This window comes from Actinomyces culturomici, from assembly GCF_900499005.1.
In the GTDB taxonomy this organism is placed as follows: domain Bacteria; phylum Actinomycetota; class Actinomycetes; order Actinomycetales; family Actinomycetaceae; genus Pauljensenia; species Pauljensenia culturomici.
Genome location: NZ_LS991316.1, coordinates 288,358 through 402,111, shown reverse-complemented (window position 1 = coordinate 402,111; position 113,754 = coordinate 288,358). Strand labels below are relative to the sequence as shown.

102 protein-coding genes, 1 tRNA gene and 4 pseudogenes (2 of these 107 cut by a window edge) are annotated in these 113,754 nt (G+C 70.1%); 46 read left to right on the top strand and 61 right to left on the bottom strand.

Annotation, left to right across the window (positions count from 1 at the left end; translation table 11 throughout):
• Both DY157_RS01755 and DY157_RS01750 read left to right on the top strand, forming a co-directional pair.
• Positions 1–670, top strand: the 3' portion of a protein-coding gene (locus DY157_RS01755) for an ABC transporter permease (protein WP_115726951.1). 200 nt of this gene lie to the left of the window's left edge; the window shows 670 of its 870 coding nt (coding positions 201–870); its start codon lies off the left edge, out of view; it ends in the stop codon at positions 668–670.
• Positions 671–687: 17 nt separating this feature from the next.
• Positions 688–1,908 (top strand): ABC transporter ATP-binding protein, encoded by a 1,221-nt coding sequence (locus tag DY157_RS01750; protein WP_115727874.1) that lies wholly within the window; start codon positions 688–690, stop codon positions 1,906–1,908.
• A 44-nt stretch (positions 1,909–1,952) separates the two neighbouring features.
• Here the strand turns inward: DY157_RS01750 and DY157_RS01745 are convergent, their stop codons facing one another.
• From DY157_RS01745 to DY157_RS01720, 6 genes are all read right to left on the bottom strand, one after another.
• Positions 1,953–3,032, bottom strand: coding sequence for a glycosyltransferase family 2 protein (locus DY157_RS01745; RefSeq protein WP_160159395.1), 1,080 nt, complete (start codon positions 3,030–3,032; stop codon positions 1,953–1,955).
• Between the two features lie 74 nt (positions 3,033–3,106).
• Positions 3,107–3,730, bottom strand: coding sequence for a hypothetical protein (locus tag DY157_RS01740; protein ID WP_115726949.1), 624 nt, complete (start codon positions 3,728–3,730; stop codon positions 3,107–3,109).
• A complete protein-coding gene (locus DY157_RS01735) occupies positions 3,727–4,986 on the bottom strand; it encodes a C40 family peptidase (RefSeq protein WP_235827036.1) in 1,260 nt (419 codons plus the stop codon). The genes DY157_RS01740 and DY157_RS01735 overlap by 4 nt, the downstream gene beginning before the upstream one ends.
• A gap of 487 nt (positions 4,987–5,473) precedes the next feature.
• Complete coding sequence (locus DY157_RS01730; protein ID WP_115726948.1) at positions 5,474–7,054, bottom strand: DUF2142 domain-containing protein; 1,581 nt, start codon at positions 7,052–7,054, stop codon at positions 5,474–5,476.
• Complete coding sequence (locus DY157_RS01725; RefSeq protein WP_115726947.1) at positions 7,051–8,346, bottom strand: nucleotide sugar dehydrogenase; 1,296 nt, start codon at positions 8,344–8,346, stop codon at positions 7,051–7,053. Before DY157_RS01725 ends, DY157_RS01730 begins: the two co-directional genes overlap by 4 nt.
• Positions 8,347–8,458: 112 nt before the next feature.
• Entirely contained in the window at positions 8,459–9,658 is a 1,200-nt protein-coding gene (locus DY157_RS01720) for a glycosyltransferase family 4 protein (protein ID WP_115726946.1), read from the bottom strand.
• A gap of 143 nt (positions 9,659–9,801) precedes the next feature.
• Between DY157_RS01720 and DY157_RS01715 the strand changes: the two genes are divergently transcribed.
• From DY157_RS01715 to DY157_RS01705, 3 genes are read left to right on the top strand one after another with little or no spacing between them, the layout of a single operon-like run.
• Complete coding sequence (locus DY157_RS01715) at positions 9,802–10,962, top strand: glycosyltransferase (protein WP_115726945.1); 1,161 nt, start codon at positions 9,802–9,804, stop codon at positions 10,960–10,962.
• Positions 10,962–12,038, top strand: a complete 1,077-nt coding sequence (gene wecB, locus DY157_RS01710; RefSeq protein ID WP_115726944.1) for a non-hydrolyzing UDP-N-acetylglucosamine 2-epimerase — start codon at positions 10,962–10,964, stop codon at positions 12,036–12,038. The genes DY157_RS01715 and wecB overlap by 1 nt, the downstream gene beginning before the upstream one ends.
• Positions 12,035–13,204 carry a glycosyltransferase gene (locus DY157_RS01705; RefSeq protein ID WP_115726943.1) on the top strand — a complete coding sequence of 390 codons (1,170 nt, stop codon included), beginning with the start codon at positions 12,035–12,037 and terminating at the stop codon, positions 13,202–13,204. The genes wecB and DY157_RS01705 overlap by 4 nt, the downstream gene beginning before the upstream one ends.
• 13 nt (positions 13,205–13,217) lie before the next feature.
• Here DY157_RS01705 and DY157_RS01700 read toward each other — a convergent pair whose 3' ends face one another.
• The 3 genes from DY157_RS01700 to DY157_RS01690 are packed head-to-tail and all read right to left on the bottom strand — an operon-like array spanning position 13,218 to position 16,797.
• Positions 13,218–14,309, bottom strand: coding sequence for a glycosyltransferase family protein (locus DY157_RS01700; protein ID WP_115726942.1), 1,092 nt, complete (start codon positions 14,307–14,309; stop codon positions 13,218–13,220).
• A gap of 5 nt (positions 14,310–14,314) precedes the next feature.
• Positions 14,315–15,508, bottom strand: a complete 1,194-nt coding sequence (locus DY157_RS01695) for a glycosyltransferase (protein WP_115726941.1) — start codon at positions 15,506–15,508, stop codon at positions 14,315–14,317.
• Positions 15,505–16,797, bottom strand: a complete 1,293-nt coding sequence (locus tag DY157_RS01690) for a lipopolysaccharide biosynthesis protein (protein ID WP_174232113.1) — start codon at positions 16,795–16,797, stop codon at positions 15,505–15,507. The genes DY157_RS01695 and DY157_RS01690 overlap by 4 nt, the downstream gene beginning before the upstream one ends.
• Positions 16,798–16,941: 144 nt before the next feature.
• Between DY157_RS01690 and DY157_RS01685 the strand changes: the two genes are divergently transcribed.
• Entirely contained in the window at positions 16,942–18,555 is a 1,614-nt protein-coding gene (locus DY157_RS01685; protein WP_115726939.1) for an asparagine synthase-related protein, read from the top strand.
• 53 nt (positions 18,556–18,608) lie between these two features.
• Here DY157_RS01685 and DY157_RS01680 read toward each other — a convergent pair whose 3' ends face one another.
• From DY157_RS01680 to DY157_RS01670, 3 genes are read right to left on the bottom strand one after another with little or no spacing between them, the layout of a single operon-like run.
• Positions 18,609–19,598: a Gfo/Idh/MocA family protein gene (locus DY157_RS01680; RefSeq protein WP_115727872.1), complete on the bottom strand. Its 990-nt coding sequence runs from the start codon at positions 19,596–19,598 to the stop codon at positions 18,609–18,611.
• Positions 19,598–20,701, bottom strand: coding sequence for a DegT/DnrJ/EryC1/StrS family aminotransferase (locus DY157_RS01675; protein ID WP_115726938.1), 1,104 nt, complete (start codon positions 20,699–20,701; stop codon positions 19,598–19,600). The genes DY157_RS01680 and DY157_RS01675 overlap by 1 nt, the downstream gene beginning before the upstream one ends.
• Positions 20,698–21,300: an acyltransferase gene (locus DY157_RS01670; RefSeq protein ID WP_115726937.1), complete on the bottom strand. Its 603-nt coding sequence runs from the start codon at positions 21,298–21,300 to the stop codon at positions 20,698–20,700. The genes DY157_RS01675 and DY157_RS01670 overlap by 4 nt, the downstream gene beginning before the upstream one ends.
• Before the next feature lie 99 nt (positions 21,301–21,399).
• On the opposite strand from DY157_RS01670, the gene DY157_RS01665 reads away from it, so the two are divergent.
• The 4 genes from DY157_RS01665 (at position 21,400) to DY157_RS01650 (ending at position 25,524) form a co-directional block, all read left to right on the top strand.
• A complete protein-coding gene (locus tag DY157_RS01665) occupies positions 21,400–22,077 on the top strand; it encodes a glycosyltransferase family 2 protein (protein WP_115726936.1) in 678 nt (225 codons plus the stop codon).
• Positions 22,077–22,520 (top strand): DUF2304 domain-containing protein, encoded by a 444-nt coding sequence (locus DY157_RS01660; protein WP_115726935.1) that lies wholly within the window; start codon positions 22,077–22,079, stop codon positions 22,518–22,520. Before DY157_RS01665 ends, DY157_RS01660 begins: the two co-directional genes overlap by 1 nt.
• A gap of 20 nt (positions 22,521–22,540) precedes the next feature.
• Positions 22,541–23,857, top strand: coding sequence for an LCP family protein (locus DY157_RS01655; protein ID WP_115726934.1), 1,317 nt, complete (start codon positions 22,541–22,543; stop codon positions 23,855–23,857).
• A 59-nt stretch (positions 23,858–23,916) separates the two neighbouring features.
• Entirely contained in the window at positions 23,917–25,524 is a 1,608-nt protein-coding gene (locus tag DY157_RS01650) for an LCP family protein (RefSeq protein WP_235827035.1), read from the top strand.
• Between the two features lie 183 nt (positions 25,525–25,707).
• On the opposite strand, the gene galE is transcribed toward DY157_RS01650, so the two are convergent.
• The 6 genes from galE to DY157_RS01620 all read right to left on the bottom strand — a co-directional run bounded on the left by galE (position 25,708) and on the right by DY157_RS01620 (position 32,517).
• Positions 25,708–26,703 (bottom strand): UDP-glucose 4-epimerase GalE, encoded by a 996-nt coding sequence (gene galE / locus DY157_RS01645; protein ID WP_115726933.1) that lies wholly within the window; start codon positions 26,701–26,703, stop codon positions 25,708–25,710.
• A gap of 32 nt (positions 26,704–26,735) precedes the next feature.
• A complete protein-coding gene (purE, locus tag DY157_RS01640) occupies positions 26,736–27,299 on the bottom strand; it encodes a 5-(carboxyamino)imidazole ribonucleotide mutase (RefSeq protein WP_115726932.1) in 564 nt (187 codons plus the stop codon).
• Positions 27,300–27,377: 78 nt separating this feature from the next.
• Positions 27,378–28,532 (bottom strand): 5-(carboxyamino)imidazole ribonucleotide synthase, encoded by a 1,155-nt coding sequence (locus DY157_RS01635; RefSeq protein ID WP_115726931.1) that lies wholly within the window; start codon positions 28,530–28,532, stop codon positions 27,378–27,380.
• 694 nt (positions 28,533–29,226) lie between these two features.
• Positions 29,227–30,552 carry a sensor histidine kinase gene (locus DY157_RS01630; RefSeq protein WP_115726930.1) on the bottom strand — a complete coding sequence of 442 codons (1,326 nt, stop codon included), beginning with the start codon at positions 30,550–30,552 and terminating at the stop codon, positions 29,227–29,229.
• A gap of 120 nt (positions 30,553–30,672) precedes the next feature.
• A complete protein-coding gene (locus DY157_RS01625) occupies positions 30,673–31,347 on the bottom strand; it encodes a response regulator transcription factor (RefSeq protein ID WP_115726929.1) in 675 nt (224 codons plus the stop codon).
• A gap of 117 nt (positions 31,348–31,464) precedes the next feature.
• Entirely contained in the window at positions 31,465–32,517 is a 1,053-nt protein-coding gene (locus DY157_RS01620; RefSeq protein ID WP_115726928.1) for an adenylate/guanylate cyclase domain-containing protein, read from the bottom strand.
• 174 nt (positions 32,518–32,691) lie between these two features.
• On the opposite strand from DY157_RS01620, the gene DY157_RS01615 reads away from it, so the two are divergent.
• Complete coding sequence (locus DY157_RS01615) at positions 32,692–33,381, top strand: Maf family protein (RefSeq protein ID WP_115727870.1); 690 nt, start codon at positions 32,692–32,694, stop codon at positions 33,379–33,381.
• Between the two features lie 32 nt (positions 33,382–33,413).
• Positions 33,414–34,397, top strand: coding sequence for a 2,3,4,5-tetrahydropyridine-2,6-dicarboxylate N-succinyltransferase (dapD, locus tag DY157_RS01610; RefSeq protein ID WP_115726927.1), 984 nt, complete (start codon positions 33,414–33,416; stop codon positions 34,395–34,397).
• Between the two features lie 235 nt (positions 34,398–34,632).
• Here the strand turns inward: dapD and DY157_RS01600 are convergent, their stop codons facing one another.
• From DY157_RS01600 to fdxA, 3 genes are all read right to left on the bottom strand, one after another.
• The gene (locus tag DY157_RS01600) at positions 34,633–35,988 is read right to left on the bottom strand and encodes a citrate synthase (RefSeq protein ID WP_115726926.1); all 1,356 of its coding nucleotides are present in this window, start codon (positions 35,986–35,988) and stop codon (positions 34,633–34,635) included.
• A 139-nt stretch (positions 35,989–36,127) separates the two neighbouring features.
• The gene (gene dapC / locus DY157_RS01595) at positions 36,128–37,270 is read right to left on the bottom strand and encodes a succinyldiaminopimelate transaminase (RefSeq protein WP_115726925.1); all 1,143 of its coding nucleotides are present in this window, start codon (positions 37,268–37,270) and stop codon (positions 36,128–36,130) included.
• Between the two features lie 2 nt (positions 37,271–37,272).
• Positions 37,273–37,614: a ferredoxin gene (fdxA, locus tag DY157_RS01590; RefSeq protein WP_115726924.1), complete on the bottom strand. Its 342-nt coding sequence runs from the start codon at positions 37,612–37,614 to the stop codon at positions 37,273–37,275.
• A gap of 53 nt (positions 37,615–37,667) precedes the next feature.
• Between fdxA and DY157_RS01585 the strand changes: the two genes are divergently transcribed.
• Positions 37,668–38,105, top strand: a complete 438-nt coding sequence (locus tag DY157_RS01585; protein WP_115726923.1) for a putative acetyltransferase — start codon at positions 37,668–37,670, stop codon at positions 38,103–38,105.
• A 646-nt stretch (positions 38,106–38,751) separates the two neighbouring features.
• On the opposite strand, the gene typA is transcribed toward DY157_RS01585, so the two are convergent.
• On the bottom strand, positions 38,752–40,677 hold the full coding sequence (gene typA / locus DY157_RS01580; protein WP_115726922.1) for a translational GTPase TypA: 1,926 nt from the start codon (positions 40,675–40,677) through the stop codon (positions 38,752–38,754).
• Positions 40,678–40,803: 126 nt separating this feature from the next.
• Here typA and DY157_RS01575 point away from each other — a divergent pair, with 126 nt between their 5' ends.
• The 6 genes and pseudogenes from DY157_RS01575 to DY157_RS11945 form a co-directional block, all read left to right on the top strand.
• Positions 40,804–41,163: an aldose epimerase family protein gene (locus DY157_RS01575; protein WP_115726921.1), complete on the top strand. Its 360-nt coding sequence runs from the start codon at positions 40,804–40,806 to the stop codon at positions 41,161–41,163.
• A gap of 2 nt (positions 41,164–41,165) precedes the next feature.
• Positions 41,166–41,747, top strand: coding sequence for a 1-acyl-sn-glycerol-3-phosphate acyltransferase (locus tag DY157_RS01570; protein ID WP_115726920.1), 582 nt, complete (start codon positions 41,166–41,168; stop codon positions 41,745–41,747).
• A gap of 159 nt (positions 41,748–41,906) precedes the next feature.
• Complete coding sequence (locus DY157_RS01565; protein WP_268876494.1) at positions 41,907–42,761, top strand: siderophore ABC transporter substrate-binding protein; 855 nt, start codon at positions 41,907–41,909, stop codon at positions 42,759–42,761.
• Positions 42,762–42,784: 23 nt separating this feature from the next.
• Positions 42,785–43,039: pseudogene (locus DY157_RS11865) on the top strand (iron chelate uptake ABC transporter family permease subunit); the annotation flags it as partial.
• Positions 43,040–43,152: 113 nt separating this feature from the next.
• Positions 43,153–43,617, top strand: coding sequence for an iron chelate uptake ABC transporter family permease subunit (locus tag DY157_RS11860; protein WP_268876481.1), 465 nt, complete (start codon positions 43,153–43,155; stop codon positions 43,615–43,617).
• 216 nt (positions 43,618–43,833) lie between these two features.
• A pseudogene (locus DY157_RS11945) lies at positions 43,834–44,487 on the top strand (iron chelate uptake ABC transporter family permease subunit); the annotation flags it as partial.
• A 53-nt stretch (positions 44,488–44,540) separates the two neighbouring features.
• Here DY157_RS11945 and DY157_RS11560 read toward each other — a convergent pair.
• Positions 44,541–44,690 (bottom strand): hypothetical protein, encoded by a 150-nt coding sequence (locus tag DY157_RS11560; protein ID WP_218938041.1) that lies wholly within the window; start codon positions 44,688–44,690, stop codon positions 44,541–44,543.
• A 20-nt stretch (positions 44,691–44,710) separates the two neighbouring features.
• Here DY157_RS11560 and DY157_RS01550 point away from each other — a divergent pair, with 20 nt between their 5' ends.
• The 3 genes from DY157_RS01550 to DY157_RS01540 all read left to right on the top strand — a co-directional run bounded on the left by DY157_RS01550 (position 44,711) and on the right by DY157_RS01540 (position 49,618).
• A complete protein-coding gene (locus DY157_RS01550; protein ID WP_115726919.1) occupies positions 44,711–45,466 on the top strand; it encodes an iron ABC transporter ATP-binding protein in 756 nt (251 codons plus the stop codon).
• 160 nt (positions 45,467–45,626) lie between these two features.
• Positions 45,627–48,179, top strand: coding sequence for a DUF2156 domain-containing protein (locus DY157_RS01545; RefSeq protein WP_160159393.1), 2,553 nt, complete (start codon positions 45,627–45,629; stop codon positions 48,177–48,179).
• A gap of 41 nt (positions 48,180–48,220) precedes the next feature.
• A complete protein-coding gene (locus tag DY157_RS01540; RefSeq protein WP_115726917.1) occupies positions 48,221–49,618 on the top strand; it encodes an alpha/beta hydrolase in 1,398 nt (465 codons plus the stop codon).
• 242 nt (positions 49,619–49,860) lie between these two features.
• Here the strand turns inward: DY157_RS01540 and DY157_RS01535 are convergent, their stop codons facing one another.
• The 3 genes from DY157_RS01535 to DY157_RS01525 all read right to left on the bottom strand — a co-directional run bounded on the left by DY157_RS01535 (position 49,861) and on the right by DY157_RS01525 (position 51,903).
• Positions 49,861–50,502 (bottom strand): DUF1801 domain-containing protein, encoded by a 642-nt coding sequence (locus DY157_RS01535; protein ID WP_115726916.1) that lies wholly within the window; start codon positions 50,500–50,502, stop codon positions 49,861–49,863.
• Between the two features lie 105 nt (positions 50,503–50,607).
• Positions 50,608–50,910 (bottom strand): hypothetical protein, encoded by a 303-nt coding sequence (locus DY157_RS01530; protein ID WP_115726915.1) that lies wholly within the window; start codon positions 50,908–50,910, stop codon positions 50,608–50,610.
• Positions 50,911–51,039: 129 nt separating this feature from the next.
• On the bottom strand, positions 51,040–51,903 hold the full coding sequence (locus tag DY157_RS01525; protein ID WP_115726914.1) for a cation:proton antiporter: 864 nt from the start codon (positions 51,901–51,903) through the stop codon (positions 51,040–51,042).
• Between the two features lie 194 nt (positions 51,904–52,097).
• Between DY157_RS01525 and DY157_RS01520 the strand changes: the two genes are divergently transcribed.
• The gene (locus DY157_RS01520) at positions 52,098–53,588 is read left to right on the top strand and encodes an amino acid permease (RefSeq protein WP_115726913.1); all 1,491 of its coding nucleotides are present in this window, start codon (positions 52,098–52,100) and stop codon (positions 53,586–53,588) included.
• 83 nt (positions 53,589–53,671) lie between these two features.
• Here DY157_RS01520 and DY157_RS01515 read toward each other — a convergent pair whose 3' ends face one another.
• The 4 genes and pseudogenes from DY157_RS01515 to DY157_RS11555 all read right to left on the bottom strand — a co-directional run bounded on the left by DY157_RS01515 (position 53,672) and on the right by DY157_RS11555 (position 55,829).
• Positions 53,672–54,643: a diaminopimelate dehydrogenase gene (locus DY157_RS01515; RefSeq protein ID WP_115726912.1), complete on the bottom strand. Its 972-nt coding sequence runs from the start codon at positions 54,641–54,643 to the stop codon at positions 53,672–53,674.
• Between the two features lie 85 nt (positions 54,644–54,728).
• The gene (locus DY157_RS11655) at positions 54,729–55,319 is read right to left on the bottom strand and encodes a cation-translocating P-type ATPase C-terminal domain-containing protein (RefSeq protein WP_328587394.1); all 591 of its coding nucleotides are present in this window, start codon (positions 55,317–55,319) and stop codon (positions 54,729–54,731) included.
• Positions 55,243–55,413, bottom strand: a pseudogene (locus tag DY157_RS11855) (hypothetical protein); the annotation flags it as partial. The pseudogene DY157_RS11855 and the gene DY157_RS11655, both read right to left, overlap by 77 nt.
• A 101-nt stretch (positions 55,414–55,514) precedes the next feature.
• Positions 55,515–55,829 (bottom strand): HAD family hydrolase, encoded by a 315-nt coding sequence (locus tag DY157_RS11555; protein ID WP_218938039.1) that lies wholly within the window; start codon positions 55,827–55,829, stop codon positions 55,515–55,517.
• Here DY157_RS11555 and DY157_RS11550 point away from each other — a divergent pair.
• Positions 55,800–55,994 (top strand): glycerophosphodiester phosphodiesterase, encoded by a 195-nt coding sequence (locus DY157_RS11550; RefSeq protein WP_115727869.1) that lies wholly within the window; start codon positions 55,800–55,802, stop codon positions 55,992–55,994. The genes DY157_RS11555 and DY157_RS11550 overlap by 30 nt on opposite strands.
• A gap of 120 nt (positions 55,995–56,114) precedes the next feature.
• Here DY157_RS11550 and DY157_RS11645 read toward each other — a convergent pair whose 3' ends face one another.
• A complete protein-coding gene (locus tag DY157_RS11645; RefSeq protein ID WP_235827033.1) occupies positions 56,115–56,561 on the bottom strand; it encodes a hypothetical protein in 447 nt (148 codons plus the stop codon).
• Between the two features lie 140 nt (positions 56,562–56,701).
• Here DY157_RS11645 and DY157_RS11640 point away from each other — a divergent pair, with 140 nt between their 5' ends.
• Positions 56,702–57,151 carry a hypothetical protein gene (locus tag DY157_RS11640; protein ID WP_235827032.1) on the top strand — a complete coding sequence of 150 codons (450 nt, stop codon included), beginning with the start codon at positions 56,702–56,704 and terminating at the stop codon, positions 57,149–57,151.
• 25 nt (positions 57,152–57,176) lie between these two features.
• Here the strand turns inward: DY157_RS11640 and DY157_RS01495 are convergent, their stop codons facing one another.
• From DY157_RS01495 to DY157_RS01475, 5 genes are all read right to left on the bottom strand, one after another.
• Complete coding sequence (locus tag DY157_RS01495; RefSeq protein WP_115726911.1) at positions 57,177–59,645, bottom strand: sodium-translocating pyrophosphatase; 2,469 nt, start codon at positions 59,643–59,645, stop codon at positions 57,177–57,179.
• A 213-nt stretch (positions 59,646–59,858) separates the two neighbouring features.
• Entirely contained in the window at positions 59,859–61,010 is a 1,152-nt protein-coding gene (locus tag DY157_RS01490; RefSeq protein ID WP_115726910.1) for a substrate-binding domain-containing protein, read from the bottom strand.
• Between the two features lie 102 nt (positions 61,011–61,112).
• On the bottom strand, positions 61,113–62,261 hold the full coding sequence (locus tag DY157_RS01485) for an ABC transporter permease (RefSeq protein WP_115726909.1): 1,149 nt from the start codon (positions 62,259–62,261) through the stop codon (positions 61,113–61,115).
• A 17-nt stretch (positions 62,262–62,278) separates the two neighbouring features.
• The gene (locus tag DY157_RS01480; protein ID WP_218938038.1) at positions 62,279–63,778 is read right to left on the bottom strand and encodes a sugar ABC transporter ATP-binding protein; all 1,500 of its coding nucleotides are present in this window, start codon (positions 63,776–63,778) and stop codon (positions 62,279–62,281) included.
• Positions 63,779–63,977: 199 nt separating this feature from the next.
• Positions 63,978–64,742, bottom strand: a complete 765-nt coding sequence (locus tag DY157_RS01475; RefSeq protein ID WP_115726908.1) for an IclR family transcriptional regulator — start codon at positions 64,740–64,742, stop codon at positions 63,978–63,980.
• An 87-nt stretch (positions 64,743–64,829) separates the two neighbouring features.
• On the opposite strand from DY157_RS01475, the gene DY157_RS01470 reads away from it, so the two are divergent.
• Genes DY157_RS01470 through DY157_RS01430 form a run of 9 tightly spaced genes read left to right on the top strand, consistent with a single transcriptional unit; the run spans position 64,830 to position 74,322 of the window.
• Positions 64,830–65,780 carry a cyclase family protein gene (locus DY157_RS01470; RefSeq protein ID WP_115726907.1) on the top strand — a complete coding sequence of 317 codons (951 nt, stop codon included), beginning with the start codon at positions 64,830–64,832 and terminating at the stop codon, positions 65,778–65,780.
• Positions 65,781–65,803: 23 nt separating this feature from the next.
• Positions 65,804–66,820, top strand: a complete 1,017-nt coding sequence (locus DY157_RS01465; RefSeq protein ID WP_218938037.1) for a 2-hydroxyacid dehydrogenase — start codon at positions 65,804–65,806, stop codon at positions 66,818–66,820.
• Positions 66,817–67,665 (top strand): NAD(P)-dependent oxidoreductase, encoded by an 849-nt coding sequence (locus tag DY157_RS01460; RefSeq protein ID WP_115726905.1) that lies wholly within the window; start codon positions 66,817–66,819, stop codon positions 67,663–67,665. The genes DY157_RS01465 and DY157_RS01460 overlap by 4 nt, the downstream gene beginning before the upstream one ends.
• A complete protein-coding gene (locus DY157_RS01455) occupies positions 67,662–69,131 on the top strand; it encodes a mannitol dehydrogenase family protein (protein ID WP_115726904.1) in 1,470 nt (489 codons plus the stop codon). The genes DY157_RS01460 and DY157_RS01455 overlap by 4 nt, the downstream gene beginning before the upstream one ends.
• A 7-nt stretch (positions 69,132–69,138) precedes the next feature.
• Positions 69,139–70,146, top strand: a complete 1,008-nt coding sequence (locus tag DY157_RS01450) for a zinc-binding dehydrogenase (protein WP_115726903.1) — start codon at positions 69,139–69,141, stop codon at positions 70,144–70,146.
• A 2-nt stretch (positions 70,147–70,148) separates the two neighbouring features.
• Entirely contained in the window at positions 70,149–71,084 is a 936-nt protein-coding gene (locus tag DY157_RS01445) for an NAD(P)-dependent oxidoreductase (RefSeq protein ID WP_115726902.1), read from the top strand.
• A 55-nt stretch (positions 71,085–71,139) separates the two neighbouring features.
• The gene (gene gndA / locus DY157_RS01440) at positions 71,140–72,594 is read left to right on the top strand and encodes an NADP-dependent phosphogluconate dehydrogenase (RefSeq protein WP_115726901.1); all 1,455 of its coding nucleotides are present in this window, start codon (positions 71,140–71,142) and stop codon (positions 72,592–72,594) included.
• Between the two features lie 15 nt (positions 72,595–72,609).
• Positions 72,610–73,683: a PfkB family carbohydrate kinase gene (locus DY157_RS01435; protein WP_174232109.1), complete on the top strand. Its 1,074-nt coding sequence runs from the start codon at positions 72,610–72,612 to the stop codon at positions 73,681–73,683.
• Between the two features lie 48 nt (positions 73,684–73,731).
• The gene (locus DY157_RS01430) at positions 73,732–74,322 is read left to right on the top strand and encodes a hypothetical protein (RefSeq protein ID WP_218938036.1); all 591 of its coding nucleotides are present in this window, start codon (positions 73,732–73,734) and stop codon (positions 74,320–74,322) included.
• Position 74,323: 1 nt separating this feature from the next.
• Here DY157_RS01430 and DY157_RS12025 read toward each other — a convergent pair whose 3' ends face one another.
• The 3 genes from DY157_RS12025 to DY157_RS11270 all read right to left on the bottom strand — a co-directional run bounded on the left by DY157_RS12025 (position 74,324) and on the right by DY157_RS11270 (position 76,216).
• Positions 74,324–75,001 (bottom strand): TMEM164 family acyltransferase, encoded by a 678-nt coding sequence (locus DY157_RS12025; RefSeq protein WP_456236502.1) that lies wholly within the window; start codon positions 74,999–75,001, stop codon positions 74,324–74,326.
• A 199-nt stretch (positions 75,002–75,200) separates the two neighbouring features.
• Positions 75,201–75,992, bottom strand: a complete 792-nt coding sequence (locus tag DY157_RS01420) for a CPBP family intramembrane glutamic endopeptidase (RefSeq protein WP_160159392.1) — start codon at positions 75,990–75,992, stop codon at positions 75,201–75,203.
• Positions 75,989–76,216 (bottom strand): hypothetical protein, encoded by a 228-nt coding sequence (locus DY157_RS11270; RefSeq protein WP_160159391.1) that lies wholly within the window; start codon positions 76,214–76,216, stop codon positions 75,989–75,991. Before DY157_RS11270 ends, DY157_RS01420 begins: the two co-directional genes overlap by 4 nt.
• On the opposite strand from DY157_RS11270, the gene DY157_RS01415 reads away from it, so the two are divergent.
• Together DY157_RS01415 and DY157_RS01410 are read left to right on the top strand one after the other, a co-directional pair.
• A complete protein-coding gene (locus DY157_RS01415; RefSeq protein ID WP_160159390.1) occupies positions 76,197–76,334 on the top strand; it encodes a hypothetical protein in 138 nt (45 codons plus the stop codon). The genes DY157_RS11270 and DY157_RS01415 overlap by 20 nt on opposite strands.
• A gap of 689 nt (positions 76,335–77,023) precedes the next feature.
• Positions 77,024–78,199 carry a pyridoxal phosphate-dependent aminotransferase gene (locus tag DY157_RS01410; protein WP_115727867.1) on the top strand — a complete coding sequence of 392 codons (1,176 nt, stop codon included), beginning with the start codon at positions 77,024–77,026 and terminating at the stop codon, positions 78,197–78,199.
• Positions 78,200–78,343: 144 nt separating this feature from the next.
• Here DY157_RS01410 and DY157_RS01405 read toward each other — a convergent pair whose 3' ends face one another.
• Positions 78,344–79,612 (bottom strand): ATP-binding protein, encoded by a 1,269-nt coding sequence (locus DY157_RS01405; protein WP_115726897.1) that lies wholly within the window; start codon positions 79,610–79,612, stop codon positions 78,344–78,346.
• 230 nt (positions 79,613–79,842) lie between these two features.
• A complete protein-coding gene (gene ychF, locus DY157_RS01400; RefSeq protein WP_115727866.1) occupies positions 79,843–80,925 on the bottom strand; it encodes a redox-regulated ATPase YchF in 1,083 nt (360 codons plus the stop codon).
• Between the two features lie 195 nt (positions 80,926–81,120).
• Between ychF and DY157_RS01395 the strand changes: the two genes are divergently transcribed.
• Positions 81,121–82,176: a hypothetical protein gene (locus tag DY157_RS01395; RefSeq protein WP_115726896.1), complete on the top strand. Its 1,056-nt coding sequence runs from the start codon at positions 81,121–81,123 to the stop codon at positions 82,174–82,176.
• 465 nt (positions 82,177–82,641) lie between these two features.
• On the opposite strand, the gene DY157_RS01390 is transcribed toward DY157_RS01395, so the two are convergent.
• On the bottom strand, positions 82,642–84,282 hold the full coding sequence (locus DY157_RS01390; RefSeq protein WP_115726895.1) for an alpha/beta hydrolase: 1,641 nt from the start codon (positions 84,280–84,282) through the stop codon (positions 82,642–82,644).
• 135 nt (positions 84,283–84,417) lie between these two features.
• Positions 84,418–85,488 carry a 4-hydroxy-3-methylbut-2-enyl diphosphate reductase gene (locus tag DY157_RS01385; RefSeq protein WP_115726894.1) on the bottom strand — a complete coding sequence of 357 codons (1,071 nt, stop codon included), beginning with the start codon at positions 85,486–85,488 and terminating at the stop codon, positions 84,418–84,420.
• A gap of 243 nt (positions 85,489–85,731) precedes the next feature.
• Between DY157_RS01385 and xseA the strand changes: the two genes are divergently transcribed.
• The 3 genes from xseA to DY157_RS01370 are packed head-to-tail and all read left to right on the top strand — an operon-like array spanning position 85,732 to position 88,245.
• The gene (gene xseA, locus DY157_RS01380) at positions 85,732–87,033 is read left to right on the top strand and encodes an exodeoxyribonuclease VII large subunit (protein WP_115726893.1); all 1,302 of its coding nucleotides are present in this window, start codon (positions 85,732–85,734) and stop codon (positions 87,031–87,033) included.
• Complete coding sequence (locus tag DY157_RS01375) at positions 87,033–87,260, top strand: exodeoxyribonuclease VII small subunit (RefSeq protein ID WP_115726892.1); 228 nt, start codon at positions 87,033–87,035, stop codon at positions 87,258–87,260. Before xseA ends, DY157_RS01375 begins: the two co-directional genes overlap by 1 nt.
• A 49-nt stretch (positions 87,261–87,309) precedes the next feature.
• A complete protein-coding gene (locus tag DY157_RS01370) occupies positions 87,310–88,245 on the top strand; it encodes a carbohydrate kinase family protein (protein ID WP_115726891.1) in 936 nt (311 codons plus the stop codon).
• Positions 88,246–88,410: 165 nt separating this feature from the next.
• On the opposite strand, the gene DY157_RS01365 is transcribed toward DY157_RS01370, so the two are convergent.
• Complete coding sequence (locus tag DY157_RS01365) at positions 88,411–89,172, bottom strand: isoprenyl transferase (RefSeq protein ID WP_115726890.1); 762 nt, start codon at positions 89,170–89,172, stop codon at positions 88,411–88,413.
• Between the two features lie 292 nt (positions 89,173–89,464).
• Here DY157_RS01365 and trhA point away from each other — a divergent pair, with 292 nt between their 5' ends.
• Together trhA and greA are read left to right on the top strand one after the other, a co-directional pair.
• Positions 89,465–90,145 (top strand): PAQR family membrane homeostasis protein TrhA, encoded by a 681-nt coding sequence (gene trhA / locus DY157_RS01360; protein WP_115726889.1) that lies wholly within the window; start codon positions 89,465–89,467, stop codon positions 90,143–90,145.
• A gap of 148 nt (positions 90,146–90,293) precedes the next feature.
• Positions 90,294–90,773, top strand: a complete 480-nt coding sequence (gene greA, locus DY157_RS01355; RefSeq protein WP_115726888.1) for a transcription elongation factor GreA — start codon at positions 90,294–90,296, stop codon at positions 90,771–90,773.
• Positions 90,774–91,003: 230 nt separating this feature from the next.
• Here the strand turns inward: greA and DY157_RS01350 are convergent, their stop codons facing one another.
• Complete coding sequence (locus DY157_RS01350; protein ID WP_115726887.1) at positions 91,004–92,455, bottom strand: AI-2E family transporter; 1,452 nt, start codon at positions 92,453–92,455, stop codon at positions 91,004–91,006.
• A gap of 207 nt (positions 92,456–92,662) precedes the next feature.
• Between DY157_RS01350 and msrA the strand changes: the two genes are divergently transcribed.
• The gene (gene msrA / locus DY157_RS01345; protein ID WP_115726886.1) at positions 92,663–93,274 is read left to right on the top strand and encodes a peptide-methionine (S)-S-oxide reductase MsrA; all 612 of its coding nucleotides are present in this window, start codon (positions 92,663–92,665) and stop codon (positions 93,272–93,274) included.
• A gap of 104 nt (positions 93,275–93,378) precedes the next feature.
• Here msrA and DY157_RS01340 read toward each other — a convergent pair whose 3' ends face one another.
• The 3 genes from DY157_RS01340 to nhaA form a co-directional block, all read right to left on the bottom strand.
• Positions 93,379–93,774, bottom strand: a complete 396-nt coding sequence (locus DY157_RS01340) for an FKBP-type peptidyl-prolyl cis-trans isomerase (protein WP_115726885.1) — start codon at positions 93,772–93,774, stop codon at positions 93,379–93,381.
• A gap of 115 nt (positions 93,775–93,889) precedes the next feature.
• Positions 93,890–94,822, bottom strand: a complete 933-nt coding sequence (locus DY157_RS01335) for a Bax inhibitor-1/YccA family protein (protein WP_115726884.1) — start codon at positions 94,820–94,822, stop codon at positions 93,890–93,892.
• 130 nt (positions 94,823–94,952) lie between these two features.
• On the bottom strand, positions 94,953–96,242 hold the full coding sequence (gene nhaA, locus DY157_RS01330; RefSeq protein ID WP_115726883.1) for a Na+/H+ antiporter NhaA: 1,290 nt from the start codon (positions 96,240–96,242) through the stop codon (positions 94,953–94,955).
• Between the two features lie 80 nt (positions 96,243–96,322).
• On the opposite strand from nhaA, the gene DY157_RS01325 reads away from it, so the two are divergent.
• Positions 96,323–96,396 (top strand) — tRNA-Leu (locus DY157_RS01325).
• A 119-nt stretch (positions 96,397–96,515) separates the two neighbouring features.
• Here DY157_RS01325 and DY157_RS01320 read toward each other — a convergent pair.
• The 10 genes from DY157_RS01320 to galT form a co-directional block, all read right to left on the bottom strand.
• A complete protein-coding gene (locus tag DY157_RS01320) occupies positions 96,516–97,484 on the bottom strand; it encodes a Ppx/GppA phosphatase family protein (RefSeq protein ID WP_115726882.1) in 969 nt (322 codons plus the stop codon).
• A 94-nt stretch (positions 97,485–97,578) separates the two neighbouring features.
• Positions 97,579–98,112 carry a DUF501 domain-containing protein gene (locus DY157_RS01315; protein WP_115726881.1) on the bottom strand — a complete coding sequence of 178 codons (534 nt, stop codon included), beginning with the start codon at positions 98,110–98,112 and terminating at the stop codon, positions 97,579–97,581.
• A 98-nt stretch (positions 98,113–98,210) separates the two neighbouring features.
• A complete protein-coding gene (locus tag DY157_RS01310) occupies positions 98,211–99,119 on the bottom strand; it encodes a septum formation initiator family protein (RefSeq protein WP_160159389.1) in 909 nt (302 codons plus the stop codon).
• A gap of 203 nt (positions 99,120–99,322) precedes the next feature.
• Positions 99,323–100,603, bottom strand: a complete 1,281-nt coding sequence (gene eno, locus DY157_RS01305) for a phosphopyruvate hydratase (protein ID WP_175578447.1) — start codon at positions 100,601–100,603, stop codon at positions 99,323–99,325.
• A gap of 188 nt (positions 100,604–100,791) precedes the next feature.
• Entirely contained in the window at positions 100,792–101,400 is a 609-nt protein-coding gene (locus tag DY157_RS01300) for a hypothetical protein (RefSeq protein WP_160159388.1), read from the bottom strand.
• Positions 101,401–101,571: 171 nt separating this feature from the next.
• Positions 101,572–105,204, bottom strand: coding sequence for a transcription-repair coupling factor (gene mfd, locus DY157_RS01295; RefSeq protein WP_115726877.1), 3,633 nt, complete (start codon positions 105,202–105,204; stop codon positions 101,572–101,574).
• A 3-nt stretch (positions 105,205–105,207) separates the two neighbouring features.
• On the bottom strand, positions 105,208–105,819 hold the full coding sequence (gene pth / locus DY157_RS01290) for an aminoacyl-tRNA hydrolase (RefSeq protein WP_115726876.1): 612 nt from the start codon (positions 105,817–105,819) through the stop codon (positions 105,208–105,210).
• Complete coding sequence (locus DY157_RS01285; RefSeq protein ID WP_115727865.1) at positions 105,816–106,730, bottom strand: SGNH/GDSL hydrolase family protein; 915 nt, start codon at positions 106,728–106,730, stop codon at positions 105,816–105,818. The genes pth and DY157_RS01285 overlap by 4 nt, the downstream gene beginning before the upstream one ends.
• A 24-nt stretch (positions 106,731–106,754) precedes the next feature.
• Positions 106,755–107,999: a galactokinase gene (gene galK / locus DY157_RS01280; RefSeq protein WP_115726875.1), complete on the bottom strand. Its 1,245-nt coding sequence runs from the start codon at positions 107,997–107,999 to the stop codon at positions 106,755–106,757.
• Position 108,000: 1 nt separating this feature from the next.
• Entirely contained in the window at positions 108,001–109,206 is a 1,206-nt protein-coding gene (gene galT / locus DY157_RS01275) for a galactose-1-phosphate uridylyltransferase (RefSeq protein WP_115726874.1), read from the bottom strand.
• A gap of 162 nt (positions 109,207–109,368) precedes the next feature.
• Here galT and DY157_RS01270 point away from each other — a divergent pair, with 162 nt between their 5' ends.
• Together DY157_RS01270 and DY157_RS01265 are read left to right on the top strand one after the other, a co-directional pair.
• Entirely contained in the window at positions 109,369–109,917 is a 549-nt protein-coding gene (locus DY157_RS01270) for a 2'-5' RNA ligase family protein (protein ID WP_115726873.1), read from the top strand.
• Positions 109,918–110,007: 90 nt separating this feature from the next.
• Positions 110,008–111,180 (top strand): YhjD/YihY/BrkB family envelope integrity protein, encoded by a 1,173-nt coding sequence (locus DY157_RS01265; protein WP_115726872.1) that lies wholly within the window; start codon positions 110,008–110,010, stop codon positions 111,178–111,180.
• Between the two features lie 38 nt (positions 111,181–111,218).
• Here the strand turns inward: DY157_RS01265 and DY157_RS01260 are convergent.
• From DY157_RS01260 to argF, 3 genes and pseudogenes are all read right to left on the bottom strand, one after another.
• Positions 111,219–112,018 (bottom strand): annotated as a pseudogene (locus tag DY157_RS01260) (exodeoxyribonuclease III).
• A complete protein-coding gene (gene argB, locus DY157_RS01255) occupies positions 112,015–112,971 on the bottom strand; it encodes an acetylglutamate kinase (RefSeq protein ID WP_115726871.1) in 957 nt (318 codons plus the stop codon). Before argB ends, DY157_RS01260 begins: the two are co-directional and overlap by 4 nt.
• A 46-nt stretch (positions 112,972–113,017) precedes the next feature.
• A protein-coding gene (gene argF, locus DY157_RS01250; protein ID WP_115726870.1) for an ornithine carbamoyltransferase crosses the window boundary here: on the bottom strand, positions 113,018–113,754 show its 3' portion. The gene runs 262 nt beyond the window's last position; the window shows 737 of its 999 coding nt (coding positions 263–999); its start codon lies beyond the right edge, outside the window; the stop codon is at positions 113,018–113,020.

Genomic DNA, 113,754 nt, shown 5'->3' with positions numbered 1-113,754 from the left:
GGGCCGCAATTCCGGAATCGACTCCTTCGCCCTGTGGATCGGCATCGGCGTCATCTGCTGGTCGTTCCTCTCCGGAGCGATCCTTTCGGGAATGTCCTCCCTCATCGACAACGCCGGTCTTCTCACCAAGGTCTACTTCCCGCGCGAGGCGCTCATCTACTCGACGGTCCTCGCGATGGCGGTCGATTTCATCTTCGAGCTGATCGTCCTCGTCATCATCTCCGCCCTCATGGGAGGTCCCGGAGTCTTCGCGATGATCCCGGCGCTGCTCGTCGTCATGGTCCTCACCGCGTTCTTCTCCACCGGCGTCTCCCTCGTCCTTTCGATCGCGACCGTCTACTTCCGCGACATCGCTCATCTGTGGTCGATCTTCAACCAGATCTGGATGTACGCCTCCGGCGTGGTCTTCTCGCTCGGGATGCTCCACGACGTCGAGAACGTCCTCCTGCGGAAGGGCTGGTCGTTCAACGGAGGACCGATCCCTCTCACGACGATCTTCCGACTCAACCCGGCGGAGACCTTCCTCGAGGCGTACAGGTCGTGCCTCTACGACTTCGCGCTCCCCTCCCTTCCCGTCACCGCGGCATGCGTCTTCTGGTCCTTCGCGGCCTTCGGCTTCGGCACGTGGTTCTTCAAGCGCCACTCGCCCCGTATCGTCGAGGAGCTCTGAAGATGAAAGGAACGACCGTGGATCCCGCCATCGCCGTCTCGCACGTCTCGAAGAAATTCCGGATCTACTCCGACCGGGATCAGTCCCTCAAGGGGGCCTTCCTTCACGGGGGGCGGGGCAAGTACGAGGACTTCTGGGCGCTCAAGGACGTTTCGCTCGAGATCCCGGAGGGTCGCACCTTCGGCCTTCTCGGCCACAACGGCTCCGGGAAGTCGACGCTCCTCAAGTGCATCGCGCGCATTCTCACGCCCGACGAGGGATCCATCTCAGCCCGGGGTCGCGTCGCGGCGATGCTCGAGGTCGGTTCCGGGTTCCATCCGGAGCTCTCGGGCAGGGAGAACGTCTACCTCAACGGCGCGATCCTCGGGATGTCGCGGCGGGAGATCGACAAGAAGTTCGACGACATCGTCGACTTCTCGGGAATCTCCGAGTTCATCGATCAGCCGGTGAAGAACTACTCCTCGGGCATGTATGTTCGCCTCGGATTCTCCGTCTCGATCCACGTCGAGCCCGACATCCTCCTCGTCGATGAGATCCTCGCCGTCGGCGACATGGACTTCCAGGATCGGTGCCGCGCGAAGTTCGCCGAACTGCGCAACGCTGGTAGGACCGTCGTCGTCGTCTCCCACGGTCTCGACCAGATGAAGTCATTCTGCGACGAGGTCGCATGGCTCGATCACGGGAAGCTTCAGGAGATCGGCCCCGCGGCGACGATCATCGACAAGTACGCGGACATCGCGCACAAGGTCCGCGAAGTCGAGGGCGGCGGCTCCCGATTCGGTTCCGGAGAGGCCGAGATCGAGCGCATCGAGCTGCTCGACTCCTCCGGCTCCCCCCGCAACCTCGTGCAGACCGGCGATCAGGTGACGATTCGCATCCACTACAACGCGAAGCAGGACATCGATCGTCCGGTCTTCGGCACGTCGATCGACACCCGCGACGGACTCTTCGCCTGGGGCCTCCACGGCCTCGATGACCGATACGTTCCGAAGCGCCTGTCGAAGGGCCGCGGTTCGGTCGACGTCGTGATCCCGCGCCTCATGCTCCGGCCGAATTCCTACGTCCTCTCGGCCTCGATTCAGCCGAGGGACTTGTCGACCCCCATCGATGTCCTGCAGAGGGCGACGTCCTTCGACATCGGCGTCGGCCCCCACATGGAATCCGGCGGAATCGTGGCGCTGGATGCGCACTTCGACGGCATCGAGCCCACGACTGAACTCGAGGTCTTCGACTACTGAATGAAGGAGCGGGAGCCGGTCGCAGCCGGCTCCCGCTCTTCTGTTCAGCGCCCGACGCGGCCCTTGAGCTTCGAGCCCGCGACCTTCGCCCAGTACTTCGGGCTCGTGCGAGTCTCGATTCCGTGAAGGATCGAGAGGACTCGCTCCCTGAAGCGCGAGAACTCGATGTACGTCGACTCGGACGTACCGAGGACGCGATCGATCTTCGGTTCGATCACGCCGAGCCGATCATGGAGTCGCGTGAGAGAAGCGCCGACTTCGGCGAGCTCCTCGCGCGCCTTGTCGACGCGCTCCTCGAGCCGCCTCGTGTACTCGGCCATGACGAGTAGGCGAGCGAATTCCTCTTCGCCGTCGTCGCCCGACAGGAGAGCGGCGAGGCGCTTCTCGCGGATCCCCAGATTGTCCCGACGATGCCTCGCGGCGTCGACGTAAACGGAATTCCCCTCCTCCCCGTCCTGCGATGCGCGAAGGTGCCAGAAGGCCAGGGGATCGCCGTCGATGAAGCCGACCCTGTGGCGGAGCATCATCCGCAGGTTGAAGTCCCAGTCCGCCTGGGTCTCGATCGATCCGTCCCAATGTCCGACCTCGTCGGCGGCGGCTCGGCGGAAGAGCTGCGCGATGGGCGGTACGAAGTTCGACACCATCGTGTCGATGAGCGTCCACGAGAGCCGCTCCGGGGCGACGATCCCGCGGTCGTCCTCAACGATGCTCCCGGCCTCGATGTGCTCCGTGATGAGCGCGCATCGAACGGCCACCCCGCCGAGTTCCGCATCGGCGTCCAGCGCCGCGACAGCGCGTTCGAGGAACTCGGGCGCCCACGTGTCGTCGTCGTCGTGGACCGCGTAGAACTCGAGATCGGCGGCCTCGAATCCGGCTTCGAGCGCCGCTTCACGCCCCTCGGAGACTCGGTTGTGCACGACGCGAATACGGGAGCGGAACTCGTCGCTCTGCCGCGAGACGAGGTCTTCGACCGGTTCCGGTTCGCCCGCGTCGTTCACGATGACGAGGAGGTAGTCGGTGAACGTCTGCCCGCCGACGGACGCGAGCGCTCGCTCGAGGAACAGGGGGCGATTCTTCGTACGCGTGATAATGAGGACTCGTGGCGTCATTGCGAGGTTCTCCACTGGGCGATGGTTCGTGACCGATCCAGTGTATCGGGGATCGCGGCTGCGCCGCGGACTCATCGGCGCGCACGAGTTCAGAAGACAAGTGGCCAGGCCGGCATGCATTCGCTGAGGATGTCGACGTCGGAGGCGAGTTCACTCGCGAGCCGCTCGTACTCGGGGTTGAGCGCGGGTTGGCGCCCCGCCGCGAGGTCCTGCATCGCCTGCGCCTCGTCGGCGAACTGCGGTACCTCCCCGCAGAGCATCGGTGGCGCCTTCTCCGCGTAGTCGCGCAGCGCCTCCAGGGCGGCCCGTCCCTTCGCATCCTCGGTCGCGGCCACTGCGAGGTCCGCGGATGAAGCAGCCGAGAATGCGGCGAGGAACGCGATCCACGAATCCCTCACCGCTACCGCGCGCGCTTCGGACGCGGCCGCATCGTTCTCGGGCGCGACCTGCGCCTGCGCTTCCACGAAGGCGCGCCCGGCGTCCGAGCGGACGAACGCGTCGGCGAGGATCCCGTCCATTCGCGCGCACCCGCTCGACGCCGCCCGCGCGGGAGGCAGCTCCGAGTTCGGTCCGATCGAGGCGGACATCGCGGACGACTCCGCGGCATCAACGGGACCGGTGGAGCACCCTCCGAGAGCGACGAGACCGACGACGAGCAGCGTCGAGCCGCACGAGCGGAGGCGGGCGCGCGCAGCTCTCCCGGTCGCGGTCACGGGAACGGCCTCACGACGGTCGGGGCGAGGGTCCCCTGGTAGACGGTGTCCTGCCGCGCGGGACGACCCATCCAATCCGTGTGGATGATCTGATCCGATCCGATGTAAATGCCCGTGTGATAGACCGTTCCCGAGGAATCGACGTAGAAGACGATGTCCCCGCGCTGACGCTGCCCGACCGGCACGTGCATCAACCACGGATGCTTGTAGAGCTCCTGCGAAGTCCGATACGACGGGTACGCGTGGACGAGGACGTCGATGGGCTGAGGATCGAGTCCCGCCGCGTACAGCGACTGAAGAACCAAGCCCGAGCAGTCGTACCCCAAGTAGTAGGAGCCGGCTCCGCCCCACACGTAGTCCGAACCCGACTGACGCCACGCGTAGTCGATCATCTTCTCGATCCGTTCGTTCCGAGTGGCGGTCAAGCCGATCGGCTGCGCCTGGTAGGTATCGATGTCCCACCCCCAGCCGGTGTTGAGCCCGTTCCATGTGGCGACGCCGACGACGCCATCCTGCGAGAGCCCCGCCCGTCGTTGGAAGGTCTTCACCGCCTGCACCGTCGCCGCGTCCATCGTCGCGAGCTTCGACGAGTACCACACTCCCAGCTTCTGCTGCACGATGCGCACCTTGACCCCGTTGAAACCCGGAGTGAGAGTGTTCGTCCGACCATTGAGGGGGGTGATCCGATCCGTCACGTCGAGATACCCCGCCGGCGCCGTATACCCCTTGAGCCCGACGCCGAACGCGTACGTCCGCGTATCCGCGAGGCGGCCATCCGACGTGTACGCCTCGAAGTGCGTCCAATACGTCCCCTTCGACGGACGCCACATCGCCCACTGACCCGAGAATCCGACGACCCACTGCTTGCGATCGACGCTGTAGATCTTCACGGCGTACCGAGCACGCGGATTACTCGAGGCCACTCCGAGAAGAACGCCGCCGTCCTTCCACCCGGCGTACGTCCCCGTGATGCGCGTCGTCCCAGCGGAGTACCGGAACGGGATGGTCTTCGTCCCCACCGTCTCCCCCGTCGCGGAATCACGAACCTCGAGGTGCAACCAGTACACGCCCGGAGTCGAGCGCCAACTCGCCCAATTCCCCGCCGACCAATCGGAGATCGAGCCCCACTTCTTCGCCGCGACGTCGTACTGCTGCCAGCGGAACTGGAGCCGCGGGGAGAGCGGCGCGACCGCGGCGCCGACCGCGATGTCCTCATCGCGCACCAGCCACGTCAGACCGATCGAGTCCACGGACACCGACGAACCGCGAGTCAGTGCCCTCGGAGACGCAACGCCCGCCGTTTCCTCGGCGTCAGTCGTCGCGAGCGGCGATGCGTCGTCCGACGACCCACCGCTCTGCTCCGCCTCGGTATTCCCGGATTGCGGTGCGCCCGCCGACTGCTCCGCATCCGCACGCGCCTCGCCCGATTGACCCACAGTCGCAGCGACGTCGGGAGGTGGAGGTTCAGCGGCGAACGCAGCAGCGCCCATCACTGTGGAAACCGAGAAGGCGACCGCGCACACGGCGAGAGCCATCCTTCCGGGGAAGCGGCGCGAACGCATCGCGACCTCCTCGTCATCCGTCGGCCTCAGAACATCGCCGAACTCGAGTTTCCGCTCGAACGGGACGACCGCTCGCCCCATCGAACCTTTACTCGTGAATCATAGAACGAGGAGAGACCGCGCCGCCTCCGGCGACGATCGGACGTCGGGGAGCCCGACGCCGCGAACGCCGCCGACGACGTCAATGACGAGCGGCCGAGTCGGAGACTCGCCCCGGCGCCGAGCGCTGGACTCCTGGCGATCGCGACAGAAGGGAGGCGAGCACGAGCGCGAGCACGAAGCAGATCGAAGCGACGGCCCACACCACGTTGGGCGAGAATCCGCTGTACGGCCACCATTCCACGGACGCCGCGAGGTTGTAGGCCTCGACGTCCGCACCGGTGATGAATCGACGAAGAACGGAGTGGAGGGACATCGACTGGGAGACCGCGAGAATGGCGATGACGATGCCGAGCTGGAGTCCGGTGAGACGGAACTCCTCCGCGTCCGATTGGCGCCCATCGGCACGAATCATCCACAGGAAGAGGAGGAAGGGCATGAGCGGGAGGAGATAGCGCGACTCGAAGAAGCCGTCGTTCACCAGGCCCTTGACCGCCATGTAGTACGCGGGGACGACCAGCATGAAGGCGAGGATCATTCCGGCGGAGGCGATCTTCGACCATGCGGGACGCGCTGCTCCCATGAGCATGAGCGCGCTGAAGAGGACGAGGGGCCCGTAACGGGCCAGCGGATGAAGGGTGACGTCGAGCCACCCCATCGCTCCCCCATCGATGCCGAAGTACCCTGCGAAATACGACGGGAATCGCAGCATCGTCTTCGCGATCAGCACGAAAAATGAATCGTCCGGGCCGGTCAGCGAGTTCGTGGCCGTGGAGGACGCGGAGCTCTCGATCGCCTGCCTGAGGCCGGCGACCTTCTGCCCGCCCGTGAGGTAGGTGACGACGCCCGCCACTCCGAGGACTCCGGCGACGAGAAGGACGCGACGATCCATCCGCCCCCTGAGGTGAAGCAGGATCGCGGCCAATGCGACGACGGCGCAGAGGATCTTCGAGTCCGTTCGGCTGAATATCGCCATCGCGGCGAATGCTGCGGCTTCGACGAGAAGTACCGCCCGTCGGCGACCGTCGCTCGCGAACGCGCCGAGAATGCAGGCCCCGAAGAGCGGCACCCCGATGAGGGCCCACGCACTCGGATTCGTCGACGCGACGAAGTAGAGGCCCATGGGCATCCAACCGATCGACATCGCGAGGACGAACGGGCGACGCTGCCCCGTCGGGAGGGTGGAGCCGACGAGGACCAGGCCGAGCACCGCCAGAACCACGTTGGCGAGACGCACGCGGATCGTCGTCGAGAAGAGCGTCGGCCCGACGAGCAGGTGATTGAACTGGTAGTAGCCGTAGGGATACGCGCCGGCATCGACCCGTGTCGTCCGTACCCGCGACGAGGAGTCCAGGTCTCCGGTGCACGCGGCGGACTCCGTGTACTTGAAGCGGAAGCACTCCGTCTGGAGAATTCCCGACGGCACGTTGACGGCACGGGCTCCATTGACGACGGTCTCCCCGCACTCCGGACCGGATGCGCGCATCGGGCAGTAGATCGATGCGAGGTGGTAGTCGTCGTCCGGGGCACTCGCCACGGGGGACGAGAGCGCCCAGCACGCGCCCGTCGCCAAGAGCAGGAGCGCGAGAATCAGTCGGCCGACGACCGCTCGGAGCGTCGTCGCCCCCGGCCTCGTCCCCGAGTGAGCGCCCCCGAGCGTCATTCCCCTCCCCCGATGACGAGGCGCGGCACTCCCGCCCACTTCGCGGCGTCCGTCGCGCGACGCCCGTCGAGCAGCAGGCGGATGCCGGGGATATCGGACGGCGAGATCTCCTTGTACTCGGGGTGGTCGGCCTGGAGGATCGCGAGGTCGGCGGGCTCGCCGAAGTGGTAGGCCGCCCAGCCGAAGCGGGCGAGTTCCTCGTCGGAGTACATCGGATCGTGGACGAGGACCTTCGCGCCGCGGGCTCTCAGGCCGTCGACCGTCGGGAAGACGCCGGAGAAGGCGGTCTCCTTCACCCGCCCCCGGTAGGACGCTCCGAGGACGACGACCGTGAGGCCGGCGAGGTCGCCGAGGATCTCCTCGGCCCGAGAGATCACGTACTCGGGCATTGTGGCGTTGAACGAGCGCGCGGTGCGGACGATCGAGGCGTCGGGATCGGTCGAGAGGTAGAGGCGCGGGTAGACGGGGATGCAGTGCCCGCCGACAGCGATGCCCGGACGGTGGATGTGCGAGTACGGCTGGGAGTTGCACGCGTCGATGACCTTCTCGACGTCGATGCCGGCCTTGTCGGCGTAGACGGCGAACTGGTTGGCGAGTCCGATGTTGACGTCCCGGTAGGTCGTCTCCGCGAGCTTCGCCATCTCGGCGGCCTCGGCGGATCCCATGTCCCACACGCCGTTCGGACGCGGCAGGTCGGGGCGCTCGTCGAAGTCGAGGACGGACTCGTAGAAGGCGATGCCCGCCCTCGTCCCGCGGTCCGTGAGTCCGCCGACGAGCTTCGGGTACTTGCGCAGGTCGGCGAAGACGCGGCCGGTGAGGACGCGCTCGGGCGAGAAGACGAGGTCGAAGTCCTCGCCCTCCTTCAGCCCGGAGATCTCCTCGATGAGCGGCTTCCACCGGTTGCGCGTCGTGCCGACGGGAAGGGTCGTCTCGTAGGAGACGAGGGTCCCGGGCTCGAGATACTCGGCGAGGGACCGCGTCGCCGCGTCCATCCATCCGAAGTCGGGCTCCCAGGTCTCGTCGTCGACGAAGAGGGGGACGACGAGGACGATCGCATCCGCTCCCGGGATCGCCTCGGCGTAGTCGGTCGTCGCACGAAGCCGACCCGCGGGCACGAGCTCGGCGAGGCGCTCGGCGAGTTCGGCCTCGCCCGGGAAGGGCTCCTCGCCCTCGTTGACGAGGCGCACGGTCGTCTCGTTGACGTCGACTCCGATGACGTCGTGGCCCTTCGAGGCGTACTGGACGGCCAGGGGCAGGCCGATCTTGCCGAGTGCGACGACTGCGATGCGCATGTGAGACTCCTTGTTGTCCTCGTTCCTCCCCGAGTCTAGTCAGCGGCGCCGCATCGCCACGACTCGGCGACGGCAGGCTCGGACCTTCGCGGCGCGCCGGCTCGTGACAGGGTCAGCGGCTCGACTCGAGGACGACGGCGGCCGCGTCGCGCCCGGTCCGCTCGATCGATCGATTCGCCTCGACCCAGTCGTGGAGACGACGCCGCTCGTCCTCGTCGCGCGCGAGGGCGAGCGCCTCGCGCATCGCGTCCGCGACCTCGCCGGACTCGTGGCGCACGGCCCAGCCGAGTCGATCGGCGCGAATGTCGTCGATCGCGGGGCCCGCGCCGGAGTAGAGGACGGGCGTCCCGCACGCCAGGGCGGCGAGCACCTTCGTCGGATAGGCGAAGTCGTAGCCGATTCCGGGCTTGATCGAGACGAGCGCCGCCACCGCTCCGCGCTGCCACGCGGCCGCCTCCTCCGGAGGCAGCGACGGCAGGAAGACCACCGGTGGGCGGCCCGTCGGTCCGTCCGGGATTCGGGAGGCCAGCCTGCGCAGCTCCGGCCACGCCGCCCCCTGCCCGAGGAAGACGACCTGCGCGTCGGGGCGAACGGCGCGGACCGCGGCGAGGGCGTCGACGAAGACCTCGGCGCCCTGCCATTCGGAGGCCGTGCCCGCGTAGACGAAGTAGGCGTCCCCGAGCCCGGCCTCCTCGCGGACCCGGTCGTCCGGACCGTCCCCTTCGAAGCGGAACGACCGGGTGTCGATGCCATTGGGAACGATGGCGACCCGCCGGGCGCCGAGGGCGGACGCCCGCTCGGCCACGTCCTCGTTGATCGCGATGACAGCGCGCGCCCCCCGCATGGCGAAGGACTCCATCGCGCGGACCGCGCGCTTGACGAGGGCCGGAGCCTCCGTCGCGTCGGTCGCGTCCGACCAGATGTCGGGGGCGTACCACACGTAGGGGATGCGGCGGAGGGCGAAGGCACACCTCGCGACGACGCCCGTCGTCGGCGGCGGCTCGACGAGCGCGATCCGCGGCCTCGAGGACGCGAGGATGCGGAAGAAGACCGGGAGGTCGAAGCTCATGTAGGGGAGGTAGCCGCGCAGGTAGCCGGAGGCGTCCCGCAGCGCGGGCCAGCGCGAGACGACCGCGTCCCCGTCGTCGGGGGCCTCCGCCCCGGGCGCGGTCGTCGTGAGAACCCGCACCCGGGCGCCCGCCGCCGCGAGCGCGCGCTCGACCGCCTGCAGGCGGAATGAGGCGGCCGACGCCTCGGGCATGTGAATGCGCGAGACGACCAATACCCGCATCGTGCCTGCCGAACCGGCCATGATCGGTCTCCCTCCGCGACGTTCTGCCCTGCCCAGGGTAGTCGCAACCCGAGGGCGCGCCGCCGCTCGCTGATATCATCGCGGAGCGGCCCCACCGCGGTCCGCAGTGGTATCGCCGGCGCGGCGCGAGAAGGGGGTGCGCGATGGTCTCGACGGATCGGTCCCGAAGCGGTCTCAACCTCCTCATCTACCCCTCTCCCCTGGCGGGTCCCGGGCGCGTCTCCAAGATCGCCCGCAGCCTTCAGGATTCGGGGCGGTTCACGGCGACGCACGTGGTCGGCGTCGACTCGACCGACCTGCCGACGCGCCAGGTCATCGGCGACGGAGCGGAGATCCGCCGCATCCGGGGCGCCCACATGTCCCAGCGCCTCGGCGCCCTCCGGATCCTCGTCGCCTGGCAGCTGCGGGTGTTCTCGGCGTACCGGTCCGCGGATCTCGGCGCGGTCGCCGCTCAGAATCTCTTCGTCCTCCCGCTCGCGCACGCGCTCGCGAGGCGGACCGGCGCGATCTTCGCGTACAACGCGCACGAGTTGGAGACCGAGACGATCGCCTCGCGCGGCCTGCGACAGCGCATCCAAAGGGTCATCGAGCGTCACTACATCCGCAAGACGGACGTCGTCTCCGTCGTCAACGAGCCGATCGCCCAGTGGTACCGGGACGCGTACCCCGGGATCCGCCCGGTCGTCGTCACGAATTCGCCGGCCGACAACGGCGGCCGCGTCGACCTGCGCTCGCGCCTCTCGATTCCCGAGGACGCCCTCGTCTACATCCACGTCGGCTTCCTCTCGGAGGGACGATCGATCCCCCTTCTCCTCGAGGTCTTCGCCCGGCACCCGAACGCGCATCTCGTCTTCCTCGGCAACGGGGCGCTCCGCGCGGCGGTCGACGCGGCCGCCCGATCCCACCGGAACATCCATCGCCTCGATCCGGTTCCTCCCGAGGACGTGGTCGCCCACGTCCGCGGCGCGGACGTCTCGCTCTGCCTCATCGAGCCCGCCTGCCTCTCCATGCGCCTGTCGACGCCGAACAAGCTCATGGAGTCCCTCAAGGCCGGAACCCCGCCGCTGAGCACCGACCTCGTCGAGGCCCGTCGTCTCCTCGGCGAGGACGCCGACACGTGGATCATCGAGGACCCCGCCGTCGAACTCGATCGTGCGATCGAACGGATCACCCCCGAGGACGTCCGTCGGTTCCGAACCCGACCGCCGAGGATCCCCACGTGGGACGAGCAGGCGGATCGCCTCGTCGCGGCCTACGCGACCGCACTCGACTCCCCCTCCCCCCGTCGCCGAAAGGTCTACTGATGCGCGTCATGTCCGTCGTCGGGGCGAGGCCCCAGTTCGTCAAGCTCGCCCCCATCGACCACGCGTTCGCCGCGTCGGGCATCGAGCACATCATCGTCCACACCGGGCAGCACTACGACCCGCTGCTCTCCGACGTCTTCTTCACCGACCTCGGGATCTCCGCTCCCGATGTCCATCTCGGCGTCGGATCGGGAACCCACGGACGACAGACGGGCGCGATGCTCTCAGCGCTCGACAACGTGTTCGGTGAATTCGCGCCCGACTGGGTCCTTGTCTACGGCGACACGAATTCGACGATCGCGGCGGCGCTCGGCGCGGTGAAGCTCCACATCCCCGTCGCCCACCTCGAGGCGGGTCTCCGCTCCTTCAATCGCCGGATGCCCGAGGAGATCAACCGCGTCCTCACCGATCACGCGTCCGACCTCCTGCTCGCCCCGACCGACGTCGCCGCCCAGCACCTCGCGAACGAGGGCCTGGCCGAACGCACCGTCGTCGTCGGAGACGTCATGACCGATGTGCTCCTGAGAGTCCGCGATGCCGTCCGCGATCGTCCGACCTCCCCGGTCATGGACTCCCTCGGGCTCGCCCCGTCCTCGTACTCGCTCGCGACGATCCATCGGCCCGACAACACGGACGATCCCGAGCGCCTCGAGCGGCTCCTCGACTCCCTCGGGGCGATCGACCATCCCGTCGTCCTTCTCGCCCATCCCCGGCTCGTCGCGAAATGCGAATCCTTCGGGATCGCGCTCGACCGCGGCAACCTCATCGGTCACGCGCCCCTCCCCTATCCCGATCTCATTTCGAGCGCGCTGCACGCGCGCGGAATCATCACCGACTCCGGCGGCCTTCAGAAGGAGGCCTTCCTCCTTCGCGTCCCCGCGACGACGGTCCGTCCGGAGACCGAATGGGTGGAGACCGTGCGTCTGGGGTGGAACGTCCTCGTGGAGCCCGGCCCCGACCTCGTCGCCGCGGCGCAACGGCCCAGGCCCGCGGACACCGACGCGACGCCGTACGGCGACGGGCGCGCCGCCGAAGCCGTGGCGCGAGTCCTCCTCGCGAGCGCGGAGCCCCGATGAGCGTTTCCGATTCGTCGGACGCACCGGGAGCACGTCCCAGAATCGCGCTGACGAAGGGCACTCTCCGCATCCCGCCGACCTACTTCGCGGTGCAGCACGCCCTCGAGATGCCGGATGTGGACTGGCGACTCCTCGCTCTCGCGGCCGCCGTCGACGATCCGCGTATCTCCCTTCCCATCGACGAGGCCGTGCCCGGCGCCGGCGTCCTGCCGATGCGGATGAGAGAGGCGATGAAGTGGGGGTTCATCGGCCACTACTCGAGCCTCATCGCCCATTCGGGCGCCGACCTGATCCACCAGCACCAGGCGACGTGGTCGCTCCCGGCCTTGAGGGCCTCGCGGAGAATGCGAGTCCCCCTCCTCACCACCCTGCACGGCGGCGACGCCTACGCCTCCTCCCTGCTGCCGGCGCCCGAGCGCCTCATCGAACGCGCCGGATCGGCCTGGACCGAGCGCAATCTTCGAGCGGCGCGCGAATCGACGAGAGTGCTCGCCGTCTCCCGGTATCTCGCCGACGTCGCCGTCGCCTCCGGATTCGACCCGAGTACCCTCCACGTCCACTATCAGGGCGTCGACACCGAATGGTGGCGCGCGGACGATGAGGCGGGCGAGAGGGGCGAGATCCCGTCCCTCCTCTTCGTCGGCGCCCTGAGCGACCTCAAGGGCGTGCCGGACCTTCTTCGCGCGCACGCTTCCGTCTCCGATCGCCATCGCCTCGTCATCGTCGGCGACGGCCCCCTGCGACGTGACGTCGAACGAGCCGCCGCGGGGGACCCCGCCCTCACGTACGCGGGGCCGCTCCCCCGAGAGGGCGTCCGGGACGCGATGCGCCGCTCCGACGCCCTGATTCTGCCGACCCGGACCACTCGAGGACGCGCGGAGGCGGCGGGACTCGTCTCGCTCGAGGCGCAGGCGTGCGGGCTCCCCGTGATCGTCAACGATGTCGGCGGCGCCGCCGAGATGTCGGCGCCCTCGTGCTCGGATCTGCTCACCCGGGAGTACGATGTTGATTCCCTCGCCTCGGCGATGCGCGCGGTCATCCGCATGGGAGCCTCGGAGCGCCGCGCGCGCGGGGCGGCGTCCCGGGAATGGGTCGTCGCGAACCGGAGCACGCGCACAGCGGTGGCCGAGCTCCGAGTCCACTACGAGGAGCTTCTCGGGGCGTGACGCCGCCGTCCGGCTACGCCGTGCGGCCCTTCCCGCCGGCCTCCTGCAGGGCCGATGCGGCTTGAGCGGCGCGCGCCCTCCAGGTGTTGTCCCCCCGGATCTCCCGGACTCTGCTCGCCGCCCGCTCGACCTCGTCGGGATTCGAGATGAGCCGCTCGAGCACCGCGCCGATCTCCGCGCGATCGAAGCGGGGCGCCCACCCGATGCCGTTCCGTTCGACGAAATCCCCGACGAACGTGTCGGCACTCGCGAGAATCGGAAGCCCGCGCCCAATGTACTCGAAGAGCTTGACCGGCGCGGCGAACGATCGGTATTCGATCGGGCGCATCGCGAGCACCCCGATCGTCGCGCGATCGAAATAGGGATCGAGCTCGGCACCGCGACCGTGGACGACCGCCACCCGATCCGAGAGGAGATCCTCGTAGTCCCCCCGCAGCCGCGACCACTGGTCCTGGGGAACGCACATCGTGAGTCCGCATCCCGGCGCATCGCCGACCGCTGCGAGGCACTCCGTGATGTCGTAGAACGCGCCGAGACTCCCGACGTAGAAGAGTTCGACGCCCTCGCCCTCGGAGATGCGCTCCACTGGTGCGCCTGGCGGCAGCTCCCGGAATTTGCTCGGGGAGACGATGGGCACGTAGTCGCCCATCCGCATCGACGGGAGGAAGAGAATGTCAACGGTTCGCTCGAGACGTCGAAGATCCCTCACATAGTTGAGCTTCAGCATCGCCCTGTAGGGCAGCTGCCGAAGCGTGAGGAAACCGGGGAAGCGCCAGTAGATGTCCCGATAGAACGCGCCGACGGGAACTCCCGATCGTCGGCATGCGGCGAAGAGGTCGAAGTCGACTCCGGGGTCGACGTGCGCGGATCGCGGCTCGGACATGGCGATCGGGCTCGACGAGAGCTCCGAGTAGCAGAACTCGACGTCCCCGTCGGCGAGGGCTCGTCGGGCGTCGAGCGCCTTGAGCCGCCGCTCCTCGGAGCGGCCCGTCACCTCGATGACCTCGTAGCCCGCCTCCTTGAACGCCTCGAGCATCCGATACGGTCGGATCGAGGAGCCCGCGGAGCCGCCGCCCGCGACGACGCTGGGCGCGTGGAAGACCATTCGCTTCACGCCGGTCGTCTCCTTTCGCGATGAGCGCGCCTCGACGGATCATCGGCCTCATCCGTCACCTCACGATACAGAGCCGTCCAGCGATCGGTGAAGGAAGACTCCGAGTAGCGCTCGCGAGCCCGGGCGCGAATGTCTGCGGGAGCGAGGTACCCCTCATCGTTCGCGAGCCGCCGCATCGCGTCGACGAGCGCGTCATGGTCGTCCACCGGCACGAGCTCGCCGAGGCCGTCCCGCACCGCGAACCGTCCCCCCCACGTCGCCGACGCGAGAATCCGCACGCCGGCCGCTTGCGCCTCGGAGAAGACCGCCCCGCCCGTCTCGACGGCGCTCACGAGGATGAACACGTCGGAGGCCGCCATCGCCGCGGCGATCTCGGATCGCGGCTTACGGCCGACGAACTCGACATGAGCCGGGATCTCGCCCCCGAGTCCGCCTCGCACTCGTTCGATGGACTCGGGCGTCCCCCCGATCACCGTCAAGCGGGCCCCGCCCTCGGGGAACGCGTCGGCGAATGCTCGGCAGGTTTCGACGACTCTCTTGTTATCGTCGATGTGCGACACGTGAAGGAAGCGGATCGGCGCGGACGGCTCGCGGTCGACGCGCCGCGCCTCGAAGAAGAGGTCCGGCACCGGGAGCGGGATCGCGACCCAGCTCGTGCGCGGGTAGCGGGCGTCGAGGGCGGAAGCGAATCCCGACGAGACCGTCGTCAGCAGGGAGGCGCGGCCGACCGCCGCATCGATCCGACGGCGCCGCGAAAGGAACGCGGGCGCGGAGATCGACGAGGGCCGGTGCTCGGTGAGGACGAGAGGAGCGCCCCACCGCTCGGCGAGAAACGCGGCGCTCGTCCCGCCGGGGAACACGGTGTGCCCGTGAACCACGTGCGGCGTTCCGACCTCGTGCTCGAGGAGTCGCGCGGCGCGCGCGAGGAGCGAGCGGTGCAGGCGCTCCTCGAGGAGCCGCGCGCCCCTCGGGAGCGTGGGGAGATCCACTCGGACGACGCGAAGGCCGTCCTCGATCGCGAGCCTCGGTCGGACGATCCAGTCCCGCGATTCGGCCCGCACCGGCTCCGCCGACAGAACGCTCACGTCGTGGCCGGCGTCCGCGAGCATCCGAGCCTGCTCCCGGAAGAAGGTTCCGTTGAACGGGGCGGAGGGCCTCGGATACCAGGAGGGGACGAAGCAGACCCTCATGCGCGCGCTCCTTCGCGGTCGTACTGGGCGGCGGTGAGGACGGAGAGGACGACGAGCGCCCCGAGCATCGCTCCCATGAGGAGGCCGAGGATCGTGATCGTGGGGAGCAGCGCGTAGGGGGAGAAGCGCAGCCAGGCGAGCGGCACGACGCAGTAGAAGATCGCGAAGACGAGCATCTTCTGCTGGTTCTCCGTCACCACGAAGAGATTGGAGATCGGCGAGGTGAGGACCGTCATGTACAGCCACGGAGTCAGAGCCCGGGCGAAGTATCCGGCTTGATCCCATCGAGCGCCGAACACCAGGGGGAACAGCCACGGCGCGATGACGTAGAGCACGGCGAAGGGGATCGCCACCGCGAGGGCGGCGCGAACGAGTGTCCGCACGACGAGCGGGCGCATCTCGCCTCGAGGAGTGTCGGACAGCTTCTTGAGGAAGACCTGACCGACGCTTCCGGCGATGAGGCCCACCGGGACCTGGAGGATGTTCCAGGCGAGCTGGAACTGACCGAGAGCCGCGACGGCGACGGCCCCGATGAGGAGGTTGATCCCCGTGTTGCGCACCGCGTCCACGAGGGCGTTCGGCCCGTTGAGGAGCGGCATGCGCCTGTAGCGCGCGGCGACTGCGCGCATCGTCGGCTCTCCCGCCTCACGAGTCCGCGCATCGCCGGCGCGAACGGCGAGGAAGACGAGGGAGACGAGCTGACCGAGGATCGTGCCGCACAGGAGCGCCGTGAGCCCGCCGTGGAAGACGACGCCGAGCGCGAGCTGGAGCCCGGCGATCGCGAGGGCGTTGACGACGCCGTTCCTCGCGATATCCCCGAATCGCCCCTTCCGAGTGAGCCAGTAGCGGAGGTTCGTCGCCTCGGCGATGAGGAAGACCGTGACGCCGGACCCCATGAGCCAGCGCGACAGTTCCGGCGAGTGATGGTAGTGAACGGTCAGCCAGTGCGACGCGAGGATCAGAGCGAGCGAGGTCAAGAGCGAGACGACGACGATCGACCGCGTCGCGAGCCGATGAACGACGCGAGCGGCCCGGTCGTCGTCGGGAAGCATGACCGCGAGGTCGTAGCGCAGTGCGGCCACCGTGATGACGAGCGAGGTGATCGAGCCGTAGATGCCGAGCAGGCCCTTGTCGACGTCGGTGTAGACGCGCGCGATGAAGATCTGCAGCACGAAGGTGATGACCTGGGCGAGCAGAGTGCCCGACATCAGCGTGAGAACGCCCCTCAGGAGCGGACTCGTCGAGAGCACGCTGCGCCAGCGGCCACGTCCCCACGCCTTGTCAGCCACTCGACAACCTTCTCACTGATGCTCTTCCGCACGACGAGTCAGGATCCGGGCCCCGACCTCGTCACTGGCACCCCACTATTCAAGCATGCGCTCTCGAGGGCTAGAATCCGCGAAGGCCCCGACGTCGAGATGTAAGGATCGCATGTGGATCGCGTAGAGCTCCTCCTCGAACGACCCGGATGGCTGGCGGACGAGAGGGCGCGCCGCTGGGCCTGGGCTCCTCTCCCGGACTTCGCGCGCACGGTCCTCGACTCCGGCTTCGAGGATCTCGCCTCGATTCCGGGGCAATGGGTCCTCGTCGAAGAGCGAGCGGACCGAGTGATCGTCGCGACCGACCGAATGCGGTCGCTCGGACTGCTCTACGCGCGCGTCGGATCGCGATGGATCGTCGCCGACGACGTCGAGGCGATGCGCGGCCGTCTTCCGGACTGGCGGCTCGACGCCTCCCAGGCGGCGGTCTTCGCGCATTTCGGCTACGCCCTCGGCGATGGCACGCTCATCGACGGAGTGCGGGCGTGCGAGGCGGCGTCCGTCGTCGCGCTCCACGACGACGGGACGTCCTCGTCGACGCTCTTCGCGCGATACCGGCGGAATGACGACCTCATCGAGTCGCCGGAGGAGTTCGCCGAGGAGTTCACGCGGGCCCTGGACGGAGCGCTCGCGCGGCTCCTCGAGGCGAGCGGCTCCCGGCCCCTCGTCGTCCCCCTGTCGGGCGGATTGGACTCCCGATTGCTCCTCGCGCGCCTGAGGGCCCTCGGCGCCGACCGTCTGACGGCCTTCACCTACGGGAAGGCGGGATCGCGGGAGACCGCGATCTCCCGCAGCGTCGCCGAATCGCTCGGCGTGCCGTGGATCGGGATCGAGTGCGTCGTCGACGAGATGCGGCGGCTGTGGACGGGCCCCGAGGGAGAGGCATTCCGCAGGTCGAACTGGTGCGGGGTGTCCCTGCCCCACGTACAGGACTGGTTCGCACTCCATCATCTGAGGTCCGACGGCCTCGTCGGGGACGACGCGGTCTTCCTCCCCGGGCACACGATCGTCGGGAATTCGCACGACGAGGAAGAGGTCCTCGCGGGGATGCCGGCAGCGGCCCTCGGCCGCCTCATCGCCGACCACCACGGGGTCCTCCAAGGACGCCCCCGCTCGATCGACACCGATCCGCTGGTCGTCGGAGCCGTCGAGCGCGCGGCGCGGGAGGTCGAATACGACGGCTCCCCGGCCGCATCGATGTCGTGGCTCGAATGGTTCAACCTCCGCGAGCGGCAGGCGAAGTACATCAATCATTCGATGCGCGCCTACGAGTCCTTCGGATTCACGTGGGCCGCGCCGATGCTCGATGCGCAGCTGTGGAGGGTCTGGCTGTCGGGGGATCTCGCGCTGACGAAGAACCGGCAGTGGTACGCGGCGTACGTCTCCGACGTCTACTCGACTGCGACGGGCGCGCGCGATGAGGGCCCGTCCCTCTACTCGACGTCGAACGACCACGGATTGCCCGCGGGGCTCAAGGCCGCGGCCCTCGGCCTCATGCGGGCGACGCGCGCCGATCGCGCGCTGTCGAAGGCCCGCTCGATCCGGACGATGCTCGACCACCCGATGGCGTTCGAAGCGTTCGCCGCCCCCCTGAACCGCTTCGAGCAGGCGCGCGCCTTCGCGATGGGCGCGAGTTCGACCGGGCTCTGGGCGAGGCTCTTCCTCGCCAATTCCTGGGGCTCGAACGCCCTCATCGTTCCCGAGGACGAGGACACGCGCGCGAACTGAGAGACGGGGGCGGGCGAAGGATGATCCTTCGCCCGCCCCCGTTTCTCAAGCGCTCAGTCGAAGCGCACCGACTGGCCGGTCGCGGCCGATTCGAGGATCGCATCCGTGACGCGCAGGGTCGCGAGGCCCTCCTCCATGGACACGTGCTCGGCCGACACCCCGAGGATCGCGTCGCGGAAGTGCTCGTGCTCGACGGCGAGCGGCTCGCGCTTGCGGAGCGCGTAGCGCGTCACCGTTCCCTCCGAGACGCCCCGGAAGTTCGCGATCTGATCCCACTGGACGGGCATCGAGCCGTTCTCGTAGAAGGTGAGGTCGCCCATCGCGGTGTCGGCGACGAGCGCTCCGCGCTCACCGGTGACGATCGTCGTCCGATCCTTGTACGGAGTGAGCCAGTTGACGAGGTGGCTGACGAGGACGCCGTTCGCGAATCGGCCCGAGGCGACGAGGAGATCCTCGTGCTCGCGACCCGAGCGGTACGCCGTCTGGGCGAAGACCTCCTCGTAGGTGGAACCCGCTACCCAGGCGGCGAGGTCGACGTCGTGGGTCGCGAGGTCCTTGACGACGCCGACGTCGGCGATCCGCGCGGGGAAGGGCGACTGGCGGCGCGTTGAGATCTGGTAGACCTGCCCGAGCTGGCCGTCCTGGATCCGCTTGCGCATCTCGAGGAGAGCCGGATTGCAGCGCTCGACGTAGCCGACGGCTCCGACGAGTCCGGCGTCGGAGAAGGCTCTCGCGATCCGCTCCCCCGACTCGACGGACACGGAGAGCGGCTTCTCGACGAGGGCGTGGACACCCGCCTCGGCGAGCTTCAGCGCCGCGTCCTCGTGGAACGCGGTGGGAACGGCCACGACCGCCGCGTCGATGCCGGCGGCGATGAGCGCCTCGACGTCGGGGAGGACCTCGAGATCTCCGGCGACGCCGAAGCGATCACCGGAGGGATCGGCGACGGCGACGAGGTCGACGCCCTCGGTCGCGCGGACGTTGCGAACGTGGTGACGCCCCATCGATCCGATGCCGAGGACGCCGACGCGGATGTTCGTCATCAGGCGCCCGCCTTCGCGCACGCGTTGACGGCCTCGACGACACGCTCGAGGTCGGCGCCCGAGAGCGAGGGATGGACCGGAAGGGAGACGACCTCTCGGGCCGCCTTCTCCGTCGCGGGAAGCTCGAGGCCGGGGGCGTACGGGGCGAGCGACGGGAGTCGGTGGTTGGGGATCGGGTAGTAGACGCCCGAACCGACCTGCCACTCGTCGCGCAGCGCCTCGATGAAGCGGTCGCGGTCGACGTCGACGACGCGGATCGTGTACTGGTGGTAGACGTGGACGGCGCCGGGCGCGACCGGCGGGACGACGACGCCCTCGAGGTGGGCGTCGAGGAAGGCCGCGTTCTCCTGGCGCTTCGCGGTCCAGGCGCCGACCTTGCCGAGCTGGACGCGCCCGATCGCCGCGTGGACGTCGGTCATGCGGTTGTTGAGGCCGACGAGCTCGTTCGCGTAGCGCTTCTCCATTCCCTGATTGCGCAGGAGACGCACGCGGCGCGCGACCTCGGGATCCGCGGTGGTCACCATGCCGCCCTCGCCCGAGGTCATGTTCTTCGTCGGGTAGAGACTGAAGGCGCCGAAGGTCCCGAAGGCGCCGACCGGCGTGCCGTCGAGGGAGGCGCCGTGGGCCTGCGCCGCGTCCTCGAAGACCATGAGGCCGTGGCGTTCGGCGATTGCGCGAATCGCCGTCATGTTCGCCGGATGGCCGTAGAGGTGGACGGGCATGATCGCCTTCGTCCGCTCGGTGATCGAGGCCTCGATCGACTCCGGGGAGAGGCAGAAGGAGTCGTCCTCGATATCGGCGAACACGGGGGTCGCGCCGGTAAGGGCGACGGAGTTCGCGGTCGCCGCGAAGGTGAAGGACGGGACGACCACCTCATCGCCCGCGCCGATTCCGGCGGCGAGCAGACCGAGGTGGAGGGCCGAGGTGCCCGAGTTGACGGCGACGGCCTCGGTCCCCGGCACGAGCCGCGCGGCGAATTCCTCTTCGAAGGCCTTCACCTGCGGGCCCTGCGCGACCATTCCGGACCGGAGGACGGCCGAGACGGCCTCGATCTCCTCCTCGCCGATGATGGGCTTCGCAGCGGGGATCATGTCGCGAGTCATTCTGCTTCCTTCACGAGAGTGTCGTTGTCGATCTGACGATAGCGCGCGCCCGTCGCCGGGCACTCGAAGACGGCGGGATCATCCGTGGCGGAGAGCTTGACGCCGGCCTCGCCGACCCAGCCGATCCGCTTCGCCGGAACCCCGGCCACGAGGGCGAAGGCGGGAACGTCCTTCGTGACGACCGCCCCCGCGGCGACCGTCGCCCACTCCCCGATCGTCACAGGCGCGACGCACACCGACCGCGCGCCGATCGCGGCGCCGTCGCGGATCGTCACGCCGACGGGCTCCCAGTCGTGCGCCGACTTCGGAGAGCCGTCGGGGTTGACCGCGCGCGGGAAGTGATCATTCGTGAGGACGACGGCGGGGCCGATGAAGACGCCGTTCCCGAGAACCGCCGGCTCGTAGACGAGGGCGTAGTTCTGCACCTTGCAGCCGTCGCCCATCCTCACGCCCGAGCCGATGTACGCGCCGCGACCGACGATGCAGTTCTCGCCGAGGACGGCGTCCTCCCGGATCTGCGCGAGGTGCCAGATCGAGCTCCCCTCCCCGATCGTCGCCCGAGCGTCCACGTCGGCGGATTCCGCGATGCGCACTTCGATCCCTCCAGTCGAGAAGACGTCGCCTTATGAGCAACAGCATAGAGGACCTCCGGCTCCGCCCCTTCTTCGTCGCCGCGGCCCGCATGGGATACTGCAGACATGGAGACGCTCACCGATACATGGGTCGTCGTCCCCCTGTACAACGAGGCCTCCGTCGTCGGCGACGTCGTTTCCGAGGTCCGACGGGTCTTTCCGAACGTCGTCTGCGTGGATGACGGATCGCGGGACGACTCGGCCGAGGTCGCCGAATCGGCCGGCGCGCTCGTCGTCCGTCACCCGATCAATCTCGGACAGGGCGCGGCCCTCCAAACCGGATTCGATTTCGTCATGCGCTCGACCGGCGGGCGCTTCGTCGCCACCTTCGACGCCGACGGCCAGCACAGCGTCGACGACGTCGTCGCGATGAGGAAGAAGGCCCTCGCCGAGGACCTGGCGATCGTCTTCGGCTCGCGCTTCCTCGAAGGAGCCTCCCGAGAGATGTCGGGCTTCCGTCGCCTCGTCCTCAGGACCGCGGCGGCGATGACGAGGCTTCGGACCGGAGCCCGCCTCACGGACGCGCACAACGGACTGCGCCTCCTCGACCGTCGGGCGCTCGCCTCCATCAGGCTCCGGCACAATCGGATGGCGCACGCCAGCGAGATCGTCGAGCAGCTCATCGCCTCGAAGCTCCCCTGGGCCGAGATGCCCGTCCACATCCGGTACACCGACTACTCGAAGGCGAAGGGGCAGTCCCTTCTCAATTCGGTGAACATCCTCGTCGAGCTCTTCCTGGGGTGATGATGACTACCTACTGGCTCGCCAAACTCCTCCTCCTCGTCGGCCTCGGCCTCGTGGCGTTCCTCATCCTCAGGCGGCCCCGAACGGCCTCGCACCTCGCACTCCGCCGACTCGGGATGCTCGTTCTCATCCTCTTCGCCTGCTTCGCGGTCCTCTTCCCCCACATCCTCAACGACCTCGCGCATCTCGTCGGCATCGAACGGGGAATCAACCTTCTCGTGTACGGCGTGGTGCTCGCCCTTTTCGGAGCGATGGCGGGCTCCTATCGGCGGGATTCGGACACCGAGGCCCGTCTCACCCAGCTCGCGCGCGCCGTCGCCCTCGCGGATGCCGAAAGGCGCTACGGCCCCCGAGCCGGGGGCGCCGCGGACGCGCCTGAATCTCCCGGAGAAGCCCCCTCGCGAGGCGCGTCACGCCCCGGGGACGTCGAAACGCCGCGGTGACGGCGCTACGATCGCACTCAATGAGCAAACACGCGATCGACAAGCGCCTGCGCCCGGTTCAACACGCCGCGACGAATCCGTTCCGATTCGGCGCGCTGCGCTCGACCGTGGCGGTCCTCCTCGCGGTCCTCCTCTTCTTCGTCTCCGCGGTCGGGTTCCTCTACGGGTCCCTCGCCGCCCAGGTTCGAAGCTCCGCGCTCGATATCTCGAATCTGACGAACCAGTCGGGATCGACGGCGAAGGCAATCACAGCCATCGACCAGTTCCAGGGCCGAGCGATCAACATCCTCGTCTCCGGCACCGATTCGCGGTACAACCAGGACGATGCGGGCTACGGATCGTCGGAGGAACTCGCCACGATCCACTCGGATACGACGATGATCGCGCACATCTCCGCGGACCGGAAGTCGGTCACCGTCGTCTCGATCCCCCGCGACCTCGTCACCGACATCCCCTCGTGCACGCTGTCGAGCGGTGAGACGACCGCCTCCTACGAGGGCATGTTCAACTCCGCCTTCTCCACCGGAGCGGTGACGGACGACGTCGGCGGCGGAATCGCCTGCACGAAGGCGACGGTCGAGCAGCTCACGGGTCTGACGATCGACGCGTTCGTCGTCGTCGACTTCACCGGCTTCAAGGGGATGATCGAGGCCCTCGGCGGCGTGTGGTTCAACGTCCCTGAGGACATGTACGACACCTACTCCGGCCTCGACGTCAAGGCGGGCTGCCAGCGCTTCGATGCCGCAACGGCCCTTTCCTTCGCCCGCGCCCGTTATGAGGTCGGGGACGGCTCGGACATCTCGAGGATCGGCCGCCAGCAGCAGCTCGTCTCCGCGATGCTCCGCGAGGTCCTCTCGAAGAACTACGTCACCGACCTTCCGGCGCTCATCACGTTCCTCAGGGCGACGATCGCCTCGCTCACCGTCTCGACGAACCTCGCCGACATCAACGCCGACGCGGGCCTCCTCAGTTCGCTCCTCGGCGTCGACAAGGCGAACATCCGCTTCGTCACCATGCCCTGGGGGTTGGCGTCCTGGGACCGGAATCGCGTCGTCGCGACCGAGCCCGAGGCGACGAACGTCTGGAAGGCTCTCGCGGCCGACGAGTCCCTCCCCATCGGCACCGCCTACACGGACGGCGCGGGCAACACCCAGACCGTGCCCGATCCGGAAGCCCAGTCCGCCGCGGCCGCCGAGTCCGGGACCGCCTCCGACACGGGCTCGACGTCGGACACGGCGACTACCACTGAAACGACGAACACGACCGATACGACCGGCTCGACCGACACCGGTTCGACCGCGACGACCTCCCCCGAGACCTGCCCCCCGAGCGAATGACCTGTCTCTTATCCTGTCTCCTATACACATCCGACGCTGGAGGGGAAACACNCGAGCGAATGACCTCTCAGCCCCCCTCCTTCCGACCCGACCGACGCCGCGCCCGGCCCACCTCCTCCGAGGCCAGACCCGCGAGCGGCCAGAATCCCTCTACCGGACAGGGCGCCGCGGAGGGCGCGCAGGGCTCCGCTCCGCAGACCGGTTACGGCGTCCGCCCCTCCGCTCAGGGCGCCCCGATGCCGGTCTTCCGCGAGCGCCCGAAGGTCTACGGGGTCGCCGCCGACGGCGCGGGCGCCAAGCAGTGGAGGGTCGACGCCGAGTCCGGCGAGGCCGCGCCCGTCGACCCGCACAAGCCCCTCATCCCGACGACGGCCGACCAGCCGTCCCGTCCTCTCCCGCCCTCCTTCGCCCCCGCGAAGCGCGCCTCGCACGCCGAGTCGGCGGCCCGCGCCGCGGCCCAGCGGAACGGCGACGCCGCCCGGGGAGGAGCGGGCCCCGCCCCCTCCTTCGCCCCGACCGGGCGTTCGGGAGGACGTCCCTCCGGCGCATCGAGCGCTCGTCCCGGCGCTGTTCCGGGCAGGCCGGGTCCTCAGGCGGGTTCTGCGGCTCCGCGTCCCATCCGATCATCCGGCGGCTACCCGACGACCTCGGTTCCCCCCTCGACTCCCGTCCCGCGACCCGATCCCGCACGAACGGCGCGGCCCGTCGGACGTCCGAAGCGGCGCTCGCCGCTTCGGCGAATCGGCGCCCTCATCGCAGCGCTCCTCGTCCTCGTCCTCGTCTGGACGTCGTTCCTCCTGTGGGACGCGAATCAGAACCTCGGGCGCACTCAGGCGCTCTCGGGCGCAGCGAACACCGCGGGGACGACGTACCTGCTCGCCGGTTCCGACTCGCGCGCGGACGGCGCGGTGAAGGACGGCTTCGAGGGCGGCGAGCGCTCCGACTCGATCATGCTCGTCAACATCGCCCCCAACGGGCAGACCGTCACCCTGTCGATCCCCCGCGACACCTACGCGAAGATCCCCGGCTACGGCTGGGACAAGATCAACGCCGCCTACTCGTACGGGGGCTCCGCCCTCCTCGTGGAGGCGGTCGAGAACCTCACCGGTCTCACCGTCGACCACTACGTTCAGATCGGCATGGGCGGCGTCGCGGACATCGTCGACGCGGTCGGCGGGATCAACGCGTGCTACGACGGGGACGTCGCTCAGGGCGACCCCTCCGGCCTCGAGTGGACGGCCGGCTGTCACGACGTCGACGGCACGACGGCCCTCGCATTCTCCCGTATGCGCTACTCGGATCCCGAGGGCGACATCGGCAGGACGAAGCGCCAACGCCAGGTGATCTCGAAGGTCGTCTCCAAGGCCCTCTCCCCGTCGACGCTGATCAACCCGGCGAAGACCCTCAAGGTCGAGCGCGCCGGCTCGGCGTCCTTCACCGTCGACGAGTCCGACTCCGTGCTCGACGTCGCGAAGCTCGTCCTCGCGTTCCGGTCGTCGTCGAAGTCGGGCCTCATGGGCACCCCGCCGATCGAGTCGCTCGACTACACGACGGACGCGGGAGGCTCGGCGGTCCTCCTCCAGGACACGACGGCCGACGACTTCTTCGCGAAGCTCCGCTCCGGATCGTTGACCACCGACGATCTCAACGTCGTCGCCGGATACTGACCCGGCACGCACGAGGGCGGGGCTCCCCGCCTCTTCGAGGGCGATCGACAGCGGCCGGGGCCGACCCATGGTCGGCCCCGGCCGTCGTCTCATGAGCGCTCAGGCGATTCCGTCAGCGCCTCGGTGTTGGTGACGCCGCTCCGAACGACCAGAACGACAACGCCGCGTCGAAGGAGACCGGACTTACTCCCCGGGGCGCTCGATCCTGCGCGGACCGGCCTGCCAGCCCTCCCACGCGGATTCGAGGATGTCGTCGACGTCGTGCTCGGCGGTCCAGCCGAGGTCCTCTCCGATCCGCGAGGCATCGCCGATGAGGAGCGGCGGGTCGCCCGCGCGGCGCCCCTCCTCCACCACGGCGAAGTCCCACCCTGCGACCTTGCGCAGACCGTCGACGATCTGGCGGACCGAAGTGCCCGTGCCGGTGCCGACGTTGAAGACGCGATGGGCGAGCTCACGGTCCGCATCCAGAGCGTCAAGCGCCGCGATATGCGCCTTCGCGAGGTCGAGGACGTGGATGTAGTCGCGGACGCAGGTGCCGTCCTGCGTCGGATAGTCGGTGCCGAAGATCTTTGCCGGCTCGCCCTTCTCGACGCGGTCGAGGACCATGGGGACGAGGTTGAGGATCGCGGGGTCGGCGAGGTCCGTCCACCCGGCGCCCGCGACGTTGAAGTAGCGCAGTCCGATCCACTTGAGGCCCCAGGCGCGCTCGGCGTCGGCCATCATCCACTCGCCGATGAGCTTCGTCTCGCCGTAGGGGTTGATCGGATGGCAGTCGATGTCCTCGGCGACGACCTCGACCGGAGGCATCCCGTAGACGGCCGCGGAGGAGGAGAAGATGATCTGCTCGACGCCGGACTCGTTCATCGCGCGCAGGACGTTCGCGAGCCCGCCGATGTTCTGCTGGTAGTAGAACATCGGGCGCTTCACCGACTCGCCGACCTGCTTGCGGGCGGCGAAGTGGATGACGGCGGTGACGTCCTCGTCGACCATCGTGTTCGCGAGGACGGTGGCCGCTTCCTCGGACGCGACGTCGAGTTCGACGAGGGTCGCGCCCTCGACGCGGGAGGCGGCACCGGTCGAGAGGTCGTCGACCACGACGACGCGCTCACCGCGCTCGAGAAGGAGTCGGACGACGTGCGCGCCGATGTAGCCGGCGCCTCCGGTCACAAGAATGCTCATGGGCCCATCCTAACCGCGCGGAGCGGCCCGGATCATAGGCTCTCGGCGACCCTTTCGGCGAGCTTCGCGCCCTTGTCGGCGGCCAGATCGCGCAGCGACGCCTGGAATTCCCGCATCTTCGCGCGCAGCCCCTCGGCGAATCCGCCCTCGCCCGCGGAGAGGATCCTCGCGGCGAGGAGCCCCGCGTTGCGCGCCCCGCCGATCGACACGGTCGCGACGGGCACGCCCGCCGGCATCTGGACGATCGAGTGGAGCGAGTCGACGCCGTCGAGGTGCTTGAGCGGCACGGGGACGCCGACGACGGGCAGTTCCGTGAGGGCGGCGAGCATTCCGGGCAGGTGGGCCGCTCCCCCGGCGCCCGCGATGACGACGCGCAGGCCGCGGGCGGAGGCGGATCGGCCGTAGGCGACCATGTCCTCGGGCATGCGGTGGGCGGAGACGACCCCGACCTCGCAGGCGATGCCGAATTCGGCGAGGGCGTCGACGGCGGGCGCCATCGTCGGCCAGTCGGAGTCCGATCCCATGACGACGCCGACGAGCGGACGCTCGCCGGTCGCGGTGAGACGGATGTCGAGGGCGGGGGTCTGGTCGGTCATCGGGGGTCCTTCCTCGGGAGCGGTTGTGCGGGCGTTCGGGTCGTCGGCGGATCGACGAGAGCGGGGCGGGGCGCCCGTTCAGGCGTCACCGCGAAGCACCGCGACGACGGCCTCGGCCTCCGCGCGGGCGGCGGCGGGATCGGCGTCGACGACGGTGACGTGACCGAGCTTGCGACGAGGCCGGACCTCCTTGCCGTAGAGGTGGACCTTCGCACGCGGGTGCCCGTCCAGTGCGGCGCCCAGGGCGCGCGCCGGGTCGTCGTGGCTCGAGCCGAGGAGGTTGACCATGACGGAGCGCGTCCCGGGGACGAGGACCTCGGTCGAGCCGAGCGGGAGGTCGAGGACGGCGCGCAGGTGCTGTTCGAACTGGCTCGTCACCGCCCCGTCGATCGTCCAGTGACCCGTGTTGTGCGGGCGCATCGCGAGTTCGTTGACGAGGACGCGCGCCTCCTCGCCCTCGCCGACGACGAACATCTCGACGGCGAGCACGCCGGTGACGCCGAGCTCGGCGGCGATCCGCTCGCCGAGCGCACGGGCCTCGTCGAGGAGGCGCTCGGGGATCCCGATCGCGGGCGCGGTGACGACCGAGCACACGCCGTCGACCTGCTCGGTCGTCGATACGGGCCAGGAGGCGATCTCCCCGGAGGGGCGCCGGGCCGTGAGGGCCGCGATTTCGGAGACGAAGTCGACCTTCTCCTCGGCGAGGAGCGGACCGCGCCCGAACCAGTCGGAGACCTCGGCGGGGTCGGCGACGACGCGAACGCCGTGACCGTCGTAGCCGCCGGTGGGGGTCTTGACGACGACCGGCCAGCCGATCTCCGCTCCGAAGGCGCGCAGGTCGTCCTCGTCCTCGATCCGCGCCCACCGCGGGCACGGCGCTCCCATCGCGGTGAGGCGCTCGCGCATCGCGAGCTTGTCCTGGGCGTAGAGAAGGGCCGAGGCGGGCGGCTCGATCGCGACGCGGCCGGCGAGGGCCGCGAGCAGGGCCTGGGGGACGTGCTCGTGTTCGAAGGTGAGGACGTCGGCGCCCTCGACGAGCGCGAAGACCTCGTCGGGATCCTGCGGAGTGCCGACGGAGGAGGGGACGACGACCTGGCCGGTCGACCCGTCGGCCGCCTCGACGAGGGGGCGCAGCTCCACGCCGAGGGCGATGGCGCTCTCCTGCATCATGCGGGCGAGTTGCCCGCCGCCGATGACCGCGATGACGGGCCTGCCCGTCGAGCTGGACTCCATGGCCCCGACCCTACTCGCCGCGGGGCTTCCGGGTCGACGCGGTCCGCCGGTCTCGTGGTTCATCGGGCCCGCGGGGCTCCATCGGGCCCGCGGGGCTCAGTGGAGGACTTCCCGACAAGAGGAGGGGATACACCCCCTCCACGCGTCGCTAATGCCTCCACACGGCGTCAATGCCTCCACACGGCGTCAATGCCTCGACATGACGCATCCCCTCCCATCAGGACGGTCCGCGATCCGATACCGCTCAGTGGAGGACTTCCCGACAAGAGGAGGGGATACACCCCCTCCACGCGTCGCTAATGCCTCCACACGACGTCAATGCCTCCACACGGCGTCATCCCCTCCCATCAGGACGGTCCGCGATCCGATACCGCTCAGTGGAGGACTTCCCGACAAGAGGAGGGGATACACCCCCTCAACGCGTCGCTAATGCCTCCACACGGCGTCAATGCCTCGACATGACGCATCCCCTCCCATCAGGACGGTCCGCGATCCGATACCGCTCAGTGGAGGACTTCCCGACAAAAGGAGGGGATACACCCCCTCCACGCGTCGCTAATGCCTCCACGCGTCGCCAAGCCCTCCACTCGGACGGGAAGGCGAGTGTCATCGGCGCGCCCATTGGACCGATCGAGGCCCCGCGCGGAGTCGTGCGGCGTAGCTCGGTGCGGAGTCGTGCGGCGAGGCCCCGCTCTCAGAATCGCCGCGAGCGCCGACCCATCGAGACGACGGGCCCCTGGGGCATCACACGATCCGGGTCGAGGGACGCCGGGATCGCCGCCAGCGACAGGGTGAAGACCGGCGGCCGATTGCTCGTGAGCTCGAGCCGACCGCCCATCGCCCCGGCGAGGTCCTTCGCGAGCGCGAGACCGATGCCGGTCGAGCCGTGACCGGAGACGCCCTTCTCGAAGACGTCGGGCGCGAGATCGTCGTCGATGCCCTCGCCCTCGTCGGTGACGTCGATGACGACGCCTCGCCGACTCGCCGCGCGTCGCGCCGAGACGCGCGTCGTGCCGGCGCCGTAACGCAGGGAGTTCTCGATGAGGGTCGCGAGCACCTGGGAGAGCTTGCCGCCGTCGGCGAGGACGGGGAGCTCGGCCTCATCGGTGAAGACGAGTTCGCGCCCGGCCGCGACGAAGGCGTCCTCCCACTCCTCGCGCTGGGTGTTGAAGGCCTCGAGAATGTGGATCGCCTCGGTCTGACCGGATGCCCGCGCGTTCGCGTCGAGGAGTTCGGCGACGACGCCGGTGAGGCGCTCGACCTGCTCGAGGCAGGAACGGGCCTCCTCCTGGACCTCCGGCTCGGTGGAGATGAGGTCGATCTCCTCGAGGCGCATCGACAGCGCAGTGAGCGGCGTGCGGAGCTGGTGGGAGGCGTCGGAGGCGAACTGGCGCTCGGCCGCGAGACGGCCCGCCATGCGCTCGCCCGTGCGGACGAGCTCCTCCTGGACGAGGTCGATCTCCTCGATCCCCGAGGGTTTGACGCGGGCGCGCACCTGCCCGGAGCCGATCTGCTCGGCCTGGGCGGCGAGGTAGATGAGCGGCGCGGATAGGCGCCGCGAGAAGCGAAGGGCGAGCGCGAGGCCGACGAGGAGGCACGTCGCCATGCCCGCGAGGTAGAGCGCGCAGATCGCGGCGACCTTCTGGAGGGTCCGGACGGCCGAGACCTCCATCCGGACGGCGGTTCCGGCCTGGGTGGAGGCGTGGGCGACGAGGGTCGGTCCGTCGACGGGGTTCCCGACGGTCGTCAGCCCGTAGGCCGCCGTCGACACGGAGACGCGCACCCCGCCCTGCCGGTCGGCGACCGGATCGGCGAGGGCGGCGAGGAGCTCGGGAGTGATCTCCTCCCCGTCCGCGATACGACGATCGACGCTGCGGGCCACGGTCTGCACTCGGGCGTTGAGGCGCTCCTGGTCGGAGTTCCACGCGACGTACGAGGACGCGAAGGCGCCAGGCACGCCCATGAGGAGGGCGACGACCGTGACGGCCGCGAGGATCATCCTCACCGCTCTCTTGCGCATTCGGCAGTCCTCCTCGTCGTCGTGGGGTTCGGGCCCGAATACAGGCTACCCGCGTCGCCGGGGCGGCGACGCGGGCAGCGGGGTCGAACGGGCCGGGTCCGATGTCGGGCCCGACGGGGGTCAGCGGGCCTCGAAGCGGAAGCCCATCCCCCTCACCGTCGTGATGTAGTGCGGGTTCGCGGCGTCGTCGCCGAGCTTGCGGCGCAGCCACGAGACGTGCATGTCGAGCGTCTTCGTCGACCCGGTCGGGTCGGAGCCCCACACCTCGCGCATGAGGGCGTCGCGTTCGACGACCGTTCCGGCCTCGCGGACGAGGACGCGGAGGAGGTCGAACTCCTTGGCGGTGAGCTGGAGCTCGGTGTCGCCGGAGAAGGCACGGTGGGCGTTGACGTCGACGCGGACGTCCTGGGCGACGAGGTCGGCGTCGCCCGATTCGCCGCCCGTGCGGCGCAGGAGCGCGCGAACGCGGGCGAGGAGCTCGGCGAGGCGGAAGGGCTTCGTCACGTAGTCGTCGGCGCCGGTGTCGAGGCCGACGACCATGTCGACCTCGTCGGTGCGGGCGGTGAGGATGAGGATCGGGACGGTCTTACCGGATCCGCGGATCTCGCGGGCGACGTCGAGGCCGTCGATATCGGGCAGACCGAGATCGAGGACGACCAGATCGGCGCCTTCGACCTCGGCGAGGGCGCCGCGGCCGGTTCCGTGCGCGCGCACCTCGTAGCCCTCACGGCCGAGGGCGCGGGCGAGCGGTTCGGAGATCGCGGGATCGTCTTCGACGAGGAGCACTGTAGTCACAGATACATCATATCCTTTCGAGGAGATCTCTTTCAGGTCCCTTGACCATTGTGGACGATTGTCACTCATTCGGCCCGCTGCGGGGAAGACCCCGGCCTCGGGCGTCTCGGCCCCCGGTCAATCGCGGGCCGAGAGGAGATACGGGGCGATGGGACCGAAGCCGCGCAGTTCGGCGCTGGGGAACTCTTCGAGCCGATAGCCGTCCCCGCCCTTGCCGGCGGCGACCGCCGCGGCCGTCGTCGGGTCGGTGAGGATCTTCCCGACGGGCGCGATGTCGACGAGGCGCGAGGCGAGGTTGACCGTCGGGCCGAAGACGTCGCCCGAGCGGGAGAACACGTCTCCGCGGACGAAGGAGGCGCGCACAGGGAGGATCCGGTCGTCGGCGCTCAGCCGCTCGATGAGGGTCGTCACCACCCTCAGGCCGGTCGTAAGATCGTCGGCGATGTAGAGGACGGCGTCCCCGATCGTCTTGACGACGCGCCCGCCCGCCTCGGTGACGGCCTGGCGCGACTCCTCCTCGAAGCGCTCGATGAGGTCGACGACCGCGCCGCCGAGGATCGTCGAGGACGAGGTGTAGGACACCATGTCGACGAACCCGAGGGACCGGTTGAGGGGGAAGCGGGCCTTCGCGTCCTCGTGCCCGCGCTGGGAGACCTCCTTGTCGAGGCGCGAGAGAAGCGCCTCCATCTGCCGCTGCCACGAGTGGATGAACATGTGCTCGAAAGCGGCGACCCGCTCGCGCATGTGGTCGAGGACGTACATGCGGGCCGTCGTGTCGTCGAGGCCGAGCCTGCGGACGGCGTCCTCGACGAGGGCTTCGAACTGCCAGAGGCTCAGTCGATCGGCGAGGTGGGAGTTCGCGCGCAGGAGCGAGCGGCTCGTCGCGAGGTCGATCGCCCCGGATTCGACGAGCTCGTTCCACGTCACGTAGACCTCGAGGTCGCGGTCGGTGAAAGTGGGCGCGTCAGGGTCGGGGCGCTGGAATCCCATCGAGGTCCAGAAGTCGTAGACCCTCTCGACGGACGTTCCCGCGCGCTCAGCAAGAACGCGGGCGCTCATCGTCGCCGGCCCGCCGAGGAGCCTCGGGGCGTAGCTCGAGACCGTCTGATGCTCGAGGGCGCAGACGTCGACCTCGGGGGTCGACGCGGCCTCGGACGCGGTCCGGTCCATCGCGCCTCCCCTCTCGGTGTCGTCTCGTCGCATGCGGGCGTTCCCGGCGCGCGCTCGCGCGCGAGAACCGGCCGGGACACATCTTAGTAGCGTACATCACGTTTGACACGTCAATCGAACGCGCGCAGACGTCCTCGGGTGGGCGAGGGCCTCCCGACGGTGGAGAATGCCCACATGCGGATCCTCCTCGCCTCGAAGTCCCCCGCCCGCCTCGCGACCCTCGTGAGCGCCGGCGTCACGCCGATCGTCCGCGTCTCCGCCGTCGACGAACCCGCCGTCCTCGAGCGCCTGCGCGCCTCCTCCCCGACCCCGCCGACTCCCCCCGACGAGGTCCTCGCGCTCGCCGCCGCCAAGCGCGACGCCGTCGTCGCCTCCCTCCTCGCGCTCCCCTCCCCGATCGACGAGGACGGGGCCGATTCCCTGCTCATCGTCGGCTGCGATTCCATGCTCGAGATCGGCGGTCGCATGCTCGGCAAGCCTCATACGCCGGAGGTCGCGCGCGAGCGGATCCGCGAGATGCGCGGCACCTCGGCGACCCTGTGGACGGGGCACGCGGTGGCGCTCGTTCGACCGGGGGCCGCGTACGCGCCCGGGCCGGCCCTCGCCCGCGCCGCGTCGACGCGCGTCCGGTTCGGCGACATCACGGACGCGGAGATCGACGCCTACGTCGAGTCCGGCGAGCCGCTCCACGTCGCGGGCTCCTTCACAATCGACGGGCTCGGCGGCCCCTTCATCGCCGGAGTCGACGGCGATCACCATTCGGTCGTCGGCATCTCCCTGCCGCTCCTGCGCAGCCTCGCGGCCGAACTCGGCGTCTTCTGGCCCGACCTGTGGGACCACCGCCGAGGGATGGACCGGCACTGACAGCGCGCCCCCTCTGTTTTACAGTTCTTCACATGGACATTACGAAGGCTTGGGGCATCGGCCTCGCGACTGTGACGAAGGACGGCGAAACTCTCGACGTCTGGTACCCGAGGCCGCACCTCGGGGAGATGACGCCGGGCGAGGACGCCGACCTCCTCGACACCCTCACCCGCATGCAGCGCCAGGACGACGCCCGCGGCGTCCGCACCACCGTCGTCACCTGCAAGTCCGACCTCGAGGACCAGCCGCACTCGACGGCCGGCACCTACCTGCGCCTCCACCTTCTCTCCCACCGGCTCGTCAAACCGAACACGATCAACCTCGACGGGATCTTCTCCCGCCTCCCCAACGTCGTGTGGACCTCGCAGGGCCCCTGCGCCGCCGAGGACTTCGAGGAGACCCGCCTGCGCCTGCGCGCCGCGCTCGGCCACCCCGTCGCCGTCCTCGGCGTCGACAAGTTCCCCCCGATGGTGAACTACGTCGTCCCCAAGGGGGTCCGGATCGCCGATGGCGCGAAGGTCCGACTCGGCGCGCACCTCGCCGAGGGCACGACCGTCATGCATGCCGCCTTCGTCAACTACAACGCCGGCACGCTCGGCCGCTCGATGGTCGAGGGCCGCATCTCCCAGGGCGTCGTCATCGACGACGGCTCCGACGTCGGCGGCGGCGCCTCGACGATGGGCACCCTGTCCGGCGGCGGCCGCCAGCGCGTCCGCCTCGGCAAGCGCTGCCTCCTCGGCGCGAATTCCGGCCTCGGCATCCCGCTCGGCGACGACTGCGTCGTCGAGGCGGGCCTCTACCTCACCGCCGGCGCGAAGGTCGCCGTCATGGAGGCCGGAGGCGTCGTCCCCGGCAACAACGGCCTCTTCGCGGAGCCCCGCACCGTGTCCGCGCGCGAGCTCGCCGGGGCCTCGAACGTCCTCTTCCGACGCAACTCGCAGTCCGGCCGCATCGAGGCCCTCGCCCGAGGCGGCAAGGGCATCGAGCTGAACGAGGAGCTCCACGCGTCGAACTGACGCGCCCGCACCAGCAGCACTCGGAGCAACCGCACTCCGAGCAGGCGCGCCACGCGCAGCACCGCGATCAGACGCACTCGGAGCAACAGCCGAGCGCCGACGCGTCGGCGCGCCGCCCATCGACGGGGGAAGCCCCGAACCCGCCCGGGTTCGGGGCCTCCCCCGTGTCGTCTCATTCCGCTTCGGCGCCCCGCCCTCGTCGATCAGCGCGACGAGCGGGCCGCCGAGCGCGCACTCACTCCGCGACGCGCGGCGTGCGACGGCGCAGCGGCACGTAGTCGCGCTCGACCTCGCCGACGTAGACCTGGCGCGGACGGCCGATCTTCGTCGCGGGATCCTCGGTCATCTCGACGTACTGGGCGATCCAGCCGGGCAGGCGCCCGAGTGCGAACAGCGGCGTGAACATCTTCGTCGGGAATCCCATCGCCGAATAGATGAGGCCCGTGTAGAAGTCGACATTCGGGTAGAGCTTGCGCTCCTTGAAGTAGTCGTCGCCGAGGGCGATCGCCTCGAGCTCCATCGCGATGTCGAGGAGCTCGTCGCGCTTGCCGAGGCGCGAGAGGACGTCGTGCGCGGTCTCCTTGACGAGCGCGGCGCGCGGATCGTAGTTCTTGTAGACGCGGTGGCCGAAGCCCATGAGGCGGACGCCCTCGGCCTTCGACTTCACCTTGTCGACGAACTTCTGAACCGGCTCGCCCGTATCGCGGATCTGATGGAGCATCCTCAAGACCGCCTCGTTCGCGCCGCCGTGAAGCGGGCCCGCGAGCGCGCCGACGCCGGCCGCGACCGACGCGTAGAGGTTCGCCTGCGAGGAGCCCACGAGGCGCACCGTCGACGTCGAGCAGTTCTGCTCGTGGTCGGCGTGGAGGATGAGGAGCATGTCGAGCGCCCGGACGAGGGCCGGGTCGATGTCGTACGCCTGGTACGGCATGCCGAAGGTCATCCGGATGAAGTCCTCAGTGTACGAGCGGGCCGAGTCCGGGTAGAGGAGCGGCAGGCCGGCGGCGCGCTTCGCGATGTAGCTGATCATCGTCGGCACCTTCGCGAGGAGGAGCACGAGGGCCGTGTCGAGCTGCTCGCGATTGCGCGGGTCGAGCGTGTCCTCGTAGTACGTCGCGAGGCCGGCGATGCCCGCCTGGAGGATCGCCATCGGGTGACCGCGGTGCGGGAAGGCGGTGAAGAATGCCTTGAAGTCCTCGTGGAGGAGCCGGTGGCGCTGGACATTGCGGATGAAGCCCTCGAGCGTCGAGGCGTCGGGCAGCTCTCCGTAGATGAGGAGGTAGGCGACCTCGAGGAAGGAGGAGTTCTTCGCGAGCTGCTCGATCGGGTAGCCGCGGTAGCGGAGGATCCCCGCATCGCCGTCGATGTAGGTGATCGCCGACTGACAGGAGGCGGTGTTCGTGAAGCCCGGGTCGAGGGTGACGATACCGCCCTCGGAGAGGAGCTTGCCGACGCCGAGGCCGTCGTTGCCGACGGACGCCCGCGAGCGCGGCAGGGTGATCGTCGTCTCTCCGACGCTGAGAACGCCGTCGGGTCGCGCGGCGGGCTCGTCGTCGGGATGCGCGACGGTGGGCTTTTCCTGATCCGTCATGGGATCTCCTTCTCGGAAGCGTGCGACATCGCACCGCGGGTGAGGGGCGGGCACGCGGGGGCGGTCCGTCTAGGACGAAAGTCTGTCGTCCGAGTCACTATAAGCGCGATCCCCCGCTTCACGCACGGGGAATCCGGATTCATCCGAGGAGTGAACCGGCAGCCTCCAGACGGGCGGCCGCGGCCTCGATCCTCTCGTCGCTCGCGGTAAGCGCGATGCGCACGCGGCCCTTCGCCGCCTCGCCGTAGAAGTCGCCCGGAGCGACGAGGATCCCGAGGCGCGCGAAGGCGTCGACGAGCTCCCAGGAGTCGCCCGTCCGCGGGCTCGACGCCCACAGGTAGAGGCCCGCCGCCGAGTGCGGATCGTTCTCGAGGCCCGCCGCTCTCACTGCCGTACGGAGCCGTTCGCGCCGCGCACGATAGACCTCCCGCTGAGCGGCGACGTGCGCGCCGTCCACGAGGGCGAGGGCCATCGCGTGCTGGACGGGAGCCGGCACCATGAGTCCCGAATGCTTGCGGACCTCGACGACCGCTCCGACGAGCGCCGGATCGCCGTAGGCGAGGGCCGCGCGATAGCCCGCGAGGTTCGACTGCTTCGAGAGGGAGTAGAGGACGAGGAGCCCCTCCGGATCCCCCTCGCAGACGCGCTCGTCGAGGAGAGAGGGAACGCCCTCGGACGCCCACGGCTCCTCCCACGGAAGGGCCGCGTAGCACTCGTCGGAGACGATGACGGCTCCGCGGGCGCGCGCCCAGTCGCGGGCGGCGCGCAGTTCGTCAATCGAGAGGACCGACCCGTCGGGGTTGCCCGGCGAATTGAGGAAGACGAGGACGGCGTCGGGCCAGTCCTGCGGCCGCTTCGGGTCGACCGGGACCGGCACCGCGCCGGCGAGGCGCGCGCCGATGTCGTAGGTCGGGTAGGCGACCTCGGGGACGAGGACGAGGTCGCCGGGGCCGACTCCGAGGAGCCTCGGGATCCAGGCGACCGCTTCCTTCGAACCGATCGTCGGGAGGACGCCGTCGAGCCCGACGTCGATCATGCCGCGCCCGCGGCCCCACGCGAGGATCGCCTCGCGCACCTCCTGAGTCCCGACGACGGTCGGGTACCCGTGGGCGTCGGAGGCCTGAGCGAGCGCGTCGCGGATGAAGTCCGGCGTCGGATCGACGGGCGTTCCGACCGAGAGGTCGCAGATCCTGTCGGCGTGCGAGGCCGCGAGGGCCTTCGCCGGCGCGAGGAGGTTCCAGGGGAACTCGGGGAGCCCGAGGGGGCGCGGCAGGATCGTCATCGTCACTTCATCGAGTCGAGGTACTCCGCGTTCTGCGGGGGCAGGGAGGAGATCATCGCGTCGTCGAAGTCCTGGGGGCCGGTCTTCTGGGCACCTCCCGGGGAGCCGAGGTCTTTGAAGAAGTCGACGTTCGCGCGGTAGTAGTCGGACCACTGCTCGGGGAGGTCGTCCTCGTAGAAGATCGCCTCGGTCGGGCACACCGGCTCGCAGGCGCCGCAGTCGACGCACTCCTCGGGGTGGATGTAGAGAGTGCGGGCGCCCTCGTAGATGCAGTCGACGGGGCATTCATCGACGCAGGCGCGATCCTTGACGTCCACGCAGGGCTGCGCGATGACGTAGGTCATGGCTTCTCCTCTTCGGTGTCGGGTGGAAACGACTGGCCCCTATTATCGCCCTCATGACGCTGCACGAGGGAATGGGGCCCGCCGATCCTCCCGTCCGCGCGGACGGCGCGCTCCCGTCCTCGTCGATCGACGAGGACGCGGCGGCGGGAATTACGGGACGGAGCCGCGACGCAATGCTCCCCGAGGGGCCGCACCCGGCTGCGGAGAGATCGTCACGGTCACCGACTCCGAGCGGCGAGGCGACGCCCTCCGGGCGCCGCACTCCCCCGCCGCTCCCCTGGCTCGCGTGGACGCCGGGCGAGAGGGTCGTCGTCCGCTACCGACTGGACGACGGGCTGCACGACGCGCTGGGGACGCTCGTCGAGACGGCGCTCGACCACGTCGTCGTCGACACGCGGCGAGGACGGATCCGGGTCGAGGCGTCGACGATGGTGACGGGCAAGAGGGTTCCGCCCCCGCCCTCGTTCCCCACTCCGGCCGACCGCGCCTGACCGCGCCTGACCGCCATCCCCGAACGCCCCCTCACCGAGAGCATCACCTTCGCGCGTCGAGGGGATGCGGCGTATGACTTCGCCGCCGGCTGAGCACGACCCGGTGGCCCAAGGCGCACGACGACGCGGGGAGGGAAATGCCTTCGGGCGGTCGGGGCGATGACCTCGCGGACTACTGGCGCTTCGCAGTTGAGGGTGTAGTCGGCGGATCCCGGCCGGCCGCCGATCACGGAGTCGTGGACCGGGGGCGTCCCCGACGCCCCCACTGCAAATCCGCACACAGTTTCGGCCCGTTGGGAGGATCCACCTCAGGATCCTCGGAAGAAAGCGCAGATCAGAGCCCTGCAGCATCGGAGCCAACGGAGAAACTGTGTGCGTTTCTGCGGGTGAGGTGACGGTATCGAGGCTCCCGACACTCCGACCCTTCCACGTGCGGGGCTACCCGGATCGCACACTCAACGCCCCTCGCCGCCCGCCAAGCCCTCCGAAGCGGCGATCCAGGTCACGCGGGCCGCTGATTCCGGGTGTCAGGCCACCTGGATCGCACACTCGACGACCTTCCCCACCCGCCAACTCCGCCGAGACGGCGATGCAGGTCGTGTAGGGCACTGACAACCGACTACACCCCCAACTGTGAAGAGCCGGACTACTTCTGGATCTGGCCGCGGCGCTCGCGCGCGGCGATCTTGAAGCGCTCCTGCGCGTCGAGGACGACCTTGCGGACGCGGACGGCCTCGGGCGTGACCTCGACGCACTCGTCGTTCGCCGCGAATTCGAGGGACTCCTCGAGGGTGAGCTTGCGCGAGGGCGTGAGCGACTCGTAGACGTCGGCGGTCGCCGAGCGGGTGTTCGTCTGCTTCTTCTCGCGGCAGATGTTGACGTCCATGTCCTCGCCGCGCGGGTTCTCGCCGACGACCTGGCCCTCGTAGACCTCGGAGCCGGGCTCGACGATGAAGGAGCCGCGCTCCTGGAGGTTCGTCATCGCGTACGGGGTCGCCTGCCCGGCGCGGTCGGCGACGAGCGAGCCGGTGAGGCGCTGCTCGATCGGCCCCTGCCAGGGGGCGTAGCCGTCGCCGATCGACGAGGCGATGCCGGTGCCGCGCGTCTCGGTGAGGAAGCGGGTGCGGAAGCCGATGAGGCCGCGGGCCGGGACGACGAACTCGAGGCGGATCCAGCCCGAGCCGTGGTTCGCCATCGTCTCCATGCGGCCCTTGCGGGCGGCCATGAGCTGCGTGACGGCGCCGAGGTACTCCTCGGGGATGTCGATCGTCATCCGCTCCATCGGCTCGTTGCGGACGCCCTCGATGTCCTTGGTGACGACCTGGGGCTTCCCGACGGTGAGTTCGAAGCCCTCGCGGCGCATCTGCTCGACGAGGATCGCGAGCGCGAGCTCGCCGCGGCCCTGAACCTCCCACGCGTCGGGGCGGTCGGTCGGGAGGACCTTGAGGGAGACGTTGCCGACGAGCTCGCGATCGAGACGGTCCTTCACCTGGCGGGCGGTGACCTTCGCGCCCTTGACTCGGCCGGCCATCGGCGAGGTGTTGATGCCGATCGTCATCGAGATCGCCGGATCGTCGACGGTGATGAGCGGGAGGGGGCGCGGGTCCTCGAGGTCGACGAGGGACTCGCCGATCGTGATGTCCTCGATGCCGGCGACGGCGACGATGTCGCCGGGGCCGGCGGACTCGGCGGACACGCGCTCGAGGCCCTCGGTGCGGAGGAGCTCGGTGACGCGGACGGTGCGGATCGTCCCGTCGTGACGGGCGAGGCCGACGGTCGCGCCCTTCGTCAGGGTGCCGTTGTGGATGCGCAGGAGCGCGAGACGACCGAGGAAGGGCGAGGCGTCGAGGTTGGTGACGTGCGCCTGGAGGGGCGCGCCCTCCTCGTACGACGGGCCGGGGATCCGGCTGAGGATCGTCTCGAAGAGGGGCTCGAGGTCCTCGGTCGGGAGGTTCCCGTTGCCGGGGTTCTCGAGCGAGCACACGCCCGACTTCGCGGAGGCGTAGATGACGGGAACGTCGAGGAGCGAGTCGACGTCAGCGTCGACGCCGTCGTTCATGAGGTCCTCGCCGAGGGAGAGGAGGAGGTCGGTCGTCTCGGAGACGACCTCGTCGATCCGGGAGTCCGGGCGGTCGACCTTGTTGACGACGACGACGACCGGGAGCTGGGCCTGGAGGGCCTTGCGGAGGACGAAGCGGGTCTGCGGGAGCGGACCCTCGGAGGCGTCGACCATGAGGACGACGCCGTCGACCATCGAGAGGCCTCGCTCGACCTCGCCGCCGAAGTCGGCGTGCCCGGGGGTGTCGATGACGTTGATCGTCACGCCGTCGGCGAGGCCGAGCCTCTGCGCGGCGGGACCTCGGTAGTGGACCGCGGTGTTCTTTGCGAGGATCGTGATGCCCTTCTCGCGCTCGAGGTCGCCCGAGTCCATGACGCGCTCGCCGGTCTTCTCGACGGTGTCGCGATCGGAGAAGGCGCCCGACTGCCAGAGCATCGCGTCGACGAGCGTCGTCTTGCCGTGGTCGACGTGTGCGACGATCGCGACATTGCGCAGGTCCTGGCGAACGGGCATGGGAACTCCTCGATTCTTCGCGCCCGGGCGGCGCGGTTGAGCACCGTCGAGTCTAGTCGCTCGCACACGGCCCTCCCCTGGCGGGCGCTGCGACATCGGACACGCGAAAGCCCTTAGTCTGGGCCCGTGAGCACCCCATCCACGATCGCCCTCGAGGGGGCCGGGTCGACCGCGACCCTCACCCCCTTCGGCGCGCATCTCCTCTCCTTCTCCCCCGTACCGTCGCGCGCCCCCTTCGCCGAGCCGGCTGGCCCGCACGGCGTCGCGGACACCGCGTTCTGGAAGGCCGTCGAGAAGTCCGGCTCGGGCTCGACGATCATCTGGAATCCGTGGGACGAGGGCGCGGCCGCCCTCTCCGACGTCGAGGATGACGCCTGGCCCGGCTTCCTCTGCGTCGAATCCGCGAACGTCCGCGACCGCGTCATGAGGATCCGGGCGGGCGAGTCCGCCGGGTTCTCCGTCTCCATTCGCGCCGAGGAGCTCTGACCATGCGCATCCGCAAGTTCATCGCCCGCGCCTACCTCGCCTTCTCGCGGTGGACCTTCGTCCACGAGCCGCTCGAGGACGCGACCATGGTGATCGGCGCCCCGCACACCTCGAACTGGGACGGCGTCTTCATGGCGCTGAGCTTCTGGTCGATCGAGCGGCCCTTCGTGTTCCTCGTCAAGGACTCGATCGTCAAGACGCCGGTCCTCGGCCCCTTCGTCCGCTGGATCGGCGGGATCCCCGTCGACCGCTCCGGCGCCCACGGCCTCGTTTCCCGGGTGATCGAGCGGGCGGCCGCCGAGGACCGCTTCACGATCGTCCTCACCCCGAAGGGGACGAGGTCGCCGCGCGACTACTGGAAGTCCGGCTTCTACCGGATCGCGACCGGGGCGGATCTCCCGGTGGCGCTCGGCTTCGTCGACGCCTCGACGCGGACCTTCGGGTGGGGCCCGACGATCCGTCTGACGGGCGATGTCGCGGCGGACATGGACGTCATCCGCGCCTTCTACGCGGACAAGGTCGGCGTCAACCCCGAGAAGGCGTCCGTGCCGCGCCTGCGGGCCGAGGACGCGCCCGAATCCTGAGACGGGCGCGGAGCACTCGCCCTTTCCGGGCTCGTCGTCCTCTCCCTCGCCGCCTGCTCCTCGGCCGGCGCCCAGCCCGCCCAATCGGCCGACGCCCAATCCACGGCCTCCCAGAGCGCCGACTCGTCCGCGACCGCCACGACCCGAACGGTCGAGGACCTGCGCGGCCCCGTCGAGGTCCCCGTCCGACCGGCGGCCGTCGTCGCCACCGACAACAGGATCTTCGCGACCCTTCAGGCCTGGGGCATCGACCTCGTCGCCGCGCCCCGCCAGATCATCGCGTCCGACTCCGTCTACAAGAACGACGAAAGCGTCGTCGACCTCGGCTCCCACCGCGAGCCCGATCTCGAGGCCCTCGTCGCGGTCCGGCCCGACCTCGTCCTCAACGGCCAGCGCTTCCGCGAGCAGTACGACGCGATCGCCGAGCTCGTCCCCGACGCCGCCCTCGTCGACACCGACATCGACGAGAACGAGCCCCTCGACTCCGAGCTCATCCGCGTGACGACGCTCCTCGGGACGATCTTCGACAGGGAGGACGCCGCGACCCGGACCGTCGCGGACTTCACCGAGTCGATCGACCGGGTGAGGGCCGCCTACGACCCGAGCCAGACGGTCCTCGCCGTCATCGTGTCGGGCGGGGAGATCAACTACGCCGCACCCGTCACCGGCCGCACCCTCGGCCCCGTCTACTCGGTCCTCGGGCTCACTCCGGCCCTCGAGGCGGAGGGCTCGACCGATCACCAGGGCGACGACGTCTCCGTCGAGGCGATCGCCTCGGCGAACCCCGACTGGATCCTCGTCATGGACCGCGACGCCGCCGTCGGCTCCCAGGACGGCTCGACGCCGGCCCCGGCGGCGCAGGTCCTCGCGAGCACGTCGGCCCTCGCGAACGTCGACGCCGTGAAGAACGGGCGCATCCTCGCGATGCCGGCCACCGCCTACCTCGACGAGTCGATCCAGATGTACACGACGTACTTCTCACAGATCGCCGACGCGATGGAAGCGGCGAAGTGACGATCGCCCCCGAGCGCGCCCGCATGCTCCTGCTCACCCGGATCCCGCGGACCGCGAGCCTCGTCCTCGCCGGATCCGCGCTCGCCGTCTCGGGCCTCGTCATGCAGCTCCTCACCCGCAACCGCTTCGTCGAGCCGACGACGACGGGGACGACCGAATGGGCGGGCCTCGGGCTCCTCATCGCGCTCGTCGTATTCCCCGGCGCGCCGATCGTCGTGAAGATGGCGCTCGCGATCGTCTTCTCCTTCGGAGGGACGATGCTCTTCTTCGCGATCCTCTCGAGGATCCGCGACACCTCCTCCCTCGTCGTCCCGATCATCGGGATCATGCTCGGCGCGGCGTCGGCGCGGCCTCCACCTGGCTCGCGCTCGCGACGAACGCCCTCCAGTCGATGGGCGCGTGGTTCATGGGCTCCTTCGCCTCGGCGATCGAGGGCCAGTACGAGCCCGTCTGGGCGATCCTCCTCGTCCTCGCCGGCATCGCCATCGTCGCCGATCGCCTCACCATCGCAGGTCTCGGGAAGGACGTGGCGACGAGCGTCGGCGTCGATCACGGGCGCGTCGTCCTCCTCGGCACGGCGATGGTCGCGATGGTGACGGGGATCGTCACGGTCGTCATCGGAAACCTCCCCTTCCTCGGACTCATCGTCCCCAACATCGTCTCGCTCATCCGCGGCGACGACCTGCGCGCGAACCTCCCCTGGGTCTTCCTCGTGGGCGCCGGCACCGTCACCGCGTGCGACATCGTCGGACGCCTCGTCGTCATGCCCTTCGAGATCCCGGTCGGCACGATCCTCGCGATCCTCGGCGCCGCGGTCTTCACGGCCCTCCTCCTCAGGGGGGCCGACCGTGCCTGAGCTCCTCGCCTCCCGCCCCGCTCCCTCCCGCGCGCCGCGCACTCCCATCGACGAGGCCGGGGCTCCCCCTCCGAACGGCCCGCGAAGACGCACGGCGCTTTCGACCCCTCGGTCTTCGTCGACGCGCCCGCCGCCCGCCGCCACCGCCTCACGGTCGCGGGCCTCGTCCTCGTCGCCCTTCTCGCGTGCGCGGGAATCCTCGCCTGGGACAACCCGATGCCCTTCAGGTCCGACGGATTCCGGCGGATCGCGGTCCTGCGCGCCTCCTCGCTCGGCGCGATTCTCGTCGTCGCCTGGTGCCAGGGAATCGCGACCGTCGCCTTCCAGACGATCACCGCGAACCGGATCCTCACCCCCTCGATCATGGGGTTCGAGTCGCTCTACCGGCTCGTCCAGACCTCCGTCGTCTTCGCCTTCGGCGCCGCGGGGCTCTCGTGGATCCCGGGAGCGGTCGAGTACCTCCTCCAGGCGGGGCTCATGGTCGCCTTCGCGGCCCTCCTCTTCGGGTCGCTCCTCGGTCGCGGTCTCGCCGACCTTCATCGGACCCTCCTCGTCGGAATCGTCCTCGGCACGGAACTCGGCGCGGGCGCCGCCTACATGCAGCGGCTCCTCACGCCGACCCAGTTCGACCTGCTGAGCGCCCGGCTCATCGGCTCGATCGCGAACGCCGACCTCGAAAGGCTCGGGCTCGCCGCGCCGCTCGCCCTCGCGGCGGGCCTCGCGCTCATCGCCCAGTCGCGCTCCCTCGACGTCCTCGCGCTCGGACCGCAGGTCGCGATCGGCCTCGGAGTCGAAGCGAGGAGGACCCGGGTCCGCACGCTCCTCCTCGTCGCCGTCCTCATGGCGGTCTCGACCTCGCTCGTCGGGCCGATGTCCTTCCTCGGGTTCCTCGTCGCCATGGCGACCTACGAGCTCGCGGGCACTCACGCCACTCCCGTCTCCTCCCGCTCTCCGCGCTCGTCGGCGTCGTCGTCCTCGGGAGCGCCTACTTCGTTCTCAAGCACGTCCTCTACGCGCAGGGCTCGGTCGGCGTCCTCATCGAGGCGGTCGGGGGGACCGCCTTCCTCCTTCACGTCCTGCGAAAGGGGCGCCTGTGATCCGCGTCGACTCCGCCCTCAAGTCCTACGGGTCCGACATCTCGATCGGACCGATCGACCTCGAGATCCCGCGCGGCGGGATCACCGCCCTCGTCGGCCCGAACGGAGCGGGCAAGTCGACGCTCCTCACGATGATCGGCCGACTCCTCGGGCTGGACGACGGCGCGATCGAAGTCGCGGGCCTGGACGTCGCGACGACGAAGTCCGCGGACCTCGCAACAATCCTCGCGATCCTGCGCCAGGAGAACCACTTCGTCTCGCGCCTCACCGTTCGCCAGCTCGTCGGATTCGGGCGCTTCCCCCACTCGAGGGGACGTCTCGGCGCGGACGACCTCGAGATCGTCGAGCGGGCGCTCGACTTCCTCGATCTCGCGCCGATCGCCGACCGCTTCCTCGACGAGCTCTCCGGCGGCCAGCGCCAGCGCGCGTACGTCGCGATGGTCCTCGCCCAGGACACCGAGTACGTCCTCCTCGACGAGCCGCTCAACAACCTCGACATGGCGCGCGCCATCCGGATGATGCGCACGCTGCGGCGGGCCGCCGACGAGCTCGGTCGAACAGTCGTCATCGTCCTCCACGACATCAACGTTGCGGCCGCCTACGCGGACGCGATCATCGCGATGAAGGACGGACGAGTCGCCGCCCAGGGCACGCCCGGAGAGATCCTCGTCAGCGCCCTCCTCAAGGAGATCTTCGACACGGAGATCGAGATCCTCGACGGTCCGCGCGGCCCGATCGCCGTCTGCTCCTGACGCGGCCGCAGCACCTGCCGGCCCGACGCGCCCTCCGTGACGTATCAGGGGACGATCAGGGTCCGTTCGGCGCCCGCCCAGGCGCGGTTGCGTAGAATCGTTCTCATCCATCCACGACGGCGGCGCCCTCGGGCACCGCCGCGCAATCGCAGAGGTCGAAGTGAGTTCACCCGCCGCAGCGCGCCCCTCCACCACCGCCGTCGTCAGAGCCTTCCGCGCCGTCCTCCGGCGCGCGCGGCGCGTCCCCGCGTCCGTCGGCTTCGGCGCCTCCGTCCTCGTCGTCTCCCTCCTCTCCCACCTCGGCGGTCTCGAGACCGAGTCCGAATGGCTCGAGGCGCGAGCCGCCGAACCACTGCGCCTCTGGACCCTCGTCTTCGGCGTGTGGACGACCCCCACGTGGCACGTCGGTCTCTCCCTCGCCCTTGCCTTCGCGATCATCGGCGGCCTCTTCGAGGCGTCCATGGGCGCGAGGAAGTGGCTCGCCGCCTTCGCCGCCTCGTCGATCGGAGGCATCCTCGTCGTCCAGGCGACGCACGCGATCCTCACGGCCGTGGGACTCAGCTGGGGCGAGGCGCACGCCGGGCGCACCCCGCTCGTCGCCGCCGTCTTCGGCCTCGTCGGCGTCGCCGCCGCCGGATCGGCGTGGATGGGCTCACTCGGCCGCCTGCGATTGCGCGCACTCCTCTTCGCCTCGCTCCTCGTCCTCGTCGCATTCGGCGGCACCCCGCAGGGCGTCGGCGGGCTCGCCGGGGCCGTCATCGGCCTCATCATCGGGCTTCTCGTCGGCCCGAAGGGGCGCGACGGACGCTCGCTCGTCGGAACGCGCCACCGCGGACGCTCAGCGACCGCCCTCGTCGTCCTCACGCTCTCGGCGGGCACGGTTCTCGCCGCCCTCTCGACGCACGCGGTCGGGCCGCTCTCGACGGCCGGCCTCGACATCAACCCCGGCGATCTCAGCGCCGACTCCATCGAGCATCTGTGCGCCACCGCGAGCGACGCGACCTGCCAGCAGGCCCTCTCCGCCGTGAGGACGAAGGGCGTCGCCCCGGCGCTCCTCATCCTCATGCCCTTCGCCCTCCAGGCCGCGCTCGCCTGGGGCCTCATGAAGGGGCGTCGCATCGCCGCGGTCGCGACGATCGTCCTCCAGGCGGCGATCGGCCTCTTCGCCCTCGCACGCGTCCTCCTCGCCCCGGTCCAGTTCTCCATCGAATCGGGCACGAACGTTCCCGCGCAGATCGTCCTCCCGCCGACCCCGCTGTCCCACCTCATCGTCCCCGTCCTCGTGCCTGCCGCGATGATCGCCCTCGTCGTCTCCAATCGCTCGTGGTTCGCAATCCGCTCGACGCGCGCCTCCGTGCGACAGGGCGCCGCGACCGCCCTCGGCGCGACCCTCGCGATCGGACTCCTCGTCCTGCTCGGCGGGCTCTCCGCGCCTCATGCGACCGTTCCCGAGCCGACCGCGGGACTCCTCCTCGCGAACTTCGGGGCGCGCCTCCTTCCGCCCTCGGCCCTCACCCTCCTCGTGCCGACGCTTCTGCCGGCGACCTGGGCGGGGGGTCTCCTCGTCGAGTGGGCGCCCCTCGCCGTGTGGGCCGTGTGGACGATCGCCGCGCTCCTCCTCTTCTCCTCGGCTCCCGAGGTCGCCTCCGCCCCCTCGGCGAAGGCGATGGACCCCAAGGAGTTCGTCCGCTCGGTCGGCGCGGGCTCGCTCGGCTGGATGCTCACATGGCCCGGCAACGAGCGCTGGCTCGCAGACGACGGGTCGGCCCTCGTCACCTACCGGTCGACCTCCGGCGTCGCACTCACGATCACCGACCCCGCGGCCTCCCCCGAGGACGTCGGCCGGACGGTCTCCGCCTTCGCCGACTTCGCGACCGCGCACTCGATGATCCCGGCCCTCTACTCCGTCCACGCCCGCACCGCGAGGGCCGCCCGCGACCTCGGGTGGACGACGATCCGGGTCGCCGAGGAGGCCGTCATCGACCTTCCCGGACTCGCCTTCACCGGCAAGAAGTTCCAGGACGTCCGCACCGCGCTCAACCGCGCCGAGAAGGAGGGGATTCGCGCCGAATGGACGACCTTCCCCTCCGCGCCCGAGGGCGTGCGCGATCAGATCCGCGCGATCTCCAACGCCTGGGCCAACGAGAAGGCCCTTCCCGAAATGGGGTTCACGCTCGGCTCCCTCGCGGAGATCGACGACGAATCGACGCGCCTGCTCCTCGCGATCGACGAGGACGGAACCGTCCACGCGGTCACCTCGTGGTTGCCGGTCTACGAGGACGGAGAGCTCATCGGGCTCACGCTCGACGTCATGCGGCGCAGGGACAACTCGTTCCGACCGGTCATCGAGTTCCTCATCGGATCGGCCGCCCTTGCCGCCCGCGACGAGGGCCTCCAGATCCTCTCCCTGTCCGGAGCCCCTCTCGCCCACTCGGGCCTCGCCCCCGAGGATCCCGAGCTCGACACCGAGTCCGCGCAACGATTCGCCCCCGTCCTCGACTACGTCGGCGGACTCCTCGAACCGGTCTACGGATTCCGCTCGCTCCTCTTCTTCAAGAAGAAGTTCCAGCCGCGCTTCGAGCCCCTCTACCTCGCGCTCCCCGAGGGCCTCGACATCCCGGCAGTCGGCGTCGCGATCGGCCGCGCCTATCTCCCCGACCTCGGGCCGATCGACGCCGCGCGATTCGCGCAGAAGCTCATGAAGAACGAGTAGGCTCCGCGGCAGTACACCCCACCTGAAAGCGAGGTCGACGCATGGGCGCCGTTCTCGATCGGATTCCGCTGCTCGGTCCCGGTGCGCTGCCCGGCGCGATCGGGGTCGTCGTCGCACTCCTCCTCGTCCTCTGGCTCGTCTCGACGCGCCGCCTCCGCCCGCGCACCCACCTCGCATTTCTCGCCGCAGCCGCGCTGACGGGCCTCGCCCTGTGGTTCGGCGTCGACGTCGTCTGGCATCCCTTCGCCGACGGCGTCGGCACGACGGTGTGGGTGTGGGTCTCCGTCGTCGTCCTCGTCGCACTCGAGGCGATCGCCGCGGCTCTTCTGGGATCGGCCCGGCGGCGTCGCGCATCGTCTCGCTCGGGCGCCTCCCGCGCCGCCTCCCGGGCTTCGTCGTCCTCGCGCCCCTCGCGGCGCGGACGCCCCGTCCTCCGCTCGATCGGGGCGCTCGCCGCGATCGCCGTCGCCGCGGGCGCCGCCGGCATCGGCATCAACACGCACTTCGCCGCCTACTACACGCTCGGCTCCGCCCTGGGCCTCGGTCTGAAGGCCGAGAAGTACACGAGCGCGGACGCCGCGACCTCGGGCGCCGACCCGACCGGTCCACTCGAGAAGTCGTGGACCGCGCCCTCGTCGATGCCGGTCACCGGACGGCTCTACACCGCGGACGTCCCCGCCTCCGATCCGCGCTTCCACCCGCGCACCGCGTGGATCTACCTTCCCCCCGCCGCGACCGTGCAGGGCGCGCCGAAGCTCCCGCTCCTCGTCCTCATGGCCGGTCAGCCCGGCGAGCCGAAGCAGTGGTTCACCGCCGGGCGCCTTCGCCAATCCATGGACGCCTGGGCGGCGGCGCACGACGGCCTCGCGCCGATCGTCCTCGTCGTCGACCCACTGGGGTCCGCAGTCCAGAACCCCCTGTGCTCGAACGCCGACCTCGGGAACGTCGCCGACTACCTGGAGAAGGACGTGCCCGCGTGGGCGGCGGCGAACCTGCCCGTCTCCGCCGATCATTCGCACTGGGCGATCGGCGGCCTCTCGAACGGCGGAACGTGCACGCTCCAGGTCGTCGCGCGCACCGGAGCCCACCCGGTCTTCCACTCGTTCCTCGCGATGTCGGCCGAACTCCACCCCACGCTCGGATCCGAAGCGCGGACGGTCGCGAAGGGCTTCGGCGGATCGCTCGACGCCTACGAGGCGAACGACCCGCTCTCCCTCTTCGCGAAGACCCATTACTCCGGGGTCGCCGGCATTCTCTCCGTCGGCGCGCAGGACACCGGGTACAAGCCGGGCGTCGAGAAGCTCACGGCGGCCGCGAAGGCCGCGGGCCTCGAGGTCGAGATGCGGACCTACCCGGGCACGCATTCGTGGTCGGTGTGGTCGGTCGCGCTGCCCGACGCGCTGGACTGGTTGGGCAAACGGGTCGGTATCACCGGCTGATACGAGGCGAATCGCCGACTCTGGTCGCTCGGGCGCTCAGCGCACGATGAGCGCCCGGACGACCCTGCGGATGAGGTCTGCGGGCAGCCGCCTGTCGAGCGGGAACCACAGGGTTCCCCTCTCCCGCGCTGATAAGGGGCGAGCTCCTCGGCCCATTCGGGCTCACGCGGCACCGGGTAGAGGGCGACGTGATCGGCCCAGCCGGAGACGAAGACCCGCGCGCCCTTCTTCGGGTTCGTCTTCTATCCGACGATCCCGTAGGAGAGGACCTCGGCGGCGTCCGGCGCCTCGGCGCGGACGGGCGAGCGGAGCTCGTCGAAGAGCGGGCGGGCATTCGGGGGGATCTGCGCGATGTACTCCTCGACCGTCGTCGGCTTCACGGCCGCGCCGTCGTCGTCCGCTCCCCCGCCGATCGTCCGGCCGTCGGCCTTCATCGACGAGGCCGGGGCGGTGACCTCCGCCGGAGCGGAGTGCGCGAGCTGGTACCGGTAGGAGGCGCCGACGAGTTCTGCGAGGACGTCGGCGTCGGCTCTCGCGAGACTCGTGAGGTAGAGGCACGACGCGCCGATCGCGTGCGGTCCGAGCGCGTCGAGCAGATCGCCGTAGGCGTGGAATCCCTCGGGGATGTAGACGGTGAGACGGGCCGTTCGAGGACTGAATGCCGCGGCGGGCATGTCGCCCTCGCGGCCCGACTCGTAGCGGTAGTGGACGGAGCCGAATCCGATGATGCTCGGCCCCCACATCGCCGGCTCCTCGCCGGTGAGCGAGCGCATCATCGCGATGAGAGCGCGAGCCTCCTCGCGACGCCGATCGGCAAGTCCCTCGAGGAAATCGTCGACCGGCGCGCCGGTCGGACGCAGAACGGGCTGAGCGGAGCGTGCCATAGGGGAATTGTCGCGGTCGATGCCCCGCCCGCGCGAGCCGATGCGCGGCCTTCCCCGCGCGTCGCCTCGACGTCTCCCTTCGGACGAGAATCCGTCCCGTCCTCGTCAGGCGACGACGGGCTGCTCCCAGACGATGAGGAAATCCTCGGCGGCGGCGCGCTCGTCGAGGACCGCGAGGCCGATGCGCGCGGTCGTGAGCCGCTCCTCGAAGGACGAGACGTTCGCTGCGAGCCCCGCCTCATCGGCGAGGACCTCGGCATCGGCGCCGTCGAAGGAGAAGACGAGGAGTTCGTCGCTGGGGACGAGGTAGAGGGCGGCGACCGCCTCGTCGAAGCTCTCGGAGAGGATGCGCAGGTCCTCCTCGTCGGCGATGCTCGTGCCCTCGATCGGTCGAATCGCGATGCTCATGGCGCCTCCCGGTGTCCGTTCGCGGGGCCACCGTGACCCCGTCGATGCGACCGAAGGTAAGCGGGCGCCCTGATCGCACGGTCGGATCGCGCTGTGGGCCTCCTGTGAGCGACGTTGCGGCCGCTCGCCTTAGGCGAGGGCGGCGGCCTCGTCCTCGGCGATGCGATGGACGGGACCGGAAAGCAGGGCGGTCGCGGCGATCGTGAGGACCGCGCCGAGGAGGATCGCCGCGCTCTCGCCGGGAAGCGCGGTGCCGCTGCGAAGGAGCATCGCGACCGCGGCGATCGGCACGCCCATCTGCGCGGCCGTCGCCTCCGCGAGCGCCGCGAGCGCGAAGACCGCGGTGAGGAGGAAGCGGAGCTCGAGGGCGAGGCCGCGCTCCCCCGAGACGTCGTGCACGGCGCGCTGGGCCCCCGTCTTCTCGAGCCGGTCGAGGAGGACGAAGCCGACGAGGCCGCCGCCGAGGACGAGGCCCGTGCCGAGGAGCGACCGCCCGAGGTTCGCCCGGTCCGCCACGAGCGGCAGAAGGACGATGCACGCGGCGTCCGCGACGGCGATCTGCGGGATCATCTCGGTGAGCGAGCGCCCGGAGTTCGTTACCCCCTCGAGCATCGGGAGGACGATCGACGCGGAGGACGAGGCAATGAGGACCGCGTAGAGGGCGCCGTGCGAGGAGCCGATGACGTGGGCGAGCCCGATCCCCATCGGGACGGCGAGGACGCCGACGAGCAGCGCCCGAACGAGCGGGCGCCCGGACTTCGCGCAGGCGACGATCCCCTCGATCGGGACGGCGGAGCCGGCGACGAACATGACGAGGACGAAGCCGATCTCCGCGAGGAAGGAGAACACCGGGTCCTCGGAGCGGAGGATCCCGAAACCCGTCGCGCCGAGGACGAAGCCGATGACGACGGGGACGCGGACCACTTTCGACAGGGACAGTGCGGGCCCGAGGATCGCCACGAGGCAGACGAGGGCGAGATGCGCGAAATCCATGTCCTCCCCGCCCTTCCTCGGCCGATCCCCGTGAGGTCGAGAGTACCGGCGCGAGGGCGGTCCGCGGTGGCCGACGTGCGCTGAGAATCACGCGCGCTCTCCTTGAATTCGCCCGTCGTATGGCCGACTCTTGACCCTCGGCGACTCCTCCCAGCCCGGGAGGAGCGCATGAACGCCGAATCGAGGACGACATCATGTCCCGCTCCACCGCCGTCGAGGCGCCCGCCTCCTCCGCGACCACCGCCCCCGCCCCGTCGAACGAGAACGGCCTGCGCCGCTCCTTGAGATCGCGCCACCTCACGATGATCTCGATCGGCGGCGCGATCGGCACCGGGCTCTTCGTCGCCTCCGGCGCGACGATCTCCCAGGCAGGCCCTGGCGGCGCGCTCCTCGCCTACGCGATCGTCGGGCTCATGGTGTGGCTCATCATGCAGTCGCTCGGCGAAATGGCAGCGTTCCTCCCGGTCTCCGGCTCCTTCGGCGAGTACGGGCGCCGCTTCGTCTCTCCCTCCTTCGGGTTCGCGATGGGATGGAACTACTGGTTCAACTGGGCGATCACCGTCGCCGCCGAGCTCGTCGCCGCGGCCCTCGTCATGAAGTACTGGTTCCCGACCGTCCCCTCGATCGTCTGGTCGGGCCTGTTCCTCCTCATCCTCTTCGGCATCAACGCCCTCTCGACCCGCGCCTACGGGGAATCCGAGTTCTGGTTCGCGACGATCAAGGTCGTCGCCGTCGTCGTCTTCCTCATCCTCGGCATCGCGATGATCGTCGGCATCATCGGCGACGCCCCCGGCGCCGCGAACTGGACGAGGGGCGACGCGCCCTTCGTCGGCGGACCCGAGGGGGTCTTCCTCGTCATCCTCGTCGCCGGATACTCCTTCCAGGGCACCGAGCTCATCGGCGTCGCGGCCGGCGAGGCCGAGGACCCCGGACGCACGATCCCGCGGGCGATCCGCACGATCTTCTGGCGGATCCTCCTCTTCTACATCGGGGCGATCGCCGTCATCGGCTTCCTCATCCCCTACACCGACCCGAACCTCCTCAATTCCTCCGAGTCGAACATCTCGGTCAGCCCCTTCACCCTCGTCTTCGCCAAGGCGGGCATCCTCGCCGCCGCCTCCCTGATGAACGCGGTCATCCTCACCTCCGTCCTCTCCGCGGGCACCTCCGGCCTCTACGCGTCGACGCGCATGCTCTTCGCCCTCGCCGAGAAGGGCCACGCGCCCGCGTTCCTCACGAGGCTCTCGACCCACCAAGTCCCGATGAACGCGCTCATCGCCACGACCCTCGTCGGGCTCGCGGGCTTCATCACCTCCCTCGTCGGCGACGGCAGGGCGTACGAGTTCCTCCTCACCGTGTCGGCCCTCGCGGGCTTCCTCACGTGGATGGGGATCTCCTGGTCGCACTACAAGTTCCGCAAGGCGCTCGCCGCCCAGGGCGTCCCCCTCGACTCCCTCCCGTACCGCGCCCGCTTCTTCCCCGCCGGCGCGATCGCCGCCCTCATCGCCTGCATCGCGATCGTCATCGGCCAGGCCTACGGCCCTCTCACCTCGGGCGCCTCGCTCGCCGAGCTCCTCCTCCCCTTCATCGGGATCCCCTTCTTCCTCGCCCTGTGGATCGGCCACAAGCTCTGGACGAAGGCCCCCGCGGTCGGCCCGGCGACCGCGGACCTCGGGAGGGAGTAGCTCCTCCCCTCCCCTCATGCGAACGCGCCGCCCCGTCCTCGTCATCGACGAGGGCGGGGCGCGACGTTGTCGGAGCCGGGGCGTCAGAGCCAGTGGGCGCGCAGTTCCTCCGGGTCCTTGCTCGAGAGGTCGGCGAGGGTGAGGTCGAAGACGGTGCGGGCGCCGATCTCACCGCGCGCGGCCATGCGGGCGACGGCCCGGCCCATCGCCGCGAGGACCGAGCCGGTGAACTCGGGGTTGGAGTCGAGGGCGAGATCGAAGCCGATCCTCTGGCCGACGCCGTCGGACGTCTCGCCACGACGGATGACGGTCCCGCCGTGCGGGAGACCCGCGTGCTCGGCCGCCATCTCCTCGGCGCTGATGAAGGTCACGGTCGTGTCGTAGTCGGCGAAGTAGTTCGGCATCTCGATGATCTCGCGCTCGATGCGCTCGAGATCGGCGCCGTCTGCGGCGACGACGTAGCAGTCGCGCGTGTGCATCGAGCGGGTGGTGAGTTCGACCTCGAGCCCTTGTTTGACGGCCTCGACCGTGTCGGCGACGGGAAGCGTGTACTGGCGGGCATCGAGGACCCCGTCGATCCGGCGGATCGCATCCGAGTGGCCCTGGGAGACGCCGGGCCCCCAGAAAGTCGTCGACGCGCCGTCGGGCAGGACCGCGTCGCCGAGGACGCGGAGCATCGAGAAGAGGCCCGGATCCCAGCCGGTCGAGATGAGGGCGAGGGTGCCCGCTTCGCGGGACGCCGCGTCGAGGGCGGCGAAGTGCTCGGGGATGCGGGCGTGCGTGTCGAAGGAGTCGACCGTCGAAAAGAAGGCGGCGGTCGCCGGCCCCTGGGTGGCGAGGTCCGTCGCGGACCCCCCGCAATTGAGGCAGACATCGACGCGGTCGGCCCATTCGGGCATCTCGTCGACGCTCGCGACGGGTGCGCCGAGCGTCTCGAGGGACGCGGGGTCGCGCCGTGTGAATACGACGACGAGCTCCATGTCCGCGTTCTTCTTCACGGCCCTCTCGACGCCGCGTCCGAGATTGCCGTAGCCGTTGATCGCGACCCTGATCATGCGTTCCTCCCCGAATGGATGCGTCGGGGCGCGACGGCGCCCCGCGACAAGCTTGAGCCGGTGCGGCCCTCGACGCTCCGCGTTCTCAGCGTGCGGACCGGCGGACCGCGCGGCGCACCGCCTTCACGGCCTCTTCGATCCACAGGACGAGGGACGCCGCCCCGGCGCACACCGCCCATTGGGCGGCGCTGAGCGACGAGGTCGCGAACGCCGCCTGGAGAATCTGAAGGTGGACGACCGCGATTTGGGCGATGACGCCGATGCCGATCGCGCCCCAGAGCCACCGGTTATCGAAGATCCCGACGAAGGCCGATCGCAGATCGGAGCGGGAGTTGAGGGCGTTGAAGAGCTGGGCGAGGACGAGCGTCGTGAAGGCTGCGGTGCGGGCCGTCCGCAGATCCGTCGTCCCGCCGGGAGCGAGCGAAGACGGGAGGAGCCCCTCGGGCAGGAGGAGGTCGAGGACCGCGAGAGAGACCAGGCCCATGACGGCGCCGATGACGAGGATCCTCGCCCACATCGCGCGGTCGACGATCCGATCGCCGCACCCCCCTGGGTGGGCGGGCCATGACGTCCTCCGTCTCCGGATCGACGCCCATCGCGAGCGCGGGCGCCGAGTCGGTGACGAGATTGATCCACAGGATCTGCACCGCGAGGATCGGCACGGCGAGGCCGGCATCCGCGGCGCCGCGGATGCCGAGGGCGTCCGCGAGGACGATGCCCGCGAAGACCGTGACGATCTCCCCCATGTTCGAGCTGAGCAGATAGCGCATGAACTTCCGGATGTCGTCGAAGATCGCGCGCCCTTGCCGGATCGCGGCGACGATCGTCGCGAAGTCGTCGTCGCCGAGGATCATCGTCGACGCCTCCTTCGTCACCTCCGTCCCGGTGACCCCCATGGCGACGCCGATGTCGGCGGCCTTGAGGGCTGGGCATCGTTGACTCCGTCCCCCGTCATCGCGACAACGCTCCCGTCGGCGCGCAGGGCGTCGACGATGCGGAGCTTGTGCTCGGGGGCGACGCGCGCGTAGACGGAGGTCCTCCTCGCGGCCTCGCGCAGGCCCGCCTCGTCGAGGGCGTCGAGTTCGAGTCCCGACAGGGCCCTTTCGTCCTCGTCGGCGATTCCAAGGTCGGCGGCGATGCGCGCGACGCTCGTCGGGTGGTCCCCGGTGATCATGACGACGCGCACGCCGCCGGCCTCGCCGTCGTCCCGTGGACGATCAACGATCCGGACACGATGGCGGCGCAGATCGACGCGGGCGCCGACGGCATCATCTCCGACTTCCCGACCGTTCTGCGATCGGTCATGGACAAGCGCGGAATGGACCTGCCGACCCCCTATCCCGCGAAGTAGGAGCACCGCCCCGCCCTCGTCGATCTCGAGAAGCGGCCCGGTCGGAGAACGGGGCCCGTCCAGGCGGGAGCAGCGCCGCGCGCCATCCCACCCGTACGGGCCCCATCCGACGGAGCGGACTCACCCGACGGGCCCGAACCACTCCTCGACCGCGGCCCGGATCGCTCGATCGAAGGCGTCGTCGGAGTGATGCTCGGCGATCCACTCGGCGAAGGAGCCGCCTGCCGCCTCGTCGAGCTGCCTGCGGCACGCCTCCGGCTCGCGCAGGGCCCGGGCGAGCATCGTCTCGGCCTCCGCGAGATCGCGGAAGACGAAGGGGTAGTCCTCGGGGACGAGGGCCCGCGCCCACGGCTTATCGGGGAGGATCCCGATGACGCCCGCGCCGAGCGCCTCGACGTACATGAGGCCGTAGGAGACGTCCTCGGCCGTCGCGAGGAACGCGGTCGTCCGCGCGAGAGCCGACCAGTAGGACTCGCGCGTCGCCGTCAACGGTCCGGTCCACACCCACTCCTTGCGGGCGTAATCCATCGCCTTCTCGGACACGAGGTTGTCCTCCTGAAGGCGCATGTCGACGCGCAGGGGGGATCTGCTTGCGCACCCGATCGACGACCGCGAAGAAGTCGTCGGGCCGCTTGTCCGGGGTCACGTAGATCGACGGATAGAGGACGACCGGCACCTCCGCGTACTCGCGCGGGCGGATGTGATCGATGCGGAATCCGAGATTCACCCAGTTGAGGCGCGCCTTGTCGGCGATCTTCTTCACCGTCCAGCGGTCCATGAACTCGCGGATCTCGTGCGCCGTCCGGTTCGCGTTCGCGAAGGTCGGGAACAGCGCGCACGAGAGCGCGAAGGTCGCGACCCTCTCGATCGGCGCATCCGGCGGCATCGACCGCCACACGAAGTTCATCACCCGGGGCTCGACGTCGCCCTCGCCGTACTGGGAGAGGACCCTCCAGACGTTCGGCGCGTCAAGCGGATCCATGACGACGACGACCGCCTCGGCGGGATCGATCATCTCGAGGGGAACCGCGTCGAAGCCGTCGCACCGGCGCGCGACCGGCGAGACGACGAAGGAGTCCGAGAAGATCCTCAGGAGTCGCCGCACGAGGGTGTCCGCGGCCTCGTGGCCGCCGACCCTTCCGGCGCTCGTCAGTTGAATGCCGTCGTACTTGATCGCGATCCTCATCGCACGACCTCCTCACCGGTCGACTCGATCGACGCGCCGGCGTCGATCGCCGCGCTCTCCTCCTCGTCCGCGACGGGAATCCGCATCCCGTAGAAGGAGCGGTGGACGAAGACGAGCGCGAGCAGGAAGAAGACGCCCGCGAGGACGGCGACGAGCACGCCGAGGCCCTGCGCGGACAGGCTCACGGCGAGCTCGACGGCGAGGAGGCCGAAGAGCGTCGTGAACTTGATGATCGGGTTGAGCGCCACCGACGACGTGTCCTTGAAGGGGTCGCCGACGGTGTCGCCGACGATCGACGCGTCGTGGAGGGCTGTGCCCTTCATGTGGAGATCGACTTCGACGACCTTCTTCGCGTTGTCCCAGGCGCCGCCCGCGTTCGCCATGTAGATCGCCTGGTAGAGGCCGAACAGGGCGATCGACACGAGGTAGCCGATGAAGAAGAAGGGCTCGACGAACGCGAAGGACAGGGTCGCGAAGAACACCGCGAGGAAGATCGTCAGCATGCCCTGCTGCGCGTACTGCGTGCAGATGTCGACGACCCGCTTCGAGTCCTCGACGCTCGCGCGCTCGGCGCCCGCGTCGAGGTGGATCGACTCCTCAATGAAGGCGACCGCGCGATTCGCGCCCGTCGTCACCGCCTGGACCGAGGCGCCGGAGAACCAGAAGATCACCGCGCCGCCCGTGATGAGTCCGAGGAGGAACGGGGCGTGCATGAGCGAGAGGTTCTCGATGCCGGTCGTCAGGTGGTCGGTGAGGCCGATGATGATCGAGAAGATCATCGTCGTCGCGCCGACGACCGCCGTGCCGATGAGCACGGGCTTCGCGGTCGCCTTGAAGGTGTTGCCCGCGCCGTCGTTGTCCTCGAGGAGGAACTTCGCCCGCTCCCAGCGCGGCACGAGGTCGAAGTCGCGCTTGAGTTCGCCCTCGACGTCGGGGACGTCCTCGATGCGGGAGAGCTCGTAGACGGACTGCGCGTTGTCGGTGACCGGACCGTAGGAGTCGACGGCGATCGTCACGGGGCCCATGCCGAGGAAGCCGAAGGCGACGAGGCCGAAGGCGAAGACGGCGGGGGCGACCATGAGGTCGCCGAGCCCGAAGCTCGAGAGGAGGAACGCCGCGCCCATGAGGCCGACGATCGCGATGCCGAGCCAGAAGGCCGAGAAGTAGCCGGCGACGACGCCGGAGAGGATGTTGAGGCTCGCGCCGCCTTGACGGGAGGAGCGGACCGTCTCGCGGACGTGCTGCGACGAGGTCGAGGTGAAGACCTTGACGAGCTCGGGGATGAGCGCGCCGGCCAGCGTGCCGCAGGTGATGATCGTCGCGAGGCGCAGCCACAGGCCCGCGCCGAGGCCGCCGAGGACGAACCAGGTCGTCGCGTAGACGAGGACGATGCAGAGGATCGAGGTGAGCCACACGAGGGTCGTGAGCGGCAGCTCGAAGTCGAGTTCGTCGGCGTCGCCGAACTTCGAGCGCACCCACGCGCCGTTGATCCCGTAGGCCGCCCAGGCGGCGAGGATCATCGCCGCGCGGACCGTGAAGATCCACACGAGGAGCGTCGCCTGCAGGGCGACGTCGGGCACCGCGAGGAGGACGAAGGTGACGAGGGCGACGCCGGTGACGCCGTAGGTCTCGAAGCCGTCGGCGCTCGGGCCGACCGAGTCGCCCGCGTTGTCGCCGGTGCAGTCGGCGATGACGCCGGGGTTGCGCGGGTCGTCCTCGTCGATCTTGAAGACGATCTTCATGAGGTCGGCGCCGATGTCGGCGATCTTCGTGAAGATGCCGCCCGCGATGCGCAGGGCCGAGGCGCCGAGGGATTCGCCGATCGCGAAGCCGATGAAGCAGGCGCCGGCGACGTCGTGCGGGAGGAAGAGGAGGATGACGAGCATCATGAGGAGCTCGAGGCTGATGAGGACCATGCCGATGCTCATGCCCGAGCGCAACGGGATGCGATGGACCTCGTGGGGCTTGCCGCGCAGGGACGCGAAGGCCGTGCGCGCGTTCGCGAAGGTGTTGACACGGATGCCGAACCACGCGACCGAGAAGGACCCGCCCATGCCGAGCAGGGAGAAAACGACGACGATCGCGACCTTCCCCCAGCCGAAGCCGACGAGGACCTTGTAGTAGACGACGATGACCGCCGTGATGAAGGCCCACAGGACGAGGAGGAACCTCCCCTGTCGGACGAGGTAGGCCTTGCACGTCGCGTAGATGAGCTCGGCGACGTCGAGCATCGACGAATGGACGGGCAGCTGCCTCAGCTTGATGAAGGTGAGGACGCCGAAGCCGAGGCCGAGAAGGCACACGACGACTCCGGCGAGGAGCAGAGTCCGACCGTCGAGTCCCCACCTCAGCAGGGTGTTCGACAGGTCCGGCAGGATGAGGTTCGCCTCCCCGCCGCCGGCGGAGGAGGACTCGGATGTGATGAGCGGCGTCGCGCCGACGCCGAATGCATAGGAGAGCGCCATCGCTTCCCTCGTTTCGTCTCCAGGACTGCGCGGGCCCCTTTGCCCGCTCTTTGAAGTCTAGGCGTGAGAGCGTGAACCGGAACCGTTTTCGAACCGGGAATCAGGTCTTTCGGCCCAGGTCATCCGTGCAATCGCGACGGATATCGGACAACTGGCAGCACGGAGGGCCCGCGCCTCGCGGCGCGGGCCCTCCGACGGCACACGACTATCGGATCACTTGCCCCAGATCGCCTTGTAGGCGTCCTGGTAGCCCGCCGGATCCCAGAAGTTGTCGGCCGTGCCGTTGTCCTTCGTCGACACGTGGATCTGCGGGACGTAGCCGGACGCCGCCTCGCCGGCCATCGCGCGGTTGAGCTCGTCGATGATCTGCCAGCCCTCGGAGCGCAGCGGCGAGGGGACCGTCGCGTTCTGGAACTCGCCATTGCGGATGCGGGTGAGGGCGGCGGCGTCGCCGTCGCCGGCGCCGACGTTCACGGGCGCGCTCGTCGAGGAGAGGCCGGCCTGGCGGAAGGCCGCGGCGGCGTTCTCGAAGTAGACGTCGTTGATCGCGACCGAGTACGTCCACTTGTCGCCGAGGCTGTTGATGAGGGCGCTCGTCTCCGTGGGCATGCGGTTCGCGACGTCCGCGAGCGGGATGTTGTCGTACTTGAGGACCTCGATCGAGGAGCAGGTCTGGAGCTCCTTCTGGATCATCTGGCTCTTGCCCTCGGCGAACGGGATCGACGAGTCCGTGAAGATCACGACCCCGGCGTTGCCGTTCGACTCGGCGATGATGTAGTCCGCGGAGATCTTCGCGACGTCCTCGACCTTCGTCGTGACGTTCGAGAAGAGCTTCGGGCTCTCCGAGGGGCCGGGCGTCGCGAGGGCCTGCCAGCCGACCAGCGGGATGTTCGCGCTGTTCGCCTGGTTCACCTGGTCGGCGGTCGTGTTGGGATCGAACCCGCCGATGATGATGCCGTCCGGCTTGAGGGCGAGCGCCTGGTTGAAGGCGTTCTGAATGCCCGCCGGGGTTCCCTGACCGTCGATGGTCTTGAGGGTCCATCCGATAGTGTCCGATGCCGCCTGGAGGCCCTCGGCGACGCCGGCGACTCCCGGGTTCTGCATGGACTGGGCGACGTAGACGACCGTCTTGCCCTCCTGGGCCTTCGGACCGCTCGTCGGGCCGTCCCAGGCCGCGTCCTTACCTGCGGCCTTGTCGACAGCGGCCTTCGCGGTCGCGACGACGTCGGCGCAGCCGGAGGCGGCCGAGGACTGGGTGTCGGTGGACGCGGTCTTCGCCTCCGAGCCGCGCGAGCAGCCGGTGAGGGCGACGGCGGCGGAGAAGAGGACTGCGCATCCGATGACTGCGGGGTGGCGACGCTTCATTGCGGTGCCTTTCTTCTAGTGCGAACTGTGTCGGGGTTGATCGGTTCAGAGGGTCGGTACTGCTGGCGCGGGCGGGGGGCTCTCGCCCTCCGGGCCGCTGGACTACTTGAGCTCCTCGGAGCTCGAGGTGAGGTCGGGACCGGCCTGGGTGACGGGGCCGGGCGTGTCCGCGAGCTCGGACTCGGGCGTGAGGGCGCCGGAGACCGAAGCGGTCTGGATGCCGGGATCAACGGCCTTGTTGGCGGCCTGGCCGGCGAGGATCTTGCGGCGGGCGCTCCAGCCGGCGAGGCCGACGGCGATGAGGAGGGTGACGCCGTTGAAGAGCGGGTTGACCCAGAAGTTCGCGCCGAGCTGGCCGATGCCCGCGAGGCCGATCGCGAGGGTGGCGACGGCGACGATCGTGCCCGCGGAGTTCGGGCGGCCGGGCTTGATGACGGTCGAGCCGAGGAGCGCGGCGACGAAGGACGGGAGCATGTACTCGGCGCCGACCGACGGATTGCCGATCTGCTGCTGAGAGGCGAGGAGGACGCCCGCGACGCCGACGAGGAAGGAGCAGGTGGCGAATGCGTAGACCGAGTAGCGGCGCGAGGGGAGGCCGATGAGGTCGGCGGCCCTTTGGTTCGAGCCGAGGACGTAGAAGTAGCGGCCGAGGGGCGTGCGCTCGAGCACGATCCACAGGACGATCGCGATGATCGCGACGTACCACGCCGAGACGGGGATCCCGGCGAGCTTCGAGTCGTAGAGATCGGTGAATCCCGCCGGAAGGCCGTCGGGCCCGGGAACGATGCGGGCGCCGTTGGTGATCGCGCCCGTGATCGCGTAGAGGACGGAACCCGTGCCGAGGGTCGCGACGAAGGAGTCGATCTTGCCGAGCTCGACGAGGAGGCCGTTGGCGACGCCGACGACGGTCGTGCCCGCGATGACGAGGATCGCCGCGAGGCACCACGGGGTGCCGTTGACGACGAGCACCATCATGAGGACGTGCGCCATGCCGAGGGTGTAGCCGATCGAGACGTCGAACTTGCCGGTGGCGATCGGGATCATCGCGCCGAGCGCGAGGATCGCGGGGATCGTGTTCGCGGAGAGGATCGCATTGAAGTTCCCCTGCGTGAGGAAGGTGTTCGGCATCATCACGGAGAACGCGATGAAGAGGAGGACCGCCAGGAGAAGAAGCCCGTAGGCGCCGATGAAGGATCCTGAGCGGCGCCGACGGGTCGGGCGCTTCGCCTGGGGTGCTGGGGTGGTGGACATGCTGTCGTATCTCCTGGTCACTTGGAGTGGACGAGGTTGGCGCCGGAGCAGGCGGCGGTGAGGTTGCTGACGGTGAGGGAGTCTCCGGAGAGCTCGTCGGTGACGCGGCCCTGGACGAAGACGAGGGCGCGGTGGCAGACGGAGGCGACCTCTTCGAAGTCGGAGCTCACGAGGACGACGGCGAGGCCGTCCCTCAGCGAGTCCTCCATGAGTTCGTAGATATCGGCCTTGGCTCCGACGTCCACGCCCGCGGTCGGCTCCTCGAGGACGATGACCTTGCGGCTGGCGGAGAGCCAGCGGCCGAACATCACCTTCTGCTGGTTGCCGCCCGACAGGGTGGCGATCGGCAGGTCGGCGTTGGCGGGGAGGACGCCGTAGGTCTCGACGAGTTCGTCGCCGAGGGCGTCCTGCTGTCGCGCGTTGAGCCATGCGAGGAGGCCCTTGCCCCTCGGGCGCATGTTCGCGAGGAAGTTCTCCTGGACGCTCATCGTCGGGGCCATCCCCTCTTCCATGCGGTTGGAGGTGACGAAGCCGACGCCGCGATCGACGGCCTCGGCGGGCGACTTGGGCGCGTAGGCGACGCCGTCGATCACCAGCGAACCGCCGTGCATCGGGAAGGCGCCGCCGATCGCGCGACCGACCTGCACCTGCCCGGCGCCGGTGAGCCCGACCATGCCGAGGACCTCGCCCGCCTTGACGTCGAAGGTGACGGGGCCCGCGGGGCCGGCGAGGACGCGCTCTCCGGAGAGGACGATCGGGCGCTCGCCGGATCCTGCGCGCGACGTGTAGCTCTTGGGCTTCGAGCCGACGATGTCGATGACGAGGTCCTGCGGCGACTTGGCCTCGATGGGCCCGGCGTGGACGAGCCGTCCATCGCGGAACACCGTCACCTGATCCGAGATCGTGAACACCTCGTCGAGGCGGTGGGAGACGTAGATGAGTCCACGGTCGCGATCGCGCAGGTCGCGCAGGACGTCGAAGAGGCGCGCCGAGTCCGCCGCAGGGAGCGAGGCGGTCGGCTCGTCGAGGACGATGATCGGCGCGTCGGTCGACAGGGCGCGGGCGATCGCGACGAGCGAGCGCTCGGCGCGCGTGAGATCGGCGATGAGAACGTCGGGGTCGACGTCGAGCTGGACGATTTCGAGCGCTTCCTCGGCCTTGCGGTTGACGGACTTCCAATCGATGAAGCCCCCGCGTCGCGGGTAGGAGGTCGCGAGCGCGACGTTCTCCGCGACGCTCATCGCCTCGACGAGGCCGAGGTCCTGGTGGATGAAGGCCATCGCGGCCGCCGCCTCGGGCGTGCCGAGGGGCTTGCCCATGACGGTGATCTCGCCGGCGGTCGGCGGGTACAGGCCGGACAGGACCTTGATGAGGGTCGACTTGCCCGCGCCGTTCTGCCCGAGGAGGGCGTGGATGCTGTGGGGCATCAGCGTGAAGTCGACGCCCTTGAGCGCCTGCGTCGTTCCGAACTGCTTGACGAGACCTCTGATCTCGATCAGCGGAGCAGCAGCAGCCATTGATGTTCCTCCTCGCGCCACATTGCGCATTTCCATCCCGCTGGACGGTGTTCATCATTCTGAACTGTTTGACGCTCGAGCGCAAGCCCTTCCTCACGCGAATTCGATGTGAGCGCTCGCTATTCGCCTCTCGAGCCACAACGGGCGGGCGCCCCCTCGCTCGAGGGGGCGCCCGTCGGACGTCGGAGGGAGTAAGGGGTCAGAAGCTCTTCCCCGCGAGCGGATTGGTGAAGATGTCGGCAACCGCGCGCAGCTCCTCGAGGACGAGGTCGACGTCGCGCGCCGCGGCCTCCTTCGACAGGGTCGTCGACACGGCGAGATGGGCCTCGTCCGTTTCCTCGTTGCGGACGGGGACGGCGAAGCAGACCTGCCCGAGATTCGTCTCCTCGTCGTCCATCGCGTACCCGCGCTCGCGACAACGGTCGAGGTCCTGGAGGAACTCGGGAAGCGACTGGATGCTCTTCTCCGTGAAGCGCGGGAAATCCACCGAACGGAAGCGATCCGCGACGACGGCGGGCGACATCGTCATGAGGATCGCCTTCCCGGTCGCCGTGATCGACGCGGGGAAGCGGTCGCCGATCGAGCCGCTCACCCGTCGGACGCGCCCGACCTCGTAGCGCGCGAGGTAGATGACGTCGGTGCCGTCGAGCATGGCGAGGCGCGCGGAATGCCGCGACATCACGGGCTGTGCGCGGACCTCGTCGTAGAAGTCGGAGAGCTGGTCGACCGTGGCGAGGTAGTCGCCGGCGAGTGTGAGGAGGCGGCGCCCGAGGAGGTAGCGGTTGTCGTGACGGCGCACGAGGTTCTCCTCCTCCAGCACGGAGCAGATGAGCGCGGTCGTCGACTTCGCGATCCCGGTCCTCGCGGCGATCTCCGTCACGCCGAGGCCCGGCTGCCCCTCCTCCGCGAGCAGCTCGAAGATCCTCATCGCACGGGTGAGCGCGGGAACGGCGCTGTTCTTCATGAAAAACTCCTTTGGCCAAAGGACTGGATTGAAACCAGGATACTGATCTAGAGTTGTCGGCGTTGGAACTCAACGAAGGAGTCGAGCATGTCCACGCCCAGTGCGACCAACCCCCTTGCCCTGCCCGAGGTGAGCCAGGCCGAATTCGACTCGGTCTTCAAGAGCGTATGTCGATGGGGACAGTACGCCGAACCCTCCCGCGGCGCGTGGCAGACCGTCGGCCCCGAGAAGGTCCGAGAAGCCGCCGCGCTCGTCGAGTCCGGGACGACCGTCCAGATGGCCCTCCCGTGGAACACGGTGAGCGGCATCGACAACCCGAACCCCGCCCTCCACATGATGGTCGAGCTCGGCGACCGCGAACCCCCCGAGCCCTCGTGCAACAAGGACTTCCTCGGCGTCGCCTTCCACGGCAAGGCCGTCTCCCACCTCGACGCGCTCTCGCACATCGCGTACCGCGGCGAGCTCTTCGACGGGCATCCGACGAAGGACACCGTCAATGCGACCGGTACCGACTTCGGCGACGTCGCGGCCCTCGGCCATCTCGTCACGGCCTGCGTCCTCCTCGACTTCGCCGCCGTCAAGGGCGTCGACTGGATCGAGCCCGGTACGGCGTTCCACGCCGAGGACATCCTCGAGGCCGAGGAGAAGCTCGGAGTCGAGATCCAGCCGGGCGACGCCGTCCTCGTCCGCTCCGGGCACTTCGCGCGCCGCGCCGCGCTCGGACCGTGGAACCCCGACGTCGAGGGGAGCGCCGGCCTTCACGTCGACGCGATGCCTCTCCTCGCCGAGCGCGGGATCGTCCTCCTCGGCGGCGACGGCGACTCGGACGTCCGTCCCTCGCCGACGCCCGGCATCGGCTCCCCCATCCACATCCTCGCGATCACCGCGATGGGCGTGCCCCTCCTCGACAACCTCGACCTCGAAGACATCTCGCGCGCGTGCGCGGCGGAGAACAAGTACCGCTTCATGCTGACGATCGCCCCGCTGTCGGTTCCGCGCGGGACCGGCAGCCCGATCAACCCGATCGCGGTGCTCTGATGGGGGCCGCGTTCCGCGTGGGCGTGTCCCGCGACTTCCTCGCGGATCCCGCCGATTCGCGCAGCCGCAACGTCTGGGGCGACATCGGCCTCGCGCGCCTCGACGAGGCCGGCGTCGAATGGGAGTACATGCCGGAGGTCGTCGACGCCTTCCGCCCGGAGGATCTCGCCCCCTACGACGCCGTCCTCTACGCCGCGCCCGCCGTTACCGCGGACTCCTTCGCCGACGGCGTCGCGCGCCCCGCCCTGCTCGCCCGCTTCGGCGTCGGATACGACGCCGTTGATCTCGAGGCGTGCACCGCGAACGACGTCGCGGCGACGATCACCCCCGACGGCGCCCGCCGCCCCGTCGCGACCGCCGCGCTCACGATGCTCCTCGCGACCCTCCACAACCTCGTGCAGAAGCACGACATCGCGAAGCGGCCCGACTGGGACGAGCGCGTCGACTGGATGGGCACGGGGCTCAACGGGCTCACCGTCGGCATCCTCGGGGTCGGGAACACCGGGGCGGAGCTCGTGCGGCTCCTCTCCCCCTTCGACGTCGAGATCATCGGCTGCGACCCCTTCTGCCCGCCCGAGCGGGCCGCCGAGCTCGGCGTCGAGCTCGTCGACCGCGAGGCCCTCGCCGAGCGCTCGGACGCCCTCGTCCTCATGGCGGTCCTCACCGACTCGACCTACCACTTCGTCGACGCGGACTTCCTCGCCCGCATGCGCCCGGGCTCCGTCCTCGTCAACGTCGCCCGCGGTCCGATCGTCGACGAGCCCGCGCTCATCGACGCGCTGTCGACGGGACGACTCCGCGCCGCCGGACTCGACGTCTTCGAGGAGGAGCCCCCCTCCTCCGGGATCGTCGATCTCCCGAACGTCACCCTCGCGCCGCATTCGATCGCGTGGACCTCCGAGATGAGCCGGGGCAACGGGAACTCCTGCATCGACGCGATCCTCGCCGTGCGCGAGGGCCGCGAACCGCGATTCGTCGTCAACCGCGACGTCCTCGCCAAACCGTCCTTCCAGCAGCGTCTCGAGGAGATGGCCGAATGAAGATCGCCGTTCTCGGGCTGGGCAACATGGGCCTGCCCGTCGCACGCAACCTCGCCCTCGCCGGTCACGACGTCACGGGCGCGAACATCGTCCCCGTCCCCGCCGCCGAGGAGGCCGGCGTCCGCGTCTTCACCGACGCGAACGAGGCCCTCGTCGACCGCGAGGTCGTCCTCTGCCTCCTCCCGGACCTCCCCTACCTCGAGCCCATGCTCCCCGCGCTCCTCGAGTCGGGGGCGAGCGACCTCGTCGTCATGTCGACGATCTCCCCGCTCGCCGTCCGGGAGCTCGCCGAGCGCCTCGACGGCCGGATCGCGGTCGTCGACGCCTGCATGTCGGGCGGTGTCGCCAAGGCGACCGACGGCACGATGTCGATCATGTGCGGCGGCGACGAGTCCGCCTTCGCGCGGGTCCTCCCGATCCTTCACGTGATCGGCGGATCCGTCGAACTCATGGGGCCCGTCGGCTCGGGCGCCGTCGCGAAGGCCTGCAACCAGATGGTCGTCGTCGGCACGCTCATCGCCCTGTCCGAGGCGACGCTCGTCGCGAAGGACAACGGCCTCGACGCGCACCGGGTCCTCTCCGTCCTCGGCGCGGGCCTCGCGGGCTCCGAGCTGCTCGAGCAGAAGAAGGACAAGCTCGCCGACGAGGATTTCTCCCCCTCGGGGCCGGCGAAGTTCCTCGTCAAGGATCTCCGCTTCGCGAAGGACAGCGCGAACGGCCGCCCCCTTCCCGTCCTCGACATCGGCGAGACCCTCTTCCGCGGCCTCACCGACGCGGGCCTCGGCGACTACGACAACACCGTCGTCATGCGCTACCTGCGGATCCTCGCCGGGGAGGAGTCATGAGGCTCAACCGTTCCACCGCCCCCGCGGCCCTCCGCATCGGCGCGCCCTCGCCCGAGCGCACCGGAATCGTCCACCTCGGCCTCGGCCAGTTCCACCGCGCCCACTTCGCGGTGAACACGGCCCTCGCCCTCGCCGAAGAGCCCGGGGACTGGGGGATCGTCGGGGTCGCCAACCGCTCGCGGCGCGTCGTCGACTCCCTCGCCGAGCAGGATTTCCTCTACTCGGTCCTCACGCTGTCGCCGGGGAACGAATCCGCCGGACTCGTCGACGTCCACCGCCGCGGCCTCGTCGCCGCGGACGAGCCCGAGGACGTCCTCGCCGCGATCGCCGACCCCGCGCATCGAATCGTCTCCCTCACGATCTCCGAGAAGGGCTACCACCGGACCGCGTCGGGCGTCGACCTCGCCTCTTTCGGCGATGAGCTCGCCGCTCCCGTGCCGCGCACGCCGATCGGCCTCCTCGCCCGCGGGCTCGAGCGCCGCGCCTCAACCGGAGCGCCGCTCTCCGTCGTCTCCTGCGACAACGTCCAGGGGAACGGGACGAGCACCCGCGAGGTCGTCCTCGCCTACCTCCAGGCCGCCGGCGCCGCCGATGCGACCCTCGAGTGGATCGCGAAGAACGTCGCCTTCCCCAACACGATGGTCGACCGGATCGTCCCGGGCACGACCGACGCGACCCGCGCGCGCGTCGCCGAGCTCCTCGGGCTCGACGACGCCGTCCCGGTACCCGCCGAGCGCTTCTCCATGTGGGTCCTCGAGGACCTGTTCCCCGCCGGGCGCCCCCGCTGGGAGGCCGCCGGCGCGATCTTCTCCGACGAGGTCCACCGCTACGAGCTCGTCAAGCTCCGGATCCTCAACGGCATGCATTCCCTGATCTCGTACGTCGGCGGCCTCCTCGGCGCCGCGACGATCCCCGACGCCCGCGCGATCGACGAGGTCGCGGCGGTGGTCCGGAAGGCCATCGAGGAGGAGTGCCTCCCGAGCATCGAGCTGCCGACCGGCTTCGACGCCCCGGCCTACGTCGACGAGCTCTTCGACCGGTGGTCGAACACGTCGCTCGGCGACCAGACCGCGCGCGTCGGCTCGGACGGCTCCGCGAAGCTCGTCCAGAGGATCCCCGAGCCCGTCCGCACGGCGCTGGCCGCGGGGAGGACGCCCCACTGCATGGCGCTCACCCTCGCCTCCTGGCTCGCGTGCGTCGCCCCGCTCGACGGCTTCGACCCCGGGCCCGTCGCCGCCGCGATGGACGAGCCCCTGCGGGGCGATATCGCCAAGATCGCCCGCCGCTCGAAGGGCTCGCGCGACCTCGTCGCCTCGGTCCTCGCCGCCCACTTCCCGCCCGACCTCGCGGACGCGACCGTCTTCGTCGATCGCACCGCCCGGCTCCTCGATCTCATCGTCGCCCACGGGGCGGACGCCGCCGCCCGCGACGTCCTCGCCGCCGACGCCGCAGCCCCCACCGAATAGGAATGAGATGAAGTCCCTCGCCATTCACGGCGCCCTCGACCTCCGCCTCGAGGACGTCCCCGTTCCCGAACCGACCGCCGACCAGGTCCGACTCAAGGTCGCCTACGTCGGGATCTGCGGATCCGACCTCCACTACTACTTCCAGGGGGCGAACGGCGACTTCGTCGTCGAAGAGCCCCTCGTCCCCGGTCACGAGCTCTCCGGCGTCGTCGACCTCGATCCCTCGGGGACCTACGCCCCGGGCACGCCGGTCACGGTCCACCCCGCGACTTTCGGGGAGCCCCTTCCCGAATGCCCCGACGCGCGTCACCTCTGGCCCGGGGGGAGCTACCTCGGCTCCGCCTCGACCCACCCGCACACGCAGGGCGCGATGAGCGACTACCTCCTCGTCGGCCGCGACATGGTCCGCCCGCTCCCCGAGGGGCTCGACCTCCGGACCGCCGCGCTCGCCGAGCCCCTCAGCGTCGCCCTCCACGCCGCGAACATGGCGGGAGAGCTCGCGGGCGCGAAGGTCCTCGTCATCGGCTCCGGCCCGATCGGGCTCCTCCAGATCGCCGCCGCCCTCGGACGCGGCGCCGCCTCCGTCGACGCCTCCGACGTCATCCCCGAGGCCCTCGAGCGCGCGAAGGATCTCGGCGCCGCCCGCGTCTTCCGCGCGGGGGCCGACGAGATCCCCGACGCGGCCTACGACGTCGTCTTCGAGTGCTCCGGCTCCGCCCCCGGGTCGAACTCCGCGTGGCGGGCGGTGCGCCGCCGCGGCGTCGTCGTCCACGTCGGCATGCTCCCCGCCGGCCCCCAGCCGCTCGCCCTCTCCGTCCTCGTCAACAAGGAGGCGACGGTCCGCACGACCTTCCGCTTCGACGACGAGATCGACGAGGCCGTGACGATGCTCCGCGCGCACCCCGAGTTCGCTCGCGTCATCACGCACGAGTACGCGGCCGCGGACGCCGTCTCCGCCTTCGAGATCGCGAAGGACTCGTCGGCCTCCGGCAAGGTCCTCGTGAGGATGGACTGACGATGAGCGAGCCTTCGCGCGCCCGCCCGATCGCGGCGATCCCGACCGTCTGGATCGACCGCGTCGGGCCCGTCGACGGGGTCGACGTCATCGCCTGGGACATGGACCGCCCCTGCCCGGTCGACGCCCTCGACTACGCCTGCGTGCCCTACCAGAACTCCCCCGACGTCTGGGGGTACCTCGCCACCGCGCGGATCGGCTGCGTGCAGCTGCTCTCCGCGGGCTTCGAGGACGCCCTCGGCCGCATCGGGGAGGGCTCCGCGCTCTCGAACGCGCGCGGCGTCCACGACGCCGCCACCGCCGAGCAGGCGCTCGCCCTCGTCCTCGCGATGCAGAGGGGCGCCTGGCGCTGGGTGGAGAACCACCGCGAGCGGCACTGGACCGGACTCGGGTTCCAGCCCGGGATCGCCGATCAGCGGGTCGTCGTCCTCGGCTACGGGTCGATCGGCTCCGCCGTCGCCCGGCGGATCGCCGCATTCGAACCGAAGTCCCTCACGGCGATCGCCTCGCGCCCGCGGGCGGGCGACGACCTCGTCGACCGGGTCCACGGCGTCGAGGAGCTCCTCCACCTCCTCCCCTCGTGCGACATCCTCGTCTCCGTCCTCCCGGGCGGGGACGCGACCCGTGGCCTCCTCGACGCTCGCGCCCTCGCAGCCCTTCCCGAGGGCGCCCTCGTCGTCAACATCGGCCGCGGAACCGTCGTCGACACGGACGCGCTCGTCGAGGCCTGCGCCTCGGAGAGGATCCGCGCCGGACTCGACGTCACCGACCCGGAGCCCCTCCCGGACGACCATCCCCTGTGGTCGACGCCGGGCGTCCTCGTGAGCCCCCACGTGGGCGGCCTCGCGATGGGCTTCTGGTCGCGCGCCGCGGCCCTCCTGCGCCGCCAGCTCGAGCGCCTCGCCGCGGGCGAGCGGCTCGAGAACATCGTCAATTGACCCGGGGGGCCGGCGCGCCGGCCCCCGAACCCACGACCGTCGAATCGAGAACCTCATGTCCCTTCCCACCCCCGCTCCCGCGAGCGCGACCATCGGCGTCACCGGCATGGGCGTCATGGGCCGCAACCTCGCCCGCAATCTCGCGCGCCACGGCTACGCCGTCGCGATCCACAACCGCTCCGTCGCCAAGACCGAGGCCGTCGTCGCCGAGCACGGCGACGAGGGGACCTTCATCCCCGCCGAGTCGATGGACGATTTCGTCGCGGCCCTCGAACGTCCCCGCGTCGCGATCATCATGGTGAAGGCGGGCGCCGCGACCGACGCCGTCATCGATGAACTCGCCGCGCGCATGGAGCCGGGCGACATCATCGTCGACTGCGGCAACACCCTCTTCCACGACACCCGCCGCCGCGAGTCGGCGCTGCGCGAACGCGGCCTCCACTTCGTCGGCGTCGGCGTGTCCGGAGGCGAGGAGGGCGCGCTCCTCGGCCCCTCGATCATGCCCGGCGGCTCCGTCGAGGCCTACGACCGCCTCGGCCCGATGTTCGAGGCGATCAGCGCCCACATCGGCGACGAGCCCTGCTGCACGCACATCGGACCCGACGGCGCCGGCCACTTCGTCAAGATGGTCCACAACGGCATCGAGTACTCCGACATGCAGGTGATAGCCGAGGCCTACGACATCCTGAGGCGCGGCCTCGGCCTCGCGCCCTCGGAGATCGCGGACGTCTTCGCCGAGTGGAATGCCGGCGAGCTCGACTCCTACCTCATGGAGATCACCGTCGAGGTGCTCCGCCAGGTCGATGCGAAGACAGGCTCCCCGCTCGTCGACGTCGTCGTCGACGCCGCCGGCCAGAAGGGCACGGGCGCGTGGACGACGCAGACGGCCCTCGACCTCGGCGTGCCCGTCACCGGCATCGGCGAGGCGACCTTCGCCCGCGGGCTCTCCTCCTCCCCCGCCCAGCGCGAAGCGGCGAAGGGCCTGCCCGCCGGCGCCCCCGAATGGGACGTCGCCGACCGTGAGACGTTCATCGCCGACGTCCGGCAGGCGCTCTACGCGTCGAAGATCATCGCGTACACGCAGGGGCTCAACGAGATCCAGGCCGCAGCGGCCGAGTACGGATGGGACCTCGACCTCGGCGCGATCGCGCGGATCTGGCGCGGGGGCTGCATCATCCGCGCCCGATTCCTCGGCGACATCACCGCGGCCTTCGAGGAGAACCCGGACCTGCCGCTCCTCATCGCGTCCCCGGTGTTCCGCGAGCGGATCGTCGCCGCGCTTCCGGCGTGGCGGCGCATCGTCGTCGCGGCCGCCGCCCACGGACTGCCCGCGCCGGTCTTCGCCTCGACGCTCGCCTACTACGACGGTCTGCGGTCGGATCGCCTCCCCGCCGCCCTCATCCAGGGGCAGCGCGACTTCTTCGGAGCTCACACCTATCGGCGCATCGACGCTGACGGCTCCTTCCACACCCTCTGGGCAGAAGACGGCCGCCCCGAGATCGACGCCTGAGAGAGGATGCGAATCATGGAACTGAGAGAGAACGCCAAGTGGGCGCTCGTCGTCCCCACGTCGATGGGCGTGCGCCTGACGCCGGAGAATCGACAGGCGGTCCACTACTCGGATCACTACCTCCTCCAGGCGACTTCCGCCGAATCGAACGTCGCCTCGATCGCCTCCCACCTCGGCATGGAGACGAAGATCCTCACGAGCTTCGTCGCGGGCTCCCCGATCGCCGCGTTCATCAAGGCGAACCTCCGCGCGCGCGGAATGTCGTACGAGGGGCCCGACGTCCCCCAGGGCGACGCGTGGGGCTACCGCCACCAGTTCAACATCGCCGACTCCGGCTACGGCGGCCGGGCGCCGCGCGTGTGGAACGACCGGGCGGGCGAGGTCGGGCGCACGCTCGACGCGAAGGACTTCGACCTCGATCGGCTCTTCGTCGACGAGGGCGTGAAGATCCTCCACCTGTCCGGGCTCATCGCGGCGCTCTCTCCCGAGACGAGCCGCTTCTGCGTCGAACTCGCCCACAGGGCGAAGGAGGTCGGAACGGCCATCTCCTTCGACCTCAACTACCGCGCGTCCTTCTGGAAGGGCCGCGAGGAGGAGCTCTCCGCCGCCTTCCGCGACATCGCCTCGCTCTGCGACATCCTCTACGGCAACGAAGAGGACTTCCAGCTCTGCCTCGGCATCCAGGGGCCCGAGGCCGGAGGCTCCGGAATCGACGCGAAGATCGAGCAGTTCCAGGAGATGATCGGCCGCATCCGCGAGGCCTACCCCGCCGCGCGCTACGTCGGGACGTCGCTGCGCGAGGTCGTCTCCGCGAACCTCCACAAGTGGGGCATCATCCTGTCGGGCGAGGACGGGACCGTCGTCGCGCCGCTGCGGGAGATCGACGTCCTCGACCGGATCGGCGGCGGCGACGGCTCGATCGGCGGCGTCCTCTACGGCATCCTCTCCGGCTGGTCGACGGAGCGCTGCGCCCAGTTCGGCTGGGCGACCGGCGCGATGGCCGCGACGAGCGTCTACGACTACGCCGCTCCGGCGGACGAGGCGCAGGTCTGGAGCATATGGGAGGGCAACGCCCGAGTCCAGCGCTGATCTCTGCCCACGGCGCACTTCGGGGGCGGAGCCATCGGCTCCGCCCCCGTGGCCCGTTCAGGAGCCGCGGGGCGCCAGCGCGCGCGGGTCGAGCCGCCGGATCTACACTCGCCCGCGTCCGTCCTCGTGCGAATCGTCGAGGATTCCGCGGTTGCCGCCAAGAGGAGCACCCCATGTCCGTCCCCGTCGACTTCACGCACGTCACCACCGCGGGGCTCGAATCGAGCCCCGCACGCCGAGGCGCTCGCCGGCCTGCGCGCGAACGAGGCGCGCTACTTCCACACGAAGTACGCGCACGTCTTCGAGGTTTCCCCCGCCGCTGAAGCCGCCGACGCCCTCGCCTGGGTCGAGAGGATCCTGTCCGCAGAGCGCAGCATCGTCATCGACTCGGCTCCGCTCGAGGTGAGCGTCAACGACGTCGAGGGCATCCACTGGGTTCACGTCTTCTACGAGTCGGGACTCGGCGTCAACGTCCTGTGGACCCTCGACGGGTCGAAGCGGGCTGTCGGCTTCAAGCTCTGCGACGGCATGGAACCGCCCGCCGAGCTCTCGGCGTTCAAGTTCGCCCGTCAGAAGTCGAAGCTCGCGGGCACGATCCGCGGCACCTTCTTCATCATCAAGGGCGACTACCCCTTCTGATTCAGGGGGCGCGCCCGCGGCGCCCCGCTCGCCCTGGTCCGCTGCGTTCGAGCGAGCCGAGCGGCCTCGTCGTTTCCCGTCGAGGGCTCACCGCCCCGGCCTCGTCACCCCTAGGCGACGAGCACGGCCGGCGTCGACGCAACCGGGGAGTCCCTGCGATCGACGAGCTGCGACACTCCGTAGGCCGCCCAGTTGATCGCGTAGCCGAGGGCGAGGGTTCCGAGCCAGTACCAGGGTTGACCGACGAACCCCATGACCGGCATGTCCCGCTGATAGAAGTAGTTCCCGCCGGTGAGGGCGTTCGCGCCGAGGGCGATGAGCGAGTAGCGACGAGCCAGGCGAAGGCGCGGTGAAGGGCGCGCCGACTCGGCCGCCAGTCGGTCGTCACCCATGCGAGGACTGGCATGAGCAGCGTGATCGTGTGGTTGATGACGAAGGACCAGCCGAAGACGTTGGTGATCGGCTGGACCTGCGAGGGATAGAGGAACGAGAACCACGACCACAGGCCGAAGTAGAAGAGGACGTCCATCACCCTCTTCGAGCCGGTCGCGAGATAGACGATCCCGAGGATCGCACTGATTCGCGAGACGTGAAGTGGCAGCGCCTCCGACCAGTCCCAGCCGGCCGCGAGGTACGCGCCGTAGAGGAGGCACTGCTGCGCGAGAGAGACGACGAGCACGCCGATCCGCACCGCCCGCGCGTGCTCGCCCACTCACCCGCGCCCGAGAACGAGGGCGAGGCCGACCGCGAGGAGGATGGCGATGAAGGCGAGGTGGTCCGCGCTCCCGACGGCGATCCAACCGGGATGCGGATCGAGGAAATCGCTCACACCCTCAGCCTAGGGATTGCGGGCGAACGGAAGGTGAACTCGGGGGCGTTCAGAGATTCGCGAGGACGATCCCAGTGACAAGGGCGTTGTTGACGACGTGCGCGATGACGCTCGCCCAGACGCTTCCGTGCCATGCGCGCAGTGCCGTCACCCCGATCCCCCAGGGCAGGACGTAGGCGATCGCCGCCGGCGCGACGTGGATGAGGCCGAAGAATGCGCCGACGAGGACGACCGTCCAGACGACCGGCAGGCGCTCGCGCAGCCAGCCGTAGAGGAGGCCACGGAAGAGGGTCTCCTCGACGATCGGGTCGAGGACGACGACGCTCACCGTCGCGAGGACGAGCGGCAGCGCTCCCGTCACACCGTTGAGCGACGAGGTCGACGCACCCGCCTCGCCGAGCGGGAAGATGGCGCGCGCGAGGCCCGCGCAGGCCAGGGCAATCCCCATGACGACGGGGGCCTCCCAGAGGAGATGAAGCAGACTTCGGGTCGGCCTCGTGAATCCGATGTCCGCGAAAGCGAATCCGCCGCGGCGGACGACCACGTGGTGGACGCCCACGAGCATGAGGACGCTCGCGGCGAAGAGGGCGACGACGATCCCGCTGAGCCCGATGACCTGCGGACCGAGGAGCTTGCCCGCGGCGAGGAGCCCAACGACGATGACGAGGATCGGGGCGACGAAGCCCCACCAGAAGGCGGCGAGGACGTCGCGCCCGGTGAGCGGGCGGACGGGGCGGGCGACTGCGGAGTGCTCGCCCTCCCGCCCGCTACTCGAATCCGCAGCGAACGGGGGCTCCGCGGGGATCGAGCCCTCATCTCGGCCGTGCAGTGGTTCGGTCATGAGCGTCCAATCATTCCTTTGACGAGGTCGGGGTGGGCGAGCGTCTCCTCGAGGCTCGTCGCGACTTTCCATGCGATGCCCTCCGGCGTCCCCGTGAATTCGATGAGGGTGACGAGCGACTGATCAAGGCCCGAGGAGCGCACCTTGAGGATCGTCTCCGCGATGCCGGGCGCCGCGGTGGCGAAATCGAAGGGGCTCCCGTCGATGCCGATTCCGCATCCCACCGGAGCCGGCGGGCTCGGCTCGCGCTCGGAGATCCGCAAGGATGCCGGGCACGTCGAGCCGTCGATGGACAGGAGGTCCGTTCCCTCGATCGACGCCGTGCCGGCGGTCGTCGCATAGGTGAATCCGACGATGTCCGTCGTGCCCGTCGCTCGCCGATAGACCTCGGCAGCGGCTTCGAGGACCGCGGGCTCGCGGAAGTCCCCCGCATCGAAGTAGGCGGATTCGCCGTTGATCTCCGACAGGCTCGCCCGTGAGCTCTGGGTGCCGTCGACGCCCTGACACGTCGCGAAGATCCCGACGCCGACGGGAATGACGACGGCAGTCGCGCTCGCGTAGGCGCACTGCGGATCGGACGCGATCGCATCAACCTTCTCCTCGAGAGCCTCGAGATCGAACGCCTGCTCGGTCGTCGAGGCGGCGCCGGTGCCCCCATCCTCTCATTCGGTCTCAACGCGGCGAGAGTCGGAAGGAGCCTCATCTTCGTCAACACAGCCTCCTGGAGAGCCTATTCGGGACACCCCCGGGCCACGTGACGCCCACCGCGTCTCACCGTCGATGACCCGCTCCGTCGGCGCCATGCCGATCCTCCGCGCAACGCCCTGGGAGGCGACATTCTCGGGATGAGTGTGCGCGACGACTTCATCGACGCCGCGTGCGCGGAGCTCCTCTTCCGCGCTCCGCCATTCGCGAGGTGCTCGGGCTCCTTCTCAATCCGTTGCGCACGGATTCAGCGCCGTGGAAGCCGGGGGAAGGGCCGCCCCGGCCCCTTCGAGTACCGCTGGACGGCACGCGACTATCGTTGCCACATGCGCTTCTCCAGCCGCGTCGACATCTCCGGCCCGAATCCGATCAGCAGTGCGGAGGCGGCCGCCCGGACGACGGGGCGCCCCCTCGTGGCGCTCAGCGACTCGAATCCCACGCGCCACGGCCTCGCTCCCCGCATCCTTCCTTCCCCCTACGCCCCCGACCCCCGCGGCGACGAAGGCGCGAGGACCCGCTTGGCGGACTTCCTCTCGACCACGCAGCACCGCGTCGTCGACCCCGACGACCTCTACCTCCTGAGTTCGACCTCGCAGGCCTACTCGTGGCTGATCAAACTCCTCTGCGATCCGGGCGACGCGGTCCTCTCCCCCGCCCCCGGCTACCCCCTGGTCGACTCAATCGCCCGCCTCGAGGGCGTCGGGGCCCTCTCGTTCCCGCTCCACCGGTACGGCCGCTGGGAGATCGACACCGCCGCCGTGGAGGAGCTCGTGAATAGCCCTGCCGGACACTCCGTGCGCGCGATCATCGCGATCAACCCGAACAACCCGACGGGCTCCTACGTCACCGCCGATGAGTGCGCCCGCCTCGTCGACATCTGCCGACGCCACGAGCTCCCGCTCATCGCCGACGAGGTGTTCTTCGACTACCACCTCGCCGAGGGCCGCGAGCGGAGTCGCATCGCCGGCCGCGACGAGGTCCTCACCTTCGCCCTCGACGGCCTGTCGAAGCGCCTCGCCGCCCCTCACGCGAAGCTCGCGTGGATCGAGGTCTCCGGGCCGGACGATCAAGTGGCCGAGGCGAAGCGGCGCCTCGACGCGATCGCCGACGACTTCCTCCCGCTCGGCGCCCTCATCACCGAGCGAATGCCGGAGTTCTGCGAGCAGATGCCCGGGCAGACGGAATCGGTGCGAACCCGCTGCCTGACGAACCTCGCCGCGCTGCGCGAGCTCGTGGATTCAGAGCCCTCGGGTGCCCTCGGCCTGCTCGAACCCGAGGGTGGCTGGAACGCGTTCGTGCGCTTCCCCTCCACCATCGACGAGGACGAGCTCGTCACCCGCCTCATCGACGACGAGGCGATCACCGTGCAGCCCGGCTACTTCTTCGACATGCCGCAGCCCGGTTACGTCTCCGTCTCGCTCCTCCTGGAGCAGAACGTCTTCCGCGAGGCCGCATCCATTCTCATCGAGCAACTGGGACGGGCCGCAAGCGGACTCTCCTAGCGCCCCCGACCCCTGCTCGTCGCGTCCGCTCAGCGCTCCTCGGCCGGCAGTGCCCGGCTTCGACGAGGTCTGCGACCCAGCGGCGCCCTCCCATCGGAAGACACCGCCCCGCCCTCGTCGTTCCTCGCGAGAACCCGCCAGATGTCAAACGTGAACTCCACCATTCTCAGGACAGAACTCACGTGTACCGCCCAGCCACAGCGAGGAGATCGGTAGCGACTCAAGGCGATCCCCCGCTCGCTGCCCCAGCCCCGTCGTCACGACGACGCCAGCGAGGAACTCGTCACCGAGGCGGTCCCGCAGGCCCTTGAGATGTGTGAAGTGTGCCGATGTTGCGGCGACGGCGGACTTCACCTCAACGGCGATGATCCCGCGCGGGGTCTCGATGATGACATCCACCTCCGTCCCGGTGCGGTCGCGGTAGTGCGACAACGTGTATTCAGTGCTCGACCATGTTCGCTGCCGCGTCAGCTCGCCGACGACGAAGTTCTCCACGAGGGGCCCGAAATGGTCCGCCCCCTGAATGGAGGCGAGGTGCTGCGCATCGAGCCCGGACAGCGCAGCCGCCAGTCCACTGTCGGTGAGGTAGCACTTGGGTCGCTGAATCTGACGCTTGGTGAGATTGCGCGACCAGCTCGGTAGCCGCTGGATCAGGAACAACGATTCGAGCAAATCCAGGTACCGGACCACGGTGCCACGAGCCACGCCCAGCTCCTGAGCCAAACGCTCATGGACCAGCTCTGCCCCCGGCGCAGCAGCGAGCAACAGAAGCAGCTTGCGCAGCACCGAGGCTTGCGCGGGCGCGATGTCGGCGGCGTCCCGCTCCACCAAGCGGCTCGCATAGTCCAGCAGCCACGCCTTCCTCATCCGCGGGGACACTCCCTGCACGCTCGGGTATCCTCCGGCGGCTACTCGGGCCGCGAGGTCCGCCCTGTCGGCGACGGGGAAAGACCCCCGATCGGCGTGCAACAGCCACGTCACCCAGTCGTCCGTGGCACCTGCGAGTTCCCCCTGCGAGAAGGGATGCAGCCGGACCGTCATGGCTCTGCCGGCCAGCGAGTCCTTCGCCCCCGGGAGCCGGAGCAGGTTCGCCGACCCGGTGAGAATGAACCTGCCTGGACGTCGATCAGCGTCGACGGCCGCCTTCAGCGGAAGCACCAGTTCCGGACAACGCTGGATCTCGTCGATCACCAAGCGTCCCCGCCCCGCCGAGCCCAGGAACCCAACAGGATCGTCAAGGGCATAAGAACGCGTGGCATCGTCGTCCATGGTGGTGAAGACGGTGGAATCGTCTGGCAGCATCGAGACCAGGGTTGACTTGCCCACTTGACGCGCGCCTTCCACGACGACGATCGGCGAGGTTTCCAGCACCTCGTCGAGCCATCCCGAGACATTTCGCTTCAGCAGGTCCATGGAATGACCCTAGCATTTCGCCATCTACCGACTGACGATACGCAGTCACAATACTGACGAAACGCAGTGCAGTGTCTGGCGAAACGCAGGTCCGGGCCCAGCCCACAGGGACGCTGGACGAGCGGCGAGCGCACCCTCCAAGCGCCCCAGCCTCACCGAGGCCGGTGACCCAGCGGCGCCCTCCAGCCGGAAGCCACCGCCCCGCCCTCGTCAATCGTCGCGAGAACGCCTCAGACGTTGAACTTGAACTCGACGATGTCCCCGTCGGCCATCACGTAGTCCTTGCCCTCCATACGGACCTTGCCGGCGGCGCGCGCCTCGTGCATGCCGCCGAGCGCGATGAGGTCGTCGTAGGAGACGATCTCCGCCTTGATGAAGCCGCGCTGGAAGTCCGTGTGGATGACGCCCGCCGCCTGGGGGGCCGTATCGCCGCGGTGGATCGTCCACGCGCGCGACTCCTTCGGGCCGGCCGTGAGGTACGTCTGCAGGCCGAGGGTCTCGAAGCCGACGCGGGCGAGCTTGTCGAGGCCCGACTCGGTCTGCCCGGACTCCTCAAGCATCTCGCGCGCATCGTCCTCGTCGAGCTCGACGAGCTCCGACTCGAACTGGGCGTCGAGGAAGATCGCCTCGGCGGGGGCGACGAGCGCCCGCAGGGACGCCTGCATCTCCTCGTCCTCCATGCCCGCGGCGTCCATGTTGAAGACGAAGATGAACGGCTTCGTCGTCATGAGCTGGAACGACTTGAGGGCCGCCTGATCGAGTGTCGCGCCCGCGGGCCCGGAGAGGAGCTCGCCGCGCTCGAGGAGCTCGAGGGCCTCCTTCGCGGTTTCGAGGACGATCGCCTCGGTCTTCTTCCCGCGGACCTCCTTCTCGAGCCGGGGGATCTGCTTCTCGAGGGTCTGCATGTCGGCGAGGATCAGCTCGGTTTTGATCGTCTCGATGTCGGATGCCGGATCGACCTTGCCGTCGACGTGGACGACGTCCGGATCGGCGAATGCCCTGGTCACCTGGCAGATCGCGTCGGCCTCGCGGATGTTCGCGAGGAACTGGTTGCCGAGGCCCTCGCCCTCGGACGCGCCGCGGACGATGCCGGCGATGTCGACGAAGGACACGGTCGCCGGAATGATCTTCTCCGAGTGGAACATCTCGGCGAGGACCTTGAGTCGCGCGTCGGGCAGCGGCACGACGCCGACGTTCGGCTCGATCGTCGCGAAGGGGTAGTTCGCGGCGAGCACGGTCGCGCGCGTCAGGGCGTTGAACAGGGTCGACTTGCCGACGTTTGGCAGTCCGGCGATTCCGATGGTGAGAGACACGCTCGCCATTCTAAGCGAGCCGCGTCCCTCGGCCACGTCCGCCGGTGCGGCCCGACTGCGGCGGGCTTTCTCCACTCTCTCCTTCCAGATGCCCGGCCCCGCCCTCGTCCACAGCCGTTCCGTCATTCCGCCGCCATCCACAGACGAGGCCGGGGCTCTCGGCTCGAATGCGCGGGGAGGGAGGACGCTCGGCGCATGATGCGACTCCCCCACTCCCGACTCGTCCGCACGCGCCGCGGCGAGGCGCAGCGTTCGGACGGTGTGCTCGTCCCCATCAAGCGCGGAGTCGCGCTCGTGCTCGAGGGCGGAGAGGAGGCGCTGGCGACATGGGACTTCGAGCGCCTGATCCACGGCGCCCGGATCCTCGCGGTGACCGCGGCGTGCCGGACCCGTCCGGCGTTCACGCACGAGTCCGCGATGATCGTGCACGGGCTGACGCCATGGACATCGAACCCCGACGTGTACCTCCGCACCTCGGTGCGCTACACGCCCGCCCGGCTTCCCGCGGTTCTCGTCGGCACGAACGGCGTTCCGCTCGCACGGGCGCTTCAGACCCGTGCGCCCTCTCCTTCCGGAGAGATCGTCGAGGTCGAGGGCGTCCTCGTCGATTCGCTCGAGGACACGGCGATCCTCATGGCGGCCTCCCGGCCGCTCTTCGACGCGCTCGCCGCAGTCTCGCAGATTCTCAGGCGGCTCAGCGCCTTCGACCGGTTCGATCTCGAGGGCTCGCGCGCCCGCGAGGCGGCGGTGCGCGCCGACTTGCTCGATCGGGTCGCAGCGGTGCACGAGCGGCGCGCGATGCACGGACTTCGCACTGCGGAACTCGTCATCCGGTACGCGAGCGGGGCGTGCGAAACGCCCGGCGAGATCGGCGTGCTCACCGTGCTGCTCTCCCTCTTTCCCGATGAGACGATCACGCAATTCGAGATCGTCATCGCGGGCCGACGCTACTTCGCGGACTTCGCCCTCGTGAGATGGCGGATCCTCATCGAATTCGACGGAGTCGTGAAGATGGGCGACGACGAGGCGTCCTTCCGCAGGGCGCAGGCGGACCTCCTGGCGCGTCAGAGAGCGCTCGAGGACGCGGGCTGGACGGTCGTGAGGGCCGGCTGGAAGGACCTTCGCAATCCGGCGGCGCTGCGCGCCAAGCTGCTCGAGCGGATCATGCGGGTGCAGGGCGCCGTCGAGCTGCCCGGCGAGACCGCGAGCGCCTTCCTCTCGCTTCTGCTCACCGCGCCTCGGCCTCGCTAACAGCAGCGACTCAGTCCTCTCCGCATCCGCCCCGCGGCTCGACGCGATTGAATGGTCCGTTGAGCGAACCTTCAGACGGGCCCGGCGGGGACGACGGCGAGCTCCCCCGGCACCACAACCGCCCCATCGGCGCCCCAAAAGAATTTGAGGTGCCGTTACGACCCGAAACACGCCCTCCAACGCCACCCCAACCACACCAACGGCACCACAAAAGAAATTGAGGTGCCGTTACGACCCGAAACACGCCCTCCAACGCCACCCCAACCACACCAACGGCACCACAAAAGAAATTGAGGTGCCGTTACGACCCGAAACACGCCCTCCAACGCCACCCCAACCACACCAACGGCACCACAAGAGAAATTGAGGTGCCGTTACGACCCGAAACATGCCCTCCAACTCCACCCCAACCACACCAACGGCACCACAAACGCTGGGGCGTTGTCGTCGGGGATTCGAAGGAGGTCAGAGGAGGACCGACAGGTCGGCGAAGAGCCCCGACCAGCTCGTGTAGAAGGACTCGACGCGGTTGATCGCGAGGAGGAGCCCGACGGCGACGACGAGCGCAGTCGCCGTCGCGACGCCGAAGCGCGCGGCGAATCCGCCGAGCCGCGAACGCGCGCCCTCGGTATCGAGGTGCTGACCGGCCCTGGAGGCGCGCCCGGCGAGACTCGGGCCCACAAGCGCGGAGAACGCGAGGAGGGCGATGCCCGCGATCCACCAGGCGGCGAGCTGGCCCCATCCGCGGATGGAGAAGAACGCCGGATGACGGTATTCGCGCTCTGCCGCCTCGGCCTCCGCCTTCGCCTTCGCAGCGGCGGCGGCCTTCTCAGCGGCGATCTTCGCTTGCGCGGCGGCCGCCTCACGCTCGCCCTTGGCCGCGGCGTCTCGCGCGGAGGCGATGGAGTCGGCGTTCGCCTGCCACCAAGGAATGCCGGCGGCGATCTGCTCGGCCCAGACCGTCCAGGAGTGGCCGCCGGTCTCGTCGAGGTGCGTCGCGATCTCATCGCCGGGGCGCCCCTTGCCGACGACGTTCGTCACGAGACGCAGGGACCCCTGCTCCTCCTTCGTGCCCGCGAAGAACATGTGGACCGGCGGCCCCTGGAGGTTCTCGAGCATGGTCGAGATCGTGAACCTCTGTGCGAGTTCCGGACCGGAGTTCGCGAGGGGTCCGAACTCGGGGGCGTCGACGCCGCCCATCGACATCGCGCCGAGGAACGTGTCGTTGTGCCGCAGCGCGAGGACGGGCGCGCAATAGCCGCCCGCCGAGATTCCGGCGAGCATCCATCCCTCGCGATGGGTCGCGAGGTGGGGGAAGGTCGAGCGAAGGACGCGGACGAGGTCGCGGGTCGCGAAGGTCTCGACCTTGGCGGAGCCTTCGATGTCGACGCAGGTCGGAGGCGCGCCGTCCATCGCGACGTTCGGCGTGACGAAGATGAAGGGACGCACGTGGCCCGCGGCGCGAAGGCGCTCGTAGAGCTCGGCGATCCGCAGGGCGTTGACATTCCCCTTGTCGGATCCCGGATAGCCGTGGGAGAAGACGAGCACGTCGTAAACGGTTCCGGAGTTCGGGTCGAAGTCCGGCGGGGTCCAGATCGTCACCGAGCGCGTAAGTCCGGATTCGGGGCCGTACACCATCGCGGTGAGTTCGCCCGTCGCGGGGTCGCGCTGGAAGTCCGCCTTGAGCGAGGGGTCCGGGGCGAGGGCGGCGGGCAGGAGGTCTGAGTCCTCGGCTCGCGGCTTCGTCGCAGCCGCACCGCCCGATTGGCGCGAGTCGCCCGACTGCGCCGTCGATCCGGACTGGGCGGACTGGCCCGATCCGTCCCCGGCGCCCGACTGCGCGGCGACGACTGCGCCCTTCGAGGAGCGGAAGGCGCCCGTGACGAGCCCCGCGACGTCGTCGGTCGTGCGCACCCACGACCCGCCGACGTTGACGACGAGTCCCATCGAGGTCATGACGAGGAGAGAGGCGAGGAGCAGCGAGACGACAGTCCCCGCCCGGCGCGCCGACGTCGTCCCGCGGCCCATCCGCCGCGCGGCGAGGTCGAGGGCGAGGACGGCGAGGACGATAGCGCACCCGATGAAGGGCGCCGACTGCACGCTCATGGAGCCTCCTGACGAAGCGGGGAATTCGATCCGCTCAAGAGTGCGCGACACGAGCCCCTCATGTGAAGCTCGGCGAACGTGAACATTGCCATGCCTTTACACGGCATTCACCTCAGCAAATGGGGCGCAAAGACCTCAGTGCGTGTGGTCGGGGCCCGCCTCGCGCGGTGCGTGCGGACGCGCATCGGCGAGCCCGTTCTCCGCGAGCTCGGCGCGGAGGTTTCGCGGGAGCGCGAAGGTCGTCGTCTCCGTCTCGGTGCGGACGACCTCGACCTCGGGGAAACCGTTGTGCTGGAGCCACTCGACGACGTCGCGGACGAGGATCTCGGGAACCGACGCGCCGGAGGTGAGGCCGACGGTCGAGGCGCCCTCGAACCACGCGGGGTCGAGCTCCTCCGCCTTGTCGACGCGGTGGGCGGCGCCCGCACCGGCCTCGAGGGCGACCTCGACGAGGCGCACGGAGTTCGACGAGTTCGCCGAGCCCACGACGACCATGACGTCGACGCGCGGCGCGATCGTCTTCACCGCGACCTGGCGGTTCTGCGTCGCGTAGCAGATGTCGTCCGAGGGTGGGTCGATGAGCTGGGGGAACCTCTGACGGAGGCGCTCGACCGTTTCGCGCGTCTCGTCGACCGACAGGGTCGTCTGGGAGATCCACACGACGCGGGCGGGATCGCGGACCTCAACGGCGTCGACTTCGTCAGGCGTGCCGACGACCTGGATGTGGGCGGGGGCCTCGCCGAAAGTGCCCTCGACCTCCTCGTGGCCCTGGTGTCCGACGAGGATGATGTCGTAGTCCTCCTTCGCGAAGCGGACGGCCTCGCGGTGGACCTTCGTGACGAGCGGGCAGGTCGCGTCGATCGTCGCGAGGTTGCGCGAGATCGCGGCCTCGCGGACCTGCGGGGAGACCCCGTGGGCGGAGAAGACGACGCGGGCGCCCTCGGGGACCTCGTCGGTCTCCTGGACGAAGATCGCGCCGCGCTTGGTGAGCGACTCGACGACGAACTTGTTGTGGACGATCTCCTTGCGGACGTACACGGGAGCCCCGTAGAGGTCGAGCGCCTTCTCGACGACGTCGACGGCCCGGTCGACGCCCGCGCAGTAGCCGCGGGGTGCGGCGAGGAGGATGCGGCCTCCCTCGACGTTCGGGAGCGAGGAGATCGTCTCGGAGGCCGAGGCGCGAAGGTCCGGGGTCTGATCGGTCATGTCGACCACACTACCGACCCGGAGTCTAAGCAGGCGCGGCGAATCCGGGTGGGATGGCGAACACGGAGCGCCGGCGGATGTGGGCCCGGGCGAGGCTGCGGGGAACCCGCGGCTGTGACGGGCACGGTGAACGAGCGCGCGAGCGAGCACGCCGAACGAGCGCCCCTCGGACAGTGCCCTCGATGTGCACTCCCGCGGCGGGCCCGCTCGGTCGCCGACGCGGCCCTGTGGCATCCTGGTCGGGTGCCGAATCAACCCCCGGCGGCGAAGGCCGCGGACACCACCCGCGACAACCCCTGGCCGCTGCGCAGGCTGACGGAGAACATCAAGATCTACGTCGATCGCATGTCGGCCCTGTGGGTCGAGGGCCAGGTCGTCGAGTACAAGCCCCGCCCGGGTACGAAGATGGCGTTCTTCGTCCTGCGCGACGTCGAGGCCGACACCTCGATGACCGTGACCGCTTGGCCGAGCCTCATCGACAGGTCGGGCCCCGCCTTCGCCGAGGGCGCCCGAGTCGTCGCCCGCGTGAAGCCGGATTTCTGGGAGCGCCGCGGAACCCTCAGCCTTCGCGCGGACGAGGTGCACGTCGCGGGTCTCGGCGATCTGCTCGCCCGCGTCGAGCGGACGCGCCGCCTCCTCGCGGAGGAGGGCCTCTTCAACGCGGATCGCAAGAAGCCCCTCCCCTTCCTCCCGCGCGTCATCGGCCTCGTCTGCGGCCGCAACGCGAAAGCGAAGGACGACGTCCTCGTCAACGCGACCGCCCGCTGGCCGGGCGCCCGATTCGAGATCCGCGAGGTCGCCGTCCAGGGCGACCACTGCGTCCCCGAAGTGACCCGCGCGATCGGAGAACTCGACGCCCTCCCCGAGGTCGACGTCCTCGTCATCGCCCGCGGCGGCGGCTCCGTCGAGGACCTCCTCCCCTTCTCCGACGAGGCCCTCGTCCGCGCGGCCGCCGCGGCCCGCACGCCGATCGTCTCCGCCATCGGTCACGAGGGCGATGCGCCCCTCCTCGATCTCGTCGCCGACTACCGTGCCTCGACCCCGACGGACGCCGCCCGCCGGATCGTCCCCGATCTCCGTCAGGAGACCGAGGGCCTCGCGCAGGCGACCGCTCGCATCCGCGCGGCCCTCGCCGCCCGGCTCACCCGCGAGGAGCAGGGCCTCGCGATGCTGCTCAGCCGCCCGGTCCTCCAGGGCCCCGGTGCGATCCTCGACTCGCATCGCGCCGGGCTCGACGAGCAAACCGCGCGCATGCGCCTCGCCATCGAGCGCCGACTCGCCGCCGAGTCGCAAACGCTCGCGCAGGCGCGCGCGACGCTTACCGCGCTCTCCCCGCAGGGGACGCTCGATCGCGGGTACGCGATGCTCAAGCTGCCGAACGGGAGCCTCGTCCGCGACGCCGCCGAGGTGTCGAAGGGCCAGCTCATCGAGGGTGTGCTCGCCCGCGGGCGCCTCGTCGCCCAGGTCGTCGGCTCGACCGCACCGAAGACTCCCCCGGCGCCCGCCGCGCCGGACCCGACCACCCCCACCGATCAGGAGGACTGATGGACGCCCCCGAACTCCCCGACGTTTCCACGCTCGGCTACGAACAGGCCCGCGACGAGCTCGTCGGCATCGTCCGCGCGCTCGAATCGGGCCAGGCCCCGCTCGAGGACACGCTCGCGCTCTGGGAGCGCGGCGAGGCGCTCGCCGGGCGCTGCCGCGCGATCCTCGACGCCGCCCAATCGAGGTTGACGAGGGCGGAGACCCCCGAGACCCCGAGCGCCGACTAGAATGGCCCCGATGCGGCGCACGGGTGCGCCGCCCGACGAAGGACGCGCCATGGACCTCTCCACCGAGCCGCACATCCTCGCCATCGGCGAGGCCCTCATCGACATCGTCACCCCCGTCTCCCACCCGGAGGACGCCCGCGAGATCCCGGGCGGCTCGCCCGCGAACGTCGCGATGACTCTCGGGCGTCTCGGTCGGCCCGCGGTGCTCTCCACATGGTTCGCGGACGACCCGCGCGGGCGCGTCATCGACGAGCACTTCACGGCCTCGAACGTCGTCATCACCCCGGAGTCCCACGGCGCTCACCACACGACCACCGCGAACGCGATGATCGACGAGAGGGGCGCCGCGACCTACACCTTCGACTTCGACTGGAACCCGACGGCGCCGATCCCGGTCTCCGAGAAGGCCCTCATCGTCCACGCCGGCTCCATCTCAGCGGCCGTCGAGCCGGGCGCGACCGCCGTCTACGACGCGCTCGTCGCCGCCCTCCCGCACGCGCTCATCACCTTCGATCCGAACGCCCGCCCCGCCGTCATGGGCGAACCCGAGCGCGCCCTCCCGCTCGTCGAGAAGTTCGTCGCCGTCTCCGACGTCGTCAAGGTCTCCGACGAGGACATCGAGTGGCTGACCGGCGGCGAGGACCTCGAGGCGGTCATCGCCCGATGGCTCGACCTCGGCCCCTCGCTCATCATCGTCACCCGCGGCAAGAAGGGCGGCCTCGCCGTCTCCGCCTCCGGCGTCCGCTACGAGGCGACCCCGGCCGACGTCACAGTCGTCGACACCGTCGGCGCCGGCGACTCTTTCATGGGCGGCATCCTCGACGCGATGTGGGGCCTCGGACTCGCCGGCGCCGAGAGGCGCGCCGCCATCGAGTCCATCGGCGAGGACGCGGTGAGAACGATCCTCGACCGCGCCTCCCGCATCTCCGACGTCACGGTCTCCCGGGCGGGCGCAAACCCGCCGTGGGCGAACGAGATCGACTGAATCCGAACCGACGCCCCGTCCTCGTTCATCGACGAGGGCGGGGCGTCGCGCGTATTCGGGGGAGGCGGCTCGATCTCTCCGGCTCGCTCGCGCCCGCGGGCTCCGCCCGCGGCCCCGGCCTCGTGAATCCGCGAACGGACGAGGGCGGGCGCGAGCGAACGACGGTTAGCGGCCGAGGCGCCGCTCGCGCTGGGCGAAGGAGCGGAGGGCCCGCAGGAAGTCGACGCGGCGGAAGTCGGGCCAGTAGGCCTCGCAGAAGTAGTACTCGGAGTGGACGGACTGCCAGATCATGAAGCCGGAGAGGCGCTGCTCGCCGGACGTGCGGATGACGAGGTCGGGGTCCGGCTGGTCGCGGGTGTAGAGGTGCGCGGTGATGTCCGCGTCGGAGAGCATGCGGGCGAGGTCCTCGAGGCTCGTCCCCTGCGCGATCGCGTCGGTGAGGATCGCACGGACGGCCTCGGTGATCTCGTGGCGGCCGCCGTAGCCGACGGCGATGTTGACGCGCATCGCCTCGAGGGCGGCGGTCGACTCGACCGAGGCGAGGATGCGGGCGGCGATCGGCTCGGGGAGCAGGCCGAGGTCACCGACGACGGCGAGGCGCCACTTCCCCTGCGCTGCGAGGCGGTCGACCGCGTCCGCGATGATCGCCAACAGTTCGTCGAGCTCGTCGGAGGTGCGCGAGAGATTGTCCGTCGAGAGCATCCACAGGGTGACGATCTCGACGCCGACCTCGTCGGCCCAGGTGAGGAACTCGGAAATCTTGTCGGCCCCGGCCCGATGGCCCTGCGAGGGGCGGACGCCGAGCGACTTCGCCCAGCGACGATTGCCGTCGAGGATGACGCCGACGTGGCGCGGGATGGCCTCGGGCGGGAGCTGCCTGCGCAGGCGCTTCTCGTAGAGGTCGTAGGCCAGGTTCCACCGCGCCATGGCGCCCTCTCTTCCGCAGGTCCGAGCGGTTCTCCCGCATGCTCTCGCGTTCCGGCGGGAACAGCGTATCGTCAAACCGTCGGGGCGGTGAGTCCGACGGGCGACTCGGCCGACGCGGGCCGTCCGAATCGGTCGTCGCGAGCTCTCCCGGCGGGTTCGAACCGGGCGCGCCGCGAGCGCTCGATACGGCTCGGAACGTGGGACGAACCGCCCTCGCACCGCGAACCTACGGTGTAGTAACCTACGGAAACGTAAGTACAGGGTTCGGCCCTTGGGCCACGAAGGAGGACTCATGAAGGTCGCGTCGCTCCAGCCCACGAAGTGGTTCCCCGATCAGCTCGTCGCCATCAAGCCGCACCTGCGCGGGTGGCTCCACCTCGTCGCGGCCCCGCTCTCGCTCGCGGCCGCCATCGTCCTCGTCTGCCTCGCGCCGACGACGCCGGACAAGTGGGCCTCGGCCGTCTACCTCGCGGCCTCACTCCTCCTCTTCGGCATCTCCGCCCTCTACCACCGCTTCTACTGGAAGCCGAACTGGGAGATCGTGTGGCGAAGGCTCGACCACTCGAACATCTTCCTTCTCATCGCCGGCACCTACACCCCCCTATCGGTCGCGCTCCTCAACCGGCACGACACGACGGTGATCCTCGGAATCGTATGGACAGGCGCGATCCTCGGCATCCTCGTCAACCTCTTCTGGCCCACCGCGCCGCGATGGCTCGCAACCCTCATCTACGTCGTCCTCGGGTGGGTCGCGATCGCTTACCTCCCCCAGCTCTGGGCCGCGGGCGGCCCCGTCGTCGTCCTCCTCATCGTCGCCGGCGGCGTCCTCTACACGCTCGGCGCGCTCGTCTACGGGATGAAGCGCCCGAACCCGTCGCCGACCTGGTTCGGCTTCCACGAGATCTTCCACACCTTCACCGTGCTCGCCTGGGCGTGCCAGTGCGTCGCGGTGTACTTCGCCGTTCTCGGCTGAGCGCCCATCCCCCGCTCGGCCTCCGACTTTCCGCAGGCCGACGCCCCGGCGCGCCCTCGACGACGTAACGCGGGTCTCATTGGTACACTGGGGCCCATTCCAACGCCGGCACCCCCGCGGTGTCGGCCCTTTTTCATCGGAGGTACCCATGGCCGACACCCAGTGGCTCACGCAGGCGCAGTACGACCTGCTGAAGAACGAACTCACCGAGCGCATCGAGGTCAAGCGCGTCGAGATCGCGAAGCTCATCGACGCCGCGCGCCAGGAGGGCGACCTTCGCGAGAACGGCGGCTACCACGCCGCGCGCAACGAGCAGTCGATGAACGAGACCCGTATCCAGGCGCTCCAGGAGATGCTCGAGCACGCCCAGGTCGGCGAGACCCCCGCGGACGACGGCATCGTCGAGCCCGGCATGGTCGTCACCGCCATCGTCGCGGGCCGCGAGCAGAAGTTCCTCCTCGGCTCGCGCGACGCCGGCGGCGACCTCGGCGTCCAGGTCTTCTCCGCGCAGGCGCCCCTCGGCGCCGCCGTCGTCGGTCACAAGCCCGGCGACAAGCTCTCCTACGAGGCGCCGAACGGCCGAATGATCGAAGTCGAGATCCTCGACGCGAAGCCCTTCGTCGGCTGAGCACGGCCGGAGGCCGAACCCCGTTCGCAGTTTCGCTCGTCCTCCGGGCGAGCGTCTCCTGTGGGGCTCCGAGCCCGCCGCACGAGGCGCGCCCCGCGCGCAACCCGAGAACGCTACGAGGCCGGGACCCCGTCGGGGTCCCGGCCTCGTAGCGCAAATGGTGCGACTGGGGAGATCGCATCCCCTCGACGAGGAAAGGTGATGCTCTCGGTGAAGGGGGTGGACGAGGGCTACTCCCCGCTCGGCTCCTCGGAGTCGTCGACGGAGTCGTCCGCCGCCTTCGGGGCCGCCGACGGCGTCGCGCCCGTCGCGTCCTCGATCGCCGGCTCCGCGGGCGCGGCGCCGGAAGCGGTCGCCCGCGCGTCTGCGGGCTGGGCCTCCGCCCCGACACGGCCCTTGTCGCCGTACGAGGCGCTCACCATGTCCTCGAGCATCCCGGGAGGACCGCCGGGGCGGTCCTGGACGGTCGCGAGCTCAGGCATCGAGTCGTAGCCGTGGAGGTAGAGGAACGTCGCGTTGAGGAAGGCCGCGATCGGCACGCCGAAGACCGCGCCGGGGATGCCGGCGACAGAGCCCGCCGCCGCGACGACGAGGAGCACCGCCATCGGGTGGAGCGACACGGCATGCGACATGAGGAGCGGCTGGAGGAGGTTCGACTCGATCTGCTGGACCGCGAGGATGACGACGAGCATGATGACGCCCGCGGTCAATCCCTGATCGACGAGGGCGACGAACACCGCGATCGCGCCGGACACGAGGGCCCCGACGATCGGGACGAAGGACGCGAAGAAGACGACGACGATGATCGGGACGACCATCGGCAGGCCGAGGAAGAACGCCCCGAGGCCGATGCCCATCGCATCGATCGCGGCGACCTGAATCTGCGTGCGGACGTAGGAGCCGAGGGTGACCCAGCCCCGGATCGCCGACTCGTGGAGCGGCGTGCGGGCGGGAGCCGGGAAGAGCCGTACGACCCACAGCCAGATCGTCCGCCCCTCCTTAAGGAAGAAGAAAAGGCAGAAGAGCATGATGAGCAGGCTCGACGCGAGCGAGAGCACCGAGGACGTGACGCTGAGCGCCGAAGTGGCGACCGTCGACGAATTCGCCTGCAACCACTGCGTGAGTTCCGACTGCACGGTCTGCAGAGCCTGATTGATCATCGAGGTGTCGAGCTTGAGCGGCCCCTTCTGGATCCAGTTCATCAGCTCGTCGACGCCGGCGCTCGCCTTGGAGAACAGGCGCGGGAGCTGCTGGAAGATCTCCGAACCCGCCTGCGACAGGGCGACGACGACGATCGCGAGCATGAGGAGCAGGCCGAGCACCGCGGACAGGGTCCGAGGGAAGTTGAGACGCCGGGTGAACCACCCGACGAGCGGCTCGAGGAGGACCGCGAGGAGCAGCGCGATCGCGACGGGCATGATGATCATCGAGAGTTGCATCGCGCCCCAGACGAGGCCCGCGGCGGCTGCCGCGACGACGATGATCCGCCAGGAGAGCGCCGCGGTCACCCTCAGTGCCCAGGGCACCGCCGTCGTCGCGTCGCGATCGGCGTCGAGCGGGTCTCCGGCGCGGAACTCCATCGGCTCCTCGGCGCCCTCCGCGGGCTTCTCCGTCACCTGGTTCGCCAGCCGCTCGAAGATCTCCGCGAAGCGCCACTTCATGCGCGAGGACTCGTCGCCCATCGGCTCTCCCCTCTCGTTTCCACTGCCCTCAAGGCTACCCGAGGACGCCCGCGTCTTCGTCCCGGGTTCTCCCGGGCTCCTCCCCCATTGCGCTGCGCGAGCGGCCTTCCACGTCCGGCTCCCCTCCCCTTCCCTCCTTCGGCGCGCACTCCCGGCCTCGTCCGCCTTCCGATCGACGAGGACGGGGCGGCGTGGTTCGATGGGCCCATGACCGCATCGCTCGCAGGCCCCGCCCAGGGCTTCTCCTTGCTTCCCGAACCCGCCGCCCTCCGCGCGCCGATCGACACCGCGCCCGGCGACGGCGAGGAGGTCCTCTACCTCGCCGGCGGCTGCTTCTGGGGCATCGACAAGGCGTTCTGGAACGCGCCGGACGTCGTCGCGACCGCCACCGGCTACATGGGCGGACACGCCGAGAACCCCACCTATCAGCAGGTGTGCACCTCGACGACCGGTCACGCCGAGACGGTCCGCGTCGTCTTCTCGACCGGAGCGACCTCCGCGGCCGCGCTCATCGCCCGCTTCTTCGAGATCCACGATCCGACCCAGGTCGACCGTCAGGGCAACGACCTCGGCCCGCAGTACCGCGGCGCGATCTGGACGACGACGCCCGGCCAGCTCGAGGTTGCCCTGCGCGCCCGCGACGCCTACCAGGCAGAGCTCGCCGCCCGCGGCTTCGGGCCGATCGCGACCGAGATCGCCCCCGCCGAGGAGGCCGGTCCCTTCTGGTACGCCGAGGAGTACCACCAGAAGTACCTGTACAAGAACCCCCACGGTTACGAGTGCCACGCCCGTACGGGCGTGCCCTGTCCGATCGTCTGAGCGCCTCCCTCGAACCGAGGGGCTCGCCGAACGCGGGAGCGCCCGGTGCCGAACGGCACCGGGCGCTCCCGCGTCGTAGGGCGACTGCCCCGACCTCGTCGATCTCAGGCGACGCCGAGGATGTCCGTGACGAAGACGAGCGTGTCGCCGCCGCGGATGCCCGCCTGCGGGACGCCGCGCGAGCCGTAGCCGTACTCCGAGGGGATCGAGAGGAGGACGCGCGAGCCGACCTTCTGCCCGACGAGCCCGTCGTCCCATCCGCGGATCACCATGCCGACGCCGATCTGGAAGGAGAGCGCCTGGCCGCGGTCGTAGGAGTTGTCGAAGACGGCCCCGTCGAAGACCTGGCCGAGGTAGTGGCAGTGGATGGTGTCGCCGGGCTCGACGATCTGGCCGTCGCCCTCCTTGAGAACCTCGACGAGGAGCTCGTCGGAGGGATCGTTCTCGAAGGCGAGGGCGGGCTTGCGGCCGAATTCGCCGGTGACGGTGATGTTCTCCATGGGTGTCCTATTCGTTCGTCGGAGACTGCGGGGCGGGTCGCGGAATCCCGTCGCCGGGAGGGCCGCGAACGCCGCGCGGGCTGCCGCCCGATGGGTCGGCCGCCCGCGCGAAGCGTCAGTTATCGCGGAAGGCGGCGATGAGTCGGAGGATCTCGAGGTACATCCACACGACCGTCACGAGGATGCCGAAGGCGCACGCCCACGAGTAGATCACGGGCACTCCCCGCTCGACGCCGATCTTCGCATGATCGAAGTCCTGGATGAGGCAGGCGGCGCCGACGAGGACCGCGAGGAACCCGACGACGATGCCGAGCGGGAAGCCCATCACGGTGATCGAGTCGAGACCGCCGGACGAGAGGACGCCGGTGAGGGTGAGGACCCACGAGAGCAGGCGGTAGACGAGGATGCCGACGAGGGCGATGAGCGTGAAGCGCATGAGCTTCGACGAGTTGCGGATGCGCCCGGAGGCGAAGAGAGCGAGTGTCACGCCGAAGACGGCGGCGGTCGCGACGAGCGCCTGGACGACGATCCCGGGGTACATGAGTTCGAAGACGGCGCTGATGGCGCCGAGTGCGAGCCCCTCGAAGGCGGCGTACGCGAGGACGAGGGCGGGGCGGATCGTCTTCGAGAAGGAGTTCACCATCGCGAGGATGAATCCAACGAGCGCGCCGATTCCGGAAAGGGCGATGCCGAGGCCGGGGTTGGCGGCGGTCGTCATCCAGGAGACGACGGCGCCGACGAGGAGGACGATAAGGGAGATCCCCGTCTTCATGATGACGTCGTCGTAGGTCATCGCTCCGCGATCGACGGCGTCGGCGGCGGGGCCCGCGTAGGCCTCCTCCATCCGCTGCGTCGAGTACTGGTCGTACTGCGGGAGCGTCTGGGCGCTCTGCGCGGCGCTCGCCGCCTGCGCCCCGTAGGGGAAGCGGGCGTCGGTCGCCGCGGACCCGGCGCCGGGCGTGTAGCCGGGCATCGTCGGGTATCCGGCGGGCGTGCGCGACTCCTTCGCCCACTGGGTCTCGAGCTTGTCGAAGACTGGGTTGGACACTGCGGCCTCCTCGGGTCTGATGTCGAACGGGTCCATTCTCCCACGGGGCGCAGCGCCCCACCCGGCGGGATTTCGGCCTTCGGCGAAGCGGCGGGGCGGGCGCCGTCCGCGCCGTTGACGGCGCGCGCGTTCAGCGCATCTTCTTCGTCTTCTTCGTCTTCGTCGTCGCATGCGCCGCATCGCCGCGCACGCGCACCTTGAGTCTCGCGCGCAGCGCGAGGGCGCCGAGAACGGCCGCGGCGAAGGTCCCGAGGATGACGCCGAATCGCGCATGGAACACGGCGATCTCATCGGTGAAGGCGAGGCCGCCGATGAGCATCGCGACGGTGAAGCCGATGCCCGCGAGGAGTCCCATCGCCGCGACGTCGGGGAGGTCGACGCCGTGACCGAGGCGCAGGCGGGTCCAGCGCGTGAGGGCGGCGACCGAGCCCCAGATGCCGAGGAGCTTGCCGAGCGGGAGGGCGAGGGCTACGCCGATCGTCACCGGGTCCGCGAGCGCTCCGAGGATCCCGCCCTCGGCCCCGAGGACGGGGACTCCGGCGGCGAAGAACGCGAAGACCGGGAGGGCGAAACCCGCCGCCCACGGGCCGACCGCCTCGGCGAAGTCGTGCGTCATCTGCCCGGCGCGGCTCCGCTTCGCCGGGACGACGAGGCCGAGGGCGACGCCCGCGATCGTCGCGTGGACGCCGGAGTTCGCCATGAGCGCCCAGGCGACGACTCCGACGGGGATGAGGATCCAGGGGCTCCGTACGCCCCTGTTCGTGAGGAGGGCGAAGACGCCGATGACGGCGAGCGCGCCCGCGAGTGCGAGGACGTCGATGCCGCTCGAGAAGAAGACCGCGATGACGATGATCGCGAGGAGGTCGTCGACGACGGCGAGCGTGAGGAGGAAGGTCCGCGCCGCGGGGGGAAGGCCCCGGCCGAAGATCGAAAGAATCGCTACGGCGAACGCGATGTCGGTCGCGGTCGGCACCGCCCATCCGTCCCAGGCGTCGGATCCGAACGCGAGTTGGACGCCCGTGTAGACGAGGACGGGTCCGATCATGCCGAACGCGGCGGCGATCATCGGGAGCGCGGCCTCGCGCAGGTCGCGCAGGGCGCCGGTGACGAACTCGGTCTTGAGCTCGAGCCCGACGACGAAGAAGAAGATCGTGAGGAGTCCGTCGGCGGCCCACTCGTGGACGGTGAGGTCGAGGCCGAGGGCGGACGGCCCGAAGTGGGCGTGGGAGAGCTCTTCGTAGGCGTGCGCGAGCGGCGAGTTCGAGACGAGGAGGGCGACGAGCGCGATGCCGATGACGAGGAGCCCCGCCTTCACCTCGTCGGAGAGGAATTCGAGGATCGCGTCGCGGGCGCGCGCGGGCGCCGAGCGCGTCGGGCGGTGGTGCGGCCTGGGGGTCCCGTGGGTGTGCGCGGGGCTCATGGGGTCGTGTCCTTCCATCGATGCGGTCGGACCAGTCTACCGGGACCGATACGATGGCACCCTGTGGGATTCGTCCCCGAGCCCCCGTAGCCCAATCGGCAGAGGCGGCCGACTTAAAATCGGTTCAGTGTCGGTTCGAACCCGACCGGGGGCACCGCCGCTCCCCCTCCCCGCCGAGAGCATTACCTTCGCGCGCCGAAAGCATTACCTTCGCGCGTCGAGGGGATGCGGGCGCGCGACCTCGCGACCCAACACACCCGATCTTGCGCGATATCAGGCGATCGACATCGCAATGCCGTCGAGGATGTCGTGCTCGGAGGTGAGGACCTCGTCGATCGCCGTCCCGCGAGTCGCCGCGCGGTCGTGGACGCGATGGACGATGCGGCTCCAGATGAGCGCCCCCGCGGCGATGACGTCCTCGCGCCCGGCGGGCATGAATCCGAGCGCCGCCTTCACCGGTACCGGCTGGTCGACCATGAACCTCACGGCCTCGTCGATGACGGGCAGGGGCAGGCGGGCGCCGTGGATGCGCTCGGGCTGGTAGCTCGTAAGGCCGAGCGCCTGAGCGGTGAGCGTCGTAACGGTGCCGGCGACGCCGACGAGGGTGGCGACGCGATCGAGGTCGACGACCCGTTCGGCGTCGTCGAGCCGCTCGTCGATCCAGGCGATGGCGCGCGCCTCCACCTCGGCGGGGATGCCGGCGTCCGGCGGGCAATCCGCGAAGAACTTCTCGGTGACGCGGACGGCGCCCATGTCGATGGAGATCGCCTGGCGGACCGATCGATCGCCGAGGACGAGCTCGGTCGAACCGCCGCCGATGTCGACGACGAGCATCGGAGCGGGAACCGTCCCGCCGAGTCCGGAGACGGCGCCGGAGAAGGAGAGCGCGGCCTCCTCGGTCCCCTCAACGACCTCGGGCTCGATCCCGAGGACCGAACGGACGGCGTCGACGAACTCGTCGCGGTTCTCCGCGTCCCTCGAGGCGGAAGTCGCGACGAAGCGGACGGCGGTCGCGCCGAGCCGGCGGATCATCCGCTCGTACTCGACGACGGCGTCGACGGTGCGGTCGATGGCGGCCGGATCGAGGCGCCCCGTGCGGTCGACCCCCTGACCGAGGCGGACGATCCGCATCTGACGGGTGAGGTCGGTGAGGCTCGCCCGCCCGTCGGCGCCGGTCTCGGCGTCGGCGACGAGGAGTCGGATGGAGTTCGTTCCGCAGTCGATGGCAGCTACTCGAGTCACCCGACGATTCTCCCACAGGCGCGCGCGCCCGCCCCGGGACGCACCGCCCGGCGAGGGCGGGGAATGTCTCAGGACCGCAGGGCGATTCGGAGGGTCAGCAGGTGCAGCGGTCCGGGCTCCAGAGGCCGCGCTCGGCCATGACGGCGAGGGCGCGGTCCCCGATCGGGTTGACGCCGGGCCCGGCGGCGAGGGCATGGCCGACGAGGGCGTGGAGGCACTTGACGCGGGTCGGCATGCCGCCGGCCGAGACCCCCGCGATCTCGGGGACCTCGCCGAGCGCGCCGCGCCTCGCGATGTAGTCGCGGTGGGCGGCGGCGTAGGCGGCGGCGACCTCCTCGTCGGACGCGAGGAGGTCGTTGAACTCCTCCATGAGGTGCTCGGCCTCGAGGGTCGAGCATGCCTTCACGATCGGCGGGCACGTGAGGTAGAAGGTCGTCGGGAAGGGGCTCCCGTCCTCGAGCCGCGGCGCCGTCTCAACGACGGTCGGCCGCCCGCAGACGCAGCGCGCGGCGATTCCGACGACTCCGCGCGGGAGGCGGTCGAGCTGCTCGCGCAGGACCTCGAGATCGGCCTCGGTCGCGACGCGGGGGTCGAGGGCGGGGTCGGCGCGCTCTGTGGGGGTGGTCACTTCGAGTACTCCTTGTTCGGGGCGGTCGCGACTGTCGAGGCGGCCTGGGACGGGGATCGGCGGCGGGGCGGGCGCGTCATGCGTCGCCTCCGGCGAGGTCACTCGCTCCCCGACTGGGAGGCGCCGGACTGGGCGCCCGATTGCGCGCCGGTGGTCGTCTCCGCCTGATCGGCCTCGGTGAGGAGGATACCGACGACCTGGACCCAGGGGCGAGCCGGCCCCTTGTCGGCGGCGGCCGCGACCTGCGCCTGGTCCTGGTAGTCCTTCCCGGGGTCGACGACGGTGTACTGGGTCTCCCCCGGCTTCACGTACCCGAGGCGCTCGCGCGCCTGGGAGGCGATGTACTCGGGGTCGTTCCAGAGGGCGAGCTCCTCCTCCATCTGCGCGTTGCGCTCCTTGGCGGCCGCGACGCGCGCGGTGATGTCGCGGAGGTCCTGTTCCTGGCGCCACCAGTCGTAGAGGTTGGGGACGAGGAGCGCGGCGAGGACTCCGGCGAGGAGGGCGATCGAGAGGAAGCGCATCGAGATCTCGAGGCCGCCGAAGGTGAAGGAACGGCCCTCGCGGATCCGCTGGGCGCGCCGCTGCTCGCGCGCCTCGTCGCGCTCGCGGTCCTTCTTCAGGCGCTCGTTCGTCGGGCGCGGCCCGTTCGCGGGGCGCGCCCGCCCCGACCTCGTCGAGGACGCGCGTCCGCGCAGCTCCCTCGCGCGTTCGAGGCGCTCGGCGGCGGTGGCGGTCCGATCGGACTCGGGGCCCGAGTGGTCGCGGGGCTTCTTCGGAGCCTTGGCGGATCGCGCGGCGGCCGGGGAGTCGGAGGCGCGCCCGCCCGACCGGGACGACGAGGGCGTCGCGGCCGAGCCGGAGCGCGGCCCATCGGCGGCGTCGTCCGCATTCGGACGTCCCTGGCCCGCCCCGCGCCCGCGAGGGCGCGCGCCGCTCCGCCCGGGTCCGCCGGAGCGGTCGGGCCTGCGGGGCGCATGGGGGCGCCCGGAACGGGAGGAACGAGCCATGGTCCCATCGTGCCCCAGTCCTCCCGCTTCGTCGCGTCCGGGGCGCGGCGAGCCGGGCGCGGCGCCTGTGAGCAATCCCCCGCGCATCGATCGACGAGGACGGAGGCCGCGCCGAGGAGGACGGGGAACGGCCGGAGCCCCGGACCGAATGGTCCGGGGCTCCGGGAGCGTCAGCGCGACGAGGGGTTCATCCCCTCCGCGACTCAGAAGGAGGCGCGGGGGAAGGAGGAACGGCCGGCGTACACGGCGGAATCGCCGAGCTCCTCCTCGATGCGGAGGAGCTGGTTGTACTTGGCGACGCGCTCGGAACGGGCCGGGGCGCCGGTCTTGATCTGGCCGGAGTTGGTCGCGACGGCGAGGTCGGCGATCGTGGTGTCCTCGGTCTCGCCGGAGCGGTGCGAGGTCATCGAGCGGTAGCCGTTGCGGTGCGCTTCCTCGACCGCGTCGAGCGTCTCGGTGAGCGAGCCGATCTGGTTGACCTTGACGAGGAGGGCGTTCGCGGCGCCGAGCTCGATGCCCTTGCGGAGGCGCGCCGGGTTGGTGACGAAGAGGTCGTCGCCGACGAGCTGGACGCGGCCGCCGATCTCGGCGGTGAGGGACTTCCAGGCGTCCCACTCGTCCTCGGAGAGCGGATCCTCGATGGAGACGAGCGGGTAGTCCGAGATGAGCTTCTCGTAGTAGGAGACCATGTAGTCGGTCGAGCGGCCCTCGCCCTCGAACTGGTAGAGGCCGTCCTTGAAGAACTCCGAGGAGGCGACGTCGAGCGCGAGCGCGACGTCCTGGCCGGGCTTGAAGCCGGCCTTCTCGATGGCCTCGATGATGAGGTCGAGCGCGGCGGCGTTCGACTCGAGGTTCGGGGCGAAGCCGCCCTCGTCGCCGAGGCCGGTGGAAAGGCCGCGGTCCTTGATGACGGACTTCAGCGTGTGGTAGACCTCGGCGCCCCAGCGGAGGGCGTCGCGGAAGGTCGGCGCGCCGAGGGGGGCGATCATGAACTCCTGGATGTCGACGTTGGTGTCCGCGTGGGAGCCGCCGTTGAGGATGTTCATCATCGGGACGGGGAGAACGTGAGCGTTCGGCCCGCCGAGGTAGTGGTAGAGCGGGAGGCCGGCCGAGTCGGCGGCGGCGCGGGCGACGGCGAGGGAGACGCCGAGGATGGCGTTCGCGCCGAGGCGGCCCTTGTTGTCGGTGCCGTCGAGGTCGAGCATGGCCTCGTCGATGTGACGCTGGTCGGCGGCGTCCTCGTCGATGAGCTCGGGGGCGATGACGTCGGTGACGGCGTCGACGGCGTCCTGAACGCCCTTGCCCAGGTAGCGGCTCTTGTCGCCGTCACGGCGCTCGACGGCCTCGAAGGCGCCGGTGGAGGCGCCGGAGGGAACGGAGGCGCGCGAAAGGGTGCCGTCCTCGAGCAGGACCTCGACCTCGACGGTCGGGTTACCGCGCGAGTCGAGGATCTCGCGAGCTCCAATTGCCTCAATCCTTGCCACGTCATTCTCCAATCGATCAATTTCGTGGACTGCAGGTCGACTCCCACGATAGTGCGTCGCGGGGCGCTCGGCCTACCTCTGAATCGGATTCCCCGCCGCGCGGGGCGGGCGCGCGCATCCGACCGCTCGGACGCCGCGACGATGGTCCCGCGAGGGGCGCCGCGGCGCGGAGGGATCGGTCACACGCCTCAGTTGCCGGACTGGCCGGACTCCGAGGATCCGGACTGGCCGGAGTCGGTCGCCCCGGACTGCTGCGCGGCGAGGGTCGTCGCGTCGACGACGTCGCCGAACATCGGGAGGACGGTCGTGCCGGTCGCGGTGACGGTGCCGTAGCGGGGGTTGACGTCGACGACCTGGTCGGCGGAGATCTTCTTGAACTCGTCGCCCGCGGCGGAGATCTGGTCCTGGTCGAGGGAGTTGAGCTCCGAGGAGATCACCGTGTACCGGAGGATCTCGGTCATGACGGTGCCGAGGCCGTCGGCGGGCTTCTTCACCTTGCCGGCGGTGACGAGCTGGTCGAGGTACGACTGCACGTCGGCGTCGGACGCCTTGAGCCCGAGGTCGTTCGCGAGCTCGGTGAACTTGAGGGCGTCGGGGAGCATGCGGACGACCGTCGACCGGTCGAGGGTGGTGCCGGTGAGCGCCGCGTAGTCCTGGACGCCCTCGGTGATCTGCGCTTCGGAGTACTTGACGCCGTTGACGCTGAGCGCGGTGCCGGGCTGGGCGGTGCAGGCCCCGAGTCCCAGGGCGGCGACGGATGCTGCGGCGACCATCGCCGCTGACTTCACACTGAACACGTAGGTCCTCCCTCACGGTGGCCCCTGTGGGCCGCCGCCAGTGTAGACCGGCCGCATGTGAATGCGCTGACCCCCGCCGATGCGCGGGAGGGTCCTCCTCCCCCGGCTCGGTGAGAGCGCGGCTCCGGCCTCGTGATGTTGGGAATCGACGAGGCCGGGGCGGGGCGCCGGTCAGGAGGAGAAGGGGACGAGGATCTTCGTGACGAGCGCTTCCACCCACTCGAGGAGCGCCTCGTCGGCGAGGGGGACCCCGCCGACGCGGGAGGTCAGCGGCACGGGGACGAGGACCTGGCGGACGGCCGCCTTGATGACCGTGCCCGGGTGGAGGCGCTTGAGGCGGAGGATCTGCGAGTCGCGGAGTTCGACGGGTCCGAGGCGCAGGTACTTCCCCTGGGTGACGACCTCCTCGACGCCGGCGGCGCGGAGGATCTGGCGCAGGCGGGCGATCGCGAAGAGGAGGTCGACTTCGCGCGGGATCGGCCCGTAGCGGTCGACGAGCTCGTCGCGGACGTCGGACTCCTGCTCGGGGGCGGTGAGGGCCGCGATCTTGCCGTAGACCTCGAGGCGCAGGCGCTCGCCGGGGACGTAGTCCTCGGGGATGTGGGCGTCGACGGCGAGGTCGAGGCGCAGGTCGGACTTCTCCGCGGGCGCCTCGCCGCGGTAGGCGGCGACGGCGTCGGCGACCATGCGGACGTAGAGGTCGAATCCGACGCCCTCGACGTGGCCGGACTGGGCGCCGCCGAGGAGGTTGCCGGCGCCGCGGATCTCGAGGTCCTTCTGCGCGACGGCGAGGCCCGCCCCGAGGTCCGTGTTCGCCGCGATCGTCTTGAGGCGCTCGTGCGCGGTCTCGGTGAGGGTCTTGTCGCCCGGGTAGAAGAAGTACGCGTAGGCCCGCTCGCGCCCGCGCCCGACGCGACCGCGGAGCTGGTGGAGCTGGGAGAGCCCGAAGACGTCGGCCCGGTCGACGATGAGGGTGTTCGCGTTCGAGATGTCGAGGCCCGTCTCGACGATCGTCGTGCAGACGAGGACGTCGAACTCGTGGTTCCAGAAGTCGACGATCACCTCTTCGAGCTGGTGCTCGGAGAGCTTCCCGTGGGCGACGCGGATGCGCGCCTCTGGGACGAGCTCCTGGATGTGGGAGGCAACCGAGGCGATGGAGTCGACGCGGTTGTGAACGAAGAAGACCTGGCCGTCGCGCAGGAGCTCCCTGCGGATCGCGGCGCTCACCTGGGCGTCCGTGTAGGCGCCGACGAAGGTGAGGACGGGCTGGCGCTCCTCGGGCGGGGTCTGGAGGATCGACATCTCACGGATGCCGGAGACCGCCATCTCGAGGGTCCTCGGAATCGGTGTCGCCGACATCGAAAGGACGTCGACGTCGGTGCGCAGGGCCTTGAGGGTCTCCTTGTGCTCGACGCCGAAGCGCTGCTCCTCGTCGATGACGACGAGGCCGAGGCTCTTGAAGGCGATCGTCCCGGTGAGGAGCGAGTGCGTGCCGATGACGAGGTCGACCTTCCCGGAGGCGAGGCCGGCCTTCACCTCCTCCGCCTCCTTCGGCGTGGAGAAGCGCGAGAGGGAGGCGATCGTCACGGGGAATCCGGCGTAGCGCTCGGTGAAGGTCTCGACGTGCTGCTGGACGAGGAGCGTCGTCGGCACGAGGACCGCGACCTGCTTGCCGTCCTGGATCGCCTTGAAGGCGGCGCGCACGGCGATCTCGGTCTTGCCGTAGCCGACGTCGCCGGTGAGGAGGCGGTCCATGGGGATGGGCTTCTCCATGTCGGCCTTCACCTCGTCGATGGTGACGAGCTGGTCGGGGGTCTCGACGTAGGGGAAGGCGTCCTCGAGCTCGCGCTGCCAGGGGGTGTCCGGGCCGAAGGCGTGGCCCTTCGTCGCCTGCCGGGCGGCGTAGAGGCGGATGAGCTCCTTCGCGATCTCGTTGACGGCCTTCTTCGCGCGGGCCTTCGTCTTCGCCCAGTCGGCGCCGCCCATCTTCGTCAGCGCCGGCTGGTCGGAGCCGGTGTACTTCGAGATCTGGTCGAGCGAGTCCGTGGGGACGTAGAGGCGGTCGCCGGGCTGGCCGCGCTTCGAGGGCGCGTACTCGAGGACGAGGTAGTCACGGGTGACGGCCGCGTCCCCGCGCCCCATGGTCCGCGAGACGAGCTCGATGAAACGGCCGATGCCGTGCTGGTCGTGGACGATGTAGTCGCCCGGGTGGAGGGAGAGCGGGTCGACGCCCTTCTTGCGGCGGGAGGGCATGCGCCGCATGTCGCGGGTGCTCGTCCCGGCCCGCCCCGTGAGGTCCGATTCGGTGAGGATCGCGAGGCGCAGCTCGGGGGCGACGAAACCGGATCCCGCCTGGGCCGTCGTCACGACGACGGAGCCCTTCTCCGGTGCGGCAGGCACGTCGTCGGCGAGGACGGCGGGAACGCCCGCCTCGGTGAGGATCGTCCGGATGCGGCGGGCGGGACCGGGCCCCTCGGTGGTGACGACGAGCGTCCACCCGCGCTTCGCGAGATCGCCGAGGTCGGCGCACGCGGCCGCGAAGTCGCCGCGGTAGGGGCGCACCTCGCGCGCGCCCATCCGCATGAGCGAGGGCGAAGCGACGAGCGCGCGGACCTCCCCGGCGGGGAGCGGTTCGCCCGCCGCGTCGAGCGGCGCATCCTCGCCCGTCGATCCGGCGCGGGCCTCGTCCTCGGCGATCGCGTCGGCGAGCGCGGCCGGCGGCAGGGCGGTGAGCTCCCACCACGGGCGCCCGACCTCACCCCAGAGGTCGTCGAGATCGAGGAAGGAGGCCTCGGAGGCCTCGAGCGGGACCTCCGCGCCCCCGGCGGCCGCCGACCACGCGGCGGTGAGGAACTCCTGCGTCGTCGCGATGAGGTCGGCCGCCCGCGCGCGGATCCGCTCGGGATCGGACGCGAGGATCGGCGAGGACGCGGGCAGGAGGTCGAGGAGGCGGTCCATGCCGGGCGCGAGCACCGGGGCGAGGGACTCGATGCCGGGCGCGGGGATCCCCTCGGAGGCGAGGGAAAGCATCTCGGCGGCGCCGGGCAGATCCGCGACGAGTTCACGGGCTCGCACGCGGACGGCGCGGGTGAGGAGGAGCTCGCGGCACGCGGTCGCCCACAGCCCGTCCTCGAGGACGCCGAGGGTGCGCTGGTCGGAGACGGAGAAGGCGCGGATCTCGTCGACCTCGTCGCCCCACAGCTCGACGCGGACCGGGTGGGCCTCCTGGGGCGGGAAGACGTCGAGGATCCCGCCGCGCACCGACATCTGGCCGCGGCCCTCGACCATGTCGACGCGCTGGTATCCGAGCTCGCCGAGCCGGGTCGTGAGATCGGGCAGGTCGACGCGGTCGCCGACGCGGACGCGGACGGGCTCGAGGTCGCCGAGCCCGCGGATCACCGGCTGGAGGAAGGCGCGGATCGGGACGACGAGGACCTTGAGGGGGCCGGCGTGCGGGTCTCCGGGAACCGGGTGGGCGAGGCGGCGCAGGACGGCGATGCGCCGCGCCATCGTGTCGACCTGCGGGGAGAGGCGCTCGTGCGGGAGCGTCTCCCACGCGGGGAGCATCTCGACGGCGTCGGTCCACGAGCGCAGCGCCCAGGTGAGCCGCTCGGCCTCGCGGCCGGTCGCCGTGAGGACGACGAGCGGATGCACGGCCGCGGATTCGGACAGCGCGGCGATCGCCGGCGGGCGGGCACCGGCCGGAAGGACGAGAACGGCGTCGCGCCCCGAGGCGAGGGCGCCGCTGGCGCGGTCGAGCGCCTCATCGGAGGCGATGAGGTCGGTGAGGCCGGTGAGGAGCACGGATCAGTTCCCGGAATTACGCGAGTGGAGGGCCTGCTGGGTCTCCGAGAAGCCCTTCGTCACGATGTCCTCGACGACGTCGGCGGCCTCCTCGAAGGTGACGTCCCAGTCGACCCGCTCCTTCGCGCCGATGCGCGCGAGGACGTAGTCGGCCGGGTCCTGGCGCCCCGGCGGGCGGCCGATGCCGATGCGGAGCCGGTGGTAGTCCTTCGTGCCGAGGACCTGGGAGATCGACTTGAGACCGTTGTGCCCTCCCTCGCCGCCGCCCCGCTTGAGGCGCAGCTCGTGCGCGGGCAGGTCGAGGTCGTCGTGAACGACGAGGAGGCGGTCGGCGCCGATCCCGAGGAAGCTCATGAGGCGCCCGACGGGCCCGCCCGAGGTGTTCATGTACGAGTCGGAGACCGCGAGGACGACCTTCGGACCCGGCGCTCCCCCGGGAAGGATCCCGAGGCGGACGTCCGCGACGTGCGTGCCGGAGCGGTGCCCCGTCCACGAGGCGCGGGCGCGGCCCGCGAGGACGTCGAGGGTGAGGTGGCCGACGTTGTGCCGGGTGGAGGCGTACTCCGCGCCGGGGTTGCCGAGGCCGACGACGAGCCAGGGGGAATCGGGGATCATGCCCCCGATTCTGCCACCCGCGTCGAGAGCATGCCCCATCGGGGCGCGGCCGCAGCGTCGGCGCGCGGCAGGCCCTCGGCGTCCGTGTAGGCGTCGAGGAAGAGCTGCGCCCAGATCGCGTAGGCGGCCGAATTCGGGTGGAACATGTCGGCCGCGTGGTAGTCGAGCGCGTAGGTCCGCAGCGAGTAGGCGACCGTCAATCCGCGCAGGTCGACGATGGTTCGACCGCGCCTGACGGCCTCCTCGACGAGCCGGTTCGACATGTCGGCGGCCCGGGTCTCCTGCGTCATCGGGGCGAAGGAGGGGATCGAGGAGACGAGCGTCGGCGCGGGGAGCGCGTCGAGGATCCGCCCGATCCGCGCGGCGAAGTCCTCGGGCGGGATCGCGGGATTCATCACGTCGTTCCCGCCGATCGACAGGGTGACGAGGTCGGGGCGCAGGCGCCCGCCGAGGAGGCCGAGGCCGCGCAGCTGCGGGATCTCGGCGAGTTCCACCGTCTCGGCGGTCCCGCCCGACACGGAGACGTTGACGAGGGCGACCTCGCGCCCGGTCGCCCGCGCGATCGCCGACGCGAGGCGCGCGGGATACGACTCCTCGACCCGATCGGCGCCGATCCCCTGAACCGAGGAGTCCCCGAGAGCGAGGAGGAGGAAGGGACGATCCGAGGCGAGCGCCCCGGCCTCGTCGATCGTCCCCTCGACGCCGACGGCGGGATCTGCCCCGGAGCCGACGGAGACGGGGTTCAGGCGCGCGAGCGTCGCGAGGGCGTGATCCTCCCAGGCCCGCCGGTAGGCGCCGCGCTGGCGGTCGAGGGCGAGGAGCCGGCGCGCTCCGACGCCGAGGGCTCCCGCGATCCCGAGCGCGCCGGTCGCGCCGAGGGCCCGCGCGAGTCGGCCCTTCGGACCTCCCATCGAGCGCACTCCCCGCCGCTCCGGTCAGATCTCCCGGCCGGCGGGCGCGCCCGCGGTCGCGATCATGAAGTGCGGCTGCGCGTACTCGGCCGCCGCGTAGGCGTCGGCGACGGCGACGGCGATCCGTTCGGCGTCCCCGGCGTCGACGAGGGCGATCGCGCTCCCGCCGAATCCGCCGCCGGTCATGCGGGCGCCGTGGGAGCCCGCGGCGCGCGCCGCATCGACCGCGAGGTCGAGTTCGGGGCAGGAGACCTCGTAGTCGTCGCGCAGCGAGTCGTGCGAGTCGTCGAGGAGGGCGCCCGCGACGGCGAGGCGCTCGCCGACGAGCGGACCGGCCTTGAGGGTGTCGATGAAGGCGCGGGTGCGCGCGACCTCGGAGAGGACGTGGCGGGTGCGCATGCGAAGGCGCTCGCTCGGCAGGGCCGCGGTCGCCGCCTCGAGGTCGGTCGCCTCGGCGAGGAGATCGACGCCGAGAATCCGCGCGGCCTCCTCGCAGTCGGCGCGCCGGGCGGCGTACTGCCCGTCGTTGAGGGAGTGCTTGGCGCGGGTGTCGATGACGAGGAGCGCGAGCGAGTCGGCGGCGAGGTCGAAGGGGATCTGCGCGGTCGACATGTCGCGGCAATCGAGCTCGAGGGCGCAGCCCCGCGCGCACCGCAGGGAGGCCGTCTGATCGAGCCCGCCCGTGGCGGCGCCGGCGATCTCGTTCTCGGCGGCGCGGCACGCGTCGACGAGGATCTTGCGCCCCTCGTCGTTCGGGTCCTCGGCGGTGCCGGCGAGTCCGAGACCGAAGAGGTCGTCGAGGGCGACGGCCATCGAGCACTCGAGGGCGGCCGAGGAGGAGAGCCCGCCGCCACGCGGAACGCAGTTCCACAGGGCGACGTCGAATCCGCGCACGGGCCCGTAGCCGGCCCGCTCGAGCGCCCAGGCGACGCCGACGAGGTAGGCGGCCCAGGTCGCCACCTCGCCCTCGCTCCCCCGCGGCGCGATCGTGTCGAGGTCGACGACGTCGACGGCGTCGGTCGTCTGCGGGGAGACGAGACGGACGATCCGGTCCTCGCGCGGGCGGACCGCGACGTAGGCGCGGTGCGGGAGGGCGATCGGCAGGCAGGGACCGCCGTTGTAGTCGACGTGCTCTCCGATGACGTTGACGCGGCCGGGCGCGGACCACACGCCGGTCGGCTCGCCGCCGAAGATCCGCGTGAAGAGCTCCTTCGCGTTGGCGACGCCCTCGTCGACGCTCGCCGCGATATTCCAGACGATCTCCGTCATGTCACCACACCTTAGTGAACCGTGCTGCGATCTTCTCAGGTGTCGTGTCCGAGATCCACGCCGCCATGCCGGATTCGGATCCGGCGAGGTACTTGAGCTTGCCCGGCGCCCGCAGGATCGAGAAGTACTGGAGGTGGAGGCGCACGTCCTCGCGGTACCCCTTCGGCGCCTGGTACCACGCCGCGATGTACGGGAGCTCGATCGGAGAGCCGTCAGCCTCGACGAAGAACCGGTTGCCCGCCTGGAGGAGGCGGAGGTAGAGGTCGGCGAGAGACTCGCGCTCGGCGTCGTCGAGCCCGGCGAGGTCGGGGACGAAGCGCTTGGGGACGAGGTGCGCCTCGACGGGCCAGCGCGCGGCGGCGGGCGTGTAGAGGACCCAGTGGTCGTTCTCGGCGAGGATCCGCGTTCCCGCGCGCAGCTCCGCGGCGAGGACGTCGCCGACGAGGTCGGTGCCGCGCTGCGCGCGGTGGGCGGCCGCGCGCTCGGCGATGAGGCGCATGCGCGGGGCGATGTAGGGGTAGGCGTAGATCTGCCCGTGCGGGTGGGGAAGCGTGACGCCGATCTCGCGCCCGTGGTTCTCGAAGCAGAAGACCTGCTCGATGCCGTCCATCGCGGAGAGCTCCGCGGTCCGGTTCGCCCAGGCCTCGATGACGGTGCGCATGCGCACGTGCGACGCGGTGGCGAGGGAGTCCTCGAGCCTCGGGGAGAAGCAGATGACCTCGCAGCGGCCCGCGGCCGGGCGCGTCTCGAAGAGCTCCTCGCCGTCGACGAGCGTCGCCGGGGCATTCGGATCAACACCGGGGACGCGCAGGAGCGAGGGGAAGCGGTTCTCGAAGACGACGACGTCGTAGCCGGTGTCGGGGATCTCGCCGTCGGAGTAGTCGGCGCCGGGGCGCGCCGGGGCGAGCGGGTTGGCGTCGGCGGGCGGGAGGAACGTCCGGTTCATCCGATGGGTCGCCATCGGCACCCACTCCCCCGTCAGGGGATCACGGCGCATCCACGGCGACGCGATGGGGTGGACCGTCCCGTCCTCGTCGACGACGGGCGTGAAGCGGTCGACGAGCGGTCGCGGGTCGTCGAGGCGGCGGGTGCGCGCGCCGGAGACGTACTGCGGGTCGTCGTCGAAGTAGAAGAGATCGCGTCCGTCGGCCAGTCGCGCGCGCGTCCTGCGCACGTCGGTCGAAAGGATCGCAGTGGGGGTCGTCATCCGTTCGCCTTCTTCAATGATGCCGGTATCGAGGCGCGGTTCGAATCCGCTGAACCGCGCGCTTGATAACGTTAACACGCTCCGCGCTCCCTGCCAAGGGGCGTCGCCGACGTAGGATGGGGATCCCGCGGGCCGCGGCCCCTCCCCGACACCAGGTGGCAGATGTTCCTCCCCCAGCGCTCCCCCGACCAGGACTGGCTCGGAGTCGTCGTCGCCATCCCCGAGCCCTGGGTCACCCAACTCACCGACCTCCGCCTTGGGCTCGGCGACCTCCAGGGCTCCCGCGTCCCCGCGCACATCACGATCCTCCCGCCCACGCCCTTCCCCAAGGAGGAGCGCCCCGAGGTCATCCGCCACCTCCGCGAAGTTGCGAAGCACCACCGGCCCTTCCGGATCACCCTCGCCGGCTCCGATTCGTTCCGCCCCGTCTCCCAGGTCGCCTTCCTCACTCTCGCCGAGGGCGGGCGCGAGTGCACGAGCCTCGCCGACGAGGTCCGCACCGGCCCCCTCGACATCGAGCAGCGGTTCCCCTACCACCCGCACGTCACGCTCGCCCAGGACGTCGACGACCCCGCCCTCGACCTCGCGCTCGACGTCGGCGCCGGCTTCGAGGCGACGTGGATGGTCCCCGGGTTCCGCCTCGACCGCGTCGACGAGAACGGGATGTATCAGACGATGGCCCTCTTCGACTTCGAGGCCGCCTCCCTCTGACGCCGCCCGGCCTCGTCGATTCGCCCGCAAGACGCCGATCCTCCCCCTGTTCCCCGGGCGCGGGGCCGCCCCCGCCGATACCGTGGACGCATGACCCCCTCAACCGGACGAGTCCCCGCGCCCGCGCGCGATTCCCACGGCGCACCGGCGTCGCACGCGCCGACGCTGCGCGAGGCACTCGGTGCCCCCTCGCTCAAGGAGAAGGGCGCTGCGCTCGGCGCCTGGTGGAAGGACACGCGCATCGCGCGGATGCTCGCGCGCTACAACGGCGCGAACGGTGCGCTCCTCTCCTCCGGGATGGCGCTCACCTCGCTCCTCTCCCTCACCGCCGCCCTCACCGTCGCCGTCACCGTCTTCATGGCGGTCCTCGGAGGCAACGAGCAGCTGCGCGACGCCTTCTTCTCCGCGATCGGAGAGGCGATCCCCAACCTCCTCAAGACGGACTCGGACCCCTCCGGCCTCGTCGACCCCGACGCCCTGCGGATGAGCGGCGCGGTCTCGGTCACCGGCGTCATCGCCCTCGCCGTCATGGCGTGGTCCGCGATCGGGGTCGTCGGCCAGCTCGGCGCATCGATCCGGGCGATGTTCGCGATCCGCGCGACGCCGGGCAATCCCGTCGTCCAGATCGCGCGCAACGGGCTCGGCGCGCTCGGACTCGGGCTCTCCCTCGTCGCGGGCGCCGGCGTCGGCATCGCCGTCGACCTCGCCGGGGACTTCGTCCTCGGCCTCCTCGGGCTCGAGCCCTCGGGCGTCTCGCGGACGGTCCTCTCCTGGACGGGCGTCGCCCTCTCCCTCGTCGTCTACGCGCTCGTCTCGTGGCTCCTCATCGTCGTCGTCGCGCGGGCGCGTCCGCCGAAGCGCGATCTCGTGTGGGGGATCGTCCTCATCGCCCTCGCCTCGATCGTCCTGCGCATCGCCGGCACGAGCGCCGTGGGAGCCGCGAAGGGGCCGCTCCTCGCGACCGCGGCGACGCTCGTCACGCTCGTCCTGTGGATCAACCTCCAGGTCCGCGTCGTGCTGACGATCTGCGCGTGGATCGCGAATCCGCCGTCGCCGGGCCTTCCCGCCACGGCGCGCGAGGTCCACTTCCTCGAGACCCCGAACTACGTGACGCGCTCCGTCCCGGCGACGCTCGCGTGGCCGCACAACCCCGTGAGCGGCGAGATCCGCCCCGACCCGCTCCACGACACCGCGGAGCGGATGCTCGGAGTCGACTGGAGAATCCGCGAGGGTCGCGGGCTTCCGCGCGCGCCGCGGTCCTGAGAACCGCCCTTTCGATCGACGAGGACGGGGCCGCCCTTCTACTCCCCGTAGACGACGGTGACGGGCGCGTGATCGGAGAACCGCGCGTCGTAGGACGCGGCGCGGGCGATCGCGAAGGAGGACGCCCTGCCCGCGAGCGCGGGCGTCGCGAACTGGTAGTCGATCCTCCACCCCGCGTCGTTGTCGAAGGCCTTGCCGCGCTGCGACCACCACGAGTACGGCCCTGGACGGGACCCGCGAGGTCGCGGACGACGTCGTGCCAGCCCGCGTCGACCCAGGCGTCGAGGAAGGCGATCTCCTCGTCGAGGACGCCCGAGCGCTTGTTGTGGTTCGGCGTCCAGTTCTTGATGTCGAGACGCGAGCGGACGACGTTGAAGTCGCCGCAGACGAGCGCGTCCTCGCCCGAGGCGAGGAGCGCGTCCATGCGCGCCCCGATGCGGGGCAGGTGGGCCATCTTCGCCTCCTGCTTCGGCGTGTCCTTCTCGCCGGAGTGGAAGTAGGCGGAGACGACGCGGACGCGCTCTCCCCCCTTGACGGCGACGGCCTCGATCCATCGGCCCGAGTCGGCGTCGGTCTCGGCCTCGTCGAGGCAGGGCCGTACGTCGGAGAGCTCGACGCTCCCCCTCCGGGCGGCGATCGCGACGCCCGCGCGCCCCTTGATGCGGCTCGGCTCGCTCGCGACCTCCCAATCGTCGCCGAGGAGAGACGCGGCGGTCTCGGCGTCGGCGCGGACCTCCTGGAGGAGGACGAGGTCGGGCGCCTCGGCGGCGAGCCAGTCGGCGAGCCCCTTGCGGGCGGCGGCGCGGACGCCGTTGACGTTGACGGTGGAGATCCTCACGCGTTCGCCCCCTCGTCGTCGACCACTTCGGAAGAGGTCCCCGCGGAAGCGCCGGCCGGGTCGGGGACGACCATCGTGCCGGTGCCGTTGTCGGTCATCACCTCGATGAGGACCGAGTGCGAGAGGCGCCCGTCGACGACGTGGACGGCGCCGACCCCGCCCTCGATGGCGTCGAGGCAGGCCTGGACCTTGGGGATCATGCCCGCCGAGATCGATTCGCCGAGCGCCCGGAGCTCGGACGCCGTCGTCTGACGGATGAGCGAGTCGGGATCCGGGTAGTTCGAGTAGACGCCCTCGACGTCGGTGAGCATGAGGAGCTTCGACGCCTTGAGGGCGATCGCCATCGCCGAGGCCGCGGCGTCCGCGTTGATGTTGAGGACCTGACGGGGGTTCTCCTCGTCGATCGCGATCGACGAGATGACGGGGATGCGGCCGGACTCGAGGAGCTCGATGACGGCGCCCGGGTCGACGCCGCAGATATCGCCGACCAGGCCGAAGTCGACCTCCTTCCCCGCCGCGTCGACGCCGCGGCGCCGGTGCGCCTTGAAGAGGGCGCCGTCCTCGCCGGAGATGCCGACCGCGAGGTTGTCGCGGGCGTTGAGGCGCGAGACGAGGCGGCGCTGCACCTGGCCCGTGAGGACCATTCGGACGATCTCCATCGCCTCGGGGGTCGTCACGCGCACGCCGTCGTGGAAGGGCGTCTCGATGCCGAGCTTCGTGAGCATCGCGGTGACCTGCGGGCCGCCGCCGTGGACGACGACCGGGTACATGCCGACGTGCTGGAGGAACTGGACGTCGGAGGCGAAGGCCTCCTGCGCGTCCGGGTCGGTCATCGCGTGCCCGCCGTACTTGATGACGACGATCTGCCCGCGGAACTCCCTCATCCACGTGAGGGCCTCCCCGAGGACCTGGGCGCGCTGGGCGTCCGTGAGGTCGAGCTCGTGCTCGGTCATGGTGCTGTCCTCACCCGCGGACGTGTCGCCCGCGCTGTCGGAGCGGTCAGTCGCCGAGGGTGGCGACCATCACCGCCTTGATCGTGTGCATGCGGTTCTCCGCCTGGTCGAAGACGATGGACGCGGGGCCCTCGAAGACCTCGTTCGTCACCTCGAGCTCGGGCAGGCCGGTCGCCTGGAAGATGTCCTCGCCGATGTGGGTGTTGCGGTCGTGGAAGGCGGGCAGGCAGTGCATGAACTTCGCGCCGGGCGCAGCCTTCGCCATGAGCGCGGCGTTCACCTGGTAGTCGCGCAGGAGCGCGATGCGCTCGTCCCACACCTCCTTCGGCTCCCCCATCGAGACCCAGATGTCGGTGTGGACGAAGTCCACGCCGGCCACGCCCTCGTCGACGGACTCCGTGAGGGTGATCCGCGCGCCGGTCTCCTCGGCGATCCCGCGGGCCGCGGCGACGCACTCGTCGTCGGGCCACAGCTCCTTCGGGGCGACGATGCGGACGTCGGCGCCGATGAGGGCGCCGTTGACGAGGAGCGAGCGGCCGGTATTGAAGCGGGCGTCGCCGACGTAGGCGAAGGCGACCTCGTTCAGCGGCTTGCCCGCGTGCTCGCGCATCGTCAGAGCGTCGCAGAGCATCTGGGTGGGGTGCCACTCGTCGGTGAGGCCGTTCCACACGGGGACGCCGGAGAGCTCGGCGAGGATCTCGACCTTGCCCTGCTCGTCGCCGCGGTACTCGATGCCGTCGAACATGCGGCCGAGGACGCGCGCGGTGTCGGCGACCGACTCCT

What these genes read in the sequence shown, in the direction of transcription:
- DY157_RS01460 (WP_115726905.1), top strand. Translation starts at nt 66,817, where the DNA reads ATGAAGATCGCCGTTCTCGGGCTGGGCAACATGGGCCTGCCCGTCGCA.
- dapC (WP_115726925.1), bottom strand. Translation starts at nt 37,270, where the DNA reads ATGACGATCCTGCCGCGCCCCCTCGGGCTCCCCGAGTTCCCCTGGAAC.
- DY157_RS01585 (WP_115726923.1), top strand. Translation starts at nt 37,668, where the DNA reads ATGACGCTGCACGAGGGAATGGGGCCCGCCGATCCTCCCGTCCGCGCG.
- DY157_RS01495 (WP_115726911.1), bottom strand. Translation starts at nt 59,645, where the DNA reads ATGGCGCTCTCCTATGCATTCGGCGTCGGCGCGACGCCGCTCATCACA.
- DY157_RS01615 (WP_115727870.1), top strand. Translation starts at nt 32,692, where the DNA reads ATGCGGATCCTCCTCGCCTCGAAGTCCCCCGCCCGCCTCGCGACCCTC.
- DY157_RS01375 (WP_115726892.1), top strand. Translation starts at nt 87,033, where the DNA reads ATGGACGCCCCCGAACTCCCCGACGTTTCCACGCTCGGCTACGAACAG.
- nhaA (WP_115726883.1), bottom strand. Translation starts at nt 96,242, where the DNA reads ATGAGCCCCGCGCACACCCACGGGACCCCCAGGCCGCACCACCGCCCG.
- greA (WP_115726888.1), top strand. Translation starts at nt 90,294, where the DNA reads ATGGCCGACACCCAGTGGCTCACGCAGGCGCAGTACGACCTGCTGAAG.
- msrA (WP_115726886.1), top strand. Translation starts at nt 92,663, where the DNA reads ATGACCGCATCGCTCGCAGGCCCCGCCCAGGGCTTCTCCTTGCTTCCC.
- gndA (WP_115726901.1), top strand. Translation starts at nt 71,140, where the DNA reads ATGTCCCTTCCCACCCCCGCTCCCGCGAGCGCGACCATCGGCGTCACC.
- DY157_RS01470 (WP_115726907.1), top strand. Translation starts at nt 64,830, where the DNA reads ATGTCCACGCCCAGTGCGACCAACCCCCTTGCCCTGCCCGAGGTGAGC.
- DY157_RS01700 (WP_115726942.1), bottom strand. Translation starts at nt 14,309, where the DNA reads ATGGTCTTCCACGCGCCCAGCGTCGTCGCGGGCGGCGGCTCCGCGGGC.
- DY157_RS11655 (WP_328587394.1), bottom strand. Translation starts at nt 55,319, where the DNA reads ATGCCGGCCTCGCCGTGCCGATCCTCGCGGTGCAGATCCTGTGGATCA.
- DY157_RS01570 (WP_115726920.1), top strand. Translation starts at nt 41,166, where the DNA reads ATGCGCATCCGCAAGTTCATCGCCCGCGCCTACCTCGCCTTCTCGCGG.
- DY157_RS01395 (WP_115726896.1), top strand. Translation starts at nt 81,121, where the DNA reads ATGATGCGACTCCCCCACTCCCGACTCGTCCGCACGCGCCGCGGCGAG.
- DY157_RS01265 (WP_115726872.1), top strand. Translation starts at nt 110,008, where the DNA reads ATGACCCCCTCAACCGGACGAGTCCCCGCGCCCGCGCGCGATTCCCAC.
- DY157_RS01450 (WP_115726903.1), top strand. Translation starts at nt 69,139, where the DNA reads ATGAAGTCCCTCGCCATTCACGGCGCCCTCGACCTCCGCCTCGAGGAC.
- dapD (WP_115726927.1), top strand. Translation starts at nt 33,414, where the DNA reads ATGGACATTACGAAGGCTTGGGGCATCGGCCTCGCGACTGTGACGAAG.
- DY157_RS01420 (WP_160159392.1), bottom strand. Translation starts at nt 75,992, where the DNA reads ATGACCGAACCACTGCACGGCCGAGATGAGGGCTCGATCCCCGCGGAG.
- DY157_RS01600 (WP_115726926.1), bottom strand. Translation starts at nt 35,988, where the DNA reads ATGACGGATCAGGAAAAGCCCACCGTCGCGCATCCCGACGACGAGCCC.
- DY157_RS01620 (WP_115726928.1), bottom strand. Translation starts at nt 32,517, where the DNA reads ATGGACCGGACCGCGTCCGAGGCCGCGTCGACCCCCGAGGTCGACGTC.
- DY157_RS01415 (WP_160159390.1), top strand. Translation starts at nt 76,197, where the DNA reads ATGCCGATTCCGCATCCCACCGGAGCCGGCGGGCTCGGCTCGCGCTCG.
- DY157_RS01485 (WP_115726909.1), bottom strand. Translation starts at nt 62,261, where the DNA reads ATGTCCACCACCCCAGCACCCCAGGCGAAGCGCCCGACCCGTCGGCGC.
- galE (WP_115726933.1), bottom strand. Translation starts at nt 26,703, where the DNA reads ATGAGCATTCTTGTGACCGGAGGCGCCGGCTACATCGGCGCGCACGTC.
- DY157_RS01630 (WP_115726930.1), bottom strand. Translation starts at nt 30,552, where the DNA reads ATGCGCAAGAGAGCGGTGAGGATGATCCTCGCGGCCGTCACGGTCGTC.
- DY157_RS01540 (WP_115726917.1), top strand. Translation starts at nt 48,221, where the DNA reads ATGGGCGCCGTTCTCGATCGGATTCCGCTGCTCGGTCCCGGTGCGCTG.
- DY157_RS01660 (WP_115726935.1), top strand. Translation starts at nt 22,077, where the DNA reads ATGATGACTACCTACTGGCTCGCCAAACTCCTCCTCCTCGTCGGCCTC.
- galK (WP_115726875.1), bottom strand. Translation starts at nt 107,999, where the DNA reads ATGACGGAGATCGTCTGGAATATCGCGGCGAGCGTCGACGAGGGCGTC.
- DY157_RS01410 (WP_115727867.1), top strand. Translation starts at nt 77,024, where the DNA reads ATGCGCTTCTCCAGCCGCGTCGACATCTCCGGCCCGAATCCGATCAGC.
- DY157_RS01665 (WP_115726936.1), top strand. Translation starts at nt 21,400, where the DNA reads ATGGAGACGCTCACCGATACATGGGTCGTCGTCCCCCTGTACAACGAG.
- DY157_RS01490 (WP_115726910.1), bottom strand. Translation starts at nt 61,010, where the DNA reads ATGAAGCGTCGCCACCCCGCAGTCATCGGATGCGCAGTCCTCTTCTCC.
- DY157_RS01730 (WP_115726948.1), bottom strand. Translation starts at nt 7,054, where the DNA reads ATGACGCTCGGGGGCGCTCACTCGGGGACGAGGCCGGGGGCGACGACG.
- DY157_RS01535 (WP_115726916.1), bottom strand. Translation starts at nt 50,502, where the DNA reads ATGGCACGCTCCGCTCAGCCCGTTCTGCGTCCGACCGGCGCGCCGGTC.
- purE (WP_115726932.1), bottom strand. Translation starts at nt 27,299, where the DNA reads ATGACCGACCAGACCCCCGCCCTCGACATCCGTCTCACCGCGACCGGC.
- trhA (WP_115726889.1), top strand. Translation starts at nt 89,465, where the DNA reads ATGAAGGTCGCGTCGCTCCAGCCCACGAAGTGGTTCCCCGATCAGCTC.
- DY157_RS01445 (WP_115726902.1), top strand. Translation starts at nt 70,149, where the DNA reads ATGAGCGAGCCTTCGCGCGCCCGCCCGATCGCGGCGATCCCGACCGTC.
- DY157_RS01475 (WP_115726908.1), bottom strand. Translation starts at nt 64,742, where the DNA reads ATGAAGAACAGCGCCGTTCCCGCGCTCACCCGTGCGATGAGGATCTTC.
- DY157_RS01515 (WP_115726912.1), bottom strand. Translation starts at nt 54,643, where the DNA reads ATGATCAGGGTCGCGATCAACGGCTACGGCAATCTCGGACGCGGCGTC.
- DY157_RS01310 (WP_160159389.1), bottom strand. Translation starts at nt 99,119, where the DNA reads ATGGCTCGTTCCTCCCGTTCCGGGCGCCCCCATGCGCCCCGCAGGCCC.
- DY157_RS01725 (WP_115726947.1), bottom strand. Translation starts at nt 8,346, where the DNA reads ATGCGCATCGCAGTCGTCGCACTCGGCAAGATCGGCCTGCCCCTGGCC.
- DY157_RS01480 (WP_218938038.1), bottom strand. Translation starts at nt 63,778, where the DNA reads ATGGCTGCTGCTGCTCCGCTGATCGAGATCAGAGGTCTCGTCAAGCAG.
- DY157_RS01675 (WP_115726938.1), bottom strand. Translation starts at nt 20,701, where the DNA reads ATGACTCGCGACATGATCCCCGCTGCGAAGCCCATCATCGGCGAGGAG.
- DY157_RS01370 (WP_115726891.1), top strand. Translation starts at nt 87,310, where the DNA reads ATGGACCTCTCCACCGAGCCGCACATCCTCGCCATCGGCGAGGCCCTC.
- DY157_RS01285 (WP_115727865.1), bottom strand. Translation starts at nt 106,730, where the DNA reads ATGGGAGGTCCGAAGGGCCGACTCGCGCGGGCCCTCGGCGCGACCGGC.
- DY157_RS01650 (WP_235827035.1), top strand. Translation starts at nt 23,917, where the DNA reads ATGACCTCTCAGCCCCCCTCCTTCCGACCCGACCGACGCCGCGCCCGG.
- galT (WP_115726874.1), bottom strand. Translation starts at nt 109,206, where the DNA reads ATGACGACCCCCACTGCGATCCTTTCGACCGACGTGCGCAGGACGCGC.
- argB (WP_115726871.1), bottom strand. Translation starts at nt 112,971, where the DNA reads ATGACCGAGCACGAGCTCGACCTCACGGACGCCCAGCGCGCCCAGGTC.
- typA (WP_115726922.1), bottom strand. Translation starts at nt 40,677, where the DNA reads ATGCCCGTTCGCCAGGACCTGCGCAATGTCGCGATCGTCGCACACGTC.
- DY157_RS01635 (WP_115726931.1), bottom strand. Translation starts at nt 28,532, where the DNA reads ATGGAGTCCAGCTCGACGGGCAGGCCCGTCATCGCGGTCATCGGCGGC.
- DY157_RS01385 (WP_115726894.1), bottom strand. Translation starts at nt 85,488, where the DNA reads ATGACCGATCAGACCCCGGACCTTCGCGCCTCGGCCTCCGAGACGATC.
- DY157_RS11645 (WP_235827033.1), bottom strand. Translation starts at nt 56,561, where the DNA reads ATGCGCCTTCAGGAGGACAACCTCGTGTCCGAGAAGGCGATGGATTAC.
- DY157_RS01270 (WP_115726873.1), top strand. Translation starts at nt 109,369, where the DNA reads ATGTTCCTCCCCCAGCGCTCCCCCGACCAGGACTGGCTCGGAGTCGTC.
- DY157_RS01715 (WP_115726945.1), top strand. Translation starts at nt 9,802, where the DNA reads ATGGTCTCGACGGATCGGTCCCGAAGCGGTCTCAACCTCCTCATCTAC.
- DY157_RS01720 (WP_115726946.1), bottom strand. Translation starts at nt 9,658, where the DNA reads ATGGCCGGTTCGGCAGGCACGATGCGGGTATTGGTCGTCTCGCGCATT.
- DY157_RS01390 (WP_115726895.1), bottom strand. Translation starts at nt 84,282, where the DNA reads ATGAGCGTGCAGTCGGCGCCCTTCATCGGGTGCGCTATCGTCCTCGCC.
- DY157_RS01520 (WP_115726913.1), top strand. Translation starts at nt 52,098, where the DNA reads ATGTCCCGCTCCACCGCCGTCGAGGCGCCCGCCTCCTCCGCGACCACC.
- pth (WP_115726876.1), bottom strand. Translation starts at nt 105,819, where the DNA reads ATGATCCCCGATTCCCCCTGGCTCGTCGTCGGCCTCGGCAACCCCGGC.
- DY157_RS11640 (WP_235827032.1), top strand. Translation starts at nt 56,702, where the DNA reads ATGCGGAATCCGAGATTCACCCAGTTGAGGCGCGCCTTGTCGGCGATC.
- fdxA (WP_115726924.1), bottom strand. Translation starts at nt 37,614, where the DNA reads ATGACCTACGTCATCGCGCAGCCCTGCGTGGACGTCAAGGATCGCGCC.
- DY157_RS01435 (WP_174232109.1), top strand. Translation starts at nt 72,610, where the DNA reads ATGGAACTGAGAGAGAACGCCAAGTGGGCGCTCGTCGTCCCCACGTCG.
- wecB (WP_115726944.1), top strand. Translation starts at nt 10,962, where the DNA reads ATGCGCGTCATGTCCGTCGTCGGGGCGAGGCCCCAGTTCGTCAAGCTC.
- DY157_RS01455 (WP_115726904.1), top strand. Translation starts at nt 67,662, where the DNA reads ATGAGGCTCAACCGTTCCACCGCCCCCGCGGCCCTCCGCATCGGCGCG.
- DY157_RS01350 (WP_115726887.1), bottom strand. Translation starts at nt 92,455, where the DNA reads ATGGGCGACGAGTCCTCGCGCATGAAGTGGCGCTTCGCGGAGATCTTC.
- DY157_RS01405 (WP_115726897.1), bottom strand. Translation starts at nt 79,612, where the DNA reads ATGGACCTGCTGAAGCGAAATGTCTCGGGATGGCTCGACGAGGTGCTG.
- DY157_RS01340 (WP_115726885.1), bottom strand. Translation starts at nt 93,774, where the DNA reads ATGGAGAACATCACCGTCACCGGCGAATTCGGCCGCAAGCCCGCCCTC.
- DY157_RS01530 (WP_115726915.1), bottom strand. Translation starts at nt 50,910, where the DNA reads ATGAGCATCGCGATTCGACCGATCGAGGGCACGAGCATCGCCGACGAG.
- DY157_RS01695 (WP_115726941.1), bottom strand. Translation starts at nt 15,508, where the DNA reads ATGAGGGTCTGCTTCGTCCCCTCCTGGTATCCGAGGCCCTCCGCCCCG.
- DY157_RS11860 (WP_268876481.1), top strand. Translation starts at nt 43,153, where the DNA reads ATGGGCGCGTGGTTCATGGGCTCCTTCGCCTCGGCGATCGAGGGCCAG.
- DY157_RS01365 (WP_115726890.1), bottom strand. Translation starts at nt 89,172, where the DNA reads ATGGCGCGGTGGAACCTGGCCTACGACCTCTACGAGAAGCGCCTGCGC.
- DY157_RS01655 (WP_115726934.1), top strand. Translation starts at nt 22,541, where the DNA reads ATGAGCAAACACGCGATCGACAAGCGCCTGCGCCCGGTTCAACACGCC.
- DY157_RS01680 (WP_115727872.1), bottom strand. Translation starts at nt 19,598, where the DNA reads ATGACGAACATCCGCGTCGGCGTCCTCGGCATCGGATCGATGGGGCGT.
- DY157_RS01705 (WP_115726943.1), top strand. Translation starts at nt 12,035, where the DNA reads ATGAGCGTTTCCGATTCGTCGGACGCACCGGGAGCACGTCCCAGAATC.
- DY157_RS01525 (WP_115726914.1), bottom strand. Translation starts at nt 51,903, where the DNA reads ATGGATTTCGCGCATCTCGCCCTCGTCTGCCTCGTGGCGATCCTCGGG.